This is a genomic window from Stenotrophomonas sp. WZN-1 (genome assembly GCF_002192255.1).
Classification (GTDB): Bacteria; Pseudomonadota; Gammaproteobacteria; order Xanthomonadales; family Xanthomonadaceae; genus Stenotrophomonas.
The window spans coordinates 1961110-2075330 of the sequence record NZ_CP021768.1; the positions used below are offsets into that span (position 1 = coordinate 1961110).

The 114221-nt window shown below is 67.3% G+C and carries 97 protein-coding genes and 1 pseudogene (2 of these 98 only partly in view); 66 read left to right on the forward strand and 32 right to left on the reverse strand.

The annotated features are described in order from the left end of the window. Nucleotides 1-888: the 5' portion of a dihydrodipicolinate synthase family protein gene (locus tag CCR98_RS09320; protein ID WP_087922365.1), read on the reverse strand. Its footprint begins 3 nt before the window's first position; only the first 888 of its 891 coding nucleotides appear in the window; it begins with the start codon at nucleotides 886-888; its stop codon lies beyond the left edge, outside the window. A gap of 164 nt (nucleotides 889-1052) precedes the next feature. Between CCR98_RS09320 and CCR98_RS09325 the strand changes: the two genes are divergently transcribed. After that, nucleotides 1053-1517, forward strand: a complete 465-nt coding sequence (locus CCR98_RS09325; protein ID WP_087922366.1) for a GNAT family N-acetyltransferase — start codon at nucleotides 1053-1055, stop codon at nucleotides 1515-1517. A 7-nt stretch (nucleotides 1518-1524) separates the two neighbouring features. On the opposite strand, the gene CCR98_RS09330 is transcribed toward CCR98_RS09325, so the two are convergent. Continuing rightward, nucleotides 1525-2085 carry a GNAT family N-acetyltransferase gene (locus CCR98_RS09330; protein WP_087922367.1) on the reverse strand — a complete coding sequence of 187 codons (561 nt, stop codon included), beginning with the start codon at nucleotides 2083-2085 and terminating at the stop codon, nucleotides 1525-1527. A gap of 145 nt (nucleotides 2086-2230) precedes the next feature. Here CCR98_RS09330 and CCR98_RS09335 point away from each other — a divergent pair, with 145 nt between their 5' ends. Next, a complete protein-coding gene (locus CCR98_RS09335) occupies nucleotides 2231-3124 on the forward strand; it encodes a helix-turn-helix domain-containing protein (RefSeq protein WP_087924165.1) in 894 nt (297 codons plus the stop codon). A 29-nt stretch (nucleotides 3125-3153) separates the two neighbouring features. Here CCR98_RS09335 and CCR98_RS09340 read toward each other — a convergent pair whose 3' ends face one another. Then, nucleotides 3154-3513 carry a response regulator gene (locus CCR98_RS09340; protein ID WP_014036985.1) on the reverse strand — a complete coding sequence of 120 codons (360 nt, stop codon included), beginning with the start codon at nucleotides 3511-3513 and terminating at the stop codon, nucleotides 3154-3156. Then, nucleotides 3503-4639 (reverse strand): PAS domain-containing sensor histidine kinase, encoded by a 1137-nt coding sequence (locus tag CCR98_RS09345; protein ID WP_087922368.1) that lies wholly within the window; start codon nucleotides 4637-4639, stop codon nucleotides 3503-3505. The genes CCR98_RS09340 and CCR98_RS09345 overlap by 11 nt, the downstream gene beginning before the upstream one ends. Nucleotides 4640-4816: 177 nt before the next feature. Here CCR98_RS09345 and CCR98_RS09350 point away from each other — a divergent pair, with 177 nt between their 5' ends. From CCR98_RS09350 to CCR98_RS09370, 5 genes are all read left to right on the forward strand, one after another. Further along, nucleotides 4817-7921, forward strand: a complete 3105-nt coding sequence (locus CCR98_RS09350) for a response regulator (protein ID WP_087922369.1) — start codon at nucleotides 4817-4819, stop codon at nucleotides 7919-7921. Continuing rightward, nucleotides 7918-8742, forward strand: a complete 825-nt coding sequence (locus CCR98_RS09355) for a CheR family methyltransferase (RefSeq protein WP_014036988.1) — start codon at nucleotides 7918-7920, stop codon at nucleotides 8740-8742. The genes CCR98_RS09350 and CCR98_RS09355 overlap by 4 nt, the downstream gene beginning before the upstream one ends. Continuing rightward, a complete protein-coding gene (locus CCR98_RS09360; RefSeq protein ID WP_087922370.1) occupies nucleotides 8742-9317 on the forward strand; it encodes a chemotaxis protein CheB in 576 nt (191 codons plus the stop codon). Before CCR98_RS09355 ends, CCR98_RS09360 begins: the two co-directional genes overlap by 1 nt. Beyond that, entirely contained in the window at nucleotides 9314-10447 is a 1134-nt protein-coding gene (locus CCR98_RS09365) for a hybrid sensor histidine kinase/response regulator (RefSeq protein ID WP_087922371.1), read from the forward strand. Before CCR98_RS09360 ends, CCR98_RS09365 begins: the two co-directional genes overlap by 4 nt. Nucleotides 10448-10530: 83 nt before the next feature. Continuing rightward, entirely contained in the window at nucleotides 10531-10959 is a 429-nt protein-coding gene (locus CCR98_RS09370; RefSeq protein ID WP_087922372.1) for a BLUF domain-containing protein, read from the forward strand. Nucleotides 10960-10962: 3 nt separating this feature from the next. Here the strand turns inward: CCR98_RS09370 and CCR98_RS09375 are convergent, their stop codons facing one another. Beyond that, complete coding sequence (locus CCR98_RS09375) at nucleotides 10963-11286, reverse strand: metalloregulator ArsR/SmtB family transcription factor (protein WP_087922373.1); 324 nt, start codon at nucleotides 11284-11286, stop codon at nucleotides 10963-10965. Between the two features lie 86 nt (nucleotides 11287-11372). Between CCR98_RS09375 and CCR98_RS09380 the strand changes: the two genes are divergently transcribed. The 3 genes from CCR98_RS09380 to CCR98_RS09390 all read left to right on the forward strand — a co-directional run bounded on the left by CCR98_RS09380 (nucleotide 11373) and on the right by CCR98_RS09390 (nucleotide 13340). Further along, nucleotides 11373-11810 (forward strand): YeeE/YedE family protein, encoded by a 438-nt coding sequence (locus tag CCR98_RS09380; protein WP_087922374.1) that lies wholly within the window; start codon nucleotides 11373-11375, stop codon nucleotides 11808-11810. Next, nucleotides 11807-12220: a DUF6691 family protein gene (locus CCR98_RS09385; protein ID WP_087922375.1), complete on the forward strand. Its 414-nt coding sequence runs from the start codon at nucleotides 11807-11809 to the stop codon at nucleotides 12218-12220. The genes CCR98_RS09380 and CCR98_RS09385 overlap by 4 nt, the downstream gene beginning before the upstream one ends. 67 nt (nucleotides 12221-12287) lie before the next feature. After that, nucleotides 12288-13340, forward strand: coding sequence for a linear amide C-N hydrolase (locus CCR98_RS09390; protein ID WP_087922376.1), 1053 nt, complete (start codon nucleotides 12288-12290; stop codon nucleotides 13338-13340). Here the strand turns inward: CCR98_RS09390 and CCR98_RS09395 are convergent. After that, nucleotides 13337-14116, reverse strand: a complete 780-nt coding sequence (locus CCR98_RS09395) for a DUF6491 family protein (RefSeq protein ID WP_087922377.1) — start codon at nucleotides 14114-14116, stop codon at nucleotides 13337-13339. The two genes, CCR98_RS09390 and CCR98_RS09395, sit on opposite strands and share 4 nt — an antisense overlap. A gap of 81 nt (nucleotides 14117-14197) precedes the next feature. Between CCR98_RS09395 and CCR98_RS09400 the strand changes: the two genes are divergently transcribed. Continuing rightward, the gene (locus tag CCR98_RS09400; RefSeq protein ID WP_087922378.1) at nucleotides 14198-14896 is read left to right on the forward strand and encodes an AraC family transcriptional regulator; all 699 of its coding nucleotides are present in this window, start codon (nucleotides 14198-14200) and stop codon (nucleotides 14894-14896) included. Between the two features lie 195 nt (nucleotides 14897-15091). Then, complete coding sequence (locus CCR98_RS09405; RefSeq protein ID WP_087922379.1) at nucleotides 15092-16042, forward strand: DMT family transporter; 951 nt, start codon at nucleotides 15092-15094, stop codon at nucleotides 16040-16042. 9 nt (nucleotides 16043-16051) lie between these two features. On the opposite strand, the gene CCR98_RS21195 is transcribed toward CCR98_RS09405, so the two are convergent. Continuing rightward, entirely contained in the window at nucleotides 16052-16372 is a 321-nt protein-coding gene (locus CCR98_RS21195) for a hypothetical protein (protein ID WP_198361073.1), read from the reverse strand. Between the two features lie 27 nt (nucleotides 16373-16399). Between CCR98_RS21195 and thrA the strand changes: the two genes are divergently transcribed. The 3 genes from thrA to thrC are packed head-to-tail and all read left to right on the forward strand — an operon-like array spanning nucleotide 16400 to nucleotide 21131. Further along, nucleotides 16400-18904: a bifunctional aspartate kinase/homoserine dehydrogenase I gene (thrA, locus tag CCR98_RS09410; RefSeq protein WP_087922380.1), complete on the forward strand. Its 2505-nt coding sequence runs from the start codon at nucleotides 16400-16402 to the stop codon at nucleotides 18902-18904. Continuing rightward, complete coding sequence (locus CCR98_RS09415; RefSeq protein ID WP_087922381.1) at nucleotides 18901-19815, forward strand: homoserine kinase; 915 nt, start codon at nucleotides 18901-18903, stop codon at nucleotides 19813-19815. Before thrA ends, CCR98_RS09415 begins: the two co-directional genes overlap by 4 nt. A 29-nt stretch (nucleotides 19816-19844) precedes the next feature. Continuing rightward, nucleotides 19845-21131 carry a threonine synthase gene (thrC, locus tag CCR98_RS09420; RefSeq protein WP_087922382.1) on the forward strand — a complete coding sequence of 429 codons (1287 nt, stop codon included), beginning with the start codon at nucleotides 19845-19847 and terminating at the stop codon, nucleotides 21129-21131. Between the two features lie 109 nt (nucleotides 21132-21240). Here the strand turns inward: thrC and CCR98_RS09425 are convergent, their stop codons facing one another. Then, on the reverse strand, nucleotides 21241-21993 hold the full coding sequence (locus tag CCR98_RS09425; protein WP_010482595.1) for a helix-turn-helix domain-containing protein: 753 nt from the start codon (nucleotides 21991-21993) through the stop codon (nucleotides 21241-21243). Between the two features lie 127 nt (nucleotides 21994-22120). Here CCR98_RS09425 and hisS point away from each other — a divergent pair, with 127 nt between their 5' ends. The 19 genes from hisS (at nucleotide 22121) to cueR (ending at nucleotide 43011) form a co-directional block, all read left to right on the forward strand. Continuing rightward, a complete protein-coding gene (gene hisS, locus CCR98_RS09430) occupies nucleotides 22121-23518 on the forward strand; it encodes a histidine--tRNA ligase (protein ID WP_087922383.1) in 1398 nt (465 codons plus the stop codon). Next, nucleotides 23515-23811, forward strand: coding sequence for a hypothetical protein (locus CCR98_RS09435; protein ID WP_087922384.1), 297 nt, complete (start codon nucleotides 23515-23517; stop codon nucleotides 23809-23811). The genes hisS and CCR98_RS09435 overlap by 4 nt, the downstream gene beginning before the upstream one ends. A gap of 415 nt (nucleotides 23812-24226) precedes the next feature. Next, nucleotides 24227-24535, forward strand: coding sequence for a YerC/YecD family TrpR-related protein (locus tag CCR98_RS09440; RefSeq protein WP_198361074.1), 309 nt, complete (start codon nucleotides 24227-24229; stop codon nucleotides 24533-24535). 34 nt (nucleotides 24536-24569) lie between these two features. Next, entirely contained in the window at nucleotides 24570-25481 is a 912-nt protein-coding gene (gene hisG / locus CCR98_RS09445; protein ID WP_087922386.1) for an ATP phosphoribosyltransferase, read from the forward strand. Beyond that, a complete protein-coding gene (gene hisD, locus CCR98_RS09450) occupies nucleotides 25478-26773 on the forward strand; it encodes a histidinol dehydrogenase (protein WP_087922387.1) in 1296 nt (431 codons plus the stop codon). Before hisG ends, hisD begins: the two co-directional genes overlap by 4 nt. Beyond that, on the forward strand, nucleotides 26770-27864 hold the full coding sequence (gene hisC / locus CCR98_RS09455) for a histidinol-phosphate transaminase (RefSeq protein ID WP_087922388.1): 1095 nt from the start codon (nucleotides 26770-26772) through the stop codon (nucleotides 27862-27864). Before hisD ends, hisC begins: the two co-directional genes overlap by 4 nt. Continuing rightward, complete coding sequence (hisB, locus tag CCR98_RS09460) at nucleotides 27861-28934, forward strand: bifunctional histidinol-phosphatase/imidazoleglycerol-phosphate dehydratase HisB (RefSeq protein ID WP_087922389.1); 1074 nt, start codon at nucleotides 27861-27863, stop codon at nucleotides 28932-28934. The genes hisC and hisB overlap by 4 nt, the downstream gene beginning before the upstream one ends. Further along, nucleotides 28931-29533, forward strand: coding sequence for an imidazole glycerol phosphate synthase subunit HisH (gene hisH, locus CCR98_RS09465; RefSeq protein WP_024956882.1), 603 nt, complete (start codon nucleotides 28931-28933; stop codon nucleotides 29531-29533). Before hisB ends, hisH begins: the two co-directional genes overlap by 4 nt. Continuing rightward, on the forward strand, nucleotides 29530-30264 hold the full coding sequence (hisA, locus tag CCR98_RS09470) for a 1-(5-phosphoribosyl)-5-[(5-phosphoribosylamino)methylideneamino]imidazole-4-carboxamide isomerase (RefSeq protein ID WP_087922390.1): 735 nt from the start codon (nucleotides 29530-29532) through the stop codon (nucleotides 30262-30264). Before hisH ends, hisA begins: the two co-directional genes overlap by 4 nt. Continuing rightward, the gene (hisF, locus tag CCR98_RS09475; protein WP_087922391.1) at nucleotides 30258-31034 is read left to right on the forward strand and encodes an imidazole glycerol phosphate synthase subunit HisF; all 777 of its coding nucleotides are present in this window, start codon (nucleotides 30258-30260) and stop codon (nucleotides 31032-31034) included. Before hisA ends, hisF begins: the two co-directional genes overlap by 7 nt. Next, a complete protein-coding gene (gene hisIE, locus CCR98_RS09480; RefSeq protein ID WP_087922392.1) occupies nucleotides 31024-31644 on the forward strand; it encodes a bifunctional phosphoribosyl-AMP cyclohydrolase/phosphoribosyl-ATP diphosphatase HisIE in 621 nt (206 codons plus the stop codon). The genes hisF and hisIE overlap by 11 nt, the downstream gene beginning before the upstream one ends. 98 nt (nucleotides 31645-31742) lie before the next feature. Beyond that, nucleotides 31743-33332, forward strand: coding sequence for a calcineurin-like phosphoesterase family protein (locus tag CCR98_RS09485; protein WP_087922393.1), 1590 nt, complete (start codon nucleotides 31743-31745; stop codon nucleotides 33330-33332). 34 nt (nucleotides 33333-33366) lie between these two features. Beyond that, the gene (locus tag CCR98_RS09490; protein WP_005409434.1) at nucleotides 33367-33651 is read left to right on the forward strand and encodes a hypothetical protein; all 285 of its coding nucleotides are present in this window, start codon (nucleotides 33367-33369) and stop codon (nucleotides 33649-33651) included. 84 nt (nucleotides 33652-33735) lie between these two features. Continuing rightward, nucleotides 33736-34758: a glucokinase gene (locus CCR98_RS09495; protein ID WP_087922394.1), complete on the forward strand. Its 1023-nt coding sequence runs from the start codon at nucleotides 33736-33738 to the stop codon at nucleotides 34756-34758. Between the two features lie 51 nt (nucleotides 34759-34809). Next, a complete protein-coding gene (locus CCR98_RS09500) occupies nucleotides 34810-35808 on the forward strand; it encodes a N(4)-(beta-N-acetylglucosaminyl)-L-asparaginase (RefSeq protein WP_087922395.1) in 999 nt (332 codons plus the stop codon). Further along, nucleotides 35805-36536 (forward strand): copper homeostasis protein CutC, encoded by a 732-nt coding sequence (locus CCR98_RS09505; RefSeq protein ID WP_087922396.1) that lies wholly within the window; start codon nucleotides 35805-35807, stop codon nucleotides 36534-36536. The genes CCR98_RS09500 and CCR98_RS09505 overlap by 4 nt, the downstream gene beginning before the upstream one ends. A 354-nt stretch (nucleotides 36537-36890) precedes the next feature. After that, nucleotides 36891-39848 carry a TonB-dependent receptor gene (locus CCR98_RS09510; RefSeq protein WP_087922397.1) on the forward strand — a complete coding sequence of 986 codons (2958 nt, stop codon included), beginning with the start codon at nucleotides 36891-36893 and terminating at the stop codon, nucleotides 39846-39848. Between the two features lie 194 nt (nucleotides 39849-40042). After that, complete coding sequence (locus CCR98_RS09515; RefSeq protein ID WP_087922398.1) at nucleotides 40043-42544, forward strand: heavy metal translocating P-type ATPase; 2502 nt, start codon at nucleotides 40043-40045, stop codon at nucleotides 42542-42544. Between the two features lie 11 nt (nucleotides 42545-42555). Further along, on the forward strand, nucleotides 42556-43011 hold the full coding sequence (cueR, locus tag CCR98_RS09520) for a Cu(I)-responsive transcriptional regulator (RefSeq protein WP_014037019.1): 456 nt from the start codon (nucleotides 42556-42558) through the stop codon (nucleotides 43009-43011). 78 nt (nucleotides 43012-43089) lie between these two features. On the opposite strand, the gene CCR98_RS09525 is transcribed toward cueR, so the two are convergent. Both CCR98_RS09525 and CCR98_RS09530 read right to left on the reverse strand, forming a co-directional pair. After that, nucleotides 43090-43284 (reverse strand): heavy-metal-associated domain-containing protein, encoded by a 195-nt coding sequence (locus tag CCR98_RS09525; RefSeq protein ID WP_087922399.1) that lies wholly within the window; start codon nucleotides 43282-43284, stop codon nucleotides 43090-43092. Between the two features lie 191 nt (nucleotides 43285-43475). Then, entirely contained in the window at nucleotides 43476-46550 is a 3075-nt protein-coding gene (locus CCR98_RS09530) for a TonB-dependent receptor (RefSeq protein ID WP_087922400.1), read from the reverse strand. A 1224-nt stretch (nucleotides 46551-47774) separates the two neighbouring features. Here CCR98_RS09530 and CCR98_RS09540 point away from each other — a divergent pair. From CCR98_RS09540 to CCR98_RS09565, 6 genes and pseudogenes are all read left to right on the forward strand, one after another. Beyond that, nucleotides 47775-50114: pseudogene (locus CCR98_RS09540) on the forward strand (GH92 family glycosyl hydrolase); the annotation flags it as partial. A gap of 96 nt (nucleotides 50115-50210) precedes the next feature. Next, on the forward strand, nucleotides 50211-51260 hold the full coding sequence (locus CCR98_RS09545) for a LacI family DNA-binding transcriptional regulator (RefSeq protein WP_087922403.1): 1050 nt from the start codon (nucleotides 50211-50213) through the stop codon (nucleotides 51258-51260). Between the two features lie 60 nt (nucleotides 51261-51320). Beyond that, on the forward strand, nucleotides 51321-52634 hold the full coding sequence (gene fucP / locus CCR98_RS09550; protein ID WP_071228226.1) for an L-fucose:H+ symporter permease: 1314 nt from the start codon (nucleotides 51321-51323) through the stop codon (nucleotides 52632-52634). A gap of 7 nt (nucleotides 52635-52641) precedes the next feature. Further along, nucleotides 52642-53637: a carbohydrate kinase gene (locus tag CCR98_RS09555; RefSeq protein ID WP_087922404.1), complete on the forward strand. Its 996-nt coding sequence runs from the start codon at nucleotides 52642-52644 to the stop codon at nucleotides 53635-53637. Continuing rightward, nucleotides 53634-54860, forward strand: a complete 1227-nt coding sequence (locus CCR98_RS09560) for an AGE family epimerase/isomerase (protein ID WP_087922405.1) — start codon at nucleotides 53634-53636, stop codon at nucleotides 54858-54860. The genes CCR98_RS09555 and CCR98_RS09560 overlap by 4 nt, the downstream gene beginning before the upstream one ends. A gap of 77 nt (nucleotides 54861-54937) precedes the next feature. Beyond that, nucleotides 54938-57553 carry a glycoside hydrolase family 2 protein gene (locus CCR98_RS09565; RefSeq protein WP_087922406.1) on the forward strand — a complete coding sequence of 872 codons (2616 nt, stop codon included), beginning with the start codon at nucleotides 54938-54940 and terminating at the stop codon, nucleotides 57551-57553. Nucleotides 57554-57721: 168 nt separating this feature from the next. On the opposite strand, the gene mtnC is transcribed toward CCR98_RS09565, so the two are convergent. The 5 genes from mtnC to CCR98_RS09590 form a co-directional block, all read right to left on the reverse strand. Further along, the gene (mtnC, locus tag CCR98_RS09570; protein ID WP_043397315.1) at nucleotides 57722-58417 is read right to left on the reverse strand and encodes an acireductone synthase; all 696 of its coding nucleotides are present in this window, start codon (nucleotides 58415-58417) and stop codon (nucleotides 57722-57724) included. A 3-nt stretch (nucleotides 58418-58420) separates the two neighbouring features. Then, on the reverse strand, nucleotides 58421-58978 hold the full coding sequence (locus tag CCR98_RS09575) for an acireductone dioxygenase (RefSeq protein ID WP_087922407.1): 558 nt from the start codon (nucleotides 58976-58978) through the stop codon (nucleotides 58421-58423). Between the two features lie 92 nt (nucleotides 58979-59070). Further along, nucleotides 59071-59712: a methylthioribulose 1-phosphate dehydratase gene (locus CCR98_RS09580; protein WP_087922408.1), complete on the reverse strand. Its 642-nt coding sequence runs from the start codon at nucleotides 59710-59712 to the stop codon at nucleotides 59071-59073. Between the two features lie 505 nt (nucleotides 59713-60217). Beyond that, nucleotides 60218-61645 carry an amino acid permease gene (locus tag CCR98_RS09585; RefSeq protein WP_087922409.1) on the reverse strand — a complete coding sequence of 476 codons (1428 nt, stop codon included), beginning with the start codon at nucleotides 61643-61645 and terminating at the stop codon, nucleotides 60218-60220. Between the two features lie 82 nt (nucleotides 61646-61727). Further along, a complete protein-coding gene (locus tag CCR98_RS09590) occupies nucleotides 61728-63203 on the reverse strand; it encodes an amino acid permease (RefSeq protein ID WP_087922410.1) in 1476 nt (491 codons plus the stop codon). A gap of 133 nt (nucleotides 63204-63336) precedes the next feature. Here CCR98_RS09590 and CCR98_RS09595 point away from each other — a divergent pair, with 133 nt between their 5' ends. Beyond that, on the forward strand, nucleotides 63337-63951 hold the full coding sequence (locus CCR98_RS09595) for an NUDIX hydrolase (RefSeq protein ID WP_087922411.1): 615 nt from the start codon (nucleotides 63337-63339) through the stop codon (nucleotides 63949-63951). A 94-nt stretch (nucleotides 63952-64045) separates the two neighbouring features. Here CCR98_RS09595 and serA read toward each other — a convergent pair whose 3' ends face one another. Then, a complete protein-coding gene (gene serA / locus CCR98_RS09600) occupies nucleotides 64046-65287 on the reverse strand; it encodes a phosphoglycerate dehydrogenase (RefSeq protein WP_087922412.1) in 1242 nt (413 codons plus the stop codon). A 169-nt stretch (nucleotides 65288-65456) separates the two neighbouring features. Here serA and CCR98_RS09605 point away from each other — a divergent pair, with 169 nt between their 5' ends. The 3 genes from CCR98_RS09605 to CCR98_RS09615 all read left to right on the forward strand — a co-directional run bounded on the left by CCR98_RS09605 (nucleotide 65457) and on the right by CCR98_RS09615 (nucleotide 69116). Then, the gene (locus tag CCR98_RS09605; protein WP_087922413.1) at nucleotides 65457-66845 is read left to right on the forward strand and encodes an FAD-binding oxidoreductase; all 1389 of its coding nucleotides are present in this window, start codon (nucleotides 65457-65459) and stop codon (nucleotides 66843-66845) included. Nucleotides 66846-66907: 62 nt separating this feature from the next. Then, nucleotides 66908-67207 carry a DUF2388 domain-containing protein gene (locus CCR98_RS09610; protein WP_087922414.1) on the forward strand — a complete coding sequence of 100 codons (300 nt, stop codon included), beginning with the start codon at nucleotides 66908-66910 and terminating at the stop codon, nucleotides 67205-67207. 145 nt (nucleotides 67208-67352) lie between these two features. Continuing rightward, nucleotides 67353-69116, forward strand: coding sequence for a DUF4105 domain-containing protein (locus CCR98_RS09615; RefSeq protein WP_087922415.1), 1764 nt, complete (start codon nucleotides 67353-67355; stop codon nucleotides 69114-69116). Here CCR98_RS09615 and CCR98_RS09620 read toward each other — a convergent pair. Beyond that, nucleotides 69094-70170: an ATP-binding protein gene (locus CCR98_RS09620; protein WP_075674586.1), complete on the reverse strand. Its 1077-nt coding sequence runs from the start codon at nucleotides 70168-70170 to the stop codon at nucleotides 69094-69096. The genes CCR98_RS09615 and CCR98_RS09620 overlap by 23 nt on opposite strands. Then, on the reverse strand, nucleotides 70170-70886 hold the full coding sequence (locus CCR98_RS09625; RefSeq protein ID WP_198361075.1) for a response regulator: 717 nt from the start codon (nucleotides 70884-70886) through the stop codon (nucleotides 70170-70172). The genes CCR98_RS09620 and CCR98_RS09625 overlap by 1 nt, the downstream gene beginning before the upstream one ends. A 129-nt stretch (nucleotides 70887-71015) precedes the next feature. On the opposite strand from CCR98_RS09625, the gene CCR98_RS09630 reads away from it, so the two are divergent. From CCR98_RS09630 to CCR98_RS09645, 4 genes are all read left to right on the forward strand, one after another. Continuing rightward, entirely contained in the window at nucleotides 71016-72164 is a 1149-nt protein-coding gene (locus tag CCR98_RS09630) for an efflux RND transporter periplasmic adaptor subunit (RefSeq protein ID WP_087922417.1), read from the forward strand. A 36-nt stretch (nucleotides 72165-72200) separates the two neighbouring features. Beyond that, entirely contained in the window at nucleotides 72201-75350 is a 3150-nt protein-coding gene (locus CCR98_RS09635) for a multidrug efflux RND transporter permease subunit (RefSeq protein ID WP_087922418.1), read from the forward strand. Continuing rightward, the gene (locus tag CCR98_RS09640; RefSeq protein ID WP_087922419.1) at nucleotides 75331-75723 is read left to right on the forward strand and encodes a nuclear transport factor 2 family protein; all 393 of its coding nucleotides are present in this window, start codon (nucleotides 75331-75333) and stop codon (nucleotides 75721-75723) included. The genes CCR98_RS09635 and CCR98_RS09640 overlap by 20 nt, the downstream gene beginning before the upstream one ends. Before the next feature lie 83 nt (nucleotides 75724-75806). Next, nucleotides 75807-76502 (forward strand): MliC family protein, encoded by a 696-nt coding sequence (locus CCR98_RS09645; protein WP_087922420.1) that lies wholly within the window; start codon nucleotides 75807-75809, stop codon nucleotides 76500-76502. A 47-nt stretch (nucleotides 76503-76549) separates the two neighbouring features. Here the strand turns inward: CCR98_RS09645 and CCR98_RS09650 are convergent, their stop codons facing one another. The 6 genes from CCR98_RS09650 to CCR98_RS09675 all read right to left on the reverse strand — a co-directional run bounded on the left by CCR98_RS09650 (nucleotide 76550) and on the right by CCR98_RS09675 (nucleotide 80657). Continuing rightward, the gene (locus CCR98_RS09650; RefSeq protein ID WP_087922421.1) at nucleotides 76550-77095 is read right to left on the reverse strand and encodes a hypothetical protein; all 546 of its coding nucleotides are present in this window, start codon (nucleotides 77093-77095) and stop codon (nucleotides 76550-76552) included. Beyond that, entirely contained in the window at nucleotides 77085-77651 is a 567-nt protein-coding gene (gene yeiP / locus CCR98_RS09655; protein WP_005409468.1) for an elongation factor P-like protein YeiP, read from the reverse strand. Before yeiP ends, CCR98_RS09650 begins: the two co-directional genes overlap by 11 nt. A gap of 49 nt (nucleotides 77652-77700) precedes the next feature. Next, nucleotides 77701-78471: an SDR family oxidoreductase gene (locus CCR98_RS09660; protein ID WP_087922422.1), complete on the reverse strand. Its 771-nt coding sequence runs from the start codon at nucleotides 78469-78471 to the stop codon at nucleotides 77701-77703. Between the two features lie 100 nt (nucleotides 78472-78571). Further along, nucleotides 78572-79468 (reverse strand): hydroxymethylglutaryl-CoA lyase, encoded by an 897-nt coding sequence (locus CCR98_RS09665; RefSeq protein ID WP_087922423.1) that lies wholly within the window; start codon nucleotides 79466-79468, stop codon nucleotides 78572-78574. After that, on the reverse strand, nucleotides 79465-79866 hold the full coding sequence (locus CCR98_RS09670; protein ID WP_087922424.1) for a VOC family protein: 402 nt from the start codon (nucleotides 79864-79866) through the stop codon (nucleotides 79465-79467). The genes CCR98_RS09665 and CCR98_RS09670 overlap by 4 nt, the downstream gene beginning before the upstream one ends. Nucleotides 79867-79868: 2 nt before the next feature. Continuing rightward, on the reverse strand, nucleotides 79869-80657 hold the full coding sequence (locus CCR98_RS09675) for an enoyl-CoA hydratase/isomerase family protein (protein ID WP_087922425.1): 789 nt from the start codon (nucleotides 80655-80657) through the stop codon (nucleotides 79869-79871). 119 nt (nucleotides 80658-80776) lie between these two features. Between CCR98_RS09675 and CCR98_RS09680 the strand changes: the two genes are divergently transcribed. From CCR98_RS09680 to CCR98_RS09690, 3 genes are read left to right on the forward strand one after another with little or no spacing between them, the layout of a single operon-like run. Further along, nucleotides 80777-81031, forward strand: a complete 255-nt coding sequence (locus CCR98_RS09680; protein ID WP_046985653.1) for a FeoA family protein — start codon at nucleotides 80777-80779, stop codon at nucleotides 81029-81031. After that, entirely contained in the window at nucleotides 81028-82893 is a 1866-nt protein-coding gene (locus CCR98_RS09685) for a ferrous iron transporter B (protein ID WP_087922426.1), read from the forward strand. The genes CCR98_RS09680 and CCR98_RS09685 overlap by 4 nt, the downstream gene beginning before the upstream one ends. Next, on the forward strand, nucleotides 82893-83147 hold the full coding sequence (locus CCR98_RS09690; RefSeq protein ID WP_087922427.1) for a DUF6587 family protein: 255 nt from the start codon (nucleotides 82893-82895) through the stop codon (nucleotides 83145-83147). The genes CCR98_RS09685 and CCR98_RS09690 overlap by 1 nt, the downstream gene beginning before the upstream one ends. 107 nt (nucleotides 83148-83254) lie before the next feature. Here the strand turns inward: CCR98_RS09690 and CCR98_RS09695 are convergent, their stop codons facing one another. From CCR98_RS09695 to CCR98_RS09710, 4 genes are all read right to left on the reverse strand, one after another. Next, nucleotides 83255-83716, reverse strand: a complete 462-nt coding sequence (locus CCR98_RS09695) for a DUF4304 domain-containing protein (RefSeq protein WP_049416279.1) — start codon at nucleotides 83714-83716, stop codon at nucleotides 83255-83257. A gap of 177 nt (nucleotides 83717-83893) precedes the next feature. Further along, nucleotides 83894-84475, reverse strand: coding sequence for an NAD(P)H-dependent oxidoreductase (locus CCR98_RS09700; protein WP_087922428.1), 582 nt, complete (start codon nucleotides 84473-84475; stop codon nucleotides 83894-83896). Between the two features lie 55 nt (nucleotides 84476-84530). Continuing rightward, a complete protein-coding gene (locus tag CCR98_RS09705) occupies nucleotides 84531-84926 on the reverse strand; it encodes a MerR family transcriptional regulator (RefSeq protein ID WP_087922429.1) in 396 nt (131 codons plus the stop codon). 4 nt (nucleotides 84927-84930) lie between these two features. Beyond that, nucleotides 84931-85710, reverse strand: coding sequence for a 3-oxoacyl-ACP reductase (locus CCR98_RS09710; RefSeq protein WP_087922430.1), 780 nt, complete (start codon nucleotides 85708-85710; stop codon nucleotides 84931-84933). A gap of 120 nt (nucleotides 85711-85830) precedes the next feature. Here CCR98_RS09710 and CCR98_RS09715 point away from each other — a divergent pair, with 120 nt between their 5' ends. The 6 genes from CCR98_RS09715 to recJ all read left to right on the forward strand — a co-directional run bounded on the left by CCR98_RS09715 (nucleotide 85831) and on the right by recJ (nucleotide 94656). After that, nucleotides 85831-86511 (forward strand): dihydrodipicolinate reductase C-terminal domain-containing protein, encoded by a 681-nt coding sequence (locus tag CCR98_RS09715; RefSeq protein ID WP_313416358.1) that lies wholly within the window; start codon nucleotides 85831-85833, stop codon nucleotides 86509-86511. A 311-nt stretch (nucleotides 86512-86822) separates the two neighbouring features. After that, a complete protein-coding gene (gene carA, locus CCR98_RS09720; protein ID WP_087922432.1) occupies nucleotides 86823-87950 on the forward strand; it encodes a glutamine-hydrolyzing carbamoyl-phosphate synthase small subunit in 1128 nt (375 codons plus the stop codon). Between the two features lie 148 nt (nucleotides 87951-88098). Next, a complete protein-coding gene (carB, locus tag CCR98_RS09725) occupies nucleotides 88099-91341 on the forward strand; it encodes a carbamoyl-phosphate synthase large subunit (RefSeq protein ID WP_087922433.1) in 3243 nt (1080 codons plus the stop codon). A gap of 8 nt (nucleotides 91342-91349) precedes the next feature. Next, the gene (gene greA / locus CCR98_RS09730; RefSeq protein ID WP_198361085.1) at nucleotides 91350-91814 is read left to right on the forward strand and encodes a transcription elongation factor GreA; all 465 of its coding nucleotides are present in this window, start codon (nucleotides 91350-91352) and stop codon (nucleotides 91812-91814) included. Between the two features lie 4 nt (nucleotides 91815-91818). Next, nucleotides 91819-92736 (forward strand): phosphoglycerate mutase, encoded by a 918-nt coding sequence (locus CCR98_RS09735; protein WP_087922435.1) that lies wholly within the window; start codon nucleotides 91819-91821, stop codon nucleotides 92734-92736. Nucleotides 92737-92898: 162 nt separating this feature from the next. Continuing rightward, nucleotides 92899-94656 carry a single-stranded-DNA-specific exonuclease RecJ gene (recJ, locus tag CCR98_RS09740; RefSeq protein ID WP_087922436.1) on the forward strand — a complete coding sequence of 586 codons (1758 nt, stop codon included), beginning with the start codon at nucleotides 92899-92901 and terminating at the stop codon, nucleotides 94654-94656. A gap of 83 nt (nucleotides 94657-94739) precedes the next feature. Here recJ and CCR98_RS09745 read toward each other — a convergent pair whose 3' ends face one another. Next, nucleotides 94740-95789, reverse strand: coding sequence for a DUF1176 domain-containing protein (locus tag CCR98_RS09745; protein ID WP_087922437.1), 1050 nt, complete (start codon nucleotides 95787-95789; stop codon nucleotides 94740-94742). Nucleotides 95790-95919: 130 nt separating this feature from the next. Between CCR98_RS09745 and CCR98_RS09750 the strand changes: the two genes are divergently transcribed. Beyond that, a complete protein-coding gene (locus CCR98_RS09750) occupies nucleotides 95920-98829 on the forward strand; it encodes a VIT domain-containing protein (protein ID WP_087922438.1) in 2910 nt (969 codons plus the stop codon). A 40-nt stretch (nucleotides 98830-98869) separates the two neighbouring features. Here the strand turns inward: CCR98_RS09750 and CCR98_RS09755 are convergent, their stop codons facing one another. Then, nucleotides 98870-100069, reverse strand: coding sequence for an acyltransferase family protein (locus CCR98_RS09755; RefSeq protein WP_087922439.1), 1200 nt, complete (start codon nucleotides 100067-100069; stop codon nucleotides 98870-98872). A gap of 175 nt (nucleotides 100070-100244) precedes the next feature. On the opposite strand from CCR98_RS09755, the gene CCR98_RS09760 reads away from it, so the two are divergent. The 8 genes from CCR98_RS09760 (at nucleotide 100245) to CCR98_RS09795 (ending at nucleotide 112064) form a co-directional block, all read left to right on the forward strand. Further along, nucleotides 100245-101105, forward strand: a complete 861-nt coding sequence (locus CCR98_RS09760; protein WP_087922440.1) for a LytTR family DNA-binding domain-containing protein — start codon at nucleotides 100245-100247, stop codon at nucleotides 101103-101105. Nucleotides 101106-101175: 70 nt separating this feature from the next. Beyond that, a protein-coding gene (gene prfB, locus CCR98_RS09765) for a peptide chain release factor 2 (protein ID WP_157721524.1) occupies nucleotides 101176-102301 on the forward strand; the annotation gives its coding sequence in 2 pieces (ribosomal slippage) (nucleotides 101176-101250 and nucleotides 101252-102301; 1125 coding nt in all). A gap of 45 nt (nucleotides 102302-102346) precedes the next feature. Continuing rightward, on the forward strand, nucleotides 102347-103129 hold the full coding sequence (locus CCR98_RS09770; protein WP_019661470.1) for a helix-turn-helix transcriptional regulator: 783 nt from the start codon (nucleotides 102347-102349) through the stop codon (nucleotides 103127-103129). A gap of 628 nt (nucleotides 103130-103757) precedes the next feature. Beyond that, nucleotides 103758-105143 (forward strand): NAD-dependent succinate-semialdehyde dehydrogenase, encoded by a 1386-nt coding sequence (locus CCR98_RS09775; protein ID WP_087922441.1) that lies wholly within the window; start codon nucleotides 103758-103760, stop codon nucleotides 105141-105143. Nucleotides 105144-105206: 63 nt separating this feature from the next. Continuing rightward, entirely contained in the window at nucleotides 105207-106847 is a 1641-nt protein-coding gene (locus tag CCR98_RS09780; RefSeq protein WP_087922442.1) for an acetolactate synthase large subunit, read from the forward strand. A gap of 183 nt (nucleotides 106848-107030) precedes the next feature. Further along, complete coding sequence (gene lysS, locus CCR98_RS09785; RefSeq protein WP_087922443.1) at nucleotides 107031-108542, forward strand: lysine--tRNA ligase; 1512 nt, start codon at nucleotides 107031-107033, stop codon at nucleotides 108540-108542. Nucleotides 108543-108747: 205 nt separating this feature from the next. Further along, complete coding sequence (locus CCR98_RS09790; protein ID WP_087922444.1) at nucleotides 108748-109893, forward strand: two-component system response regulator; 1146 nt, start codon at nucleotides 108748-108750, stop codon at nucleotides 109891-109893. Then, a complete protein-coding gene (locus CCR98_RS09795; protein WP_087922445.1) occupies nucleotides 109890-112064 on the forward strand; it encodes a response regulator in 2175 nt (724 codons plus the stop codon). The genes CCR98_RS09790 and CCR98_RS09795 overlap by 4 nt, the downstream gene beginning before the upstream one ends. A gap of 70 nt (nucleotides 112065-112134) precedes the next feature. On the opposite strand, the gene CCR98_RS09800 is transcribed toward CCR98_RS09795, so the two are convergent. Together CCR98_RS09800 and CCR98_RS09805 are read right to left on the reverse strand one after the other, a co-directional pair. Next, entirely contained in the window at nucleotides 112135-113007 is an 873-nt protein-coding gene (locus CCR98_RS09800; RefSeq protein WP_087922446.1) for a crotonase/enoyl-CoA hydratase family protein, read from the reverse strand. A 161-nt stretch (nucleotides 113008-113168) separates the two neighbouring features. Continuing rightward, on the reverse strand, nucleotides 113169-114221 hold the 3' portion of the coding sequence (locus tag CCR98_RS09805) for a long-chain fatty acid--CoA ligase (protein ID WP_087922447.1). 624 nt of this gene lie beyond the right edge of the window; only the last 1053 of its 1677 coding nucleotides appear in the window; its start codon lies beyond the right edge, outside the window — the gene reads right to left on this strand; its stop codon occupies nucleotides 113169-113171.

A 114221-nucleotide genomic window follows, 5' to 3' on the forward strand; every position in this document is an offset into this window, starting at 1 on the left:
CAGCAGCGCCAGACCTTCCAGCACCTCGGCCACCTGCGCTCGGTCATCGCCTCGCAGCCCAAGCAAGGGTCGTGGCAGGCCATCCTCGGCACACAGGCCCATCAGCGCCGCTGCGCACGCCATGACGCGGATGCCACCGAAGCGGTCGTACAGCGCCCAGAGCGGCGCCAGCCTCGCCGACATGGCCTGGGCCGTCGCCATGTCGCCGTTGCCGGCCGCGCGGGTGATCTGCTGCACCACCCCGGGGAACAGCCCGCCGGTCACCGAGTACCAGCCATCGCAGCCGGCGGCCAGGCCGTGCACGGCGGCAGCGTCGCCGCTGATGCCCAGCGTGACGTGCACCGGAAGAAGGGCGCGTAGTGCGGCGACGCGCGCTGCGGCTTCGACAGGATCGTCGGACAGGCGTGGAAGCTTGATTGAGGCGATGTTGGGCAGGGCGGCGATCCGCCCATGCAGTTCATCGCTGAAACGGAAGTGGGTGGTGCCGGGATTGTCGTAGACGCAGATCGGGGTCCGCACTGCCGTGCACACCGATTCGAAGAGCGTGTAGACCTCATGGTCCTTCAATGGCTGGTAGGACACGGGTGCCAGCAGCAGGCCGGCCGCACCGGCATCCTCAGCATCCTTTGCCAGAGCCAGTACATCGCGGGTGCGCAGCGCACCGATGCCCACTATGACCGGGACGGCGCCCGAATGGGACAGGGCTTCGCGCAGTACGCGCATGCGCTCGGCTTTCTCCAGGTAGGCGTAGCTGCCGGTGGAGCCGAGCACGCCCATGGAGTCGACGCCAGCGGCTACCAAGCGCTCGACCAGGCCGGCGAAGGCGCGCAGGTCGATGCTCGATTCGGTCATCGGCGTAAGAGGAAAAGCGCTGAGGCCGTGGATCATGGCGAACCCCGGGGGCAGAAGGAAAAGAGAGGTCGTCAGGTGTGGCGACCGTGGACGATCGGCATTGTTTATTGTCGTAGGACAAAATTAAAGCGCTGCCCTGCAACGTGATCTGGTGGCCGGGATCGCGCAACATGGCGGCCATCCTTGCTCGCGCGCAAGCCATGACTGAGTACCTTTACCCCGTGCAGCCTCCGCACTACGCCGTCATCGGCGCATGGCTGGATTCGGCCAGCGCAACCCAGCGCTGGGCCGGTCCCGGCGTGGCGTATCCGCTCGCGCCGGACGCATTCGCGGAAGCGCTGCAACTGCAGCAGCGCCCGGGGTGGGTGCTGCTGGATGCGCGTGACCAGTGCGTTGGTTTTGGCCAGTACTGGCCAACGACCTCCGGCACGCTGCACCTGGGCCGCATCATCGTTTCGCCGCAGGCACGCGGGCATGGACTTGGACGTGTACTGATGCAGGCGCTGATGGCGCAGGCGCTGCAGTCGACCGGGGTGGAGCGGCTGACCCTGCGTGTCTATCGTGACAACGTCGCGGCGGTGACCTTGTACCGCGACCTTGGCTTCCAGTCGATGGAAGACGCTTCGACGCCGGAACTTCTGTTCATGCAGCACCGTGCCGGCTGAGTCGTGATCACGCGCGCAGCGAGGCAGCCTGTTGCGCCTGCCATTGCTCGCGGGTGATGCGGCTGATGTGTTCGGTGCGGTAGTCGCCGAGGAAGCTGTTGAACTTGTTCACTTCGGTATGGTGATGCTGGAAACCGCATTTGCTCTGTGCGCTCAGTGATTGCAGGTTGTCGGCGAAGTAGCCGCACCACAGTGCGTCCAGGCGCAGGTCGAGGAAGGCATGCCGCATCACTTCGCTCACCGCTTCGGGCACCAGGCCGCGGCCCCAGTACGGCACGCCGATCCAGTAGGCGATCTCGCCTTCGCGCTCGCCGATCTCGAAGTTGCTGTCGGCACCGATCAGGATGCCGACGCAGCCGATGGCATGGCCGTCCTCGCGGCTCTGCAGTGCGTAGACTTCGGGCCGGTTGAAGACGGTGCGGATGATGTCGGCACTTTCCTCCACGCTGGTGTGTACCGGCCAGCCGGCGATGGGCCCGACGCGCGGGTCGCGGGCGTATTCGTACAGGTCCGCGGCGTCGGTGTCGCGCCAGGGGCGCAGGATCAGGCGTTCGGTGTGCAGGGGCATGGCCGTTCAGGGGCAGGAAGAGAGCGCACAGGCTAGGTCGCGCCGGGCCAGGGGCACAGGGCTGGACCTTGATGGTTTCGGTACTTTTCACAACTGCCTCGTTGGCGCGGGTATGCTGGGCCCCGGATTCCAGCCGGATCAGCCCGTGGACCGCATACCCCAGCTTCTGGATCAGGACGAATCCATGCGCCTGGAGGTCAGTACGCTGGCTGAGGGGCAGGGGGTTCCGCTGTCATTCGGGCACGCGTATCTGGCGGTTCTGGTGTGCGTGTCCGGGCGTGCGCGCTTCGCACTGAACTTCCGTGAGGTGGCGGTGCAGCGGCACGATATGCTGGTGCTGGCCGAGGACACGCTGGCGCTGCTGCGGCAGCGATCGCGCGGCTTCCTGGCGGTGGTCTGCCTGATGCCGAAGGCGCTGGCGTCGGAGGTGGCCTATGTCCTGCCCAACGCACTTTTCAAGTTCCTGCATGAGCATCCGCATTGCGTGCCGTCGCCGCTGGAGGTGCCGCTGCTGCAGGGCTGGCTGCAGCAGCTGATGGACGCGCAGCACGCGGGTGGCCGCTATCGGCACGTGATGCTGCGCAACCTGTTGCAGACGTTTTTCCTGAAGTTCGCCACGCTGCTGCCGGTGCAGAAGGTGGCAGCAGCGCCAGTCAGCCGGCGCGAGCGCCTGGCCTGGAGTTTCTGGGAGCTGGTCGGCCAGCGCAGCACCCGCCAGCGCGACGTGCAGTCCTACGCCGATGCGCTGTGCATTACGCCGTTCTATCTTTCGCAGCTCACCCGCGAGTGCTTCGATGAAACGCCCAAGGCGTTGATCGACCGCCAGGTGGTATTGGAGATCAAGGCGCTGCTGAGCTACAGCGAGCTGCCGATCGGGCGTATCGCCGAGCGGTTGTGCTTCGAGGATGCGTCCTATCTGTGCCGCTACTTCCGGCGGCACACCGGGCAGTCGCTGACCGGCTACCGCCGTGCGGGGCAGGGCGGCGCTGATGGGATACGAACAGCGGTGCCGGAACTTCGGACAGCAGATCCTCGGTGAGGACAAAAAGCATCGAGACCGAAACGCCGTCAGTCCTGCTTCAACAGCTCGACCAGCTGGCGCAGCCGATAGGGCTTGGGCAGGAACTCAACCTGCTCCGGCAGCGGCGGCAGCTGCGAGCGTGCATAGCCGGAGGACAGGATCATGCGTGCCTGCGGTTGTTCGCGGGCGACGTGCTCGCTCAGTTCGATGCCGGACATGCCGTTGGGCATGCTGATATCGCTGAACACCACGTCGAAACGCGCTTCGCCCTTGAGCAGTTCCGCCGCCTCGTGGCCATCGGCGGTGGTGGCCACCTCGATGCCGAAATCGCGCAGGGCCAGGCCGATCATCTCGCGCAGATCGTTCTGGTCCTCCACCATCAATACGCGGATCGGTTCATCGGTCATGGGCTGGGTCCTCCGTTGCGGGTAGCAGCAGGCTGACCGTGGTGCCGACACCGGGCGTGGTGGACACATCGACGAAGCCGCCGCTCTGGGTAGTGAATCCGAACACCTGGCTCAGGCCCAGGCCGCTGCCCTTGCCGATGTCCTTGGTGGTGAAGAAGGGCTCGCTGGCGCGCTCGGCGATGTCGGCTGCCATGCCGTGTCCTTCGTCGCAGACGCTGAGAGTGACATAGCCGCGTTGCAGCGTCGTGTCCGCATCCGGGTCGAGCCGATGTTCCAGCGCGGTGCCGATCAGGATGCGGCCGCCATCGATGGTGGCCTCCACTGCATTGGCCACCAGGTTGGCCAGGGCGGCCTGCAGCTGCATTGCGTCGGTGCTTACCTGCGGCAGGCCTGGCGTGAGGCAGGCATCCAGCGTCACCGTGGGCGGGCAGGCGCGCTGCAGGTCCGGCAGCCATTGCCGCACCAGCGTGTTGATGTCCAGCGGTTCGCGGATCAAGGTCTGGCCCGTGCTGAAGGCCAGCAGCTGGCGAGTCAGCAGGGCGCCGCGGTTGGTGGCCGCCTGCGCAGCGTCCAGCAGCGCGGCGGCGCGGACATCGTCGCCGCTGACACGCAGCGACAGCAGGTCCAGTGCGTTGCCGATGGTGGTCAGCAGGTTGTTGAACTCGTGCGACAGGCCGCGGCTGAGCCGGCCGACCGTCTCGAACTGCTGGGTGTTGCGCAGCGCACGCTGGGCATCCCGCAGCAGTCGCTGTGCCTGCCATTGCTCGGTGATGTCGCGGGTGATCTTGACGAAGCCAAGCAGTTCGCCAGCTTCGACGACCGGCTCGATGACCACGCTGGCGCGGAACGACGAGCCATCACGGCGTACCCGCCAGCCTTCACTGGCAACATGGCCCTGTTGCGCCGCCAGGCGGAGCAGGCGCTGCGGTTCGCCGGCTTCGCGGTCGGTGGCCAGGTAGAAACGACCGAAGTGCGTACCCACCACTTCATCGGCTGAATAGCCCTTGATGCGCTCGGCGCCCGGGTTCCAGCTGCAGACGATGCCTTCGGGATCAAGCAGGTACAGCGCATGGTCGCGCACGCTGTCGATCAGCAGTCGCAGTTGTCGGGAAGGGTCCGTCAGCACGGACGTCGTAGAAGCGGCAGCGTCCACGTGGAAATAAGTGTTACCCCTGAGAGGGACGTGAAGCTAGGCAGTGCAGTGTGAAGGATGCGTGCACGGCAGGCACGTGCCATTGGTCCTGTGCGGCTGAATGCGACACGGAGTACCATCACCCACCCTTTGCCTCTGGAACCGACCTGCATGCGTCCTGGTGCGACCACGCGTGACCGCTGGATCTGGATGACCTCTGCCTTACTGCTGGCGGCGACCATCGCGCTGGAACTGGTGGTGCCGCTGGGATACGCGGTCTGGCTGGCCTATTTCCTGGCCGTGGGCGTCACGGTGTTCCAGCGCAGTGCGCGGGCGCCGTTCATCGTCGCCGTGGTGGCCTGCGTGCTTCTGGTGATCGGCTACAACATCGCGCCGGACAGCAGCAATTCGGCGTTCTCGTTCGTCAACCGCACCATCGGTGGCGGCGCCTTCCTGATGATCGCGCTGATCGTCTCGCGCGCGATCCAGGCCCGGCGCCAGGCGATGCGCGCCCTCTGGTTGCAGGAAGCCGAGAACGCGGTGGCGATGAGCCTGCGCGGCGACCTTGGGCCGGAGCAGATCGCGGAAGCGGCGGCAACGCACCTGGCCGGCCAGCTGGATGCCGACGTGGGGGCGGTCTATCGCCTGGAAGGGGGGCGGCTGCAGTTGACCGGTGGCATGGCGCTGCCTTCTGGCACGCCAGCGTCGCTGGCCCTGCAGGAGGGCCTGGCGGGGCAGGTGGCGCGTGATGAGCGGATCCGCCACCTGTATGGCGATGACGCCGCCGTACTCGACCTGCAGACCAGCCTCGGGCGTGTGCCGGTGCGCGAGCGCATCCTGGCGCCGATCAGCAGCGACGGTGCCGTGGTCGGTGTGATCGAGCTGGGCCGCGCGCGCATCGGCGCGCAGCGCGACCTCGACGACGAACTGCTGGAGCGCTGCACCGAAACGATCGGCATGGCGCTGCGCGCCTCGCTGCTGCGCGCGCAGCTGGTGGTATTGCTGGAGGAATCGCAGCGCCAGGGCGAGGAGCTGCAGGCCCAGCAGGAAGAACTACGCGTGGCCAACGAGGAACTGGAAGAGCAGAGCCGCAGCCTGATGCAGTCGCAGGGACACCTGGAGCAGCAGCAGGCCGAGCTGGAACAGAGCAACGTGCAGCTGGAAGAGCGCACCCACGAGCTGGAAGCGCAGAAGCAGGCACTGCTGGTCGCGCAGAGCCAGCTGGTACGCAACAGCAACGAGCTGGCTGCCACCTCGCGCTACAAGTCCGAATTCCTGGCCAACATGTCGCACGAGCTGCGCACGCCGCTGAACAGCTCGTTGATCCTGGCCAAGCTGCTGGCCGACAACAAGGACGGCACGCTCACCGCAGAACAGGTGAAGTACGCACGCGCGATCCTGTCGTCCAACAACGATCTGCTGGCGCTGATCAACGACATCCTGGACCTGTCGCGCATCGAGGCCGGTCATGTCGAGCTGGCCGACGAAGTCGTGGTGGTGGACAGCGTGCTGCAGCGCCTGCGCGAGACCTTCGAGCCGATGGCGCGGCAGAAGGGCCTGGCCCTGCAGATCGAAGCCGATACCCTGGCACCGAGCCAACTGGTGGCCGACAACCAGCGCCTGCAGCAGATCCTGAAGAACCTGCTGGCCAATGCACTGAAATTCACCGAACACGGCAAGGTCAGCCTGCACGTGCGTGCGGGTGGCAACGGCCGTGTCCGCTTCGAGGTCTGCGATACCGGTATCGGCATCGCCCGCGAGCAGCTGCAGGTGATCTTCGAGGCCTTCCGCCAGGCCGATGGCAGCACCCGCCGTCGCTACGGCGGCACCGGCCTGGGCCTGTCGATCTCGCGCGATCTGGCCGAGCGCATGGGCGGCACCATCCAGGTCGACAGTGAGCCGGGCCGTGGCAGCTGCTTCATCCTGGAACTGCCGTTGCAGGGGGCGCCTGCGCTTGACTCGGACGCGGCGCCCGCTGCTGCCGTCGCGACACCAGCGGTTGCGCCTGTGCATGTACCCGCACCCGCTGCGCCGGTGATTGCGCCCGGCGTGGTCACGGCCGCGGCCAGCGTGGCCGACGACCGTGGCCGGCGCCAGCGTGCAGGCCGGCTGATCCTGGCCGTGGAAGACGACGCCAGCTTCGCCGAAGCGCTGGTGGTGCTGGCCCACGAGCTGGACTTCGATTGCGTGGTCGCCAGCACGGCGGAAGAAGCGCTGGCACTGGCCAGCGAGCTGCGGCCGAACGGCATCCTGCTCGATATCGGCCTGCCCGATGTGTCCGGCCTCAGCGTGCTGGAGCGCCTGAAGCGCAATCCGGACACCCGCCACATCCCGGTGCACGTGGTTTCGGCGATGGAACGCGGCCAGGTCGCACGCGAGCTGGGCGCGATCGGCTTCGCGATCAAGCCGACCACGCGCGAGCGTCTGGTGACGGCCATCGAGCAGCTGGAACAGACCAGCCAGCGCGACATGCGGCGCCTGCTGATCGTCGAGGACGACAGCGAACTGCGCCACAACCTGGAGCTGCTGCTGGGCCGTGATCAGCTGCAGATCGTCGCCGTGGGCACCCTGGCCGGCGCGCTGGAACAGCTCAGCACGGTTACCTTCGACTGCATGGTGATGGACCTGTCGCTGCCCGATGGAAGCGGCTTCGATCTGCTCGAGCACATGGCCGGCAATGATGACGTTGGCTTCCCGCCGGTGATCGTCTACACCGGCCGTGCGCTCAGCCGCGAGGAAGAACAGCGCCTGCGCCGCTATTCCAAGAGCATCATCATCAAGGGCGCGCGCTCGCCCGAACGCCTGCTGGACGAAGTGACCCTGTTCCTGCACAGCGTCGAGGCCAGCCTGCCGACCGACCAGCAGCGCCTGCTGCGCGAAGCTCGCCGCCGCGACACCGTGCTCGACGGCCGTACCGTGCTGCTGGCCGAAGACGATGTCCGCAACATCTTCGCGCTGTCCAGCGTGCTCGAACCCCTCGGCGTGACGCTGGAGATCGCACGCAATGGCCAGGAAGCGGTCGATCGCCTGGCCGAGCGCGAAGTCGATCTGGTGCTGATGGACATCATGATGCCGGAGAAGGACGGCCTGGCCGCGATGCGCGAGATCCGCGCGCAGCGCCACCTGCAGGACCTGCCAATCATCGCGCTGACCGCCAAGGCGATGCCGGACGACCGTGAGCGTTGCCTGCAGGCCGGTGCCAACGATTACATCGCCAAGCCCATCGATGTCGACAAGCTGGTCTCGCTGTGCCGGGTCTGGTGCTCGCGGCAATGAACGAGCAGGCCCTGTTCGACCTGGAGTTGAAGGTGCTGCTGGAAGCGCTGTACCAGCGCTACCACTACGACTTCCGCAGCTACGCGGTGTCGTCGCTGCGGCGGCGCATCCGCCAGGCCATGCAGCGCTACGAGTGCGAGCGGCTGGCCGACCTGCAGCACCGCCTGCTGCACGAGCCGGACCTGTTCGCGCAGGCGATGCAGTTCTTCACCGTGCAGGTGTCGGAGATGTTCCGTGACCCGGCCTATTTCCGCGAGCTGCGCGAGCAGGTGGTGCCGGTGCTGCGCACCTACCCCTCGGTGAAGCTGTGGGTAGCCGGTTGCAGTACGGGTGAGGAAGTGTGGTCACTGGCGATCCTGCTGCACGAGGAGGGCCTGCTCGAGCGCAGCATCGTCTATGCCACCGACATCAATCCGGCAGCACTGGCCACGGCCGAGGCGGGTGCCTATGGCATCGACCGGATGGCCCAGTTCAGCCGCAACTACCTGGCGGCCGGCGGCACCGCTTCGCTCTCCGACTACTACGCCACGGCCTACGATGGCGCCGTTTTCGACCGCCAGCTGCGCCGCAACGTGGTGTTCGCCGACCACAGCCTGGCCACCGACACCGTGTTCTCCGAAGTGCACCTGGTGTCGTGCCGCAACGTGCTGATCTATTTCAACCGCGACCTGCAGGATCGCGCGGTGGGCCTGTTCCGTGAAGCACTGGTGCATCGCGGCTTCCTTGGCCTGGGCAGCAAGGAATCGCTGCAGTTCGGTCGCCACCATGGTGCGTTCGAGGTCTGCTCGCGCGAGCATCGCCTGTACCGGAAGGTTGCCTGATGGCGTTGCCGATACGCCCGGCCGTGCTGGTGATCGGCGCCTCTGCCGGTGGGGTCGCGGCCCTGCAGGCGGTGCTCGGTGCGCTGCCGGCGACGCTGCCCGCACCGGTGCTGGCTGTGCTGCACCTGCCGCGGGACCGCAGCAGCCGCATCGCCGAAGTGCTGGCGCCTTACTGCGCGCTGCCGGTGCGCGAGGCGGAGGACAAGCAGCCGCTGCAGCGCGGCACGGTGACCTTTGCGCCACCGGACTATCACCTGCTGGTGGAAGACGCCGGTTCGCTGGCGTTGTCGGTCGACGCCCCGGTGCTGTTTTCGCGCCCGGCCATCGATCCGCTGTTCGAGTCGGCAGCGGCGGTGTTCGGCGCGCAGGTGCTGGCGCTGCTGCTGACCGGTGCCAGCAGTGACGGCAGCGAAGGGGTGGCTGCGGTGCGCGCCGCTGGCGGGCGCGCCTGGCTGCAATGTCCCGAGGAGGCCGAGGCATCGATGATGCCGGCCTCCGCCCTGCAGCACGCTGGCGCCGACGCCGTGCTGCCCCTTGAACTGATGTGCCGTCGCCTGAAGGAGTTGTTTGCATGAACCTGCTGCCACCGGACCCTGCGCAGTCGCAGACCCCGGTCAACCTGCTGATCGTCGATGACGTGCCGCAGAACCTGGTAGCCATGCAGGCGCTGCTGCAGCGCGAGGGCGTGAACCTGCTGCTTGCGGGCTCGGGCGCGCAGGCGCTGGAGCTGCTGCTGGAGCACGAGGTGGCGCTGGCATTGCTGGACGTGCACATGCCGGAGATCGATGGCTTCACCCTGGCCGAGCTGATGCGCGGTTCGCACCGCAGCCGCGATGTGCCGATCATCTTCCTGACCGCCTCGCCGGACGACCCGGTGCGTGCCTTCAAGGGCTACGAAACCGGTGCGGTCGATTTCCTGCACAAGCCGGTGGCGCCGCAGGTGATCCTGAGCAAGGTCAACGTCTTCATCGAGCTCTACCAGCAGCGACAGTTGCTGAAAGCGCGCAACGAGGCGCTGGAACGTTCGCTCAAGCTCAACGAGACGATGGCGGCCGTGCTCACCCATGACCTGCGCACGCCGCTGTCGGCGATCCTGCTGTGTGCCGACAAGCTGGCGCTGGAGCTTCCAGAGGACAATGCCAGTGCGCAGCAGACGCTGAAGTACCTGGAAGCAAGCACCCTGCGCATGTCGCGGATGGTCGAGCAGCTGCTGGATTTCTCGCGGATCCGCAGCGGTGGCCTGCGCCTGCAGGCCAGTGCCTGCGATCTTGCGGAGGTGACGCGGGCGGTGGTGGCCGAAGCGGGCAGTGCCCACGGCCACGCGCGGGTCCAGCTCGACATGCAGGGTGATACCCGCCTGCAGGGCGATCTGGATCGGCTGGGCCAGGTCGCCGCGAACCTGGTCGGCAACGCGCTCACCCATGGCAGCGAGGCAAGGGTGGAGGTGGACGGCCGTGATCCACGCAGCGTGCTGCTGCGGGTGAGTAACGCCGGGCGGATCGACGACGCGCTGCTGCCGCGATTGTTCGAGCCGTTCAAGGCCAGTTTCCACCCCAGCAATGGCCTGGGATTGGGCCTGTACATCGTCGACCAGTTCGTCCGCGCCCACGGTGGCCGCATCGGCGCGCGCAACGAGGCGGGGCAGGTGGTGTTCGAGGCGACCCTGCCACGGCGCGCTGAAAGCCCGGGAACCACCGCAAGCTGAATTCTTCAGCAAGCGTGGCGTGGAGCTGAGACGGGCTCGTCCGCAGCTGCTACCGTGGCGGCACACATTGCCAAGGAAGCACCATGCCACTGCGCGCGATCGCCTATGTCAGCCGGGTGCTGCCGGATCTTTCCGCCGGACGGCTGCAGGCGCTGGTCGACGATGCGGCCCGCTTCAACAAGATGGCCGGCGTGACCGGCGTGCTGCTGCACGACGGAGCGCGTTTCCTGCAGTACATCGAAGGGCCGCCGGATGGCATCGATTCGGTCTACGAACGCATCCTGCAGGCCGGCAGCCATATCGACATCATTGAACTGGCGCGCGGCCGCCTGGGCCAGCGCCAGTTTCCGTACTGGTCGATGCGCGCGCTGCCGGTGGAGGAGGCGCTGTTGCGCCAGCTGTCATCCAGTGACTGGTCGGGTTTTACCCGTACCCTGCAGGGCGATCGCTCCGCGCCGACGCCGGTGGATCTGCTCGACAACGTTGTGCAGCCAGCGCTGCACGCCGGCTGAGCGTCAGCGCGAGGTGCCGGCGCCGCAATAGGCGGCATGCAGCGCCTGCAGCACGCCCAGTGCCGGCCCTTCCTGCATGCGGTAGTGGATGGCCTGCGCTTCGCGCCGGGTCGCCACGATGTCCAGTTCGCGCAGCACGGCCAGGTGCTGCGACAGCGCGGACGCGCTCAATCCGGTCAACGCCTGCAGCTCCGGTACCGGTGCTTCGCCTTCGACCAGGCGGCACAGCACGCGCAGGCGCGCTGGATGGGCCAGGCGCTTGAGCAGGGCGGCGGCCTGCGTGGCGTGCTCGGCCATCGCGGCGCTGTCGAGCGGGGTGCTGGGCATGGTTGACCTTTTTGTTTAGAAGTGTCTAATTTAGATAAATCTAAATAAAAGGGCAATCCCATGAATGGCGTGAATGAGGGCAGGGCATGAACCTGCCATGGACTGCGGTGGCTGGCGGCGCGCTGATCGGCGCCGCCGCGGTGCTGTTGCTCGCCACCCTCGGCCGCGTGGCCGGTATCAGCGGGATCGCCGCAGGCAGCCTGCGTGCAGCGAAAGGCGAGCGCGGATGGCGCTGGGCCTTCCTGTCCGGCCTGCTTGCAGCGGCCGGGCTGGTGCTGTGGTGGCAGTCGCTGCCCGACGCGTCGCCGCGGGTACTGCTGCGCGACGCCTTGCCTGCCTGGCAGTTGGTCGGCGCCGGCCTGCTGGTGGGCTTCGGCACCCGCTTGGGCAGTGGCTGTACCAGTGGTCACGGCGTCTGTGGCATGGCGCGCGGCTCGAAGCGCTCGCTGCTGGCGGTGCTGGTGTTCATGGCCTGCGCGATGCTGACTACGCTCCTCATCCGCCACGGCGGAGGCCTGGCATGAGCCGCGCGACAGGGGCCGCGGCAGCGGCGGGTGCGCTGTTCGGTGCGGGGCTGGCGCTCTCGGGGATGACCGACGCGCGCCGTGTACTCGGCTTCCTCGACATCGCGGGTGATTTCGATCCCACCCTGATGTGGGTGCTGGGCTCGGCGCTGCTGGTCAGTGCGCTCGGCCAGCGCTGGGTGCTGCGCCGCGCGCAGCCGTGGTTCGCGGTGCGCTTCCAGCTGCCCAGTGCGCGTGATGTCGATGCTCGCCTGCTGCTGGGTGCCGCACTGTTCGGTATTGGCTGGGGATGGGCTGGCTATTGCCCGGGACCGGCCATCGCCGGGTTGGCAGTCGCATCGCGTGAAGCACTGTGGTTCGTGCCTGCGATGCTTGCGGGTTTCTGGCTGCACGATCGCGTCGTACGCTGAGGCTTCACCCTTGTGTCACCCGGCGTGCGGTCAGATCCAGGGTTCACGGGGAAAGGAGCACAACGACATGGTACGGATGAAGTGGACGGGCAGGGCAATGCTGGCGGTCGCACTGGCCGCTGCGGTGGCACCGGCGCTGGCCTGCACGCGCGCGGTGTACCTGGGCGACAACGGCGATGTGATCACCGCGCGCTCGATGGACTGGAAAGTCGACGTGGCGACCAACCTCTATGTGCTGCCGCGCGGCATCGCGCGCACCGGCCAGGCCGGCCCGAAGTCGCTGGCCTGGACGGCGCGCTATGGCAGCGTGGTGGCCACCGGCTACGACGTGTCGACCACCGATGGCATGAACGAGAAGGGCCTGGTGGCCAACCTGCTGTGGCTGGTCGAATCGGAGTATCCGCAGGAGCGCGGCAACAAGCCGGGCCTGGCGATCTCGCTATGGGCGCAGTATGTGCTGGACAATTTCGCGACCGTGGACGAGGCAGTGGCGGCGCTGAAGCGTGAGCCGTACTCGATCGTCACCGACAAGGTGCCGGGCGAGGACCGCCAGGCAACGCTGCACCTGTCGCTGTCCGACGCAACCGGCGACAGCGCCATCGTCGAGTACATCGGCGGTCGCCAGGTGATCCACCATGACCGGCGCTACCAGGTGATGACCAACTCGCCGATCTTCGAGCAGCAGCTGGCACTCAACAGCTACTGGCAGCAGATCGGTGGCACGGTGATGCTGCCGGGTACCAACCGCTCGTCCGACCGCTTCGCGCGTGCGTCGTTCTACATCAACGCCATTCCCAAGGCCGAGGATCCGGTGGAGGCGCTGGCCAGCGTGTTCAGCGTGATCCGCAATGCGTCGGTGCCCTACGGCATCACCACGCCGGGTGAGCCGAACATCTCATCGACGCGCTGGCGCACGGTGGCCGACCACAAGCGGCGGTTGTACTTCTTCGAATCGGCGCTGACCCCCAACACCTTCTGGGTCGACCTGAACAAGGTCGATTTCGGTGGCCAGGTGCTCAGGCTCGACCTTGGCAAGGACCAGCGCAACACGTTCGCCGGTGATGCACTGGGCCACTTCGTACCCAGCGCACCGTTCGCCTTCCTCGGTGTCGACGGCTAGTTCGACGCCTGGCTGGAGGCCGGGTAAACCGCCTGGATCGTGCAGGCCCCGCGGGTGTATTGCGGCAGCGGGGCCAGCGCATCGCTGCGCAGGTCACCATTCTCGAAATCGGCGGTGAGGATGCGGTCGCCGGGGTTGCCGCAGATCAGTCCGTTCTGCATGCCGGAGCGGAAGCTGAGCTGCGGTGCACGGTCGAGCTGGCGGCAGTGGCTGCCGAGCTCGACACGGTAGTAGCGATGGCCACCGTTGCGGCGTGGATTGGTTTCCACCAGCATGCCCTGCGGGTCGGACGACCACGAGCGGACATTGCGGGTGGCGAAGCAGTACGACGGCGAGCCGCCGAAGCCGCGGCGGATGTCCTTGCGTTCGCGGATGGTCACCGCCGGCAGGGTGGCCGTGCGCAGGCGGTCACTGTCGCGGGCGACACTGGCATAGTCCCGATTCTGCACCGGGGTGACCGCACTGACGGCGCAACTGCGGCCATCGACCACGACGCGCTCGCTGGGACGACCGCAGGCCCAGCCGGCGGGTGCTTCCAGCTTCAGCGTGGTGGCCGTGCGGACGCCCGGGCACTCCTCGCTGAAGTCGATGCGATAGGCCTGGCCTGAGGCCGCGCGCAGCGCGATCGAGCGGGGTGAGGCCTGTTCCACTTCCTGCACGCCAACCGCGTCCATGCAGTGTGGGGCGGGTGGGGTACGTTCCTGTGCAGGCGCCGGAACAGCCAGCGCCAGGCCCAGGCTGGCAGCGATGACAGCCAGTACGTGCTGATGGGTCATGACCTGCACTCCCTGCGTTGGTTGACGGATCGACTATAGCAGCGGTTTGCGCGGCCGTTGTTACACGCGCACACTGCCCGGATGGGCGCCATCTTCCATCTGCGGCACTACAGCCAGGCCACCGGCCTGGACCGTCATGACTACGCGCAGTGGGTGCTGCCGCTGCAGGGCGAACTGCAGTTCGAGATGGAAGGCCGCGGTGGTCGCCTGGATCTGCTTCAAGGGGCCTTCGTCGCGGCTGGCGAAGCACACGACCAGATGGCTGATGGCCCGAATGGTTTCGTGATCGTCGACTGCCCGCCGGGTGTGCTCGACGACGGTACCCAGGAACATCTATGCCGCCAGCGCTGGCTGCATCTGCCATTGGCGCTGCGGCAGCGCCTGGCGCAGGTGCGTGAAGGCCACCCGTTGCCGCCCTTGCTGCCGCAGTTGCTTCAGGTGTTTGCACCGGCCGGCAGTGGCGCGCGCATGCAGGGCCTGTGCGGGGCGGTGCAAGTCGATCCGGGGCAGGCCTGGCCGGTGGCACGCATGGCCGCGTCCGTCGGGGTCAGCGAGAGCCGGTTGCACGCGCTGTTCCAGCGTGAGTTCGGGCTCAGCCCGCAGGCCTGGCTCAGTGCATGCCGGTTGCGTTGGGCCAAGCACCAGCTGCGCACCAGCGCGGCGCCGATCAGCGATATCGCGCTGGCCGCAGGCTATTCCGAGCAGAGCGCACTGACCCGTGCGCTACGTCGTGAGTGTGGGCAGACGCCGGCCGCCTGGCGCAGGGGCGCCGGACTGTAGCGTCGAGCCACGCTCGGCTGCCGTTCGCGGGATGGCCGGTGCAAACGCAGTCGAGCATGGCTCGACGCTACAAAAGCCGTTGTCCTGTAGAGCCGAGCCCACGCTCGGCTTCCAAAGGCCAGTAGCCTCGGTCAAGAGCGTCCACCGGCGAGCGCTTACACTGCGCGGCCTGTTCTCTCCCCCCGAAGAACCCGAATGCGCAACAACCCGATGGCCCTGGGCATCGCCAATGGCGTGGCCGCCGGCGCGCTGTGGGGCGTGGTCTTTCTCGCGCCCGCCGTGCTGCAGTCGTTCAATGCGTTGCAACTGTCCGCCGGTCGCTACCTGGTCTATGGCCTGATTGCCGTCGCTCTGTTGCTGCCGCGCTGGAAGCGGTTGGCACCGCGGCTGGGCCGTGCCGAATGGTTCGGGCTGCTGTGGCTGAGCCTGGCCGGCAACCTGGTGTATTTCCTGCTGTTGGCCACGGCGGTGCAGTGGGCCGGTGGCGCGGCGGCATCGCTGATCGTCGGCCTGATTCCGGTGGTGGTCACCCTGGTCGGCGTGCGCGAGCAGGGCGCGGTGCCGTTGAAGCAGCTGCTGCCGGCGCTGGGCCTGTGCGTGCTTGGCGTGGCGCTGGTGGGCTGGGAAGCACTGATGTCCGAACACCTCGCAACACCGTGGCGGCAGCGCCTGATCGGCCTGCTGTGCGCATTCGGTGCGCTGTTCTCGTGGGCGCTGTACTCGATCGGCAACAGCCGTTGGCTGGCGCGCCGGCCGGACCTGTCCAGCCACGACTGGTCGTTGCTGACCGGCGTCACCACCGGCGGCCTGGCCCTGCTGCTGGTGCCGATGGCCTTCATCGGCCATAGCGGCAGCCATACGGCGGCGCAGTGGGGGGGCTTCTGGGCGATCAGTGCGGGCGTGGCGGTGGTGGCCTCGATCCTCGGCAACGCGTTCTGGAACCGCGCCAGCCGCCTGCTGCCGTTGACCCTGACCGGGCAGATGATCGTGTTCGAGACCCTGTTCGCGCTGTTGTATGCCTTTGCCTGGCAGCAGCGCTGGCCCTCGCTGCTGGAAGCGCTGGCGATCGTGTTCCTGGTGGCCGGCGTGATGCTGTGCGCGCATGCGCATCGCACGCCACGGGCGATCGCCGAACATGTCGGCTGAATGCGGCCGTCAAGCGTACTGATGGCCGCTTGGTCTCAGATGCAACCAAATGCCGGCACGTTGGCCGATGATCGCGGCAACGATTTTTTGCATCGCAGCACTTGACAGCGGCCCGGCGCACGGTGTTTTCTGTGCGCCATGGTTCTTGATGCCGCCCACGCCAGCCTGATCGCTCCCGCTACCGCGGGCCGTTCGACTGCGCCGGTCGCCACCACCACCATTACCACCACCACCGTCACCACTGCCCTGGTGCGGCCCGTCGTCTTCGTGTAACTCCCGAAAACCACGGCCCCGCACCATCCAGGTGGCGGGGAAACTCGACACCTGCATGCGACGGGGCCTCCTACCGAGGTCTGCATGTCTTCCCACGCCCCCGCCCATCCCGTTGCCCCGGCCGATCTGGCTGCGCCGTCCACTGTCGTGCACAAGTTCGGCGGCACCTCGGTGGCCGATGCCGAACGCTATCGCCATGTTGCCGGCCTGCTGCTGGCCCGCCCCGAATCGCTGCAGGTCACTGTTGTCTCCGCGATGAAGGGGGTCACCGACGCGTTGATCGAACTGGCGCAGCTGGCGGCCAAGGGCGATGAAGGCTGGCGCGAGGCCTGGCATGCGCTGCGCGCGCGTCATCGCGGCGCCGCCGTGGCGCTGCTGGGCGAGCAGGTGGGCGAGACCGTCGAATGGATCGATGCCCGCTTCGATCAGCTGGCTGAAGTCCTGGCGGCGCTGGCGGTGATCGGCGAGTTGCCGCGCGAAGTGCTGGACCGCGTGCAGGGCCTGGGTGAAGTGTTCTCCGCACAGCTGCTCGGCACCCACCTGCGTGCCTTGGGCGAAGACTGTGCGGTGCTCGATGCGCGCGAGGTGCTGGTGGTCGGGCATGGCGAACTGGGCGTCGATGTCGACTGGGAAGCCAGCGCCGACCGCCTCGCCAAGTGGCGGCTGCAGCATCCGCAGCCGCGCCTGGTCGCCACCGGTTTCGTCGCGCGTGATCGCGATGACCGCATCACCACCCTAGGCCGCAACGGCAGCGACTACTCCGGTGCGATCTTCGCCGCGCTGTTCAACGCCGATGAACTGCACATCTGGACCGACGTCGACGGCGTGCTGTCAGCCGACCCGCGGCTGGTGCCCGAAGCCGTGCAGCTTGAATCGCTCAGCTACGACGAGGCCTGCGAACTGGCCTACTTTGGCGCCAAGGTGGTGCACCCGCAGACGATGTCGCCGGCGATCCGCCTCGGCCTGCCGATCTTCATCCGCAATACGTTCCAACCGGCGCATCCGGGTACGCGCATCAGTGCCGAGCGCTCGCCGCGTGGGCCGGTGAAGGGCCTGACCCTGAGCCCCGGCTTGGCCCTGTTGAACCTGGAAGGCACCGGTCTGATCGGCGTGCCGGGCACTGCAGAGCGCGTATTCGCCGCCCTGCGCCAGGCGCAGGTGTCGGTGGTGATGATCTCGCAGGGTTCGTCGGAGCATTCGATCTGCTGCGTGGTGCGCGCTGCCGAAGCTGCGCGTGGCCGCGAGGCACTGCTGCATGCGTTTGCGCATGAGCTGTCGGTGGGCCAGGTGCAGCGCGTGCAAGTCAGCGAGGGCGTCAGCGTCCTGGCAGCGGTGGGTGACGGCATGGCCGGCCAACCCGGCGTGGCCGCACGCCTGTTCGAGGCGCTGGGCCGTGCGCAGGTGAACATCCTGGCGATCGCGCAGGGTTCGTCCGAGCGCAACATCTCGGTGGCGGTGGACAGTGCCGATGCCACACGCGCCCTGCGCGCCGCGCATGCCGGCTTCTGGCTGTCGCCACAGACCTTCGCGGTGGGGGTGATCGGGCCGGGCAACGTCGGCGCCGCGCTGCTGGACCAGCTGCTGGCCGCGCGGCCGCAGCTGCTGGCCAAGGCCAACGTCGACCTGCGCCTGCGTGCACTGGCCTCGCGTTCGCGCATGCGCCTGGACGCGGATGGGCTGCATGCCGACTGGCGCAAAGCCCTTCAGCAAGCGGGTGAGAGCAGCGATCTGGATCGCTTCACCGAACACCTGCTGGCCGCGCACCTGCCGCATGCGGTGGTGATCGACTGCAGTGGCAGTGCCGAGGTGGCCGAGCGCTATGAGGGCTGGCTGGCGGCCGGCATCCACGTGGTGACCCCGAACAAACAGGCTGGTGCCGGGCCGCTGCCGCGCTACCAGCGTATCCGCGCGGCGGCGACGGCCAGTGGTGCGCGTTTCCGCTACGAGGCCACGGTTGGCGCGGGCCTGCCGGTGATCACCACACTGCGTGACCTGGTCGACACCGGTGACGAGGTGCTGGCCATTGAAGGCATCTTCTCCGGCACGCTGGCCTGGCTGTTCAACCGCTTCGATGGCAGCCAGCCGTTCTCGCAGCTGGTCGCGCAGGCGCGCTCGATGGGCTACACCGAGCCGGACCCGCGCGATGATCTTTCGGGTGTGGACGTGGCGCGCAAGCTGGTGATCCTGGCCCGCGAAGCCGGCCACGCGCTCAGCCTTGAGCAGGTGGACGTGGAAAGCCTGGTGCCGGCGCTGCTGCGCGAGGGCAGCGTGGATGACTTCATGGCGCGGCTGGGCGAGTCCGACGCCAGTCTGTTGCAACGCCTGCAGGATGCGCGGGCGCGGGGGGCGGTGCTGCGCTATGTGGCACAGCTGGGTGCCGATGGCGCCTCGGTGGGCCTGCAGGAACTGCCGGCCGATCATGCCTTCGCCAACCTGCGGCTGACCGACAACGTGGTGCAGTTCCGCACCCGGCGCTACTGCGACAACCCGTTGGTCGTGCAGGGGCCGGGCGCGGGTCCGGAAGTGACGGCAGCGGGTGTGTTCGCGGACCTGCTGCGGGTCGCCGCCGGTGAAGGGGCGCGGCTGTGATCGCACGTGCGTTCGCGCCCGCCTCGGTGGCCAACGTGGCGGTCGGCTTCGACATTCTTGGCCATGCCATTGCAGGCATTGGTGATACCGTGAGCGTGCGCCGCATCGATGAGCCGCTGGTGCGGATCGAGGCGATCCGTGGCAGTGCCGTCGCGCTGCCCCTGGATGCCGCTGGAAACACGGCAGGCGCTGCATTGATGTCGCTGCGCGAAGGCCTGGGCCTGGATTTCGGTTTCGCGGTCGAGATCGACAAGGGCATCCCGTTCGGTTCCGGCATGGGCGGTTCGGCAGCGTCGAGTGTCGCGGCGCTGGTTGCCGCCAACTCGCTGCTGGATGTGCCTCTGTCGCGCGAGGCGCTGTACCCGTATGCGCTGGACGGCGAGGCGGTGGCCAGTGGCGGCCGCCACGGTGACAACGTCGGCCCGCTGCTGCTGGGTGGCCTGGCGTTGTGTACGGCCGATCGCCTGTTGCCGATCCCGGTGCCTGCCAGCTGGCACAGCCTGCTGGTGCATCCGCACGCGGTACTGGAAACGCGCCGTGCCCGCCAGGCCCTGCAGGGCAGCTATGCGCTGGGCGAGTTCGTGGCACAGAGCGCGAACCTCGCGCTGGTGCTCAGTGGCTGCCATCGTAGTGACGCGGCGCTGGTACGCGCGGGCCTGCGCGATGTGCTGGTCGAGCCGCGACGGGCCGGATTGATTGCCGGCTTCGAAGCCGCCCGTGATGCGGCGCTGTCGTCCCATGCAATGGGCGCGGGCATCTCCGGCGCCGGACCCAGCGTGTTCGCCTGGTTCGAGGATGCCGACCAGGCGCGTGCCGCTGCGGCGCCGGTGCAGGCAGCGTTCGCTGCGGCCGGCTTCGACAGTGACGCCTGGGTATCGCCGCTGGATGCACCGGGAGCCCGCTTGTGCTGAATCCGTCCCTTTTACTGGATACCGAACCCATGCAATTTGTTTCGACCCGCGGCCAGTCTCCAGCCGTTGGCCTCAGCGCGGCGATCGCCGCAGGATTGGCGCCCGATGGCGGGCTGTATGTCCCCGAGCGTCTGCCGGCCACCCGCGAACTGCAGGTCGGGCCGACCCTGGCCGATACCGCCGCCGATCTGCTGGCACCGTTCTTTGCTGGTGACACACTTGAGACCGTGCTTCCGGCGATCTGCCGCGAAGCGTTCGACTTCCCGGTGCCGCTGCGTGCGCTCGGCGATGGTGACCACGTGCTGGAGCTGTTCCATGGGCCGACGGCGGCGTTCAAGGATATCGGCGCGCGCTTCCTGGCCGGTACGCTGTCGCGGCTGCAGGCCGGCAAGGACCGCGATCTGACGATCGTCGTCGCCACGTCCGGCGATACCGGTGCCGCCGTTGCGGCGGCCTTCCATCGCCAGCCGGGCGTGCGTGTGGTGGTGCTGTATCCGGATGGCCGCGTATCTCCGCGCCAGGCGCACCAGCTCGGTTGTTTCGGCGACAACATCCAGGCCCTGCGTGTGGCGGGTGCGTTCGACGATTGCCAGGCGATGGTCAAGCAGGCGCTGGCTGACCGCGAACTGCAGGCGCAGGTGCCGTTGAGCTCGGCCAACAGCATCAGCCTGGGTCGCCTGCTGCCACAGATGAGCTACTACGCGCATGCAGCGTTGACCCACTACGCCGCGCATCGTCGCCGGCTCAATCTGGTGGTGCCAACCGGCAACCTGGGCAATGCGATGGCGGCGGTGCTGGCGCGCGCGCTGGGCGTGCCGATCGGGCAGATCGTGCTGGCCACCAATGCCAATGCCGTGCTGCCGGTGTACTTCAATGGCGGCGACTACCGGCCGCGGGCCAGTGTGGCCACGGTGGCCAATGCAATGGACGTGGGGGCGCCAAGCAACTTCGAGCGACTGCGCTGGCTCTACCACGGCGACGACGCGGAACTGCGTGCTGCGTTCCGTGCGTTCGCGGTGGATGACGTGACCATCCGCGCGACGATTGCGGCAGCGCATGCCAGCCGCGGCGAGCTGTTCTGCCCGCACACGGCGACGGCGGTGAAGGTGCTGCAGGATCTGCGGGCGCGTGGTGCCAAGGGCGACTGGGCGGTGGTGGCCACGGCGCATCCGGCCAAGTTCGAGGCTGTGGTCGAGCCGCTGATCGGCGAAGCGGTGGCGGTGCCGCCTGCGCTGGATGCGTTGCTGCAGCGGCCGGCGCACGCCGAGCCGTTGGCGGCCGATTACGCGGCATTGCGTGAGGTGTTGCTGCGCTGATCCAGGGTCGCCGGGCATGGCCCGGCGCTACCGGAGGAGCGTGGGCGGGTAGCGCCGGGCCATGCCCGGCGGCTCTCATGTAGAGCCGAGCCATGCTCGGCTGCCTTTCTCAGATCAACCCTTCACCGGCCAGCGTACGCAGCCCATCCTCGTCGAGGATCTCCACCACGTTCAGGTGGGGCAGGGCGATCAGCCCTTGCTGGCGCAGCTTGGTGAAGGTGCGGCTGACCGTTTCCATGGTCAGGCCCAGATGGTCGGCGATATCGCCGCGGCCCATCGGCAGCGATACGCGCAGGCCGTCGCCGCCCAGCTTGGCCTCGCGTGCGGCCAGGCGCAGCAGGAAATCGGCCAGCTTCTCGGCCGGCTGCAGGCGTGCCAGCGCCAGCGCGGCGTCCTGCGCGGCATCCAGTTCCTGGCAGGCGCGCTGCAGCAGCTTGCGCTCCAGGTGCGGGAAGCGGCTGCGCAGCGCCTTCATTTGCGGCAGCGCGACGCGGCATACACGGCTGTCGGCGATGGCCTCGATATCGTAGCGGTGATGGTCGCTGCCGCTCAGGCCCAGGTAGTCGCCGGGCAGCACGAAGCCGTTGATCTGGCGGCGGCCGTCGGCCAGGGTGCGCACCAGGCGCAGTGCGCCGGCAGTCAATGTATAGACATGGTCGCGCTCTTCGCCGGTGCGGGCCAGCGTGCTGCCCATGCTGACCTGCTGCGAGACGGTGACCTGTTCCAGCGCCTGCACTTCATCGGGCGACAGCGCCGAGCACACCGCAAGGTGGCGAACCGAGCAGTGCAGGCAGTCCAGCGTGGTGCAGGACGGCGAGGCGGGATCGTTGGTGGCGGGCGGAGCGCCGGAAGGCCGGGACATGTTGCGTGGGCGTATCGCGGGCGGGGGAGGGCCTTATGATACTTCAAGCGGCCGTTCGACCCTGCCCGAGGCGGGGGCGCTAGAATGTCGCCCCCTCCCACGTCCCGTTCCAGCAGGAGTTCCGCCCGTGATCAAGCCCCGTACCCCGCCCGGCACCCTTGAACTGCTGCCGCGCGAGCAGATTGCGTTCCAGCGCATGCTGGACGTCATCCGCCGCAACTACGAGCGCTTCGGGTTCCTGCCGGTGGAGACGCCGGTGTTCGAGCTGTCCGACGTGCTGCTGACCAAGTCCGGTGGCGAGACCGAGCGCCAGGTGTACTTCGTGCAGTCCACCGGTGCGCTGGCCAATGCCGCCGAATCGGGTGACCGTTCGCTGCCGGAAATGGCGCTGCGCTTCGACCTGACCGTGCCGCTGGCACGCTACGTGGCCGAGCACGAACACGAACTGACCTTCCCGTTCCGCCGCTACCAGATGCAGCGCGTCTACCGTGGCGAGCGTGCCCAGCGCGGCCGTTTCCGCGAGTTCTACCAGTGCGACATCGACGTGATCGGCAAGGACAGCCTGAGCGTGCGCTACGATGCCGAAGTGCTGGCGGTCATCCATGCGGTGTTCTCGGAACTGCGCATCGGTGATTTCAGCATCCAGCTGAACAACCGCAAGCTGATGCGCGGCTTCTTCGAGAGCCTGGGCGTGGCCGAAGGCGAGCGCCAGCTGGCGGTGCTGCGCGAAGTGGACAAGCTGGACAAGCGCGGCGCCGACTATGTGCGCGAGACGCTGGTGGGCGAGGGCTTCAGCATTCCGGCGGAACAGGTCGAGAAGATCCTGGCGTTCGTCGCCGTGCGTTCGCAGGGCCATGCCGATGCGGTGGCGCAGCTGGCCACGCTGGAAGCCGATGCCGGTTCCTCGGAGATCCTGCGTACCGGCGTGGCCGAACTGCGCGAAGTGCTGCAGCTGGTGCAGGCGCTGGGCGTGCCGGAAAGCGCGTACTGCCTGAACTTCTCCATTGCGCGCGGCCTGGACTACTACACCGGCACTGTCTACGAGACCACGCTGACCGACCACCCGCAGATCGGTTCGATCTGCTCGGGCGGCCGTTACGAAGACCTGGCCAGCCACTACAGCAAGTCGAAGCTGCCGGGTGTGGGTATCTCCATTGGCCTGTCGCGCCTGTTCTGGCAGCTGCGCGAGGCCGGCCTGATCGACGGCATCGAAGCCAGCAGCGTGCAGGCGCTGGTGGCGCTGATGGACGAGCAGGGCATGCCGCAGTCGCTGGACATCGCGCGCCGCCTGCGCGCCGGTGGCATCAACACCGAAGTGCAGATGGAGCCGAAGAAGATCGGCAAGCAGTTCCAGTACGCGGCCAAGGCCGGCATCCGCTTCGTGGTGCTGGCCGGTGAGGACGAGCTGGCGCGTGGCGTGGTGGCGGTGAAGGACCTGCTGCGCGAACAGCAGTTCGAAGTGTCGCGCGACGAGCTGGCCAGCACGCTGCTGGTGGAGCTGGAGCAGTCCAAGGCGATGGTGTGAAGCCTGCCGCCGCAGGGGTACTCACCGTGCTCCTGCTGGCGGGCTGCCAGAGTGACCCGGTGCTGCGCAGCGCCCGGCTGGGGCCGGCACAGTACCGGCTGCAGGTTGACCGCTGCCACGTGGTCGACCGTGCGCAGCTGGAGGGTGACCTGCAGGCCCTCGCCTCGCGCAAGTGCCCGGCGGGCGCAGGGGCACTGGAGGGCATCCAGCCGCTGCCGAGCCGGCAGGGCAGCCTGTTCGGCGAATGCCTGCGGCGCGGGGCGCTGCAGGCCGAGGTGCGCTGTCTGCCCTGAGTCCGGCCAGGTTGTTGATTTGAAAGCAGAACGCCCGCCCTTTGGTGGGCGTTTTGCGTTTCTGGACGAAGCTCAGTCGAGCATGGCTCGACTCTACAAAAGCCGTTCTCGATTACTTTCCCAGCGAGATCCAGCAGATCGCCGCCAACTGTCGAAGGCGGGGTGGGTCCGGTTGAGGGGGCGTGAGCCGCATGGATGCGGCGACCGAGCTTACATGGACGTACTTGCAGCGCCCCCCTCAACCGGATCCATCCCGCCAACCCCCGGGAAACCAGCTTTTGCTGTTGCTCTGGCTCTTGCCTCTGCGGGTGCAGGGCAGCAGCCCTGCCGCCTCCTCAACCCTCGATTTGACGCACTGCGCAAGAATGCGCTAATGTACTAACGCGCTATTACATTGATGCATGGATACGACCCCGTGAAAGCCCGCCCCGAGATTGCCGCCAAAGACCCGAAGGCCGACCTGGACGCCCTGGCCCGGGCCTTTGCCGCCCTGCGCGAGCCGGAACAGGTGGAGGCCTTCCTGCGTGACCTGTGCACCCCGGCCGAGCTGGAAGCCATGGCCGACCGCTGGAAGGTGGTGCCGCTGCTGCAGCAGGGCATGCCATACCGCGAGATCCACGAGCGCACGGGCGTCAGCGTGACCACCACCGGACGGGTGGCACGCACGCTCGAGCATGGCCATCGAGGCTATGCCGCCGCCATCGACCGCCTTGCTTCGCGCTGATCCGCGCCCCGTTCCGAACTTCGAGACTTCCCCCATGAGTGCAACCCAGGCAGCGCCGGCACGAGACCGGTTGCGTATCGCCATCCAGAAGAGTGGCCGGCTGGCCGAACCCGCCCGCAACCTGCTCAGCGCCTGCGGCCTGAGCTGGCGCGAGAGCCGCGACAAGCTGTTCTGCTACGGCGAATCGCTGCCGGTGGACCTGCTGCTGGTGCGCGACGACGACATCCCCGGGCTGATCGCCGATGGCGTCTGCGACCTCGGCATCGTCGGCCGCAACGAACTGGATGAGCAGGCCGCAGCGCGTCGCCAGATCGGCCTGCCGAATGCCTACCAGGCGCTGCGCGGGCTGGGCTTCGGCCAGTGCCGGCTGATGCTGGCGGTGCCCGAGGATTGGCAGTGGCAGGGTCCGGCGCAGCTGGCCGGCACCCGCATCGCCACCAGCTACCCGGCCATCCTCAAGCAGTGGCTGGCCGAGCAGGGCGTGGACGCACAGGTGGTCGAGCTGTCCGGTTCGGTGGAAATCGCCCCGCGCCTGGGCACCGCCGACCTGATCTGCGATCTGGTCTCCAGCGGCGCCACGCTGCGTGCCAACCAGTTGACCCCGGTGCACAACCTGCTCGACAGCGAAGCGGTGTTGGCCGGCGCGGTGCGCGTGCCGGATGATGCACGTGCATCGCTGCGCGCGATGCTGCTGCGCCGACTCGACGGCGTGGTGCAGCGCCAGGACCGCAAGCTGCTGATGTTCCGTGCGAGCGAAGATCGCGTCGACGCGCTGGCGCAGCTGCTGGCCGATGCCGAGCCGCTGGTTCGGTTGCCGGCCGATGGCGGTGCGCTGCGCCTGCAGACCATGTGCCCCGGCCCGCTGAGCTGGCAGCGCATGGAGGAACTCGAGCGCGCGGGTGCGCAGGGCCTGATGGTACTGAGCGTGGAGCGGTCGCTGGCATGAACCGTCTGATCTGGTCCCGACTTGATGAGGCTGCGCGCAGCGCGGCGCTGACTCGCCCGGTGCAGACCGTGGCGCAGCAGACCCGCGATGCGGTGGCGGCCCTGATTGCACAGGTGCGCGCGCTGGGCGACGACGCACTGCGTGCAATTACTGCACGTTTCGATGGTGTCGCGCTGGCCTCGTTTGAAGTGTCCGAAGCCGAATTCGCCGCTGCTGAAGCGGCCGTGCCCGCCGAGCTGCGCCAGGCGATGGTGGACGCCGCCGAGCGCATCGCACGCTTCCACGCCGCCGGCATGGGTAAAGGCTATGCAGTTGAAACCGCGCCGGGCGTGGTCTGCGAACGCATGCTGCGTCCGATCGGCCGGGTGGGCCTGTACGTACCGGCCGGCAGCGCGCCGTTGCCGTCCACCGCGTTGATGCTGGGTGTTCCGGCGCAGTTGGCCGGTTGCCCGCAGGTGGTGCTGTGCACGCCGCCGCGCGCCGACGGTAGCGCCGATCCGGCGGTGCTGGTAGCCGCGCGCCTGACCGGCGTGCAGCGCGTGTTCAAGCTGGGCGGCGCGCAGGCGATCGCCGCGATGGCCTATGGCACGACCAGCATTCCGGCCTGCGACAAGCTGTTCGGGCCCGGCAACAGCTTCGTCACCGAAGCCAAGCAGCAGGTCGCACAGGACGGCGCCGCCGCCATCGACATGCCGGCTGGTCCCTCCGAAGTACTGGTGATCGCCGATGCCGGCGCCAATCCGGCATTCGTTGCCGCCGACCTGCTGTCGCAGGCCGAGCATGGCCCCGATTCGCAGGTGCTACTGCTGACCGACGATGCCGCGATGCTGGCCGCGGTTGAATCTGAAGTGGAGCGCCAGGTGGCCCTGCTGCCGCGCCAGCAGATCGCACGCCAGGCGCTGTCTGCCTCGCGGCTGATCCAGGTCGATTCGCTGGACGAGGCCTTCGCGATCAGCAACCGTTATGCGCCCGAGCACCTGATCCTGGCGTTGCGCGAGCCGCGCGACTGGCTGGACCAGGTGCAGGCCGCCGGCTCGGTGTTCCTCGGCGATTACACGCCCGAGGCACTGGGAGACTATTGCAGCGGCACCAACCACGTGCTGCCCACCGCGGGTGCCGCACGTGCCTACAGCGGTGTCAGCGTGGCCAGCTTCCAGAACCTGATCAGCGTGCAGAGCGCCAGCGCTGCAGGATTGGCGGCCATCGGCGGCTGCGCACGCATCATCGCCCGCGCCGAAGGCCTGGATGCGCACGAGCGTGCAGTGGCCCTGCGCATGGAGGTGGCAGCATGAGCGCGGCTATCGATGATGTGCTGGCCCTGGTGCGTCCGGACCTGCAGGCCTTCGCCGGCTACAGCTCGGCGCGCAGTACGGCGGTGCAGGGCGAGGTCTGGCTGAACGCCAATGAGTCGGCCTGGGCCAATCCCGCTGATGTCGCAGGCAGCAGCCGGCGCTATCCGGAACCGCAGCCGTTGGCATTGCGCGAGGGACTGGCGGAGCTGTACGGCGTGACGCCGCCGCAGCTGCTGATCGGTCGCGGCAGCGACGAAGCCATTGATCTGCTGGTGCGCGCGCTGTGCGTGCCGGGCCGCGATGGCGTACTGGTCACGCCGCCGGTGTTCGGCATGTACGCCGTCTGCGCACGCCTGCAAGGGGCTGCACTGATTGAGGTGCCCCTGGTGGACAGCGAAGATGGCCTGCGCGCCGATCTGGATGCGGTGATCGACACCGCCAAGGCACGCAATGCCACGCTGGTGTTCCTGTGCGCACCGTCGAACCCGGCCGGCAGTGACATCGCCCTGGACGAGGTCGAACGCGTGGCGGTTGCGTTGCGCGGGCAAGCGCTGGTGGTGGTGGACGAGGCCTATGTCGAGTACGCGCAGCGCCCGTCGGCGACCACGTTGCTGGCCGCGCACGCCAACCTGGCGGTGCTGCGCACGCTGTCGAAGGCGCACGCACTCGCGGCCGCCCGCGTTGGCACCCTGATCGCTGCCCCGGAGCTGATTGCCGTGCTGCGTCGCTGCCAGGCGCCGTACCCGGTGCCGACGCCGTGCGCGGAGCTGGCCGTGCAGGCACTGCAGCCGGCCGCACTGGCACGTACCGCCGAGCGCGTGGCCACGGTCATCGCCGAGCGCGAACGCCTGTTCGCGGCGCTGCCGGGCCTGCCCGGCGTTCGTCGCGTGTACCGCTCGGCCGGCAACTACCTGCTGGTCCGCTTCGCCGATGCCCAGGCCGCGTTCGATACGCTGCTGGCTGCGGGCGTAGTGGTGCGCGACCAGCGCGCCGCGCCGCAGCTGGGTGATGCGCTGCGTATCAGCATCGGCAGCCCCGAAGAAAATGACCGCGTGCTTGCGGCCCTGTCGGCGCGGAGGGCCGCAGCATGACCCCGATCCTGTTCATCGACCGCGACGGCACCCTCATCGAGGAGCCGTCCGATTTCCAGATTGACGCCTACGAGAAGCTGCGCTTCGTGCCGCAGGTGATCCCGGCGCTGCTGAAGCTGCGGGATGCCGGCTACCAGTTCGTGATCGTCACCAATCAGGATGGCCTCGGCAGCGACAGCTACCCGCGCGCCAGCTTCGATGGTCCCAACGACCTGATGCTGCAGATCTTCGAGAGCCAGGGCATCACCTTCCGTGACGTGCTGATCGACTGCAGCTGGCCGCAGGACAATGCGCCGACCCGCAAGCCAGGCATCGGCCTGATGACCGCCTACCTGCAGGACCGCAGCATCGACTGGGCGCGTTCGGGCATGGTCGGCGACCGCATCACCGACCTGCAGTTCGCCGACAACCTCAACATCCGTGGCTTCCAGCTGCGCACCGAACAGTTCGGTGGCGAGTGGGACTGGCCGGGCATCGCCCACGCGCTGGCCGATGCGCCGCGTACTGCCGTGGTCCTGCGCAACACCAAAGAGACGAAGATCCGCGTCGAACTGGATCTGGACCGTGCCGGTGATGCGCGCATCGCCACCGGACTGCCGTTCTTCGACCACATGCTGGAACAGATCGGCAAGCACGGCGGGTTCGCCCTGGACATCCAGGCCGAGGGCGATCTGCACATCGACGAGCACCACACCATCGAGGACACCGGGCTGGCCCTGGGCCAGGCCCTGCGCGAGGCGCTGGGCGACAAGCGCGGCATCGGCCGCTACGGCTTCACCCTGCCGATGGACGAGACCCTGGCCAGCGCTGCACTGGATTTCAGCGGCCGCCCTTATTTCGTGTTCGAGGGCGAGTTCAAGCGCGAGCGCGTGGGCGACATGCCGACCGAGCTGGTGCCGCACTTCTTCCGTTCGCTGTGTGATGCCAGCGGCCTGAACCTCAACCTGCAGGTGCGTGGCGACAACGATCACCACAAGGTCGAGGCCTGCTTCAAGGCGCTGGCGCGCGCGCTGCGCCCGGCGCTGGCCCGGCAGGGCACGGCACTGCCGAGTACCAAGGGGGCGTTGTGAGCGATGTTGCGCTGATCGATGCCGGTGGTGCCAACCTGGGCTCGGTGCGCTACGCACTGGAGCGCCTGGGCGCGACGGTGCGACTGGTGCGCGATGCGGACGGTCTGGTCGGTGCGCAGCGGGTGATCCTGCCCGGCGTCGGCGCCGCGGGTCCCGGCATGCAGCGCCTGCACGCGCAGGGCCTGGTGGAACCGCTGCAGCGACTGGAGGTGCCGCTGATGGGCATCTGCCTGGGCATGCAATTGCTGTTCGAACGCTCCGAGGAGGCCGGCGTCGAGACACTGGGCTTGATTCCCGGCGTCGTGCGCAAGCTGGTGCCGGCCTGTGGCATCCGTGTGCCGCACATGGGCTGGAACCGCTTGCTCCCGCTGCGCGAATCGCTGCTGCTGCGCGGTGTGCCGGAGCGCGCCAGCGCCTACTTCGTGCACAGCTATGCGGCGCCACTCAATACCCACACTGTCGCTGCCTGCGACCACGGTGGCCTGTTCACCGCCGTGGTGGAGCAGGGGCGTTACTACGGCGCGCAGTTCCACCCCGAGCGCTCCGGCGAGACCGGTTCGCTGATGCTGCGCAACTTCCTCGAGGGCACTGCTGCATGAGTTTCATCGTCTACCCCGCGCTGGATATCCGCGACGGCCGCGTGGTGCGGTTGCGCCAGGGCGACTACGCCCAGGAAACCTCGTATGGCGACGACCCGCTGCCGCGCGCACAGGGCTTCGCCGCACAGGGCGCGCAGTGGATGCATCTGGTCGACCTGGACGCCGCACGTGCCGGTGGCTACACACTGGCGCCGCTGTTGGCATCCATTCGTGCGCAGACCCCGCTGCAGGTGCAGACCGGCGGTGGCGTACGTGGCCGTGACGACGTGGCACGCATCCTCGACGCTGGCGCCGGCCGCGTGGTGGTCGGTTCGCTGGCGGTGCGCCGCCCCGACGAAGTGGTCGGCTGGCTGGGGGAGTTCGGCGCCGAGCGCATCACCATCGCGCTGGATGCCCGCCAGGATGCCCAGGGCCAATGGCAGCTGCCGGTGCACGGCTGGACCGAGAATGCCGGCGTGACCCTGGATGACCTGGCCCAGCGTTATGCGCGTGCCGGCATGCGCCACCTGTTGTGCACCGACATCGCCCGCGACGGCATGCTGGCCGGGCCCAACATCAGCCTCTACCAGCACCTGTCGGCGCTGCTGCCCGGCGTGGCGGTGCAGGCCTCCGGTGGCATCCGTGACGTGGCCGATGTGGCCGAGGCGCGTGCTGCCGGCTGCGGTGGTGCCATCCTCGGCAAGGCCCTGCTGGAGCAGCGCATGGACCTGAGCGGGGCGCTGGCATGTTGAGCCGCCGCATCATTCCGTGCCTGGACGTGCGCGATGGCCGCGTGGTCAAGGGCGTGCGCTTCCGCGACCACATCGACATGGGCGACATCGCCGAACTGGCACAGCGCTACCGCGACCAGGGCGCGGACGAGCTGGTGTTCTATGACATCGGCGCCAGTCCCGAGGCACGGTCGGTTGACGTCGCCTGGATCGAGCGCATCGCGCGCCTGATCGACATTCCGTTCTGCGTGGCCGGTGGCATCGACAGCGTGGAAACCGCGCGCCGCGTGCTGTTCGCCGGTGCCGACAAGGTGTCGATCAATTCGCCGGCGCTGGGCCGGCCGGAGCTGATCACCGAGCTGGCGGACGAGTTTGGCGTGCAGTGCGTGGTTGTGGGTGTCGACTCGGTACGCGAAGCGGACGGCCAGTGGCGGGTACGCCGTTTCAGTGGCGACCCGGACAAGACCCAGGCGGTACCGCTGCGGACGCTGGACTGGATTGTCGAAGCGCAACGGCGTGGCGCTGGCGAGATCGTGCTGAACTGCATGGACAGCGACGGTGTGCGCCGTGGCTACGATGTCGTGCAGTTGCAGCAGGCGCGGGCCCTGTGCCAGGTGCCGCTGATCGCCTCCGGCGGTGCCGGTGCAATGGAACACTTCGCCGAGGCCTTCGACCAGGCCGACGTCGACGGCGCGTTGGCGGCCAGTGTGTTCCACAGCGGCGCCATCGCCATTCCGGAATTGAAGCGCTACCTGCGCGGACAGCAGATCGAGGTGCGGGATGTCTATTGAAGTGAGGCCATCGCTGGATGCGCTGCAGGCGCTGGACTGGGGCAAGGGCGACGGCCTGCTGCCGGCCGTGGTGCAGGATGCCGATACCTTGCAGGTGCTGATGCTGGGCTATGTCAGTGCCGAATCGCTTGCGGCCACGCTGGCCATCGGCCACATGACCTTCTTCAGCCGCAGCAAGCAGCGGTTGTGGACCAAGGGCGAGCAGTCCGGCAACGTGCTGGCGGTGCAGTCGATCCGTGTCGACTGCGATGCCGACACGCTGCTGGTGATGGCACGCCCGGCGGGGCCAACCTGCCACACCGGTGCCGAGAGCTGTTTCGACCAGGCGCCGAAGGATTTCCTGGGCGGACTGGGCCAGCTGGTGGCCATGCGCGAGGCGCAGCGCCCGCCCGGCAGCTACACGACGAGCCTGTTCGAAGGCGGCATCCGCCGCATCGCACAGAAGGTGGGCGAGGAGGGCGTGGAGACCGCCTTGGCGGCGGTGGCGCAGGACGATGCGGCGCTGCTGGGCGAGGCTTCGGACCTGCTGTACCACCTGCTGGTGCTGCTGCGCGCGCGCGGGCTGTCGCTGGATGATGCGCGGGCGGTGCTGGAAAAACGCCATCGTTGAGGAAGGCGTGCGGACCAACGGTCCGCACCCACCTCTGCAATGCAGCCGAGCATGGCTCGGCTCTACAATAGGGGGTCTTCCTCTTTCCCGGACCGCCCATGAAACTGCCTGCCGCGTGGCTGTGCTGCCTGTTGCTGACCTCGCCGGCCTGGGCCGCGGATACCGTGGTCAGCGGCAAGGTCTATCTGGAGCGCGACGGCCGGCCGGGTCGCGGCGCGACCGATCCGGGGCTGGCCGGGGTGCAGGTTTCCAACGGCGAAACCATCGTCAAGACCGCCGCCGACGGCAGCTACAGCCTGCCGGTGCGTGACGGCCAGACCGTGTTCGTGATCAAGCCCGATGCGTATTCGTTCCCGAAGGCGGCGGACGGCCTGCCCTCGTTCTGGCGCCATTACCGCCCGAACGGCTCGCCGGCGCTGAAGTACGGTGGCATCGCCGCCACCAGCGATGTCACCCGCAACTGGGATTTCGCCCTGCAGTCGGACCGCCATGACAGCCGCCGCGGTTTCCAGATGCTGGTGTTCACCGATTCGCAGACTGCCAGCCTGAAGGACATCGGCTATTACCAGCAGTCGATCGTGGCGCCGCTTGTCGGCCAGGCCAAGGCGCGCATGGGCACCACCCTGGGCGACATCGTCAACGACGACCTGGCCCTGTATCCGGCGATCAACAAGGTCACAACCGAGCTTGGCGTGCCGTGGTTCCACGTGCCGGGCAACCACGACCTCGACTTCGATGCGGCCAGCGACGAACACTCGCTGGATAGTTGGCGCAACATCTACGGCCCGGACACCTACGCGGTGGAAGAGGGCGGCGCCAGTTTCGTGTTCCTGGACGACGTGGTGTACGACCCCAAGGCCAAGCCGAAGTACATCGGCGGCCTGCGCGAAGACCAGTTCGCTTTCCTTGCCAGCTACCTGAAGGGCCTGCACAAGGACCGCCTGCTGGTACTGGGCATGCACATCCCGCTGTTCGACGCGGCGCCGGGGCGCGAGACTTTCCGTCATGTCGACCGCCAGCGCCTGTTCGACCTGCTGAAGGACTTCCGCAACGTGCTGGTGCTCAGCGGACACAGCCACACCCAGCAGCACGTCTACCACGGCAAGGCCGAGGGCTGGAACGGCGACAAGCCGCTGCACGAATACAACGTCGGTGCCAACTGCGGTGCGTTCTGGTCGGGAGTGAAGAATGCCGCTGGCGTGCCGGACAGCACCATGAGCGACGGCACGCCGAAGGGCTATGCATTGCTCGACGTGGCCGGCAACGGCAGCTATCGCCTGCAGTACCGGGTGGCAGGCAAGCCGGCCAGCGAGCAGATCGGCCTGCATGCGCCGAAGGTACTGCGGCAGGGGGCCTATCCGGCGTGGGGTGTCTACGCCAACGTCTACATGGGTGAGGACGCCAGCGTGGTCGAGTACCGCGTCGATGGCGGCGCCTGGCAGCCGATGAAGCAGGTCAGCCAGCCCGATCCGCGCCTGATGGTGGAGAACGTGGCCGACGATCTGGCTGACAGCCTGCGCGGCTACGACCGCTCGCCGGAGGCCACTGCGTCGCCGCACCTGTGGCGTGGCGCGCTGCCGACCGATCTGGCGGTGGGCGGCCACAAGGTCGAGGTACGCTCCACCCAGCCTGATGGTGCAGTGTTCACCGCCAGCACCAGCTACAGCCTGCAGACTGCCCAGCCCTGACCTCCGCGTCACTGCTCCAGCGAAAGGACCCCGCATGGATATCCGCTTCATGGCCGGCACCACGCCGGTGACCCTCAGTCGCCACTGGTTCACCGGCGCGATGCTGCTGCAGAGCGCCACCGAGAAGGTCTGGGTGCAGCACCCGCTGCATCCGGGCACCCACTTCTCGTTCTCGCTGGTACAGTCGTGGCTGCGCCACATCGCCGGCCACGAAGTGCTGGTCGAGCGCACCCGGCCGTTGTTGTTCGCCGGCTTTCGCCCGCAGCGCCTGCGCGTGCTGGTGGATGGGGTGCAGGTGGCCGAACAGGAAGGCATGTAGGCCAACCTGAACCACCGGCGCGCTAGGCAAAGCCGTCCCGATGCCTGAGAATCGGGGCGATTCAATCGATCCAAGCAGGCCAGCGTGACCATCGCAGCAGCGTCCCCGGTTTCCTCCGACTCCGCCCGCGGCGGTCTTCCGCGCCATCTGGTGGTCGCCGACGTTGGCGGCACCTTCGCCCGCCTTGCGCTGGCTGAAACCCGATCCGGCCAGGCGCCCCTGCTGGGCAGCCATCGCACCTATGCCTGCGCCGAGCATCCCAGCCTGGCCGCGATCCTGGCCGATTTCACCGCTGGCCTTGGCCAGCCGGTGCAGACCGCGGTGGTCGCCATCGCCGGCCTGCTCGATGGCGATGTGCTGATCAATTCCAACCTGCCGTGGACGGTGACGCTGTCGGCCACCCGCACGCAGTCCGGGCTGCACGAGTTGCAGCTGATCAACGATTTCGAGGCGGTGGCGCTGGCCATCCCGTACCTGCAGCCCGACACGCTGGTGCCGCTGAACGGCGATGCTGATCCGGCGCAGGCGTTCCCCGCACTGGTGCTGGGCGCGGGCACCGGCCTGGGCGCCGCACTGCGCTTTGCCGATGGCGAGCGCCCGGTGCTGGCCAGCGAGATCGGCCATGCCGCGCTCGGCGCCGGCAACGCGCTGGAACTGCAGGTGCTGGGCAAACTGCTGCAGCGCTGGGCGCACGTGGACAACGAGCGCGTGCTTTCCGGTAGTGGCCTGATGAACCTGTATCCGTGCCTGTGCGAATTGCGCGGCGTCACCCCGGTGTGGACCAGCACCGAAGCACTGATCGGCGCCGCGCGCAGCGGCGAAGACGCGCTGGCGGTGGAAACGCTGCAGGTGTTCTGTGCCTGGCTGGGCAGCCTGGCCGGCGACGCGGCGATCGCCGTCGGCGCGCGCTCGGTGTACCTGGCCGGTGGCATTTCCGCGCATGTGCAGGATTTCCTGGCCGATGGCCGCTTCCGTGAGCGCTTCCTCAACAAGGGCGTGCTGACCGAGGTGCTGCGCCAGGTGCCGGTATGGCGCGTGGAGCATGGCCAGCTGGGCGTGCTCGGTGCAGCGGTCTGGCACGCCGCACGGCAGCCCGCGCACGACTGATCGGCAGGGCCGGCATCGGGCCGGCCGTGCATTGCAGACTGGGAGGGGACGATGGTGGATCGCAGGCAGTTCCTGCAGGCCGGCGCACTGGCCGCAGGCATGGCGGCTTTGCCGGGCGTGCAGGCGCGCACGCAGGGTGGGGCCAGGGTGGTTTCGACCTGGGACTTCGGCGTGCCGGCCAACCAGGCCGCATGGAAGGTGCTGGCGCAGGGCGGCAGCGCACTGGATGCGGTGGAAGCGGGCGCACGCTGGGCCGAGAGCGAGCTGTGCAACCCAACCGTCGGCCATTGCGGCAACCCGGATCGCGACGGCGTGCTGAGCCTGGACGCGAGCATCATGGACGGCGATGGCCGTTGTGGTGCAGTGGCCGCGCTGGTCGACATCCTGCATCCGGTGTCGGTGGCCCGCAAAGTGATGGAGAACAGTCCGCACGTGCTGCTGGTGGGCGAGGGCGCGCAGCAGTTCGCGGTGCAGCAGGGTTTCGAGCGCAAGCACCTGCTGACGCCGCAGGCTGAAGCCGCCTGGCGCGAGTGGTTGAAGACCGAGAAGTACCAGCCGCAGATCAATGCCGAGCGCCGTGGTATTCCCGGCAGCAGCGACAACCACGACACCATCGGCATGCTGGCACTGGATGCCAAGGGCCACCTGGCCGGTGCCTGCACCACCAGCGGCATGGCGTGGAAACTGCACGGCCGCGTTGGCGACAGTCCGATCATCGGTGCCGGCCTGTACGTCGACAACGACGTCGGCGCGGCCACTGCCTCGGGCGTGGGCGAGGAGATGATCCGCAACGCCGCCTCGTTCCTGGTGGTCGAGCTGATGCGCCAAGGGCGCTCGCCGGCGCAGGCGTGCCGCGAAGCGATCGACCGCGTGGTGCGCAAGCGCCCCGAAGCGAGCAAGACACTGCAGGTGTGCTTCCTGGCCATGAACAAGCAGGGCGAGGTGGGCGCCTACGCGTTGCATCGCGGCTTCGTCTACGCGGTCTGCGATGCGCAGCGCCAGGATGACCTACGTGATTCGCCGTCGATCTACACGAGCACCCAGGCGTGAGCACGCGGCGGACCCTGGAGATCGCCAGCAACTCGCTGGCTTCGGCGCTGGCCGCACAGGCTGGCGGCGCCGACCGCATCGAGCTGTTCGACAACCTGGCCGAGGGCGGCACTACCCCGTCGTTCGCCAGTATCGCGATGGCCCGCGAACGCCTGTCGATTCCGCTGTTCGTGCTGGTGCGGCCGCGCCCGGGCGACTTCCACTACGACGCGCTGGAAACCGAACTGATGCTGCGTGACATCGCGCAGTGCCGCGCGCTGGGCTGCGATGGCGTGGTGATCGGCGCGCTCGATGTGCAGGGCGGGATCGACGTGGCGCTGTGCCGCGAGCTGGTGCAGGCTGCCGGGCCGTTGCAGGTGACCTTCCACCGTGCCTTCGATGCCGCCCGCGATCTGCCGGCGGCGCTGGAGCAGGTGATCGGGCTGGGTTGCAAGCGCGTGCTGACCTCGGGCGGCCAGGTCAGCGCCGAGGCCGGTGCCGATGTGCTGGCGGGCCTGGTCAGCCAGGCGGCGGGACGTATTGCGGTGATGGCCGGCGCCGGATTGGCCCCGGGCAACATCGCAACCATTGCACGGCAGACCGGCTGCACCGAACTGCACGCCTCGGCCAAGGGCCTGCGGCGCTCGGCGATGCAGTTCCAGAACCCGGCTTTGCGTGGGCTGGACCCGGACTGGAGCCAGACCGCCACCGCCACTGTGGCCGCGCTGCGGCAGGCGCTGGACGCCTGATCGCAAGCCCCGGGTCGGATCCCTCCGCAGAAAGGGTCTGACCCTGTACGCCGGCCCGCCACGGACAAAATCGTTCCGCGCGCGTTTGTCGCAATCGTGTCATCACTTCGTGCGCTGTTCTCTCAGCGATATCACGCAACTCTTTGATTTTCATGACTGGCGAAGGCCATTGGCGGTATTCCGCTGCGTGTTGCTGCGTCGCCGCATGCCGGGCGTAGTTCAGCTGTGCTTTAGTTTGGATCGATCCACAGGGGAGGTGCCGCATCGGTCCTGAACCGATCCAGGCGCCTGGATCCGTCGTAGTGCCGCGCCACCACCCGTCCGTGCGTCCACACTTTCGAAGAGCAACCACCCATGGCTCAGATCGTCCGCAAGCGTCGTCACCTGCTGTCCCAGGCCCTGGTCCTGGCCCTGTTGCCCCTGGCGGCCAGCGCGCAGGAAACCGCCAGTTCGTCCACCAAGGATCTCGACGCGGTCACCGTCACCGGCTCGCGCATCAAGCGCGCCAGCGTCGAAGGTCCGGCGCCGGTCAACGTGATCACCGCCGCGCAGATCCAGAAGGAAGGCTTCGTCAGCGTGTACGACGCGCTGAAGACCCTCACCGAAGCCACTGGCACCGTTGAAGCCGCCTCGCAGTGGGGCTCGCACACGCCCAATGCCAGCGGCCTGAACCTGCGCGGGATGGGCCCGAACCGCTCGCTGCTGCTGGTCAACGGCCGCCGCGTGGCGGATTACCCGCTGCCCTACGGCGGCGAAACCAACTTCTCCAACTACGGCAACATCCCGGCCGCGGCGGTGGAACGCATCGAAGTGCTGACCGGTGGCGCCTCGGCCATCTATGGCTCGGATGCGATCGCCGGCGTGGTCAACGTCATCCTGAAGACCAACTACGACGGCGACGAAGTGCGCGTGCGCGGTGGCACCTCCACCGAAGGCGGGCGCGATACCTGGGATCTGTCCTGGGCCGGCGGCAAGACCGGCGATAACTGGAGCGTGACCTACGCACTGCAGTACACCAAGCGCGATCCGCTGTTCGGCCGTGACCGCCCGCAGATGGACGATGCCGACGATGCGCCGTACCCGTCCTGGAACATGGAACAGCGCAAGGTCGGATTCCGCCCGACGTCCGGCCTGGCGCTGATCGACCCCACCACCGGCCAGCGCCTGGCGCCGCCCACCGGCACCTGCGAGAAGTTCGATGGCGAGTACTACACCGCCGATCGACTGGTCTACAACTACGCCGCCAACACCATCAGCAACACCGGCCGCCTGTGCGGCATGAGCGCCGACTACGCCAACTGGCTGCTCACCGGCGGTGCCGAGAACGTGTCCGGCAACCTGTATGCCACCTTCGATTTCAGCAACGACCTGCAGGCCTGGACCAACCTGGCGGTGTACCGCTCCGAGGCGATCTGGGGCACCAATCCGCCCAGCGTGTCGCTGATCGACGATGACAACGGCTACTACTGGGATGCCAACCGCAACCGGCCGATCCTCGGCGTGCGCCAGTTCACTCCAAACGAGGTGGGCGGCCTGGACACGCTGCGTAACACCAACCGCGAACTGTCCTGGGACTGGAGTGCGGGCCTGCGTGGCCGCCTGGCCGACCGCTTCGACTGGAGCGCTACGGTGGGCCGTTCCTACTACCGCGTGGAAGAACGGCAGAACGTGGTCGACAAGCAGAAGTCGTATGACTACTTCCTCGGCCCACGTCTGGGCACCACCGCTGATGGTGAGGCGATCTACGCACTGAACGAAACGCGTTGGTGGAACCCGCTGACGCCGGACCAGTACTGGCAGATGGGGACCGTGGCGAAGAACCGGGCGTCCTCGTGGGTCAATCAGGCCTCGGCGGATATCACCGGCGAACTGTTCCAGGGCTGGGCCGGCCCGATCTCGTTCGCCGCCGTGGCCGAGGTTGCGCAGCAGGGCTATCACCTCAGCCCCGACCCGCGCGCCGGCATCGATTTCGACCTGCAGAACGTCGATCGCGGTGGCGGCGAGCGCACCCGCTATTCGGCCGGCGTCGAGTTCAAGATTCCGCTGCTGGACAGCGTGACCGCCACTGCGGCCGCGCGCTATGACCGCTATGGCAGCTACAAGGCCGACGACAGCAGCGAAGCCCTGGACATCGGCAGCCAGAAGGAAACCACCTGGAACGTCGGCCTGGAATGGCGTCCGATCGAAGCGCTGCTGGTGCGCGGCTCGTATGCCACCAGCTTCCATGCGCCGGACATGCACTACCTGCTGGGCCAGCCGAGCAGCTCCGAAGTGCAGACCTATGACCGCCTGCGCTGCATCCAGAGCGGTGCCTACCTGGTTAACAATTGCGGCGTCGGCAACACCGATGTCTGGTACACGTTCGACGTGAACCGGCGTGGAACGCCGCTGCTGCGTTCGGAGACCGGTGATTCGTGGACGGTGGGTTTCGTCTGGGACGTGATGCCGAACCTGTCGGTCAGTGCCGACTACTGGGCGATCAAGCTGGAAGACATGATCGTCGACGTCGGCGCCGACGAGGTGCTGGCCAGCGAAGCGGGCTGCCTGACCGGCAAGAACATGGACGGTACACCATGGGCCAATCCGGCTGGCGGCGAGTACTGCGCCGGCATCCTGGCCCGCGTGAACCGTGACAGCAACGGTCGACTGGTGTCGATCGAGCGCGGCCCGTTCAACCTGGCCAGCCGCGAAGTGCGCGGTATCGACCTGACCGCACGCTACCGGCTGGAGACCGCGCAGTGGGGCAGCTTCCAGCTGGGGGTGAACTACACCAACCAGATCTCGACCAGGGAACAGCGCTACGCCGCCGACCCGAACCCGGAACGACGCGACCGCGACCTGCGCAGCAAGCTGCGCGCAAGCCTGGCCTGGCAACGCGGCAACTGGAATGCCAACGTATATGCCGACCGCATTGGTTCGGTGCCGGGCGTGCGTTACCACTGGGGTACCGACCGCCTGGACAACCCCGGCGGCTGCCTGCCGTTCGCCGATGGCTACGTGCCCAGTGACAGTCCGTCGCTCAACTGCCTTGAGCCGGCGACGCGTCCGGACGGCTCGCCGAATCCGAACCCCAACGCCGGCCAGCAGACCTCACGTTACTACGGGCGGGTCGGGCCGTTCATCACCTGGAACTTCAACGTGGGCTACCAGGTGACCGAGCACGCCAAGGTCAATGTCTACGTCAACAACGTGTTCAATTCGGCCAGCTGGAACCACAAGGACCCGTACAAGCTGGACTACGATTTCGCCCCGACCCGGTTGCTGGGCGCGGTCGGCCGCGAGTTCGCGCTGGAGTACGTGTTCACTTTCTGAGAACGACATCGGTGGCGCCGGGCCTTGTACCGCCGGGCATGGCCCGGCGCTACCGGGCGTTGGTAGATCCATGCCATGCGTGGACGCGGGCACTTGGATGCCCATTCAGGAAATGAGGACAGGCTGGATTTGACCTTCCCACGATGGCAAGGTTTAGCCTGTCCGCATCCAGAAGGAATCCCGGGAATCCGATCATGAGCACGCCGCGCGCCGCTGCCGTCCCCGCCAGCCCCTCCACCATCAGCCTGCCCATCGAGGGCATGACCTGTGCCAGCTGCGTGGGCAGGGTCGAGGCGGCGCTGTCCAAGGTCGAGGGCGTGGGCAGTGTTTCGGTCAACCTGGCCACCGAACGGGCGGACATCCGTGCGTCCGGTCCGGTCGATCGCGCCGCGCTGATCCAGGCGGTGGAGCGGGTGGGCTACGACGTGCCCGCCGCCACCATCGAGCTGGCAGTGGAAGGCATGACCTGCGCCTCCTGCGTCGGCCGCGTCGAACGTGCACTGTTGGCCGTGCCAGGCGTCAGCCAGGCCAGCGTCAACCTCGCCACCGAGCGTGCCACGGTACGTGGCGTGGCCGACGTTGCAGCGCTGGTCGCCGCCATCGACAAGGCCGGCTATGACGCACGCGTGATCGAGGCGGGTGTGCAGTCCGATGACGAGGCCGCGGAAAAGAAGGATGCCGAGCGTGCGGAACTGAAGCGCGATCTGATCGTGGCCACCGCGCTGGCACTGCCGGTGTTCGTGCTGGAAATGGGCTCGCACCTGATCCCTGGCATGCACGAATGGGTGATGTCCACCCTCGGCGTGCAGGCCAGCTGGTACCTGCAGTTCGTGCTGACCGCGCTGGTGCTGGCCATCCCGGGCCGCCGCTTCTACCAGAAGGGCATCCCCGCGCTGCTGCGGCTGGCGCCGGACATGAACTCGCTGGTGGCGGTGGGCACTGCTGCAGCCTTTGGCTACTCGGTGGTGGCGACCTTCCTGCCGAAGCTGTTGCCGGCGGGCACGGTGAACGTCTACTACGAAGCAGCGGCGGTGATCGTCGCGCTGATCCTGCTCGGCCGCTTCCTTGAGGCGCGTGCGAAGGGCCGTACCTCGGAGGCGATCAAGCGCCTGGTCAACCTGCAGGCCAAGGTCGCCCACGTGGTCCGTGACGGTCGCAGCATTGATGTTCCGGTCAATGAAGTGCTGAGCGGCGACGTGGTGGAAGTGCGTCCGGGCGAGCGCGTGCCGGTCGATGGCGAGGTAATCGAGGGCCGCAGCTACATCGACGAGTCGATGATCAGCGGCGAACCGATGCCGGTCGAGAAGCAGCCGGGCAGCAGCGTGGTGGGCGGCACGGTCAACCAGAAGGGCGCACTGACCGTGCGAGCCACGGCGGTGGGCGCGCAGACCATGCTGGCGCAGATCATCCGCATGGTCGAGCAGGCCCAGGGCTCCAAGCTGCCGATCCAGGCGGTGGTCGACAAGGTCACGTTGTGGTTCGTGCCGGCGGTGATGCTGGCCGCACTGGCTACGTTCCTGGTCTGGTTGATCTTCGGCCCATCGCCGGCGCTGAGCTTCGCGCTGGTCAATGCGGTGGCGGTGCTGATCATTGCCTGCCCCTGCGCGATGGGCTTGGCCACGCCGACGTCGATCATGGTCGGTACCGGCCGTGGCGCCGAGATGGGCGTGCTGTTCCGCAAGGGTGAAGCACTGCAGCTGCTGAAGGACGCGCAGGTGGTGGCGGTGGACAAGACCGGTACGCTGACCGAAGGGCGCCCGCGCCTGACCGATCTGGAGATTGCTGCCGGCTTCGATCGCAACACGGTGCTGGCGGCAGTTGCCGCGGTGGAATCGCGCTCGGAGCATCCGATCGCCCGTGCCATTGTCGATGCAGCCACCGGGCAGGGCCTCGCGCTTCCGTCGATGATGGATTTCGAGTCGGTCACCGGCATGGGTGTGCGCGCCAGCGTAGAGGGCGCACGGGTAGAGGTCGGTGCCGATCGTTTCATGCGCGATCTTGGCGTGGATATCGCCGCGTTTGCAACGCTGGCGGCCGAACTCGGCACCCAGGGCAAGTCACCGCTGTATGCCTCCATTGACGGTCGCCTGGCCGCAATCATCGCGGTGTCCGATCCGATCAAGCCGAGCACGCCGGCTGCAATCGCGGCGCTGCACCAGCTGGGCCTGAAGGTGGCGATGATCACCGGTGACAATGCCGGCACCGCGCAGGCGATCGCACGCCAGCTCGGCATCGACGAAGTGGTGGCCGAGGTGCTGCCGGAAGGCAAGGTCGAGGCTGTGCGCCGGCTGAAGGCCACGCATGGCCACGTCGCCTTCGTCGGCGATGGCATCAACGATGCGCCGGCACTGGCCGAGGCCGATGTCGGCCTGGCCATTGGCACCGGCACCGATATCGCGGTGGAGTCGGCCGATGTGGTGCTGATGTCGGGCAACCTTCAGGGCGTGCCGAACGCCATCGCGCTGTCGAAGGCAACGCTGGGCAACATCCGGCAGAACCTGTTCTGGGCCTTCGCCTACAACACGGCGTTGATTCCGGTGGCGGCTGGCGTGCTGTACCCGGTCTGGGGCGTGCTGCTGTCGCCGGTGTTCGCTGCCGGTGCGATGGCGCTGTCCAGCGTGTTCGTGCTGGGCAACGCGTTGCGCCTGCGCCGCTTCCAGCCGCCGATGGCGGAAGCCCCCGCCGAGACCCATTGAAGGAGAACCGCATGAACATCGGTGAAGCCGCCAAGGCCTCCAGCGTGTCGGCGAAGATGATCCGCTACTACGAGCAGATCGGCCTGATTCCTGCGGCTGATCGCACCGAGTCGGGCTATCGGGCGTACTCGCAGGCGGACATCCACCGCCTCCGCTTCATCCGCCGCGCGCGCGATCTCGGCTTCCAGGTCGCCGAGATCACCGATCTGCTGGGCCTGTGGAACGACACCTCGCGCCACAGCGCCGACGTCAAGCACCTGGCCGAACAGCACATCGCCGATCTGGAACAGCGCATCGAGCAGATGCGGCAGATGGCCGACACGTTGAAATCGCTGATCAGCTGCTGCGCGGGCGATGAGCGCCCGGAATGCCCGATCCTGGAGCGGTTGGGTGAGGACGATGAGGCTCCGGTGCCGGTCGTCGCCGCGAAGACAGGTGCGGTGCGGCGGCGCGCACAGAAGCATTGAATTGATATCGCACGCACTGAAAAGCCCGCCCTGTGACAGCGCACCGGGCGGGCTTCGTTGCGGTCGCAGGGCAGGGGATCAAGCGGCGCGCGGCGGGAAACCGGCATTGTTCACCGCGGCAAACACCTGTTCCTGCGAGGCGGTGGTCTGCACCTTGACCAGGCCGGTCGGCGGGTCGGCCACCACGCTCGCGTTCGGATCGATCTGCTGGATCGCGCGGGTCACGCTGCGTGCGCAACCGCCGCAGGTCATGCCGTCGACATGGAATTCCATCTGTAGCTCCTTCGATGCGATTGGGATAGGACCAGTGTGCACCTTCCAACGATGGCAGGGTCAAGCGCCGGGCTGAACGACAGGCAAGGCGCCGACAAAAAACGGCAGCCACCTGTACCAGCGTGGCTGCCGTGGAGGAACGCCCCCGCCAGGGCGGGGCGTGGCTGGGGCCGGTCGTGCCTGGCGTCGCCTCAGAACTTCCAGTTCACGCCGAAATACAGCTGGCGGCCGGCGTACAGGTTGGACAGCAGGCGGGCCTGGCTGTCGTTGCCGATGTAGCTGCGCAGCTCGGACTTGGTGGCGTTCAGCACGGCAGCCGTCACCGTCCAGTCCGGGGTGAGGTTGTAGGCCACGTTCAGGTCAAGCTGGCTGTACGGCTTGGTGTAGGTGGTCATGCCATTGTTCAGGCCGCCGACCACTTCGCCACGCCGGTTGTACGAAGCACGTGCCAGGAACTTGTCGTTCTCGTAGAACACGGTCACGTTGGCCTGGTTCTTGGCACTGCCGACCAGAGGCGATGAGCCGATTTCCTCGCCGTCCAGCACGATCGAGGCCAGGTTGGTGTCGTTGTAGGTGTAGTTCGCTTGCACACCCAGACCGAAGTCGAACGTGTACTGGCCATACAGTTCCACGCCCTGCGACACGCCATCGCGGCCGTTGGCCTGGGTCTCGTACTTCTGCACGGTCACCGACTGCCCGCCGACATTCATCTGCTGGTCGCGCACCACCGGCACGGTGAAGTTGTCCACGTTCTTGCGGAACAGCGAAACACCTGCGACCGCGCCCGGCTTGAAGTACCACTCCAGGCCTAGGTCGAACTGGACCGCCTTGAACGGCTCCAGCGCCTTGTTGCTGCCCGAACCGTACCACCCGGGTGTGTCGGTGCCGCCGGTGACACGGCGGTCGTTGGCGTACTCCTCGCTGATGTAACGCAGGCCGCCGGGGTAGGCGATGCTGGTGTAGCTCGGGCGTGCGACCACCTTCGATGCCGCGCCGCGCAGCACCAGATTGTCGGTGATGTCCCAGGCGATGTTGAAGCTGGGCAGCACGTCGGTATAGGTCTTTTCCAGCGACGACAGCGCGTACACCTTGTCGCGCACCTGGGGGTCAGGGAGGCGGACGAAGCCACCCTGGCAGCGCAGGTTCGGATCGGCGGCCGGATCATCGCAGCTCATCGGCGCGCCGCTGGCGTTGTCGACGAAGTAATCGTTGAAGCGCTCGACCGAATCGCTCGACTGGGCGAACTGCTTGGTGCGCACCACGCGCACGCCGATGTTGCCGCGGACGCGCTCGGTGCGGAAGTTGGCCTGGAAGTATCCGGAGTAGATCTTTTCGTTGACGTCGTAGACGAAGTCTTCCTCGGTACGGTTGTGCGAGCCGCCGTAGGTCTTGTTCAGGTAATCGATGTAGGCCGGGTAGTTGATGCCCGGGAACACGTTGGCGTTGAACGCGCCGGTGATGTTGCTGATCGGATTGGACAGGAAGAAGCCCGGCTGCGCATCGCCTGCGGTCGGGTCGCAACCGGCCTGGTAGCGATTGTTGTCATAGTCGGACGGGTCCAGGCCCGGGCATACCCAGTAGGTGTTGCCGGTATTGCGGTGGACCTTGCCATCGCGGTACTTGGCGCCGAACTGGATCGAGTCCAGCCAGCCGGCCTCGAACAGCTTGGTGACGTCTGCCTGGAAGTAGTTCTGCTTGACCTCCGTCTGCATCCACGATGAGTCGGTCGAGCCGGTATCGACTTCCGCGACGCCAGCCATCAACTGCTGCTGCAGGTCCGGCGAGAACTGCACCGACGGCGTACCGGTCAGGTCCCACGCGGTGTACTGGTTGCCGGACTGCCACTGGTTGCCGACCTTGCGGCGCGGCTTGGCCGACATGCGGAAGTTCATCGACGGGCCACCTTCGGACCAGGTACGGCCACCGGTGAACGAGGCCTTCCACAGCGGGCTGATGTCCCAGTCGATGGTCAGGTCGGCGGTCTGCGAAAGCGCCTTCTCCTTGCTGTAGCCGCCGGTGAGCTGCGGGGTGGGGATGGTGCAGTCGTCCGGGCCCCAGCCGCCGGGCTTGAGGCCGGCGGCCGCCGCTTCTTCTTCGCTGCAGTAGTAGGTCTTTCCGGCCAGCTTCTGGTACTGCGCGCCGGTAACGATGCTGCCACTCGGGTCGAAGTCCAGGCCGTTGAGGAGGCGGCCGCCGGCCCAGTTGCCGTCCTGGTTGTAACGGGCCAGGTTCCACTCCGGCACCTTCAGCATGTTCTGCGTGTAGTCGCCCTGCAGTTCGAAGCGGAAGTAGTTGGCCGTCATCGTGACGTTGTCGACCGGCTTGAACTGGAACGTCAGCTGCCCGCCCTTGCGCTCGCGCTTCTCTTCCTTCACTGCGAAGTTCACCGAGGTCGGCATGAAGAACTCGCTGTAGTTCTTGCCGGCCTGGTTGTTGAAGCCGGACTGGCCCCACCAGTAGTGAATACCATCCTGTTCCAGCAGATTGCCGTTGGCATCGCGGGCCGTGGTGCCGTTGCCGTACCACTGGTAGTCCTCGGTGCTGGCTTCCATGGTACGGGTGGTGCGGTTCTGCTGGGTCACGCCGACCAGCACGCCGAAGCGCTCATCCTTGCTGTGCCATGAGTACAGCGCAGACACCTGCGGATCGACATCGTGGCTGGTGTCGGAGGTGGTGCCCTCCAGGTTCACGTAGCCGGAGTTGGATTCCATGTCGAGCGGGCGCCGGGTATGCAGGATGACCGTGCCGCCGATGCCGCCTTCGTCGATGCGCGCTTCCGGCGACTTGAACAGCTCGGCGCTGGACAGCATGTTCGACGGCAGCAGGGTGTAGTTGAAGGAGCGGGTCGCTTCGTTGTTGGTTTCCGAGGAGGCGACGAAGTTGCCGTTCAACTGGGTCAGGGTCAGGTCCGGCGCGAGGCCGCGCACGCTGACACTCTTGCCCTCACCACCGCTGCGGGTGATGACGACGCCGGGCACGCGCTGCAGTGCGTCGGCGACGTTCTTGTCGGGGAACTTGCCGACGTCTTCGGCGGTGATCACTTCGACCACCGCGTTGGCATCGCGCTTCTGCTCAAGGCTCTTTTCAATGGCGTAGCGGTAGCCGGTGACCTGGACGCTGTCCAGGGTGGTGGCATCCTGCGTGCCGGTGGACGTGGCCTGCTGCGCGGCGGCGCCAGCCGGAATGACGGCGGCGGCCAATGCCAGCGCGATGGCCAACGCCAGTGCGTCCTGGCCATGCGTGCGTGTTGAATGCTTCATTCCCATCTCTCCCTCTCTCCTGGATTGATCCGGTGACGTGGCACGGACAACTTGAATCGATCTAATTTGAAGTGACTTTGTCGCTGTCGCCATGCAGTGGCAGTAGCACCGCGCGCGTGGCCTGGTACGTCCTGTTGCTGCTCCCCCAACTCCGGGCCATCGCAGCGTCGTCTTGGATCGATCTAAGCGATGGGCGGGCGATTTTTAGCATGGGTCGCCCTCGGGCGCATGCTGCTCCGCAATATGGTACTGGCGTGGCGAAGGGATGACGGTTTGCTGAAATCAGTGAAATCGTTTTCGTGCGCAGGGGAGGGTGGGCCGGCAGGGCTGCGCCCTGCACCTGCTTGAAGCCAAAGCCAAAGCCAAAGCCAAAGCCAAAGCCAAAGCCAAAGCCAAAGCCAAAGCCAAAGCCAAAGCCAAAGCTAAAGCGGCTTTGGGTTGTCTGTGGTTTGGCGGGGCGGTGTCGGATCGCGGGGACGCCGTGAACCCATCCCTGGGGGCTTGGCCGCGGCATCCATGCCGCGGACACCCCGCAATCCGACACCGCCCCGCCTTCGACAGTTGCCCGGTGACGGTTGGATTGTCCTGGCAAAGGCATGGCGGACGGCATGGGGTCAGATCCGTTTTCCTTTGGAAAACGGATCTGACCCCGATTGATTTCGTTATCTGACAGAGATTCATCCACGCATGGCGTGGATCTACTGCAGATCGCGAGAAACCGTCGATGGCGGGGTGGGTCCGGTTGCGGGAGTGTCCGCGGCATGGATGCCGCGGCCAAGCCCCCATGGATGGGTTTACGGCGTCCCCCGCAACCGGACCCACCCCGCCTACCCACGGATAGCCAGCTGTTGCTGTTGCTCCGGCTGTTGCCCTGGCTTGGAGCAGGTGCAGGGCGCAGCCCTGCCGAATACCCCCTCTCATGCTGCGCCGCAGAATGCATTCGGCTGAACCTGCATGCTCTACTTGAATCGATCTAAATTCACGGTCTGGTGGGTCGGGCGTCATTCCAGGGGGAGCTGTCTGCCAGTCGAGGCGGGGCTCAGCGGAACGGTGCCGGATGGCCCCGGCCGTCTGCCTTCGTGTCATCGACTACAGGAACCCGACATGCGTCCAGTGCCGTCCGCTCCCGCCGTCCCAGTGTCCCCGCGCCCGCTGGCGCGCCTGGCCTGCCTGCTCGCGCTGTCGGCGTCGCCGATGCTGCTGCAGGCCGCGCCGGCTGCGCTGGAGCGCGAGGTCAACACCTTCATCGGCAGCAAGGACGACGGCAATACGTTCCCGGGCGCATCGGCGCCGTTCGGCCTGATCCAGGTCAGCCCGATCGGCAGCCACTATTCGGGCTGGCGCTATGACGACGAGAAGATCCGCGGTTTCGGCCACTCCTTCATCTCCGGCGCGGGTTGCTGGGAACAGGGCGGCCAGGTGTCGGTGCTGCCGGTGACCGGTTCGATCGGTCCGGGCGGCGATTTCGATACCGGCAATGCCAAGCAGTTCGACCACAAGGCCTACGCCGCGTCCTACACCCACGACGGCGAGATCGGCCAGGCGGGCTATTACAAGGTTCGGCTGACCAGCTACGGCGGCATCGACGCCGAGACCACTGCGCGTACGCGTGCCGCCGCCGAGCGCTACACCTTCAGCCAGCGCAGTGGCGATGGCCACGTGCTGGTCAATGTCGGCCAGGCCAACGAGCGCCACTCGGTGATCGGCAGCGTGGTCGATGTGGTCGGCGACCGCGTGGTCGAAGGCAAGCTGGTCACCAAGAGTTTCTGTGGCGGCCATCAATACACCACCTGGTTCCGCATCGAGTTCGACCGCCCGTTCAAGGCGCATGGCACCTGGGGCGAGGGCGGTGGCCTGCCCGGCGCGCGCCACAGCATGGAAGGCGAGCAGAAGCCGAATGGCGCCTGGCTCAGCTTCGACCTGGCCAAGGGCCAGTCGGTGACGGCGGTCAGCGCGATCTCGCATGTTGACGCCGAAGGCGCGCGCATCAATCTGCGCGCGGACGGCATGCAGGGCGGGGCGCTGCTCGGTTTCGACCGCATGCGCGCACTGTCCCAGCAGTCGTGGCGTGAGCAGCTGGCGCGGGTGCGTGTGCAGGGCGGTACGTCCGATGACCGCACCGTGTTCTACAGCGCGGCGTACCACGCGCTGCTGCAGCCGATGACCGGCAACGACGCCGATGGCCGCTACCGGGGCTACGACGATGGCATCCACCGCGCCGATGGCTGGACCTATTACGAGTACTTCTCGCTGTGGGATACCTACCGCGCGCAGAACCAGTGGCTGGCGCTGACCCGCCCGGACGTGGCACGTGACATCGGCCGCACGCTGCTGGCGATCGACGAGCAGGGTGGCTGGCTGCCGCGCTGGGGCTATGCCAACTTCGAGACCAACATCATGACCGGCGATCCGGTCACGCCGTTCATGGTCGACCTGTGGCGCTTCGGTGCGCTCAAGGGCCGTGAATCGCAGGCGTGGGATGCGCTGCGCCGCAACGCGTTCGGTACTCCTCCGCTGAACTCGCGCATGGCCGGCCGTTCCGGCAACCCGACCTACCTGGACAAGGGCTACGTGGTCTACGACCGCGCGTTCCCCTCCAAGGGCATGGACGTTGATCCGCACCACGGTGGTTCGGCGACGCTGGAGTATGCGCTGGCCGACTGTGCGCTTTCGCAGATGGCCGATGGCCTGGGCCACGCGCAGGATGCGGCGACGCTGCGTGAGCGCGGCCGCAACTGGCGCAAGGTGTGGGACCCGCAGGTGCGCGACGCCGAGACCGGCTTCACCGGTTTTCCGCGCCCGCGTACCGAGGACGGCCAGTGGTACACGCCGGCCGATGGCCATTACAGCCCGCGCTCGCACCATGGTTTCCATGAAGGCACGGCGTGGCAGTACCAGTGGCTGGCGCAGCAGGACGTGCCGGGCCTGGTCGAAGCGATGGATGGCCGCGAACAGGCCGGCCGTCGCCTCGATGCGTTCTTCGCGATGGACGCGCTGCAGGCCGACCCGCTCAATGCCGCCCGCAAGCAGTGGGTGGTCGGGCCGTACAGCTACTACAACCAGTTCCGCTACAACCCGAACAACGAACCGGACCTGCACTCGCCGTGGCTGTACACGCTGATCGGCCAGCCGTGGAAGACCGCAGCGGTGGTGCGTGCCGCGCAGCAGTTGTTCACCAATGCGCCGAACGGCGTGACCGGCAACGACGACCTCGGCACGATGTCGGCCTGGTACCTGTTCAGCGCCATCGGCGTGTACCCGGCGGTGCCCGGCAGCGGCCAGTTCCTGCTGCACACGCCGCGCTTCAGCAAGGTGGAAGTGGACCTGGGCAATGGCCGCACGCTGCGCATCGACGCGCCGGGCGCCGATGGCCGCCGCCTGCAGTACGTGCAGGGCGTGAAGGTCGATGGCCAGGCGCATGCGCCGGTGTGGCTGGACTGGAGCCAGCTGCAGCAGGGCCCGCGCCTGCAGTTCGCGCTCGACGCGAAGGCGCCGGAGCAGGGCTGGGGTACGGCGGTGAAGGACCTGCCGGTGTCCTGGTGCGCGGCACCGGGCAGCCAGCTGCGCTGAGCCGGACTGTGCCGTTCGCGGTGACCCAGCGAACGGCACGGCACGACACGGCCCTGATCCATTAGGCTTGAGCCTCCAGCGGAGTCCGGGAAGACGATGAACGACAACGGCAGCAGTCCCAGCAAGCGCGCCGGCAAGGCGGTGACGGTGACCGACATCGCGCGTGCCATCGGCGTGTCACGGGCAACCGTATCGCTGGTGCTGCGCGGCAGCCCGCTGGTCAACGTCGATACCCGCGCCAAGGTCGAGGCCGAACTGCGCCGCCAGCGCTATGTCTACAACCGCGCGGCGGCCAACCTGCGCCGGCGGACCTCGTCGAGCATCGCGCTGGTGATCAACGATCTGTCCAACCCGTTCTTCGCCGAATTCGCGTCTGGCGTGGACGAGGCGCTGGGCGGGCGCGGTTACGTGACGCTGCTCGGCAGCACCGGGGAATCGCCGGAGCGCCAGCAGGCGGTGCTGTCCACGCTGATGGAGCACACCCCGGCCGGCCTGATCCTGTCGCCGGCCGAAGGCAGCGACACCGCGCAGTTGCGGCAGGCGCTGGGCGCCAATGCCAACGTGCTGTTGTTCAATCGTGAACTGGAAGGGGCCGACTGGGACTTCCTGACCCTGGACAACCAGCACGGCGCCTATCTGGCCACGCGCCACCTGATCGAGCGTGGTCATCGCCAGATCGCCTTCTTCGGTGGCCACGCTGCATCGAGCTCGTGCCACCAGCGCCGTGCCGGTTTCCAGCAGGCGCTGGCCGAGGCCGGCCTGTCGCTGCCGCCGGGTTGGATGATCGAGTCGGCACCGAACCGCCTGGAAGCCGCAGCGCGCACCGATGAGCTGTTTGCCGATGGCCATCGCCCGAGTGCGGCGGTCTGCTACAACGACACCGTCGCGCTGGGCCTGATGCTGGGCTTGAACTCGCGTGGCATCCGCCCGGGTGGCGACTTCGCCGTTACCGGTTTCGATGACATTTCCGAGGCGTCGGTCGCGGTGCCGCCGTTGACCACGCTCACTGCCGATCCGCGCGAGCGGGGCCGGCAAGCTGCTGCGCTGCTGCTGCAACGGCTGGACGAACCGGATGCGCCGCCTCGGCGCACGGTCGCGCCGGTGCAGTTGCGCATCCGCGAAAGCAGTGCCGCACGACCGAACTGATTCCTTCCATACACCCCTTCCACGCAACAACGACCTTCCGCGCATCGAGGCGCGTACCGCATGCCGATCTCCGCAACGCCCCGTCCATCGGGTTCTTCGGGCAACGCACCCGCCGTCACCAACGGCAAGGCGCTGGCTGTCGTCACCACGATCTTCTTCATGTGGGGCTTCCTGACCTGCCTCAATGACATCCTGATCCCGCACCTGAAGGCGGTGTTCGAGCTGAACTACGCCAAGGCGATGCTGGTGCAGTTCACCTTCTTCGGCACCTATTTCCTGATGTCGCTGCCGGCGGGTCGGCTGGTGGCGGCGCTGGGCTACAAGAAGGGCATCGTGGCCGGCTTGGTGATTGCCGGCATCGGTGCGCTGGGCTTCTGGCCGGCGGCCGAGCTGCGCGTGTATGGCGCCTTCCTCGGTGCGTTGTTCGTGCTGGCCACGGGCATCACCGTGCTGCAGGTCGCTGCGAACCCCTACGTTGCGCTGCTGGGCCCGGAGCAGACCAGCTCAAGCCGCCTGACCCTGGCGCAGGCGCTGAACTCGCTGGGCACGGCCATTGCGCCGATCTTCGGCGGCATGCTCATCCTGTCCAACACGGTCAAGAGTGCCGATGACATCGCGGCGCTGCCGGCCGCCGAGCAGCTGGCCTACCGTGCCGCCGAGGCGCAGGCCGTGCAGGGCCCGTACGTGGGCCTGGCGGTGGCGCTGGTGCTGCTGGCGCTGTTCGTGTTCCTGTTCCGCCTGCCGGCGCTGAGTGATGCCACCGAGCAGGCCGACCAGGGCCACCACCACAGCTACCTGGATGCGCTGCGCAAGCGCCACCTGCTGCTGGGCGTGCTGGGCATCTTCTTCTACGTCGGCGCCGAAGTGTCGATTGGCAGCTTCCTGGTCAACTACCTGTCGATGCCCAACATCGGCGGCTTCAGCGAGCAGCAGGCCACGCATTACGTGTCGGCCTACTGGACGATGGCGATGATCGGCCGCTTCGCCGGTTCGGCGCTGCTGGCGCGCTTCTCGCCCAGCCGTCTGCTGGCGATCTTCGCGCTGGTCAACGTGGGCCTGCTGGTCACGACCATGCTGAGCTCCGGCAACGTCGCGCTGTACTCGGTGGTGGCGATCGGCCTGTTCAACTCGATCATGTTCCCGACCATCTTCGCGCTGAGCATCGAGCGCCTCGGCCCGCTGACCAACAAGGGTTCCAGCCTGCTGATCATGGCCATCGTCGGCGGTGCCGTGGTGCCGTACCTGCAGGGCGTGCTGGCCGACCACATCGGTGTGCAGGCCAGCTTCATCCTGCCGCTGCTGTGCTACGGCTACATCATTTTCTACGGACTGGTCGGCGCGCGTACGCCGGCCTCCGCAACGCAGGGAGGCTGAGTCCGGAATGGGTGCCATCGTTTGCTTCGGCGAAATTTTGATCGATCTACTAGCGCAGCCGCCGGCCTCGGCCGACACCCCGCGCGCGTTCCTGCAGTACGCCGGCGGTGCGCCGGCCAACGTCGCGGTGGCGGCTGCGCGGCTGGGTGCGAAGACCCAGTTCGTCGGCATGCTCGGCCGCGACATGTTCGGTGACTTCCTGGCCGACAGCCTGGTCGAGCACGGCGTGGGCACGGATTACATCGTTCGCACCGATGCGGCCAAGACCGCACTGGCCTTCGTGGCCCTGGATGCCAGCGGTGAGCGCAGCTTCAGTTTCTACCGCCCGCCGGCGGCCGACCTGCTGTTCCGCGACAGTGATTTCCAGGCGGAGTGCCTCGACAGCGCGCAGTGCTTCCACGTCTGCTCCAACAGCCTGACCGAGCCGGCCATCGCCGAGGCGACCTTCGCCGGCATGGACCGTGCCCGTGCGGCCGGTGCGGTGGTCAGCCTCGACCTCAACCTGCGTCCGGCCCTGTGGCCGGCGAACGAGGATCCGACGCCGAGGCTGTGGCAGGCACTGGAACGTGCCGACCTGGTCAAGCTGTCGCGCGAGGAACTGGACTACCTGGCAGCACCGCTCGGCGATGACGGAGAGGCGCTGGTGCTACGTCGCCTGCTGGCCGCGCAGGCGCGCTGGGTGATCGTCACCGATGGTGCGGCCACGCTGCACTGGTACACCCGTGACAACCACGGCACGGTCACCAGCTTCCGCGTGGCTACGGTCGACACCACGGCAGCCGGCGATGCCTTCGTCGGTGGCGTGCTGGTCGGCCTGCTGGAGCGGGGTGGGGCGGGCACTGGTTTCGCCGCATTCTGCCAGGACCCGGAGGCGATCACCGCCACGTTGCGCTTCGGCGCCGCCGTGGGTGCGCTGGCTGTTACCCGCAAGGGCGCGTTCGCCGCGATGCCCTCGCTCGATGAAGTGCAGCAGCTGCTGCAGGCCCAGGACATTACCGCATGAGCACCTCGCCCGATTTCCGTTCGCCCGCGTTCCTGCGCGCGCATATCGCCGACACGATGGCGTTCTACCACCCGCGCTGCATCGATCCGGATGGCGGCTTTTTCCACTACTTCCGCGATGACGGCAGCATCTACGATGCCAGTCACCGCCACCTGGTGAGCAGCACCCGTTTCGTCTTCAACTATGCGATGGCCTACCGCGAATTCGGCAATGCCGAGTACCGCGAGGCCGTCGAGCACGGCGTGCGCTATCTGCGCGAGGTGCACCGCAACCCGGCCACCGGTGGCTATGCCTGGACCCTGCGCGACGGCAAGGTCGAGGACGACATGAACCACTGCTACGGCGTGGCCTTCGTGCTGCTGGCCTACAGTTGTGCGCTGAAGGCCGGCGTCGAGCAGGCCCGCGCCTGGATGGACGAGACCTGGCAGCTGCTGGAAGCGCGTTTCTGGGAGGCGCAGCACGGCCTGTACAAGGATGAAGCCGATGGCCAGTGGAACTTCACCGGCTACCGCGGCCAGAACGCCAACATGCACATGTGCGAGGCGATGCTGGCCGCGTTCGAAGCCAGTGGCGAGCAGCGCTATGTCGAGCGTGCGCTGCAGCTGGCCGACAACATGACCCGCCGCCAGGCCGCCAAGGGCGGTGGCCTGGTCTGGGAACACTATGATGTGAACTGGGAGATCGACTGGGACTACAACCTGGACGATCCCAAGCACCTGTTCCGCCCGTGGGGCTTCCAGCCCGGCCACCAGACCGAGTGGGCCAAGCTGCTGCTGATTCTCGATCGCCACGTGCAGGCCGACTGGCTGGTGCCGACCGCGCAGCACCTGTTCGACGTGGCCGTAGCGCGCAGCTGGGACGACGCCCGGGGCGGCCTGTATTACGGCTTCGCACCGGAATCACGCCGGCAGCCCGGCATGGACGGTGCCCCGATCGGTGGCGACAGCTTCGTCTGCGACGACGACAAGTACTTCTGGGTACAGGCCGAGACGCTGGCGACCGCCGCGCTGATGGCCAAGCGTACCGGTGATGATCGCTACTGGCAGTGGTACGAGCGCATCTGGGCGTATTCGTGGGAGCACTTCGTTGACCACCAATACGGCGCCTGGTTCCGCATCCTCGATGCCGACAACCGCAAGTACAGCGACGAGAAGAGCCCGGCCGGCAAGGTGGATTACCACACCATGGGCGCGTGCTACGAAGTGTTGAACGTCGTGCGCTGATGCGGGTGTCGCCACGCGCATGATGAATCGGAATCGGTAGCGCCGGGCCGCGCCCGGCGGAAAAACAGGAGTATCACGTGCATCGCCTTTCCCTCGTTGTCCGTCTGCTCCTGCTGCTGGTCGCAGCCTCCGCCATCCCGGCAACTGCGGCTCCACTGCAGGCACAGTGGCAGTTCCGCATGCTGCCGGGTGACGCGCAGGGCGCTGCGCATCCGGGTCTTCAGCAATGGCGTGCGGCGAAGGTGCCGGGCAGCGTACACACCGACCTGCTGGCCCATGGGCTGATCCGCGATCCGTACGTCGGTGCGCCCGAGGCCGAGCTGCAGTGGATCGGCCTGTCCGCCTGGGAGTACCGCGCCCGCTTTGACGTGGATGCGGCGACGCTGGCCAAGCCCAATGCCGAGCTGCGCTTCGATGGGCTGGACACCTATGCCGAAGTCAGCCTCAACGGCAAGCCACTGCTGCGCGCGGACAACGCGCACCGCACGTGGCACGCACGTGTGGACGGGCGCCTGCGGGCGAACGGCAATGAACTGCAGATCGTGTTCCGCTCACCGATACGCACGCTGCTGCCGGGCGTACAGGCGATGCCGTACAAGATCGCTGGCAATTACCCGTCGCCGTATGGCGATGAGCCGAAGGACGCGATGGTCGGCAACTTCGCGCGCAAGCCGGCCTACCACTTCGGCTGGGACTGGGGCCCGCGCTATGTCACCGCCGGCGTGTGGCGCGGGGTCGACCTGCAGGCCTGGGACGCGCACCGTCTGACCGATCTTGCCGTGCGCACCGATGCACTGAGTGCAGAGCAGGCGAAGCTGGCGGTGCTGCTGCAGGTGGAGCAGGGTGCTGCGGGTTCGGCCTTGGTGAATGTGGATATACGTGATCCGGAAGGCCGCAACGTGGCCCAGGTGCAACGCACGGTGCTGTTGAAGCCCGGGCAGAACACGGTTGAGCTGCCGGTTGAGCTGGCCACGCCGCGGCGCTGGTGGCCGGGGGGCCATGGTGCGCAGGATCGCTATACCGTGCAGGCTCGCCTGGATGATGGCGCCGATGCAGCACTGGCGCGCGAGCAGCACATCGGCCTGCGCACGGTCGAACTGCGCCGCGAGGAAGACCGCAAGGGCGGGCAGGGCTTTGCCTTCGTCATCAACGGCGTGGAGATCTTCGCCAAGGGCGCCAACGTCATTCCGTTCGATGCCTTCCCCGCACGCGTCGATGCCGCACGCCTGCGCCAGGTGCTGACCGCCGCGCGCGACGCCAACATGAACATGCTGCGCAATTGGGGCGGCGGCTACTACGAAGACGATGCGTTCTTCGACATCGCCGATGAGCTGGGCCTGCTGGTCTGGCAGGACTTCATGTTCGGCGGCGGCATGCAGCCGGGCTACGATCCGGCGTTTCGTGCCAGCGTGGTGGCCGAGGCGCGCGACAACGTGCGACGTCTGCGCCATCACCCCAGCATCGTGCTGTGGTGTGGCAACAACGAGGAAGAAACCGCCTGGAAGGACTGGGGCCACGGCCGCGACCTGAAGGCAGCCGACCCGGAATTTGCGGCGAAGGTCTGGCAGGGCTATGTCGACCTGTTCGGCAACGACCTGCGGCAGGTGGTGGGCGAGGAGGGGCTGGGCGTACCGTACTGGTCCAGCTCACCCAGCAACGACCTTGACGAGAAGGCCAACGATTCAACCCGTGGCGACAAGCACTACTGGCAGGTCTGGGGCAATCCGGCGCTGCCGGTGCAGGCCTACCTGCGCGAGACGCCGCGCTTCATGTCCGAGTACGGTTTGCAGGCGTGGCCGTCGGTGGCGACGGTGGACCAGATCGCCACCCGCGCCGAGCAGCGCATCGACAGCCCGGTGATCCGCGCGCACCAGAAATTCATGGCCGGCGAGGGCAACAGCCGCCTGCTGCACTACATCGAACTGGGCTACGGCACGCCGAAGGACTTCGAGGAATTCATCTACCTCAGCCAGGTGATGCAGGCCGATGGCATTGCACTGGCGGCACTGCATCATCGCGCCTCGCGGCCGTACACGATGGGCTCGCTGTACTGGCAGCTCAACGATGTCTGGCCGGGCGCCTCCTGGTCCAGCGTGGACTATTTCGGCCGCTGGAAGGCGCTGCACTTCGCCGCGCGGCGCTTCTTTGCGCCAGTGACGGTGGCCGCGTTGCGCGACGAGGGCAGCACGCGGGTGCGCCTGATCAACGATGGTGCCGCACTGGATGCACGCTGGCGGCTGCGGGTGATGGACGTGGAAGGGAAGGTGCTGCGCCGTCGCGAGGAAGCGGTGACGCTGGCGGCGTCGGGTGTGACCTTGATCGGTGATTTCCGCGACGCCGAATTGTTGGCCGGTGCCGACCCGAAGCGCACCCTGGCGGTATTCGAGCTGCTGCAGGATGGCAGGGTCAGTGCGCGCCAGGTGGTTGGTTTCGTCGAGGCGAAGGACCAGGTATTGCCGCGGCAGGCGCTGAAGGCCACGCTGTCCATCGAAGGCGACCACTACCGCCTGCGCCTGGAAAGCGCGGCGTATGTGCGCGCGACGTGGATTGATTTCGGCGCGCTGGATGTGCAGGTCGAAGACAACCTGCTGGATCTGCTGCCGGGCGAAACCCGCGATATCGCGGTGCGGGGCCCGGTGGATCTGGTTACCCTGCGCGAAGCGCTGAAGCTGAAGACCCTCAACGACCGTTGAGGGCTGTGCATCCCGCCTTGCACGGTGCCAACCTCGCCGCTTTGGTAGGTGCCAACCTTGGTTGGCACGCTTCTGGCGCGGGGGGCGATCGCCAACCAAAGTGGCCTCTACCGGAGCCGATGCCCGGTAGCGCCGGGCAATGCCCGGCGAGCGCAGCGGGGCGGCGCTTTACAGCTGGATCTGCTGGAAATTCTCGACCCGTTCGTGGCCGTTGGCGGCCTGGCCGGTGCGCGGCAGCGGGTAGTCGTCCAGGCGATCGATCAGGCGGGTCTGCAGGCCGGCTTCGCGGGCAGCATCCAGTTCTTCCACCACATCCGACAGGAACAGGATCTCGCCGGCCGGTACGCCGATGGCCTGCACGATGCGGCGGTAGCTGTCGGCCTCGCGCTTGCCACCGACTTCGGTGTCGAACCAGCCCGACACCAGCGGGCTGAGGTCACCGGCGTCGCTGAAGCCGAAGAACAGCTTCTGCGCCGGCACCGAGCCGGAGGAGTACACGTACAGCGGCAGGCCGGAGGCATGCCAGCCCTTCAGCACCGGCGCCACTTCCGGGTAGAAGTGCGCGGTGTAGTCGCCGCGGCGGTAGCCTTCGTCCCAGATCAGGCCCTGCAGCGCCTTCAGTGCGGTGTGCTTGCGGTCCTGGTCGATCCAGCCCTGCAACGTCTCGGCCACCAGGCTGTCCTGGCAGGCGCCGCCGATCTCGGTGGCCACCGCATCCAGCCAGCGGCGGACCTCCGGCTGCTGGCCATGCTCGGCGACGAACGCGGGCAACGCCTTGCGCGCATAAGGGAACAGCACGTTCTTGACGAAAGAGATGCTGCTGGTGGTGCCTTCGATGTCGGTCAGGATGACGCGGGGCTGCATGGATCAGGACGCCTGGGTGGGTACGTAACGGGGGAACTTCTGCGCGATGTCGGTGCCGGTGAAGTGACCAACCCAGCCATCCGGTTCGGTGAAGAAGCGGATCGCCACGAAGCTGGGCTCGTCGCCCATGTCGAACCAGTGGGTGGTGCCATCGGGTACGGCGATCAGGTCGTCCTTCACGCACTCGATCTCATAGACCTTGTCACCCACGTGCAGGGTGAACAGGCCGGAACCTGCGACGAAGAAGCGCACCTCGTCTTCCTTGTGGAAGTGTTCGTCGAGGAACTTCTTGCGCAGCTCGGCGCGGTTCGGGTTGTCCGGGGCGATCGAGGCCACGTCCACGCTCTTGAAGCCGCGCTCGGCAACCAGGCGGTCGATGTCGGCGCGGTAAGCGGCGAACACTTCATCCTGGCTGGCGCCCGGTGCGACCGGCGCGATGGCTTGCCAGCGCTCGAAGGTGACGCCGATCTTCTGCAGCTCGGCGGCAATGATCGCGCCGTCCTGGGTGTCCAGCAGCGGCGATTCGGGGCGGGTGTCGTCGTAGATGCGCAGTCGGCTCATGGCGGCAGCTTGAACGTCTCGGGGGGAAGACAGGGTAGCAGGGTGGAGGCAGGGCGCAGATTCCGGATCGGCATCTACACCTGCATGTGGGTTCAGCCGCGCAGCTTGCGCAGCTCCAGCTCGCAATGGAACAGGAACTCGAAGGCTTCCATGTGCCGGCGCGCTTCGGCCATGTCGCGGCCCCAGGCATACAGGCCGTGGCCGTCGATCAGGTAGCCCCACAGGTTCTGCCGGTCGAGCAGGTCATCGACCTGCTTGGAAAGCACGTTCATGTCCTGGGTGTTGGCGAACACCGGCACGTCGATGGCCATCTCGTGGGTGCTGTTGCCGGCGAAGGCCTTCAGCAGCTCGTAGCCTTCCAGGCGGATGTGGCCCTGCGGCGCGTACAGGCGCGAGGCGACGGTCTGCACCGGCGAATGGGTATGCAGCACGCAGCCGATCTCCGGGAAGCGGCGATACAACTGGGTGTGCAGCAGTGTCTCGGCGGACGGGCGCAGCGGGCGGCCGACGGCCAGGCCGTCGAAGTCCACCACCATGATGTCGTCCTCGATCAGGCGGCCCTTGTCCTTGCCGGAGACAGTGATCGCGGCGTGGCGGTCGTCCAGGCGGTGGGAGAAGTTGCTGCTGGTGGCCGGGGTCCAGCCGGCGTGGGCCAGTTCGCGGACGTTGTCGATCAGCAGCTGGGCCAGTTCGCTCAGGCGCGCGGTGTCGTAGGGGAAGGTGGGGGCGTTCATGCCGGCGATTTTACTGGATTCGGCCAACGGCTGAGCCCCTCGTGGCTGGCGTCAGAAGCAGATTTCGCGGGTTGGCCGGTTGGGTGCGGCCAGCCACGGAGTGAAGAAGGAAAAGCGAAAAGCGGGTCGCTTCGCTGTGCTTGCTCGGAGCGGAGCATGGCTCCGATCTACAGAAGATCCATTCCCCGGACAGAATTCATCCACGCATGGCGTGGATCTACTGGACGCGCCGGTGGACTGTCGGAGGTGGGGCGGATTGGGTTCGCGGGGGTGTCCGCGGCATGGGCCCGAGGCATGCCTCGGGCGGGTTGGGCAGGAGGCCCAACCCCGGTCTTGCCGCGTGCGCAGGACAGCGCACGCGAGCAAGCCGCGGCCAAGCCCCCAGGGACGGGTTCACGGCGTCCCCCCGCGAACCCAACCCGTCCCGCCAAACCTCAGCCCAGCTGTTGCCGTTGCTCCGGCTTCAAAGGCGGGTGCAGGGCCGCAGGCCCTGCAATGCAAAACCTTACTTCACACGCAGGCGGCTGTGCCTGAAGCCGTAGCAGAAATAGATCACGAAGCCGACGAACGTCCACACGCCCATCAGCATCCAGTTGTGCATCGTCATCGCCGACAGCAGGGCAAGGCAACTCAGCACGCCCAGGCTGCAGATCAGCCATGCCATCGGCATGCGGAACGGTCGCGGCAGCTCCGGCTGGGTGCGGCGCAGGATCAGCACGCCCGCGCACACCGCCGCGAATGCGATCAGCGTGCCCATCGAGGTCAGCTCGCCGAGGATGTCCAGCGGGAACAGCGCCGCCAGCAGCGCGATGCCGATGCCGGTGATCACGGTATTGATGTGCGGGGTGCGGTACTTCGGGTGGATCTTGGTGAACACCGGCGGCAGCAGGCCGTCGCGGCCCATGATCATGAAGATGCGCGGCTGGCCGATGATCATTACCAGCACCACCGAGGACAGGCCGACCAGCGCGCCGACCTCGACCACCCAGCGCAGCCAGTCCAGCTGCGGATGCGCCGCCACGGCAGTCACCACCGGCTCGTCGGTACCCAGCAGCTGGAACGGCACCAGGCCGGTCATCACTGCGGCCATCGCGATGTACAGCACGGTGCAGATCACCAGTGACAGCATCATGCCGATCGGCATGTCACGCTGCGGGTTCTTTGATTCCTGCGCGGCCACCGATACCGCCTCGAAGCCGATGTAGGCGAAGAACACCATCGCCGCGCCACGCAGCACGCCTTCCATGCCGTACTTTCCGGGGCCTTCGTTGGCGGGAATGAACGGGGTCCAGTTGCTGGTGTCCACGTACTTCCAGCCGACCACGATGACCAGCATGATCAGGCCGGTCTTCAGCACGACCATCGCCATGTTCATCGCCGAAGACTTGCTGATGCCGACGTAGCACAGCCAGGTCAGCAGCAGCACCAGCGCGGCGGCCGGCAGATTGGCGATCGCACCGGTCGGGCGCAGCTGCGCGTCCAGTGGCGCGCTGACCAGCGCCGCCGGTAGATGGATGTCGAACTGGCTGAGCAGGCTGAGGAAATAGCCGGTCCAGCTGACCGCGACCGCCGAGGCGGAGACGCCGTACTCGAGCACCAGCATCCAGCCGATGAACCAGGCCGAGAGCTCGCCGAAGGTGGCGTAGGTATAGGTGTAGGCACTGCCGGAGACCGGCACCATCGAGGCGAATTCGGCGTAGGCCAGCGCGCAGAAGGCGCAGCAGATGGCCGCCAGCACGAACGACAGCATGATCGCCGGGCCGGCGTGGTTGGCGGCGGCCTGGCCGGTGATGACGAAAATGCCGCCGCCGATCACCGCGCCGATGCCGAGGGCGGTCAGCCCCCAGGGGCCGAGGTGGCGGCGCAGGCTCAGGCCGTTGGCGTCTTCATGGGCGGCATGCGGGTGCTTGGTGGCCCACAGTTGCTTGAACATGTGTGGTGGTCTTGTCGAAGCGCGCCACAGGCGGCGCGCGGGGAAAACGGACGGGCCGGCGCGAGGCCGGCCCGTAGGCGGATCAAGGCGACTTGGCCAGCTTGCTGTTGCGGATGCCGTAGCCCAGGTAGATCAGCAGGCCGAGCAGCGTCCAGCCGACGAACAGGTGCCAGTGCACCACGAACGCCTGCCAGAACAGGAACAGGCAGGTGGCCGCGCCGAGCGGGCAGATGATCCACACCATCGGCACGCGGAACGGGCGGTGCAGGTCCGGCTTGGAATAGCGCAGTACCAGCACGCCGATGCAGACCGTGGCGAAGGCCAGCAGGGTGCCCATCGAGACCAGTTCACCCAGCACGTTCAGCGGCACCAGGCCGGCCAGCGCGGCGGCGATCACGCCGACCACGATGGTGGCGACGTACGGGGTGCGGAAGCGGGCGTGGACCTTGCCGAAGAACTTCGGCAGCAGGCCGTCGCGGGAGATGGTGTAGGCGATGCGGGTCTGGCCCATCATCATCACCAGCACCACCGAGGACAGGCCGGCGATGGCGCCGATCTCCACGAAGGTCTTCAGCCAGGCCAGTGTCGGGTAGGGCTCCAGCGCGGTGGCCACCGGCTTGTCGGTGCCAAGCAGGTGGTACGGCATCATGCCGGTCAACACGGCACAGACGATGATGTAGACGAGGGTGCACACGGCCAGCGAGCCGAGCAGGCCGATCGGCATGTTGCGCTGCGGGTCCTTGGTTTCACCGGCGGCTGTGGAGACCGCATCGAAGCCGATGTAGGCGAAGAACACGATGGTGGCCGCGCGGAACACGCCGCTCCAGCCGAACTCACCCGGTACGCCGGTGTTTTCCGGGATGAACGGCTGCCAGTTGGCGGGGTCGATGTGGGCCGCGCCGATGCCGATGAACAGGCAGATGACGGTGACCTTGATCGCCACGATGATCGCGTTGACGAAGGCCGACTGGGTCACGCCCACATACAGCAGGCCGGACACCGCCGCCACGATCAGCACCGCCGGCAGGTTGAACAGCTTGCCCGAAGCGATGAACTCGCTGCCGGTCCAGGCAATCGGAGCCGCGCTGAGGGCATCCGGGAACGGCATGTGCAGCGTGGTGGTGATGAAGCTGATCAGGTACGCCGACCAGCCCACCGCGACCGAGGCCGAGGCGAACAGGTACTCCAGCACCAGGCACCAGCCGATGAACCAGGCCATGCCCTCGCCCAGGGTGGCGTAGGAGTAGGAGTAGGCGCTGCCGGAGACCGGCATCATCGCCGCGAACTCGGCGTAGCACAGGCCCGCCAGGGCGCAGGCGAAGCCGGCGATCACGAACGACAGCATGACGGCCGGGCCGGCGTGGTTGGCCGCGGCCTGGCCGGTCAGCACGAAGATGCCTGCGCCGATCACCGCACCCACGCCAAGCAGGATGAGGTGTTTAGCCGTGAGGGTCCGTTTCAACGTGGCTTCGCCGTCCAGGCTGCCTTCGATGGGTTCGCCAGCATCGACGTGCCCGGCCGGTTCAACCGGCTTGACCCTCAACAGAGCTTTCAGCATGCAGTACTTCCTAGTGATCGGATTGGGTGGGCCGCCGATACGTTGCCGGCAACCCTGGAATGGTGAAGGCCGCGCGAACGGCCCGCTGTACCTTAGCCAAAGCTGAAGCCAACGCACAAGCGCAATCGCAACAATGAACGGCGATAATGAGCAGTATTTTTCCAAACGCCGCGCATTCATGAGCCAGACCGCCGAAACCCTTGCCGTGCTTGACGATCGCCTGCGTGGCCTGCTGCGGGACTATGCCCGCCGCGAGCCCGCCCACGACGCACTGGCTGCCGAATTCGGCACATTGTTGGACGATCCGGAAGATCCGTTCCGCCGCGAGCGCCTGGCTGGCCACTTCACCGCCAGCTGCTGGCTGGTCAGCGCCGATGGCCAGCGCCTGCTGCTGACCCACCATCGCAAGCTGCAGCGCTGGCTGCAGCTGGGCGGCCACGCCGACGGCGACCGCGACCTGGCCCAGGTGGCGTTGAAGGAAGCCGAGGAAGAGTCGGGACTGAGCGGCCTGGTGCTGGAAGACCCGGCCATCTTCGATCTGGACAAGCATTGGATTCCGGAGCGCAAGGACGTGCCGGGGCACTGGCACTACGACGTGCGTTTCGTGATCCGCGCGCTGGGCGGCGAAGCCTTCGTGCTCAGCGAGGAGTCGCTGGAACTGGCCTGGCGGCCGGTGACCGAGGTCGCGGTCGACCCGGAATCGGATGAATCGATGCAGCGCATGGCCCGTCGCTGGCTGGCACGCTAGCAACCTGTAGAGCCGAGCCGATGCTCGGCTCAGTGCGGGCCGGAACCGCAGCCGAGCATGGGCTCGGCTCTACAAGTGCATGGCGGGACCCGCGTCAGTACAGGATGCGCGTGCGCAGCGTGCCCGGAATCGCGGCCAGCTCGTCGCGCACGGCGGCGGCCTGTTCCTCGCTGGCGGTAATGTCGATCACTACGTAGCCCACCTTCGGGTCGGTGCGCAGGAACTGACCGTCGATGTTGACGTTGTGGCGCGAGAAGATCTCGTTGACCTTGGACAGCACGCCCGGCACGTTCTGGTGGATGTGCAGCAGGCGCAGGCTGTCGGCATGCTCGGGCAGGGTCACTTCCGGGAAGTTGACCGCCGACAGGGTGCTGCCGTTGTCGCTGTAGCGCACCAGCTTGGCCGCCACTTCCACGCCGATGTTGTCCTGCGCTTCCAGCGTGCTGCCGCCCACGTGCGGAGTCAGGATGACGTTGTCGTGGCGGGTCAGCGGCGATTCGAAGATATCGCCGTTGCCCTTCGGTTCGACCGGGAACACGTCCAGCGCGGCGCCACCGACGTGGCCGCTGGCCAGGGCCGCATCCAGCGCATCGATGTCGACCACGGTGCCGCGCGCGGCGTTGATCAGGTGCACGCCCTTGCGCATCTTCGCCAGCTCGGTGCTGCCGATCATCCATTGCGTGGACGGGGTTTCCGGCACGTGCAGAGTGACGATGTCGGCGCGTGCCAGCAGGTCGTCCAGGCTGGCCGCTGCCCGGGCATTGCCCAGCGCCAGCTTGGTTTCCACGTCGTGGAAGATCACCTGCATGCCCAGCGATTCGGCCAGCACGCCGACCTGGGTGCCGATGTGGCCGTAACCGATGATGCCCAGCGTCTTGCCGCGCACTTCATGGCTGCCGCTGGCCGACTTCGACCAGCCGCCGCGATGGCATTCGGCGTTCTTCTGCGGAATGCCGCGGGTCAGCATGATCGCCTCGGCGATGACCAGCTCGGCCACGCTGCGGGTATTGGAGTACGGCGCGTTGAACACCGGGATGCCGGCCAGTTCGGCTGTGTCCAGGTCGACCTGGTTGGTGCCGATGCAGAAGCAGCCCACCGCGATCAGGCGCTTGGCCTCGGCCAGCACCTCGGCACTGAGCTGGGTGCGAGAACGGATGCCGACGATGTGCGCTTCGGCGATGCGCGCCTTCAGTTCGTCCTCGGGCAGCGCCTTGGTGTGCGCTTCGATCTGGCTGTAGCCGGCGGCGCTGAACACCTCCACGGCGGTCTGGCTGACCCCCTCCAGCAACAGCACACGGATATCCTGCTTCGGGAACGAGGTCTTCTTCGGCGACATGGGGCAACACGGCCAGTGGGACAGGGGCCGACCACTATGCCAGATCGTGCCGCCCATGGTGCAGTGCGCAATTGGTTGCATTCGTAGCTATCTGCACGGCTGCAGGGCTGGACGCTGGCGCGTGCCGCTGGCACGCTTGCCCGTTCTTCACGCACCGCGCTGGACCGTCATGACCGATTCCCGCATTGCCTCGCTGCAGCAGGCCTGTCCCGGCCTGAAGCTGAAGACCGACCCGGCCGACCTGGAGCATTACGGACGGGACTGGACCCGGCGCTGGACGCCGGCGCCGCTGGCGATCGCACTGCCGGCCACGGTCGAGGACGTACAGGCGGTGATGCGATGGAGCGCAGGCGAGGGCGTGGCCGTGGTGCCGTCCGGTGGCCGCACCGGTCTCTCGGGTGGCGCGGTGGCCGCCAACGGCGAGCTGGTGCTCAGCCTGGAACGGATGAACAAGGCGCTGGCCTACGACGCGGTCGATCGCACCCTGGTGGTGCAGGCCGGCATGGCGCTGGAAGCCGTGCACAACGCCGCGCTGGACCACGGCCTGATCTACCCGGTGGATTTCGCCGCGCGCGGGTCCTGCACGATCGGCGGCAACATCGCCACCAATGCCGGCGGCATCCGCGTGATCCGCTACGGCAACACCCGCGAGTGGATCGCCGGGCTGAAGGTGGTCACGGCCGATGGCCAGCTGCTGGAACTCAACAAGGGCCTGATCAAGAACTCCAGTGGCTATGACTTCCGCCAGCTGCTGATCGGTTCGGAAGGCACGCTGGGCGTGATCGTCGAGGCGACGGTGAAGCTGGCCGACCCGCCGCCGGCCAGCAATGTGATGCTGCTGGCCGTGCCCAGCTTCGAGGTGCTGATGCAGGTGTTCGCCGCGTTCCGCGCGCGCCTGCAGCTGCAGGCCTTCGAATTCTTCACCGACCGGGCGCTGGAGCACGTGCTGGCGCATGGTGCGCAGGCGCCGTTCGACGAGGTGCATCCGTACTACGTGGTCACCGAGTTCGCGGCCAATGACGAGGCGCAGGAAGCCGCGGCGATGGCGGCCTTCGAGGACTGCATGGGCAACGGCTGGGTCAGCGACGGTGTGATCAGTGCCAGTGATGCCCAGGCCGCCCAGCTGTGGCGCCTGCGCGAAGGCATCACAGAATCGCTGGCGCGCTACAAGCCGTACAAGAATGACGTCTCGGTGCGGATCTCGGCGATGCCGGCGTTCCTGGCTGAGACCCAGGCACTGATCGGGCAGGCCTACCCGCACTTCGACGTGGTCTGGTTCGGCCATATCGGCGACGGCAACCTGCACATCAACGTGCTCAAGCCGGACGACACCAGCGACGCCGATTTCGTGGCGCAGTGCGAGCACGTGACCAAGCTGCTGGCGCAGGTGCTGGCCCGCTTCAATGGCAGCATCTCGGCCGAGCACGGCATCGGCCTGGTCAAGAAGGGCTACCTGGACAGCACCCGCGGCCCGGCCGAGATCGCGCTGATGAAGGCGGTCAAACGCGCGTTCGATCCCGAAGCGCGGCTGAATCCCGGCAAGCTGTTCGACGCCTGAGCCGGGCAAATCCTTCACGTACCCGTTACGCTCCACGCATTCTCACAACCGGCTTCGAACCGATGACCCGTCCGCTTCTGCTGCTTGCCCTGCTGTCCCTGCCGCTGGCCGGCTTCGCTTCCAGCTTCGCTGGCACTTCGGCCGGCTCGGCCACCGGTGCGTCCTCCGGTTCGTCGGGCAGCAGCTCGGGCGATGACAAGGTGGTGCTGGCTGCGCGCGACGATGCCGCTGCGTTCGTCGCCAGCGACGGCCGGATCCGTGGCGCCCGCCTGCAGGCGGCGCTGGTCCACCTGCGCGAGCAGAGCACCGCCGCACAGCAGCAGAGCGACCTGGAACTGGCCCGCGCGCTGCTGGCGCGTTGATCCGGGCTGCATGACCTCGGCGTCATCGCTTTCTGTAGAGCCGAGCCATGCTCGGCTGAACGCCCAGCGCGCACGGATCGCAACAGCAGCCGAGCATGGCTCGGCTCTACAGTGGTTTGGGCGGTGGAACGCAGCCACGCATGGCGTGGCTCTACTGCTGATCGCCCACGTCGCGCACGCAACTGATCGCCTGCAGCTCGATCCGTCTGGTCTCGATCCTGCACAGCAGCAGCTCGCCAGCCAGACCCTGGCCGACGTGCAGTCACTGCTGCCGGAGGGCCTGCTCCGCGCTTTGCCGGCTCAGGTGCAGGTGCACTGGCGTGATGACCTTCCCGCCAAGGTGCACGGCCGCACGTTCGGCGGCCGCATCACGTTGCGCCGTGACCTGCTGGATGACGGCATGCCCGGCGCCCGCCGCGCGCGCCGCAGTGCGCTGGTGCACGAGCTGACCCACGTTGCAGACCGTGGCGGTGCGAACTGGTCGCAGAGCATGCGTTGGCGTGATCTCGCGGGCTGGCAGCGCAAGCCCTGGCACCTCGGCCGTGGCGGCAACGATTTCCATGACCGCAGCCCGGATGTCTATGAGCTGGCGAACCCGGCCGAGTACCTGGCCGTGAACGCCGAGCATTTCGTGCTCGACGGCGAGTTCGCCTGCCGGCGCCCCGCGTTGGCGCAGTGGTACCAGACGCATTTCGGAACACCGCCGTTGCTGCCACAGCCGCAGTGCGCTGCGACGCTGCCCTTGCTGCAGGCCGAATCGCAGGAGGGTGCTGCATCGCTGCTGCGCCTCGACCCGGCGCGCGTCTACGCGGTGGACTACCTGTTCGCCGAAGGCAGCGCGCAGCCGATGAGTCGTTGGGGCCACAGCATGCTGCGGCTGGTGATCTGCAAACCGGGCCGCGCACCTGGGCCGGACTGCCGCCTGGACCTGGAGTACCACCGCGTGCTGTCGTTCCGTGCCTTCGTGGGTGACGTGCAGATTTCCAACTGGCGCGGGCTGACCGGTGGCTACCCGTCGCGGCTGTTCGTGCTGCCCTTGCAGCAGGTGGTGGATGAGTACACCAAGGTCGAGCTGCGCGGGCTGCAGTCGCTGCCACTGCGGCTGGACCGCAGCGAAATCGCCAGCCTGCTCGAGCGCACCGCGCAGGTGCACTGGAGCTATGACGGGCGCTATTACTTCGTCAGCAACAACTGCGCGGTGGAAACCGCCAAGCTGCTGCAGGCCGGGGTGCCGGGGCTGGGCGAGGCCGGGCTGGCCCAGCTGAGTCCGCGCGGCCTGAAGCGCAGACTGGTGCGGCTGGGCGTGCTCGATGAGGGGGTGCTGACGGATCGCAATGCAGCACAGGCGCAGGGCTACTACTTCGCCTCGGCGCGCGACCACTACCAGCAGTTGTTCGCAGTGGCCGCGGCCCAGTTGGCCTTGCCCGCCCGTGATGTGCGCGGCTGGTTGAAGCTGCCTGCACAGCGGCGGGCACCGTGGCTGCTGCAGGGTGACCTGCGTGCCAGTGCCGGCCTGTTGCTGCTGGAACAGGCCGCGCAGCGGCGCGCCGAGCTGCGCGCACGCGATGTGCTCAAGCGGCAGCTGCTGGCCGCACCGGACAGCACTGAAACCCGCAGCCTGCGGGGGTTGCTGGAGCAGAGCGGGCAGTGGCTGCGCCCGGGGACGCTGCTGCAGGACGGTGGCTATGGATTGCCGCTGGGCGACGAGCAGGCGCTGCTGTCCGAAGCCGTGGCCACGGCCAGTGCACAGGCGGTGCCGGCGTGGCAGGCATTGCGCGCCCAGCTGCGCCAGCAGCTGCCGACCCGTCAGCGCGAGGAAATGGATGCGATCGAGGCCAATCTGGCCGCCCTCGGTGCACACCTGCGCACGCAGGCTGCCGGTACGACTACTGGCGCGGCAGTTCGATGACGAAGCGGCTGCCGCCGGCGCTGCCCGGAATGCAGTAGACGCGGCCACCGTGTGCATCGGCAATGGCCTTGACCACCGCCAGGCCGAGCCCGCTGCCGCCGCCCTGGCGCGAACGCGAGCCATCGGCACGCATGAACGGGGTGAAGATATCCGTGTGCAGTTCCGGGTCGATGCCCGGGCCCTCGTCTTCGATCGAGACCTGCACGTGGCCGGGCGTGTCATGCACTGCAATGCGCACCTTGCCCGGACTGGCATAGCGCCGCGCGTTCTCCAGCAGCGCCAGCAACGCCTGGCGCAGGCGGGTCGGGTCGCAGTGCGCGTTGTGTTCCTCGCGGCTGGTTTCCAGCTCCAGCACGAATCCGGCGGCACGGAACTGCGGGTCGACCAGGGTCATCACCGAATGCACCTCGGCCACCACGTCGGTGCGCGCGCGGCGCACGTCCAGCCGCGCATTGTCGGACAGGCTCAGCACGCGCAGATCCTCGATCAGCCGTGACAGCCCTTCGACCTGGGCCAGCAGGCTGCGGAACTGGGATTCGTCAGGCTGGAACACGCCTTCGGCCAGCCCCTGCAGGCGGCCGCGCAGGATCGTCACCGGCGTGCGCAGTTCATGGGCGATGGCGGCGTGCCACATCGCACGCTCGCTCTCCATGTGCTGCAGGCGGCGCGCCATTGCATTGAAGTCTTCGACCAGGGTCGCCACTTCGCCCGGCGAATTCTCCTCGACACTGGCACGTGCACCCAGGTCGCCGCCCGCGAGCGCACGCACGCTGTCCACCAGTGAATTCAACGGCGACAGGATGCGGTGGGCGAGACGGAACGAGGCGGCGATGGCCAGCGCCAGCCCGGTCAGGATCACGCCCACCATCCATGCCAGTTCCGGCCCGGTCGGCAGCCAGCTTTCCGGTTCCTCGGCACTGCCGGGGAAGAACTCGACCAGCACCGCGTACAGCAGCCACGACGACAGGATCATCATCACGATGACGCCGATCACCATCAGCGACATCGAAACAATGATGTGGCGGCTCAGCCCGGAGCGGCGCAGGGGGGCCATCAGCGGTCGGCCATCAACCGGTAGCCGACGCCACGCACGCTGGCTGGGACATTGACCATGCCCACTTCATCCAGCTTGCGGCGCAGCTTGCTGACATGGCTGTCGACGGTGCGCTCCAGCGCTTCGCTTTCCGGCAGGCATTCGTGCATCAGTTCGCTGCGGCTGAAGATGCGGGTCGGCGCCAGCGCCATGCAGTGCAGCAGCTTGAACTCGGTGAGGGTGAGCAGCACTTCGTGGCTGTAGCCTTCACCCTCCACGTGCACGGCGTGGGTGGCCGAGTCGATCAGCAACGGGCCGACGCGCAGCGCGGTGGGCGCGTCCATGCGTGAGGCGCGCAGCGTACGCCGCAGCACGGCGCGCACGCGCGCAGCGACCTCGGCCGGGTTGAACGGCTTGACCACGTAGTCATCAGCGCCCATCCGCAGCGCGGTCAGCTTGTCCAGATCCTGGTCCAGTGCGGTCAGCATGATCACCGGCGTCTCGCCGCGCTGGCGCAGCTGGGTCAGCACGCTCCAGCCGTCCAGGCGCGGCAGCTGCACATCGAGCAGGACCAGGTCGGGGCGGGCGCTGCGGTGCAGGTCCAGGGCGCTGTGGCCATCGGCGGCGCGCAGCGTGCGCAGTCCTTCGCGTTCCAGGTAGGCGCAGAGAATGTCGGCGATCTCGGCCTCATCCTCGACGATCAGGACGAGGGCGGCGAGGGCAGGGGAGGCATGCATGCAGGGGCGGGGCCATAAGGTGCTTGCCTCCATCGTATCTCCACAGTTCCTCCATCGAAACCCCATCATCGCCACGCAGACTGCGCGCTTCAGAACCTATCCGCCGCCTGCGCGGCATTGTGCACAGCAATGAGAACCTTCAGGACTCCGGTCGCGTTGATCGCGGCCCTCGCCTTGGCCATGACGGCCTGCTCCACCCCCGAAGCCACCCCCGAAGCGGCGCCGCGCGTCGGCGTGATCAGCGTCGGCCCGCAGGTAGTGCAGCGTGACGACGAACTGCCCGGGCGCGTTGCTGCGGTGCGCACCGCGCAGATCCGCGCGCAGGTGGGCGGCATCGTACAGCGGCGCCTGTTCGAGCAGGGTGCGGAAGTCAGTGCCGGCCAGGCGCTGTTCCAGATTGACCCGGCTGCGTTCCGGGCCGACGTCGATTCGGCGCTGGCCGCACTGCAGCGCAGCGAGGCGGCGTTGGGCCGCAGCCGCGTGCAGTCGCAGCGCCTGCACGCCCTGGCCGCCGCGCAGGCGGTCAGCCAGCAGCATCGCGACGACGCCAGTGCCGAGTACGAACAGGCCCGCGCCGCAGTGAACGAAGCGCGCGCGATCCTGTCCCGTCGCCAGCTCGATCTGCGTTACGCAACGGTCAGTGCACCCATTGCCGGCCGTATCGACCAGGCGCTGGTGACCGAAGGCGCGCTGGTGGGCGTGGCCGATGCCGAGCCGATGGCGGTGGTGCAGCAGATCGACCAGGTCTACGTTGACGTGCGCCAACCGGCGGCGCAGCTGGAGTCGCTGCAGCGCAGTGCCGCCGGTGGTGGCGAGCTGCCGGTGACGATCATCGGTGCCGCCGGCAAGCCGCTGCCCGAGCGCGGCCAGCTGCTGTTCTCCGGCATCAATGTCGATGCGCGGACGGGTGACGTGATCCTGCGCATCCTGGTCGACAACCCGCAGCGGCAGCTGCTGCCCGGCATGTACGTGCGCGCGAGGGTGCCACGTGGCGCGCCCGCCAGTGCATTGACAGTGCCACAGCAGGCGGTGCTGCGCAGCGCCGGTGGCCAGGCCTATGCCTGGGTGATCGGCGCCGACGGCAAGGCGGTGATCCGCACGCTGGAGGTGGACGGCAGCGTCGATCGCCAGTGGCTGGTGCGCACCGGCCTGAAGGCCGGGGAGAAGGTGGTGGTCGAGGGCCAGGAGCGCCTGCAGGAAGGCGTGGTGGTCGATGCGCGCGACTGGCAGAAGCCGGTCGCCAGCGCCGGTGCGGTGCAGGCCGGCAGCAAGGGCTGAGCCTTTCCCCGGCCAGCCCCTCCAGGAAAATCCAACATGGCACGTTTCTTCATCGATCGCCCGGTATTCGCCTGGGTGCTGGCGATCTTCATCATCCTGGCCGGCGTGCTGGCGATTCCGCGCTTGGCCGTGGAGCGCTATCCGGCGGTCGCGCCGCCCAGCGTCAGCATCTATGCCAGCTACCCGGGTGCGAGCCCACAGACGTTGAACGATGCGGTGGTCGGCCTGATCGAGCGCGAGCTGTCCAGCGTCAAGCACCTGCTGTATTTCGAATCGTCGGTGGACACCTCCGGCGAAGCCTCGATCACCGCCACCTTCAAGCCCGGCACCAATCCGGAGCTGGCGCAGGTGGACGTGCAGAACCGGATCAAGGCGATCGAGCCACGCCTGCCGCGCAGCGTGCGCCAGAACGGCCTGTTCGTGGAGGCCGCCGATTCGGGTTTCCTCATGCTGGTCGGCCTGCGTTCGCCGGACGACAGCGTCAGCGAAGCGGCACTGGGCGACTTCATGGCGCGCAACATCATCGAAGAGCTGCGCCGCATCGATGGCGTCGGCCGCGTGCAGCTGTTCGGTGCCGAGCAGGCGATGCGCGTGTGGCTGGACCCGACCCGGTTGACCGGCTACGGCCTGACCATGGGCGATGTGGCCACCGCCATCGAGCAGCAGAACCTGGAGATCTCGCCCGGACGCATCGGTGATTCGCCGGGTGTTCCAGGCCAGCGCATCACCGTGCCGTTGAGCGCCGATGGCCAGCTGTCCACGCCGGAACAGTTCGCGGCGATCGTGCTGCGTGCCGGGGCCGACGGTTCGCGGGTGGTGCTGGGCGATGTCGCCCGCGTCGAACTGGGCGCGCAAAGCTATGCCTGGGGCACCCGCGAGGACGGCCATCCAGCCACCGCCGCCGGCGTGCAGCTGCGCCCCGGCGCGAATGCGGTGCGCACGGCGTCGGCGGTCCGTGAGCGCATGGCCGAACTGGCGCCGCTGTTGCCGCGCGGCGTGGAGGCGAGCATCCCGTTCGACACCGCGCCGTTCGTCAAGATCTCGATCCAGAAGGTGGTGCAGACGCTGCTGGAGGCGATGCTGCTGGTGTTCGCGGTGATGTACCTGTTCCTGCAGAACTGGCGCTACACGCTGATTCCAGCGCTGGTCGCACCGATCGCGCTGCTGGGCACCTTCGCGGTGATGCTGGCCCTGGGCTTCTCGATCAACGTGCTGACCATGTTCGGCATGGTGCTGGCGATCGGCATCATCGTCGACGACGCGATCGTGGTGGTCGAGGGCGTGGAACGGATCATGGCCGAGGAGCGCCTGCCGCCGCGCGAGGCCACCATCAAGGCGATGCGCGAACTGACCGGTGCGGTGATCGGCATCACCCTGGTGCTGACCGCGGTGTTCATTCCGATGGCCTTGTCCAGCGGCTCGGTGGGCGCGATCTACCGCCAGTTCACCGTGGCGATGGCGGTGTCGATCCTGTTCTCGGCGCTGCTGGCATTGAGCCTGACGCCGGCGCTGTGCGCGACCCTGCTGCGCCCGAACACCCATGGCCACCATGGTCGTGGTGGGCTGTTCGGTGCCTTCAATCGTGGCTTCGAGAAGATGACCGGGCGCTACCAGCGTGGCGTGGCCTCGGTGCTGCAACGAAGCGGGCGGGTGATGGGCGTGTTCGCCGCACTGGTAGTGGCGCTCCTGCTGGGCCTGCACTGGTTGCCGGGCGCATTCCTGCCGGAAGAGGATCAAGGCTATTTCATGACCTCGATCCAGCTGCCGGCAGAAGCCACCGCCGAACGCACGCTGGCGGTTGTCGAAGCGTACGAGCGGCACGTAGCCTCGCGCCCGGGCATCGGCTCCAACCAGTCGATCCTTGGCTACAGCTTCTCTGGCTCCGGCCCGAGCGCGGCGCTGACCTACACCATGCTCAAGGACTGGGGCGAGCGTGCAGGCGCCACCGCGTCCGGCGAGGTGGAGGCCGCGCAGAAGGCGATGGCCGCGATTGCCGAGGGCGAGGTGATGAGTGTGATGCCCCCGGCGATCGACAGCCTGGGCCGTTCGTCCGGCTTTTCGCTCGCCCTGCAGGCGCGGACCGGGCAGAGCCAGGCCGAACTGCGCGCGGCCCTGCAGCAGCTGCTGAAGCTGGCCGAAGGCAGCCCGCTGCTGTCGGAAGTGCATGCCGATGGCCTGCCGGCCGGCACCAGCGTGCGGCTGGACATCGATCGCGCCAAGGCCGAGGCGATGGGCGTGGGCTTCGAACACATCAGCAGCACGCTGTCGGCGGCAATGGGCTCGCAGTACGTCAATGATTTCCCCAACAAGGGCCGGTTGCAGCAGGTGATCCTGCAGGCCGATGCGCCGCATCGCATGGAACTGGAGGATGTGCTGAAGCTGTACGTGCGCAACAGCGAGGGTGGCATGGTGGCGCTGTCCGAACTGGTGACGCCGCACTGGACCGAGGCGCCGTTGCAGCTGCAGCGCTATCTGGGCTTCCCGGCGCTGAACCTGTCCGGCGCCCCGGCCTCCGGCGTGTCGACCGGCCAGGCCATGGCGGAGATGGAACGGCTGGCCGAGAAGCTGCCGTCCGGCTTCGCCCTGCAGTGGACCAGCCAGTCGTTGCAGGAGCGTGAGTCGGGGGCGCAGGCGCCGTGGCTGCTGCTGTTGTCGATGCTGGTGGTGTTCCTGGTGCTGGCGGCGCTGTACGAGAGCTGGTCGATTCCGCTGGCGGTGATGCTGGTGGTGCCGTTGGGCCTGCTCGGCGCGGTTGCCGCCGTGTTGTTGCGCGGCATGCCCAACGACGTGTTCTTCAAGGTCGGCATGATCACTGTGATCGGGCTGTCGGCGAAGAACGCGATCCTCATCGTCGAGTTCGCGCGGCAGCTGCAGCAGCAGGGGCGCGGACTGGTCGAGGCGGCACTGGAGGCGGCCCGCCTGCGCCTGCGGCCGATCGTGATGACCTCACTGGCGTTCGCGCTGGGCGTGGTACCCCTGATGCTGGCGCAGGGTGCGTCGAAGGAGACGCAACAGGCGATCGGAACCGGCGTGTTCGGCGGCATGGTCAGTGCGACCGTGCTGGCGGTGTTCTTCGTGCCGGTCTTCTATGTAGTGGTGCAGGGCGCGCGGCAGTGGATCGCGCAACGCCTGCGCAGGCGCCGGCTGATGCCGGGAGGAACCGTGGATGGAACGGAACATCGTTGAAGACCTGCATGAGCAACAGTTGATGGCGCTGGAGCAGCGCCTGTGCGCAGCGCTGGTGGAAAATGATCACGATGCGTTGAACGCGCTGGTATCGCCGGCCTTGTTCATGATGGACGGCCACGGCGGCCGCATGCTCGATCTACCGTGGCTGGGGGACTGGCTGGCCGGCAGCCTGCAGGTGCGCAGCCTGCAGCTGCGCGCGGTGGAAACGCTGCTGTGTGGCCGTCTGGCGTTGCTGTCCAGCGACGTGCGCTTGGCGGTGTGCCGGCACGGCCGGGAGAGCGAATTGAAACTGCGCTTGCTGCGGGTCTGGACCTGCAGTTCCGGCGGCAGCGGTGCGCAGCTGTTGTCGATGGCGGTGCTGGCCGCATGAGCGCGGTCAGGCCGCTTTCAGGCCCCGCTCACCGGCAGGTGGTAGGGTCGGAAATCTCTGTAGTGTCGACAAGGAGTCGAGCCATGCGTGTAGTTCCCAGTCTGTTGGCAGCCTCCCTCGGGTTGGTCCTGGCCGCGTGCCAGCCAGCCCAGGCACCCGCCGCGGGCGGCACTGATGCCGCGCCGCCGGCCGCGCCCGAACCGGCCGCCGGCGGCGGTACCGGCAGCGAGACCACGTACCAGTGTGGTGATCTGGGCGTGCGCGCAACCTTCAATGGCGAAGATGCGGCTACGGTAGTGATCGGCGAACGTACCTTCGCCATGACCTCCGAGCGTGCGGCGTCGGGCGCCAAGTACGGGGATGGCCAGGGCAACAGCTTCTGGACCAAGGGCAGCGACGACGGCCTGTTGAGCCTGAAGGGCGAGGCCGATCGCGAGTGCCATGCGGTGGAAGCCGCCGAAGGCGATGGCAGCGCCGGCAATGCCGCGTTCCGTGCCACCGGCAACGAACCGGGGTGGCTTGCGGTCGTAGATGGCGACACGCCGGGCCTGCAGGTGGAAGTCGATTACGGCGAGCGCCGCTTCGATGTGGCAAAGCCCACCGAAGGCGCTGACGGCTGGAGCGGCAAGGCGTCCGACGGTACCGACGTCAAGCTCAGCTTCCAGCGCACCACCTGCCAGGACGACATGAGTGGCGAGGCGTTCGATGCCAAGGTGAACCTGACCATCGGCACCCGCCAGTATCACGGCTGCGGCAATTTCGGCGCAAAGCAGCCGTAAGCCATCCGTAGAGCCGAGCCCACGCTCGGCTCTACATCATTGAGCGGTCAGCCCTCGCAGGGCTTCAGGTCGAGATCGAAGTCCAGGTCATAGCGGCTGTTGATCCCGATCAGCGCTTCGCGGATTGCACAGTCACCGCGATGACGCGCGACCAGATCGGTGAAGATCTTCTCGCGGCCTTCGCAGTACTTCGCGCTGGCCTCTTCCAGTTCGCGGCGACGCTCGTCGTCGTAGGGTTCTTCACCCGCAAAGTGCTGGCAGGTGTTCTCGCGCGCAAGGAAGGCCTGCACGTCGGTTGGCATTGCACAGTAGATGCGTACGTCGTCGACGTCGTACACATCGCCTGGGACCGGACAGCCAGCGGCTGCACGTGCCTTGTCCAGCGCTTCATCGCCCGAGGACAGCCCGGCAGAGGGCTCCGCTTCGGCGGTGGCCTCCACGGCGGCCGGTGCGTCCACCGCCGGTGCTGCCGTCACCGCCGGTTCGGCCGGCGCGGGTTTCGGCGCGGCATCGGTAGCATTGTCCGCTGCCTGCGGCGAGCACGCCGCAAGCAGGGACAGGCAGCCGATCAGCGCAAGGCGCTTAGTCGGCACGGCCAGCGAATTCGCCGGTGGCGGTGTTCACCAGCACGCGTTCGCCGTTGACGATGTACTCCGGCACCATGATTTCGATGCCGGTGTTGAGCTTGGCCGGCTTCGGGCGCTTGGTGGCGGTGCCACCCTTCAGTTCCGGCGGCGTCTCGATCACTTCCAGCACCACCGAGGCCGGCAGCTGGATCGCCACCGGCTGCTCGTCGATAACCTGCACGTAGATACCGGTCAGGCCGTCGGTGATGTAGCCGGCGTCGTCGCCGATCACGTCCGCGTCCAGGGTGTACGGGGTGTAGTCCTCGTCATCGAGGAACACGAACGCGTCGCCATCCTTGTACGAATAGGTGGACTGGCGGCGCAGCAGTTCGACTTCGACCAGGTTGTCGTCGGCATCGAAGCTGGCATCGAGCTTGTTGCCGCCCGGCACGCTGTACATGATGAAGCGGAAGCGGACGTTGCCGCCGCGACCCTGCGGCGAGCTGCGCTCGATGTCGCGGATCTGGTACACGCCGTTGTTGTACTCGACGACGTTGCCCTTCTTGATGTCGTTGGCTTTCATGGTGATCTAGGTCGTTGGGGGAGGGTGCCGTCCCGGCGCCCGGGGGGAATCACTTCGGAGCGAGGCGGGTAGCGCCGTCCAGGCGGATGGTCTCGCCGTTGAGGTAGGTATTGCCGAGGATGAAGCCGACCAGGCTGGCGAAGTCTTCCGGCTTGCCCAGGCGCGACGGGAACGGGATCGAGGCGGCCAGCGACTGCTGCACGGCTTCGGGCATGCCATCGACCATCGGCGTCCAGAACACACCCGGGGCGATGGTGTTGACGCGGATGCCGAAGCGCGACAGTTCGCGCGCCATCGGCAGCGTCATCGACACCACGCCGCCCTTGCTGGCGGCATACGCGGCCTGGCCGATCTGGCCTTCATAGGCGGCGATGCTGGCGGTGTTGATGATCACGCCGCGCTCGCCGTCGGTGCCTGCTTCGTTGTGCTGCATGCGGTTGGCTGCGGCCTTGGCGACGTTGAAGCTGCCGACCAGGTTGACCATCACCGTGCCCTGGAAGCCGGCCAGCGGCATCGGGCCTTCTTTCCCAAGCACGCGGCCGGCGCCGAGGATGCCGGCGCAGTTCATCGCCACGTTCAGGCCACCGAGGAAATCGTGGGCCTGGTCGATGGCTGCCGAGACGGCCGCTTCATCGCTGACGTTGACGTTGAAATAGCGGGCATTGTCGGCACCCAGATCGGCAACGGCGGAGGCGCCCTTGTCGTCGTTGAGGTCGAACAGGGCCACCTTGCCGCCCTGGGCGACGAGGTGCTGGGCCACGGCCAGGCCGAGGCCGGAGACGCCGCCAGTGATCACGGCACGTACGGAAGACAGCTGCATTGAACGGTCCTGCAGGTTCGAGAACCGCCGATTCTAACGGAAGCCGTGACCGCCGCTGTTGTGCACTGCGCCGCCGGTGCAGGGCGGCGCAGTGCAGCGGTCAGCCGGCGGCGGCCAGTGCCTGGCCGGTGCGGCTGGCAGTGACGCGGCCGAGCAGGCCGGCCAGCCAGCGGCCGGTCTCGGCCAGTGCCGGCAGGTCCACGCCGCTGTCCAGGCCCATGCCCTGCAGCAGGTAGACCACATCCTCGCTGGCGACGTTGCCGCTGGCGCCCTTGGCATACGGGCAGCCACCGGCACCGGACACCGCGCTGTCGACCACGCGCACGCCTTCTTCCAGGCAGGTGGCGATGTTGGCGATGGCCTGGCCGTAGGTGTCGTGGAAGTGCACGGCCAGTGCCGCCATCGGAATCTCGGCGGCAACCGCCTGCAGCATCGCCCTTGCCTTGCGCGGGGTGCCGACGCCGATGGTGTCGCCCAGCGAGATTTCGTAACAGCCCATCTGGTGCAGGGCGCGCGCCACCCGCACCACGTCGGCCAGTGGCACCTCGCCCTGGTAGGGGCAGCCGAGCACGGTGGAGACATAGCCGCGCACGCGCACGCCATCGGCGGCGGCGCGGCGCAGGATCGGCTCGAACCGGGCCAGCGATTCGTCGATGCCGGCATTGGTGTTGGTACGGTTGAACGCCTCGGAGGCGGCGGTGAACACCGCCACTTCCTCCACGCCCACCGCACGGGCGCGGTCGTAGCCCTGTTCGTTCGGTACCAGCACCGGGTAGTGGATGCCGGGCCGGCGCTGGATGCCGGCGTAGACCTCGGCGGCGTCGGCCAACTGCGGGATCCACTTCGGGCTGACGAAGCTGGTCGCCTCGATGCTGCGTAGGCCGGTGGCTGACAGGCGGTTGATCAGTTCGATCTTGTCGGCGGTGGACACCGACTGCTTTTCGTTCTGCAGGCCGTCACGCGGGCCGACCTCGACGATGCGGACGTAGTCGTTCATGCAGCCACCTCGCTGACGGGGCGATGGCAGACAGCCTCGATGTTGTTGCCGTCCGGGTCGAGCACGAAGGCGCCGTAGTAGTCGGGGTGGTACCACGGGCGCAGGCCCGGCGCGCCGTTGTCGCGGCCTCCGGCGGCGAGGGCGGCGGCATGGAAGGCGTCCACCTGGTCGCGGCTGGCACAGGCGAAGGCTACGTGCACGCCGTGGCTGGCGGTGCCGCCATTGCCGAGCCAGAAGAACGGCTTGCCGTCGCTGCCGAAGCCGATGTGGTCGTGCGCGCCGGTCTGTTCGGCGGTCACTTCCATCACCACGCCGATCTGCAGCGGCGCCAGTGCCTGCAGGAAGAAGGTCCTGCTGCGCGCCAGGTCGGCGCTGGTCAAACCAAGATGATCGAGCATGTTCAGGCTTCCGTGACCCAGTGGGGCGCGCGCTTGTCGAGGAAGGCGCCCAGGCCTTCCTGGCCCTCAGCGGACACCCGCAGGCGCGCGATCAAGGCGGCATTATCTCGATCCAGGGCGTCGCGGTCATGGCTGTCGCGGACCTGCCGGACCAGCTGCTTGGCGGTGGACGAGGCGATCGGGCCGGCCTTGTCGAGCAGGGCCAGCTGCCGCTCCAGCGCCTCGTCCAGGCGCTCGGGCTCGACCAGCTGGTGGACCAGGCCGATGCGCAGTGCGGTATCGGCGTCGAAGTGCTCGCCGGTGGCGAACCAGCGCCGCGCCTGGCGCGGGCCGATGGCCTCGATAACGTAGGGCGAGATCACCGCCGGCAGCAGGCCGAGGCGGCTTTCGGTCAGGCCGAAGCGGGCCGAGGTGCTGGCGATGGCGATGTCGCAGCAGGCAACCAGGCCGACGCCGCCACCGAAGGCCGCGCCGTGGACCCGGGCCAGGGTCGGCTTGGGCAGTTCGTCCAGGGTGCGCATCAGCCGCGCAAGGGCCAGCGAGTCCTCGCGGTTGTCGTCCTCGCTGGCGGCGGCCATGCCGCGCATCCACTGCATGTCGGCACCGGCCGAGAAGGAGGCGCCGTGGCCGGCGACCACCACGGCGCGGACCGAATCATCGCGGCCGGCGGCCTCCAGTGCGGCGGTCAGCCGGGCGATCAGGCTGGCGTCAAAGGCGTTGTGCAGCTCCGGCCGGTTCAGCCAGAGGGTGAGGACGGCGCCACGGCGCTCGATCTGCAAAGCATCGTTCATGGGATTCCAGGGTCACTCCATACCTGTATGGATCATAGCGGGCCATTGGTCATGGGCCATGACGCGACGCGGGAATGTTAGAATCGAGAACCATTTACATCCAGCAGAGAACACGCTAGATGACGCTGTCCGAACTGCCGCTGCACACCTCGGCCGTGGTCGAGTCCGTGCAGGACCTGCATGCCAACGATGCCATTGCCCGTCGCCTGCGCGAGCTGGGTTTCGTGAAGGGCGAGGAAGTGCGCCTGGTGGCCAAGGGCCCGGTGGGCGGCGAGCCGCTGCTGGTGCAGGTCGGGTTCACCCGGTTCGCGCTGCGGATCAGTGAGGCCAAGCGCGTCGTGGTCGACGCCAACCGCCAGGAGCGACGCGCATGACCGCTGCAGCCTCTACCGCACCCCTGCGCATCGCGCTGGTCGGTAACCCGAACAGCGGCAAGACCGCGCTGTTCAACCAGCTGACCGGCAGCCGGCAGAAGGTCGCCAACTACACCGGCGTCACCGTCGAGCGCAAGGAAGGCCGCCTGCGTGCGCCGTCCGGCCGTGAATTCGCCGTGCTCGACCTGCCGGGCGCCTACAGCCTGCATCCGGCCAGCCTGGACGAAGCGATCACCCGCGACCTGTGCCGGGGCTTCTACCCGGGCGAAGCCGCACCGGACGTGCTGCTGTGCGTGATCGACGCCACCAACCTGCGCCTGCACCTGCGCTTCGCGCTGGAACTGCGTGAGCTGGGCAAGCCGATGGTGGTGGCGCTGAACATGGTCGATGCGGCCCAGCGCCGCGGCATCCAGGTGGACGTGGCTGCGCTGGAGCGCGAGCTGGGCGTGCCGGTGGTGGAGACCGTCGCGGTGCGCAAGCAGGGGGCCAAGGCCCTGGTCGGGCGCCTGGATGCGATGGTGCCGCACCTGGACGCACCGGTGCCGGGCCCGGAAGGTGGCATCGATTACCACGCCAAGGTGCGCGAGATCCTGTCGGTGGCCGTGCGGATGCCGGCGCGGACCGCGAAGATCGACGACGCGCTGGACCGCTGGCTGCTGCACCCGGTGTTCGGCCTGATCAGCCTGGCGGTGGTGATGTTCCTGATCTTCCAGGCGGTGTACGCCTGGGCGACACCGCTGATGGATGGCATCGAGGCCGGTTTCGCCTGGCTTGGTGCCTTTGTTGGCAGCGTGCTGCCCGAAGGCCCGCTGGCCAGCCTGCTGACCGACGGCATCATCGCCGGCGTCGGCGGTGTGGTGGTGTTCCTGCCGCAGATCCTGATCCTGTTCTTCTTCATCCTGGTGCTGGAGGAATCCGGCTACCTGCCGCGTGCGGCGTTCCTGCTCGACCGCATGATGGCCGCGGCCGGCCTGTCAGGCCGCTCGTTCATCCCGCTGCTGTCCAGCTTCGCCTGCGCGGTGCCGGGCATCATGTCCACGCGCAGCATCCAGGACCCGCGTGATCGCCTGGCCACGATCCTGGTCGCGCCGCTGATGACCTGCTCGGCGCGCCTGCCGGTGTATGCGCTGCTGATCGGTGCGTTCATTCCGCAGAAGACGGTGTGGGGCGTGTTCAACCAGCAGGGCCTGGTGCTGTTCGGCCTGTACGCGGCGGGCATCCTCAGTGCGCTGGCGATGTCGTGGATCATGAAGAAGTGGCGCCGCGACAAGAGCGAGCACCCGCTGATGCTGGAGCTGCCGTCGTACCGCCTGCCGCACGTGCGTGACCTGGCGGTGGGCCTGTACGAGCGCGGCATGATCTTCCTCAAGCGTGTCGGCGGCATCATCCTGGCGCTGACCATCCTGCTGTGGGTGCTGCTGTCGTTCCCGGCGGCGCCGGCTGGTGCCACGATGCCGGCCATCGACTACAGCTACGCCGGCCAGATCGGCCATGCGATGGCGGTGTTCTTCGCGCCGCTGGGCTTCAACTGGCAGATCTGCATCGCGCTGATCCCGGGCCTGGCCGCGCGCGAAGTGGCGGTGTCCTCGCTGGCCACCGTGTACGCGCTGTCCGCAGCCGATGACGATGCCGCCAGCCAGGCGCTGACCCCGCTGATCAGCGACGGCTGGTCGCTGGCCACCGCGCTGTCGCTGCTGGTCTGGTACATCTACGCCCCGATGTGCATCTCGACGCTGGCCACCATCAAGCGTGAGACCAACTCGTGGAAGCAGATGGGCTTCGCCGCGTTCTACCTGTTCGCGGCGGCCTATGTGGCTGCGCTGGTCACCTACCAGGTGACCAAGGCGCTGGGAGGCGGCTGATGGACCGTGGACTGCTGCTGCAGTACCTGATCATCGCGGTGGCCGTGCTGGTCAGTGCCTGGGTGGTGCTGAAGAAGCAGTTCCCGGGCACCGTGCGCAAGCTGCGTGGGGCTCTGGCGCTGGCCCTGCTGAAGCCGGGCCGCGCTGCCTGGCTGCAGGCACTGGGGCGGAAGATCGCGCCGCCGGCGAGCGGAGGCGGTGGTGCCTGTGGCGGTTGTGACAGCTGCGGGCCGACGCCGCCCAAGCAGCACTGACTCTGCCTTGGTAGGTGCGAGCCTTCGGCCGGTGGGTGCGGGCCTTCGCCCTGTGGGTGCGGACTTCGCCCTGTGGGTGCGAACCTTGGTTCGCACGCTCCCCGGGCTCAGACCTCTCTGCGGATGATCGCCCGGAAGTTCCCGTCCTGATTCAATCGCCGCACCGATTCGCGGTTTCCATGGGCTGCTGCGAAACCCGCCACGTCGGCCAGGGCATCGAGCAGCAGGGCCTTCAACGCGTCGCGGTTACCGGCCTCCAGCAGGTCATCAAGATCCTGCTGGATGAAGGTCCGGCGCAAGCCCGGAGTTTCTTCGATCCGCCAGTCGACATGGGGCGTGGGGATGCTGGAGCGGTACCGGAAAGCCGTTTCGAGATCGTCAGGCGCGAGGGGATACGCGAGCAGCTCTGGAAAGTAGAGTCCAGCATTCACATAGAAGCCCCGACTTTCGCTGGCGCGCTGGTGATTCACGACAAGCAGGGCGGCATCCAGCAAGCGGTAGCGGGTCGTCGACGTGCCGGCATAGCCGGTCTTCCGGGCGCACTTGCTGAAGACGGTCGAGGATTTCATGGGCTTTGCCTGGGCCGGAAGCGGGGCCCTCAGCCTTGAGGCGCAGTGCCTGGCGGTCAATTGGCAAACGCGACACACGCAACGAGCGCCCGAGGTGGGTGCGAACCTTCCCGATGGGTGCAAGCCTTCCAGGTGGGTGCGAACCTTGGTTCGCACGCCTTGCCCATGGCCGCGGATCTAGCCGGCCCGCGCTCCCAGCTCCGCTGCCAGCGCCAGCCACTTGCTGCGTTGTGCTGGGGTACTGCTGCGTACCGCACCGAGTCGGCTGACCCGCACCGGGCGGATGCCGCAGAATGCCAGGATGGTGGCTCGGATCTGGGTGATGCCCGGGTCGCGGTAGATCCAGCGGTAATACCAGGGCGGCGTATCCAGCGTGGTGATCACCCGCGCGCTGCGGCCAGCCAGCAACCGGTCCCACCACACCGAGTCGCGCCGGTAGCGGAAGGCGTACCCCGGCAACAGCACGCGATCGAAGAAGCCTTTCAGCAGCGCCGGCATCGCGCCCCACCAGGTGGGATAGACCAGCACCAGGTGATCGCAGGCCTCGATAGCATCGGCGGCGTCCTGCAGGTCGGCTTCCAGTGGCTGGATCTGGCGGTAGCCATGGCGCAGCACCGGATCGAACTCGAGGTCACCCAATGCCATCAGGCGCACCCGATGGCCGGCATTCTCGGCAGCCGTGGCGTAGCGCTGGGCGAGAGCGCCGCACAGGCTGTCGCGGTCGGGATGGCCAAGCAGGATCAGGATGGAACGGGACACGGCAACCTCGGGCAATGGAAAGTGCGCGAGGTTGGGGTCTGCCCCAGGGGCAGAGTCAAGCCGGGGGCATGCAGCCGCTGGGTTCCAGCACGCAGTCACTGCTGCCGGTGTGCAGCCACTGCTGCAATTCGTCGCTGACCTGCTGCAGGTCGAGCTCGACCTGCGCCAGCCGTGCCCGCTCGCTGGCAATGCGGCTGCGCTGCTGCTCGAGCAGGGCCAGCACCGCCGGCCAGTCGAGCCGTCCGTCGCGGCCCTGCAGGCGGGAGACCGCGGCCAGTGTGATGCCCAGCGCCAACGCCTGGCGGATCAACTGCACCCAGGCCACGTCCTGTTCGCTGTAGTCGCGATAGCGGTTCAGTCGGGGCACCGGCGGCAGCAATCCGCGCGCCTCGTACAGGCGGATGGCCTTGGCGCTGGCCCCGGTCAGGCGGCTGACCTCGGAAATGCGCATTGGCTCAGTCCCGCACCAGCCCGCCATCGACCACCAGGTTCTGCCCGGTCACCGCGCGCGACCACGGGCTGGCGAAGAACAGCGCGGCATCGGCGAATTCGGCAGGCGTAGTAACGCTGCGCAGCGGCGTGTTTGCGGCGATGTAGTCGAACACCGCTTCGGGCGTGGCGGCGCTGGCATCGGTCGTGCGCAGCAGGCCGCCGGACAGCATGTTGACGGTGATGCCATGCGGGCCGAGGTCGCCGGCCAGGGTGCGGGTCAGCGACAGCAGTGCGGCCTTGGCGGCGGTGTAGTCGTGGTAGGGCACGACCGGGTTCTGGAACAGGTTGGTGCCGATGTTGATGACCCGGCCGAAGCGACGGGCCTGCATGCCTGGCAGGGCGGCCTGCACGGTATTCAGCGCGCCACGCACGCTGCCCTCGAACTGCGCCTGGAACGCCGGCCAGCCGATATCGGCGGCGCCGTCGCGGGCATCGCCATTGAACGAGAAGGCGGCCAGCGCGTTGTTGATCACCGTGGTGACGCCCTGGCCGAAGTGTGCCAATGCGTGCTGCAGCATCGCATCGACCTGGCCGCGGTCGGTGACGTCGGCCGGCAGCGCGATCGCCTGCCCGCCCAGCTCGGCGGCCAGCGCACGTGCGGCGCCTTCGCTGCGGTGATAGTTGATGATGACGCGGGCGCCTTGCGCCGCGAACGCGCGGGCGATGTGCTGGCCGAGGCCGCGGCCGGCACCGGTGACCAGCACCAGCTGTTCGCTGATCTGCATGGTGGAACTGCCATCCATTGCATGAAGGGGCATGCAGCGTAGCAGCGATGGCGCTTGCCGGAGCGGGCGTGCTGCCGCTAGCCTGCAGGCATGAACCAGACTCCCCTGCGATTGCTCATTCACGGCGCTTCCGGGCGCATGGGCCAGGCCCTGCTGCGGCTGGCCGCCGAACATCCCGAAACCCTGCAGATCGTGGCCGCGGTGACCGGCCGTGCACCGGCCCAGCGCGTGGTCGACGGCGTGCCGTTCTTTGCTGCCAGCGAGCTGCCCGGTGCGCCTGCGTTCGACGTGGCGATCGACTTCAGCCTGCCGGAGGGCTTCGACCCGATGCTGGCCCTGTGCGTGGAACGGGGCGCGGGCCTGGTGTCGGGTACCACCGGCATCTCCAGCACGCAGCGGCAGGCGCTGGAGGCCGCTGCGGCGTCCATCCCGTTGGTCTGGGCGTCGAATTTCAGCCTGGGTGTGGCGGTGCTGGATGAGCTGGTCGAGCGCGCCGCGCAGGCGCTGGCCGGCTGGGACTGCGACATCGTCGAATCGCACCACACGCAGAAGAAGGACGCGCCGTCGGGCACTGCGCTGACCCTGGGGGCGGCCGCGCAGCGGGGTGGGGCGGAGCCGCATTACGCCAGCCTGCGTGCCGGTGACATCGTCGGCGAGCATCTGGTGCAGTTCACCGGCCTGGGTGAGCGCATCGAGCTGGTGCACCGGGCCACCAACCGCGACATCTTCGCCCGCGGCGCCCTGTTCGCCGCCCGCCAGCTGCAGGGGCGGGCCCCGGGCAGCTATCGGGTGCGGGACCTGCTGGACGGCCCCAGGTAACGGGCCCAGGCTGATGGTAGATGCCAACCTTGGTTGGCAGGCTTTCCGGGAGGCGCCAACCAAGGTCGGCATCTACCACGGGCGCGGCGGACCCCGCATACGCCGCCGGATTGAAATGAATGCGCAATCGCCTGTTCACAATGCGCGATAACCGCTGGCGCGAGCGCCCCGGCAGCGCTACAATTCGCACTCGCCGAATCACGAAAGCCGGACCGGTCCCAGACCGTACGTCCGCGCTTTTTTGCAACCGGATTTCCGTGAAGCGCAGGCGTGACTTCGGCAGCCCCCTCGGTAGCCAAAGTGAGATTCCCGTGACCCAAGCCGCAATCCTCGTCCTCGAAGACGGCACCGTATTCGAGGGCGAATCCGTAGGCGCGCCCGGCCTGTCCGTCGGTGAGGTGGTGTTCAACACCGCCATGACCGGCTACCAGGAAGTGCTGACCGACCCGTCCTACGCCCGGCAGATGGTCACGCTGACCTATCCGCATATCGGCAACACCGGCATGACCGACCAGGACAATGAAGCGTCCAAGGTGTGGTCGGCCGGCCTGATCGTGCGCGACGTTCCACGCCGTCCCAGCAACTGGCGCAGCCAGGTGTCGCTGCAGGACTGGCTGATCCAGCGTGGCGTGGTCGCCATCGCCGGCATCGACACCCGCAAGCTGACCCGCATCCTGCGCGAGAAGGGCGCGCAGAACGGTGCGCTGATGGCCGGCGACATCGACGTGGAGAAGGCACTGGAAGCCGCCCGCAAGTTCCCGGGGCTGAAGGGCATGGATCTGGCCAAGGTCGTCACTACCGAGAAGACCTACACCTGGACCGAGGGCCAGCTGGACCTGGATGCCAACGCCTTCGTCAGCGTGCCGGCCAAGTACAAGGTCGTGGCCTACGATTTCGGCGTGAAGACCAACATCCTGCGCATGCTGGCCGAGCGCGGCTGCGAAGTGACCGTGGTGCCGGCGCAGACCCCGGCTGCCGAAGTGCTGGCGCTGAAGCCGGACGGCGTGTTCCTGTCCAACGGCCCGGGTGACCCGGAACCGTGCGACTACGCCATCGAAGCGATCAAGACCTTCATCGAGGTGAAGATCCCGACCTTCGGCATCTGCCTGGGCCACCAGCTGCTGGGCCTGGCCTCGGGCGCACAGACCATGAAGATGGGCCACGGCCACCACGGTGCCAACCACCCGGTGCAGGACCTGGACAGCGGCCGGGTGATGATCACCTCGCAGAACCACGGCTTCGCGATCGATGAAGCGACCCTGCCGGCCACCCTGCGCGTGACCCATCGCTCGCTGTTCGACGGCACCAACCAGGGCGTGGCCCGCACCGACGTGCCGGCGTTCTCGTTCCAGGGCCACCCGGAAGCGTCGCCGGGCCCGACCGATGTCGGTCCGCTGTTCGACCGCTTCGTGGTGTTGATGGAGCAGGCCAAGGCGTGATCAGTACGCCACCGGCCCGCCGGTGGCGTCGCGATGGACCGTAAACCCCGCATCGCTGCTGCCGCTGGCGCGGTGCTGCGGATCAAGATTCCTGATCGACAGCGTGCGATCACCCCCCTTGTCACGCTGTACTGACTTAGAGAAGAAAATGCCCAAGCGCACTGACCTCAAGACCATCCTCATCATCGGTGCTGGCCCGATCGTCATCGGCCAGGCCTGCGAGTTCGACTACTCCGGCGCCCAGGCCTGCAAGGCCCTGCGTGACGAGGGTTACCGCGTGGTGCTGGTCAACAGCAACCCGGCCACGATCATGACCGACCCGGAGATGGCCGACGCCGTCTACATCGAGCCGATCAACTGGCAGACGGTCGAGAAGATCATCGCCAAGGAAAAGCCTGATGCGCTGCTGCCGACCATGGGTGGCCAGACCGCGCTGAACTGCGCGCTGGACCTGGCCGACAACGGCGTGCTGGAGAAGTACAACGTTGAACTGATCGGCGCCAAGCGCGAAGCGATCCGCATGGCCGAAGACCGCGAGCTGTTCCGCGTGGCCATGGGTGAGATCGGCCTGGAATGCCCGACCGCCGCCGTCGCCCACACCCTGGACGAAGCGCTGGAGATCCAGACCCGCGTCGGCTACCCGACCATCATCCGTCCCAGCTTCACCCTGGGCGGCAGCGGTGGCGGCATCGCCTACAACCGCGAAGAGCTGGTCGAGATCGTCAGCCGCGGCCTGGAACTGTCGCCGACCACCGAAGTGCTGGTGGAAGAGTCGGTGCTGGGCTGGAAGGAGTTCGAGATGGAAGTGGTCCGCGATACCGCGGACAACTGCATCATCGTCTGCTCGATCGAGAACCTGGACCCGATGGGCGTGCACACCGGTGACTCGATCACCGTGGCGCCGGCGCAGACCCTGACCGACAAGGAGTACCAGCGCCTGCGCGATGCCTCCATCGCCGTGCTGCGCAAGATCGGCGTCGATACCGGTGGCTCGAACGTGCAGTTCGGCATCAACCCGAAGACCGGCCGCGTGGTCGTCATCGAGATGAACCCGCGCGTGTCGCGTTCCTCGGCGCTGGCCTCCAAGGCCACCGGCTTCCCGATCGCCAAGGTCGCCGCCAAGCTGGCCGTGGGTTACACCCTGGACGAACTGAAGAACGAAATCACCGGTGGCCTGACCCCGGCTTCGTTCGAGCCGTCGATCGACTACGTCGTCACCAAGATCCCGCGTTTCGCCTTCGAGAAGTTCCCGGCCGCCGATGCGCGCCTGACCACCCAGATGAAGTCGGTGGGCGAGGTGATGGCAATGGGCCGCACCTTCCAGGAGTCGGTGCAGAAGGCCCTGCGTGGCCTGGAAACCGGCAAGGTCGGCTTCGACCCGACCGGCCTGGACCTGAGCAACGAAGAAGACCTGCAGACTCTGCGCCGTGAGCTGAAGGCCCCGGGCCCGGAGCGCCTGTTCTTCGTCGCCGATGCGTTCCGCGCCGGCATGAGCGTGGAAGAGATCTACGCGCTGTCGTTCATCGATCACTGGTTCCTGGACCAGATCGAGGAAATCATCGCTGCCGAAGCTGACGTCGCTGCCGGTGGCATCGATGCGCTGGACGCCGCACGCCTGCGCAAGCTGAAGCGCGCCGGCTTCTCCGACGCGCGCCTGGCGCAGCTGGCGGGCACCAATGAAGCCGCCATCCGCGCGCTGCGTCGTGCGCACAAGGTGCGCCCGGTCTATAAGCGCGTGGATTCCTGCGCCGGTGAGTTCTCCACCGGCACCGCCTACCTGTACTCGACCTACGAGGACGAGTGCGAGGCCGCGCCGAGCAACCGCGACAAGATCATGATCCTGGGCGGTGGCCCGAACCGCATCGGCCAGGGCATCGAGTTCGACTACTGCTGCGTGCACGCGGCACTGGCGCTGCGCGAGGATGGCTATGAAACCATCATGGTCAACTGCAACCCGGAAACCGTGTCGACCGACTACGACACCTCCGACCGCCTGTACTTCGAACCGCTGACCCTGGAAGACGTGCTGGAAATCGTCGAACTGGAACAGCCGAAGGGCGTGATCGTGCAGTACGGCGGCCAGACCCCGCTGAAGCTGGCGCGCGCGCTGGAAGCCAACGGCGTGCCGGTGATCGGCACCAGCCCGGACTCCATCGACCTGGCCGAAGACCGCGAGCGCTTCCAGCAGCTGGTCGACAAGCTGGGCCTGAAGCAGCCGCCGAACCGCATCGCCCGCAACGACCAGGAAGCCCTGCTGCTGGCCCGCGAGATCGGCTACCCGCTGGTGGTGCGCCCGAGCTACGTGCTGGGCGGCCGTGCGATGGAAATCGTCTACGGCGAAGCCGACCTGGCCCGCTACGTGCGCGATGCGGTGAAGGTGTCCAACGATTCGCCGGTGCTGCTGGACCGCTTCCTCGACAATGCCGTGGAGTGCGACGTCGACATCATTGCCGATGCCCAGGGCAACGTCCTGATCGGCGGCGTGATGGAGCACATCGAAGAGGCCGGCGTGCACTCGGGCGATTCCTCGTGCTCGCTGCCGCCGTACTCGCTGTCGGCTGAAACCCAGGCTGAACTGCGCCGCCAGGTGGTGGAACTGGCCAAGGCCCTGAACGTGGTCGGCCTGATGAACACCCAGTTCGCGATCCAGACCAGCGATGAAGGTGCCGATACCATCTACCTGCTGGAAGTGAACCCGCGTGCCTCGCGCACCGTGCCGTTCGTGTCCAAGGCCACCGGCATGCCGCTGGCCAAGATCGCGGCGCGCTGCATGGCCGGCAAGAGCCTGGCCGAGCAAGGCGCGACCAAGGAAATCGTGCCGGACTACTACTCGGTGAAGGAAGCGATCTTCCCGTTCGCCAAGTTCCAGGGCGTCGACCCGATCCTCGGGCCGGAGATGCGCTCCACCGGTGAGGTGATGGGCGTGGGCCGCAGCTTCAACGCCGCCTTTGCGCGTGCGCAGGAAGCCGGTGGCATCAAGGCACCGCCGGTCGGCAAGGCATTCGTCTCGGTCCGCGATCCGGACAAGAAGCGCGTCCTGCCGGTGGCCAAGGCGCTGCTGGCACGTGGCTACAGCCTGGTCGCCACCCGTGGCACCGCCGCGTGGCTGCAGCAGCACGGCATGGACTGCGAGATCATCAACAAGGTGGTCGAAGGCCGTCCGCACATCGTCGACTCGATCAAGAACGGCGAGATCGTCTACATCGTCAACACGACCGAAGGTCGTTCGGCGATCAACGACTCGTTCTCGATCCGTCGCGAGGCACTGCAGCATCGCGTCACCTACTCGACCACCATTGCCGGCGCCAAGGCGCTGGTGGATTCACTGGAATTCCGTGGCACCGGCCCCGTCTGGTCGCTGCAGGAGCTGCACAAGGAGTTGAATGCATGAGAGCCCCCATCACGATGAAGGGCGCGCAGAAGCTGCGCGACGAACTGGATCACCTGAAGTCGGTCAAGCGCCCGAAGGTGATCGCCGCCATCGCCGAAGCGCGTGAGCATGGCGACCTGAAGGAGAACGCCGAGTACCACGCCGCGCGCGAGGAACAGGGCTTCATCGAAGGCCGCATCAAGCAACTGGAAGGCGAGCTGTCGCACGCCGAGATCATCGACGTGAGCAAGCTCAACGCAGGCTCCAAGGTGGTGTTCGGCGCCAGCGTGATCCTGGCCGACGTGGAAACCGACGAAGAGAAGAAGTACCAGATCGTCGGTGACCTGGAAGCGGACATCAAGCTGGGCCTGATCGCGATTTCCTCGCCGGTGGCGCGCGCGATGATCGGCAAGCTGGAAGGCGATTCGATCGTGATCGACGCCCCGGCCGGCCAGCGCGAGTACGAGATCGTCAGCGTCAGCTACGTGGACTGACCCGGTGGCAACGGCGACCCTGCTGTTGCCGGCACGCAGCCGCTTCGCCGCGGCTGCGCTGCCGGACGATGTGGCGCGCGCGCTCGGCCGCGCCATGACGGTGCAGGTCGCGCCGGGCGAGCGCGCGCAGCTGGCGCGCCATTTCACGGTCGCCGCGCCGCACTGGCCGGTGGCCGCGTTGACCCGCCAGCGTGACGTCGGCGATGCCGCCGGCGCCAGCTGGCTGCGTGCCGATCCGGCCTGCATGGTGCCGGACATGCATGGCGCGCGGATGATGGCCTACGGCGAAACGCTGCGGCCGACGTTGGCAGACTGCCTGGCCCTGTTGCCGGTGCTGCAGCCGCTGTTTGCCGATGCCGGATTCGTGCTCGACGCACCCGATCCTTCGCGCTGGTACCTGCGTCTGCCGATCGACATTGAGCTACCGGACTTCGACAGTCCGGACGAGGTGCTGGGCGATGACCTGTTCTCGCACCTGCCGGAAGGCGAGGGCGGCCGTCGCTGGCGGGCGCTGATGACCGAAGCCCAGGTACTGCTGCACAACCATTCCTGGAACCAGCAGCGCGCCGCGCAGGGACAACAGCCGATCAATTCGCTGTGGTTCTGGGGTGGCGGCGTGATGCCGGTCTCGGTCAGTACGCCACACGCGCAGGTGCGCAGCCGCGATGCGCTGCTGCAGGGCCTGGCTCTGGCGGCTGGCGTAGCCGTGGATGGCGAGCAGGCGGTGGATGCGCTGGTCGATCTGCGCCAGCTTCGCTCTTTGCAGCAGCTCGGCAACGATGCGATTCGCCCGCTGCTGGCCGCGCTGAGGCGTGGCGAGCTGCAGCGGCTGGTGCTGGATTTCGAGGACGGCCTGCAGTTCCAGCTGGACCGTGGCCAGCGCTGGCAGTTCTGGAAGAAGCCGCGGCAACTGCACGACTGAGCATCCGATTGGATCCGGCAGGTAGAGTCGACTGTCAGTCGACTGCACTTCGCTCGGATTCAGGAAGTCCCGCGCGTTGCGCGTCGGTCGACCCACAGTCGACTCTACCGGCCGTTGGCTGTGGGGGTATCATCCTCCTGTCTTCCGTAACCGGCGATGCCGATGTCCCTTGCCGCCGATGCCGTGCAGCCCACCTCTGATACGCCGATGATCCGACGCCGCGATGCGGTCGTGCCTGGCAGCTGGCCAGAGGGCACGCTGCCGCTGCTGGCGCGGCTTTACGCCAGTCGTGGCGCAGGCACACCCGAACTGGCGCTGCCGAAGCTGGGCAGCCTGCATGCGCCCGAGCTGCTGACCGGCATCGACGATGCAGTGAGCCTGCTTGTCGAAGCCATCGCCAACGACAAGCGCATCCTGGTGGTCGGCGATTTCGATTGCGATGGCGCCACGGCCTGCGCGGTCGGCGTGCGTGGCCTGCGCATGCTCGGCGCACGGCATGTCTTCCACGCAGTGCCGAATCGCATGGTGCACGGCTACGGCTTGTCATCTTCTCTGGTGGAGGAACTGGCTGAGCTGAAACCGGATCTGCTGGTTACTGTCGACCACGGCATCGCCTGCCACGCGGGTGTGACTGCGGCCAAAGCCCGTGGTTGGCAGGTGCTGGTCACCGACCACCATCTGCCGGGCCCGCAGCTGCCACCTGCCGATGTCATCGTCGATCCGAATCTGGACGGCGATGCCTTCCCCAGCAAGTCGTTGGCCGGCGTCGGCGTGATCTTCTACGTGCTGATGGCGCTGCGCCGGCAGATGCGCGAGGCCGGCGTTTTCGCCGATGGCAAAGGGCCAGACCTGACCACGCTGCTGGACCTGGTGGCGGTCGGCACCGTTGCCGACCTGGTAGCGCTGGACCCGAACAACCGTGCGCTGGTCAGCGCGGGTCTGCGCCGTCTGCGCGCAGGGCAGGGCTGTGTCGGCCTGCGTGCGCTGATCGAAGCCAGTGGCCGTGATGCCGCGCGACTGACCGCTACCGATATCGGCTTCGCACTCGGCCCGCGCCTGAACGCGGCGGGCCGGCTGGAAGACATGGCGTTGGGCATCGCGCTGCTGCTGACCGAAGATCCTCGCCAGGCGCGCGAGATCGCACAGACGCTGGAGCAGATCAATTCGGAACGGCGCGCGGTGCAGCAGTCGATGACCGATGACGCCGAGCAGGCACTGAGCCGCGTGGTGCTGGACATGGCCGGCCAGCGTCCGGTGGCCGCCTGCCTGTTCGATGCCGATTGGCACCCGGGCGTGGTCGGCCTGGTCGCGTCGAAGATGAAGGATCGCCTGCATCGCCCGGTGATTGCCTTCGCCCCGGCCGAACCGGGCGCCGACACGCTACGCGGCTCGGCCCGCTCGATTCCCGGCCTGCACATCCGTGACGCACTGGCGCTGGTCGATGCACGCCATCCGGGGCTGATCGAACGCTTCGGTGGCCACGCCATGGCGGCCGGTCTCAGCCTGCGCCTCGATCATGTCGATGACTTCAAGGCCGCCTTCGTCGCCGTGGTACTGGAAATGCTCGACCCGGCGGCATTGCAGCAGCAGGTCCTCAGCGACGGCGAACTGGCCGCCGACGAGCTCGACCATCGCCACGCCGATGCGTTGCGCTTGGCCGGGCCGTGGGGCCAGGGCTTCCCCGAACCGCTGTTCGATGGCCACTTCGAAGTGGCCAACTGGCGCGTGTTGAAAGAGCGCCACCTGAAGCTGGAACTGCGCCTGCCCGGCGTACCCGGCACGATCAATGCGATCCACTTCGGCGGCTGGCACGGCAACGCGCCGGGCCGCCATGTGCATCTCGCCTACCGGCTGGCCTGCGATGACTATCGTGGCGGCAGCGCCATCCAGCTGATCGTCGAGCACAGCCTCCCCGCATGAAAAAAGGGACGGAGGGGATTAAGCCGCTTGTGCCTTGTTTGCCACTTGCGACTCAATCCCCTCCGTCCCCTTTTTCTGTGGCGTCAGCGGACCTCGCTGACCAGCATCGGCAGTTCCCAGGTGCCCCCTGGCACGCCCCGGCATAGACCAGGTGCCACCTCCGACGTCGCGATGAAGTTCGTCCCGTCCCACGTCCAGGCTGCGTGCGAAATGGAGTCAGCGAGGCCGCGGCCCTTCTGCGCGGCAATGATCTGGCCATCGTCGTAGTCGATGGCATCGCTGGTCACCCTCTTTGCCTGGAACGGCGGCTGTGGGCGGGCCACCCAGTAGCCATCGCCGCTGTTATAGGCCGCTCGCCAGCAGGGCACGTTGACCAGCACGTGCTGTGCGTCCAGGTGGCGGACCTCCAGCGGCGAGTTGCTCAGCGGAATATCGGCATCGGTTTCCTGCAGGCCTTCGCAGCTGTCGCCCTCCAGCGTGGCACGCAGTGCCGCACGCAGGGCGGGAGAGGCGGCCAGCCGAGCAGACGCGGGATCATCCGGAGTCGAGTCCAGGGTAGCGGCCTTGCGCACCACCGGCACCGGCAGGGCGGCGGGGACGCTGGATTCAGGGCTGCTGCCCTTGCGCATCACCGCGCCGGGTGTGCCGAGGCGTCCCTGGTACTCATCGATCTTCAGCAGCACCGCTGCCGCCCCCTTGTCCGACAACGGCCAGCGATGGCCGGCGCCATCGATCACACTGACTCCACCGTCGCGTACCAGCGCGGACAGCAGTGCGCTGGTCTGCGCGGCATTCAAGCTGTGCGTGCCTTCGCCTCCTGCCGGGGCCAGAACGCCCAGATCCTGCTGCTGGATGCGCAGATGCAGTGCGCCCTTGGGCCGGGGCTGGCCTTCTTCCGGCTGCAGCGACAGGCGGCCCTGGATGGCCTGGCCCGGGCCGGCCTTGCGGGTGAGCAGCACACTCAGGGTGTCGCCATCATCGGGGGCATAACCAGCGGCGCGGCAGGTCAGGGTGTTGTCGCAGGCCACGACCCAGTCGTGATGCTGGAAATACAGGCTCTTGGCCGGGGCAGCGGCAATGGCGCCGAGTGGGCAGGCCAGGGCCAGCAGGGCGGCGGGCAGGAGGGATCGCATCGGCATCCTTGCACGTGGGGAAAGTCGAGCATGGTGCGTGCTGGCGGGGGCGATGAGAAGCTGCGCGCTGCCCAACCCCATTCCGCCTGTTCGCGCGTTCAAACGTCCACGATCCCACTGGAGCCCTGTCATGCTCTTCGCCCGTTGCTGCAGCGTGTTGATGCTTGCCCTCGCGATCTGTCCCGCCGACGCGCAGTCGCCACGAATTGCCCGGCCGCATGCCACCACCCCGTTGCTGATCGCACCCGCTGCCGAACAGCCGTTGCAGTTGCAGCGGGCCCGCATCGAAGGCGAGGTCCAGGCCGGCATCGCCCAGACCCGGATCACCCTGGAATTCCACAACCCGAACCGGCGCGTGCTGGAGGGTGAGCTGCAGTTCCCGCTGGCCGATGGCCAGCAGATCAGCAGCTTCGCGCTGGACATCAACGGTGAACTGCGTGACGCGGTGCCGGTGCCCAAGGACCGTGGCCGCCAGGTGTTCGAGGAGATCGCGCGCCGTGGCGTCGACCCGGGCCTGCTGGAGCAGACCGCCGGCAACCAGTTCCGCCTGCGTATCTATCCGCTGCCAGCCGGCGGCAGCCGGCGCGTGCAGCTGGTGATTCGCGAACCGCTGGCCTTCGCCGGCCAGGGCTGGCAGTGGACGCTGCCGCTGCAGTTCGCCGCTGGCGCTGCATCGGTTGAGCTGAAGCTGCGGGCGCCGGAAGCGGCCACCGCAGGTACGGCTCCGTTCCGCATCAACGCTGGTCAGCTGCACTGGCAGGGAAAGGGCGCGCAGCTGCCGTCGCAGCTGCAGTGGAGCCTGCCCGCAGCACGTCAGGCGCAGGTCCAGGTGGCGCCCTGGCAGGACGGGCACTACCTGTTGGCGCAGCTGCCGGCGGCAGTCAGTCCCACGCCGCGCACACTTCCCAGCGAAATCGGCCTGCTGTGGGATGGTTCCGGATCCTCGGGTCAGCGCGATCACACACGTGAGTTCGCACTGCTGGATCGCTATTTCGCCGCGATGGGTGACGGCACCGTGGCGTTGACCGTGCTGCGCGACCGTACCGAACCGGTGCGGCGCTTCCGTGTCCGCGCCGGCAACTGGAACGAGCTGCGCGCGGCGCTGCGGGCCGTGCGCCCGGATGGCGCCAGCGCGCTGGCGCAGTGGCTGCCGCAGCCGAGCGTGAAGGAATACCTGCTGGTCAGCGATGGCCTGCTGACCTATGGGCCGGAACAGCTGCCGACGATGGCGCCGGATCAACGCCTGTTCGCGGTCAGTAGTGCCGGCGCCCGTACTGACGGCACACGCTTGCGTGGCTGGAGCGAAGCGCATGGCGGACGCTTCATTGCACTGGGTAATGATGTTGATGCGGCCACCCGCGAACTGCTGTCGTCGCCGCTGGACGTGCAGGTCGATGCGGGCCGTGGCGTACAGGACGTGGTGATTGATCGTCGCAGTGAAGCCCAGGGCTGGTTGTGGCTGCACGCACGACTGGCGGCCGAAGGCGTGCGGATGCGGGTGCGCGTGGGAGGCGGTGAATGGCAGGCACTGCCGGCAACACAGAAGAGTGACGACGGTGAACTACTGGCCGGCTTGTGGGCGCAGGCCCGTCTGCAGCAACTCGGCGCCGACCGTCGAGGCAACCGCGAGGCTATGCAACTGCTGTCGCAGAAGTTCAGCCTGGTCGGTCCGGACACCTCGCTGATCGTGCTGGAAACGCTGGATGACTACCTGCGCTACGCGATCCGCCCGTCCGGCACGCTGCGCGCCGAGTACGATGCCCGCTTCGCACGGCAGGTGAGCGATCGCGCCGCTGCCGATCGCCAGCGCTTGGACCAGGTAGCCGCACGTTGGAAGGAGCGCCAGCAGTGGTGGAGCCGCAGCTGGCCGAAGGGCGCACCACCGCAGGCGAAGGGCAGGGCGCTGGAAGTTGCATCCGCAGACTACGCGATGGACTCGGCGCCGGTGGCGATGCTCGCCGCGCCGGCCCCTGCGGCACCGCCAGCCCCGGCACCGATGGCCGCAGCTGCCGAGCAGCGCATGGAAGCCAGCAGCGCGCGTGCACGTCGCTCAGCGTCCGCATCGAACAAAGCACTGGATGTGGTCGCGCTCACCGGCAGCGCTGTCGCTGCATCCGCCGCCAACAATGGGGAGCTCGGCATCCAGCTGGCGGCGTGGCAGCCGGACTCGGCCATCGCCCAGCGCCTGCGCCAAGGCCCGCCGTCGCAGCTCTATGACCGCTACCTGGCCGAGCGCGATGCCCATGCCGACAGCAGCGCGTTCTTCCTCGACGTGGCCGACCTGCTGCTGGAGCAGGGCCAGCGCGAACTGGCACTGCGCGTGCTGTCGAACCTGGCCGAGATGGACCTGGACAACCGCCACCTGCTGCGCGTGCTCGGCTACCGGCTGATGCAGGCCGATGCCCCGGCACTGGCGGTGCCGGTGTTCGAGCAGGTGCTGGCGATGGGCCAGGAGGAGCCGCAGAGCTTCCGCGACCTGGGCCTGGCGCTGGCAGCAGCTGGCAAGCCGCAGCAGGCACTGGCGCCGCTGTACCAGGTGGTGGTGCGGCCGTGGGACAACCGTTTCGATGGCATCGCCCTGATCGCGCTGGATGAGTTGAGCAATCTGGTGGCACGCAGCACGCCGCGCCTGGACACCCGCGGCATCGACCCGCGCCTGCTGCAGGCGATGCCGCTGGACCTGCGCGTGGTGCTGTCGTGGGATGCCGATAACAGCGACATGGACCTGTGGGTGACCGACCCGAACGGCGAGCGCGCGTACTACGGCAACCGCCTGACCTACCAGGGTGGGCAGATGTCGCAGGACTTCACCGGCGGCTATGGTCCCGAGCAGTTCTCGCTGCGCAACGCCAAGCCGGGCAAGTACAAGGTCGAGGCGAACTATTTCGGCAGCCGCCAGCAGCTTGTGACCGGTGCGACGACCCTGATGCTGCGCCTGACCACGCACTGGGGCACGCCGAAGCAGAAGGACCAGATGGTCACGATGCGGTTGAAGGACCGTGCCGAGACCGTGCTGGTGGGCGAGTTCGAGGTGAAATGACCGATCCCGGGCTTATGTAGCGTCGAGCATGGGCTCGGCGCTACAACGACACGGCGCGTGCGATCGTCGACGCTGGCGGATCGGCACGCAGGCCGAACAGAGGTCGCAGCCAGCGCGAGCGCCGGATCAGCAGTTCGTGGATCAGCAGGCAGCCACCGACGGTACCGGCCAGCAGCAGGGCCGGTTCCATCCACGGGCCCAACTGCAGTGGCTTGAGCCAGAACAACAGCACGATGATCAGGCTCTGGTGCAGCATGTACCAGGGATAGATGGCCTCGGTGCAGTACGGCAGCCAGCGGAACGGGCGATCGAGGAAGACCTTTCCCCAGCCCAGGATGGCCAGCAGTGCGGTCCATACGTAAAGCGACTGGCTGGTCCGGACCTGCAGGTCCCAGAACGGTTCGGGCCATTGCCGCAGGGGGGAGTCGGCCGCCAGCACCTGGCCAAGGATGCGCAGGCCCATGTACCAGCCGACCGCAGCCAGTGCCAGCCACAGCGTGGTGCGGCGCAAGGCCACCACCCGTTCCCAGAACAGTGGCTCGCGACCCAGCAGGTAGCCGGCCAGGAATACCGTGGCGTACTTCGCGTGCTGGTACCAATCGCCGAGCAGCGCATTGGTGGACGGATAGATCGGCTCCAGCCAGATCACCCAGACCAGCAACAGGGCGAACGGAATGCCGATCAGCAGCGCGGGCGAGGCCGCAACGCGTGCCATCGCGCCGCGCACGGCTGTCGTTCCCAGCAATGGCATCAGCAGGGCCAGCGCCAGGGTGTAGTTCCACAGATAGGCCAGGTACCACAGGTGGTTCCAGGTGATGCCGTACTGCCAGCCGGCGAAGCTGCCTTCCGGCCACGGCCGCACCTGCCAGTAGCGCAGCAGGAAGTGGCCGAATCCGGGTGCCACATGGCCGTTGGCCACGCCCTCGCAGTACGGCTGGATCGGTACGATCACGAACATGCCGAACAGCAGGGGCAACAACAGCTTCCAGGTACGCAGGCCGGCGAAGCGCAGCAACCTGCCTTCGGGCCGCATCAGTGCGATGGCGATGCCCGAGATCAGGAACAGCAGTGACATCCGCCAGCGATTGACGAACACCATCGGCCACTGCAGCCATTCGGCGGTGTGCACGCTCTTGAGGTGGAAGCCCCAGTCGTCCACATAGACCATGGCGGTGTGGTAGAGGATCAGCAGGGCGAAGGCGAACACGCGCAGGGCGTCGATGTCGTGGCGTCGGGTCATGGGGGTGGTGTGCCGGAGAGTCGAGCCAAGGTGACGCCGCCCGGTCCGTGCAGCGACCGCCAAGGGGCCGCCGGAACCCGCGCAGTGACCAATGGCGGGGGTGATGGGACCAATGGAGCCGCTACCCTCGGTCCCTTGAGGCAGGCTGGAGCACCGCAACGACATGGATGCAGCAATGACCCAGGGCCGACCACCGCGCTGGCGCACGTCAACCCGGCTGCTGGCATGGGCGGCCATCCTGTCCGCTTCAGCAGTGAGCAATGCGCTGGTGGAAGTGATGGATGCGGGCCGGCGCGGCGCCGATCTCGGCCTGTGGGAACCGATGATCTGGGAGTTCAGCAGCCTTTGCCTGGTCCTGATGACCCTGCCGTTGCTGTGGTGGGGCTGCGAGCGCTGGCCGCTGCATGCCGATACCTGGAAGCAGCGGTTGCCGCTGTATCTGCTGGCCAGCGTCGGCTGGTCGCTGCTGCACGTGGTGGGGATGCTGCTGCTGCGGCACCTGGCCTATGGAGCGCTGGGCTATCGGTACCAGGACGATGCCGGCTGGCTGGAGCGTTTTGCGTACGAATATCTGAAGGATGTACGCACGTTCGCGATGTTCGTGGCGCTGGAGCACTTTGCCAGCTGGTTCGGGCGGCGCAGGCAGGGCGAGGCGAGCCTGCTGGCCGAGCCCGATGTCGGCCCGCCGGTGGAGCCAGTCGAGCGCCCCCAGCACTTCCTGGTGCGCAAGCTGGGCAAGGAGTTCCTGGTCACCACCGCCGACGTGGAGTACGCCCAGGCCGCGGGGAACTACGTGAACCTGCGGGTACGCGGCCACGACTACCCGCTGCGGATCACCATGGCGGTGCTGGAGCAGCGGCTGGACCCGGGCGTGTTCCTGCGCCCGCACCGCAGCTGGCTGATCCACCGGGGCCAGCTGCGCTCGATCGAGCCGCTGGACGGCGGCGAGGCCCTGCTGCACATGGCCGACGGGGCCAAAGTGCCCTGCAGCCGGCGCCAGCTGCCGCTGCTGCGGCAGGCGCTGGGGGCAGGGTGAGGCCCTCATTCCGGGCACCCGCGGCCTGCGGTATCATTACCAGTCATCTTTTGAATGCATAACCGCCGACATGATCGAACTGAATCCTGTCCGCCAGCGCATCACCGATCTGACCGATCGCGTGCTGTCGCTTCGGGGGTATCTTTGACTACGACGCCAAGAAAGAGCGTCTTGAAGAAGTAACGCGGGAGCTGGAAAGCCCCGATGTCTGGAACAACGCCGAATACGCCCAGAACCTGGGCCGCGAGCGTTCCAGCCTGGAAAAGACCGTTGGCGGCATCGCCTCGGTGCTCGATGGCCTGAGCGACGCCACCGAACTGCTGGAGCTGGCCGAGTCCGAGCAGGACGAGGACACCGCACTGGCGGTGGTCGCCGACCTGGACAAGCACCAGGCACACGTGGAGAAGCTGGAATTCCAGCGCATGTTCTCCGGCGAGATGGACAATGCGGCCGCGTTCGTCGACATCCAGGCCGGTGCCGGTGGCACCGAAGCCCAGGACTGGGCCGAGATCCTGCTGCGCATGTACCTGCGCTGGTGCGAGTCGCGCGGCTGGAAGACCGAACTGATGGAAGTGTCCGGCGGCGACGTCGCCGGCATCAAGTCGGCCACGCTGCGCGTGGAAGGCGACTATGCCTACGGCTGGCTGAAGACCGAGACCGGCGTGCACCGCCTGGTGCGCAAGTCGCCGTTCGACTCGGACAATCGCCGCCACACCAGCTTCACCTCGGTGTTCGTGTCGCCGGAAATCGATGACAACATCGACATCACCATCAACCCGGCTGACCTGCGTACCGACGTGTACCGTTCGTCCGGTGCCGGTGGCCAGCACGTGAACAAGACCGAGTCGGCGGTGCGTATCACCCACATCCCGACCAACATCGTCGTGGCCTGCCAGACCGGCCGCAGCCAGCACCAGAACCGCGACAACGCGATGAAGATGCTGGCCGCCAAGCTGTACGAGCTGGAGATCCAGAAGCGCAACGCCGAGAAGGACGCGGTGGAAGCCACCAAGTCCGACATCGGCTGGGGCAGCCAGATCCGCAACTACGTGCTCGACCAGAGCCGCATCAAGGACCTGCGTACCGGCATCGAACGCTCGGATACGCAGAAGGTGCTCGACGGCGACCTGGACGAGTTCGTCGAGGCCAGCCTGAAGGCCGGCCTGGCCGTGGGCTCCAAGCGCGTCGATGCCTGATCGACGCGCCTGCGCGGATATCATCGCTCTCCGTGATGGGGGGCGATGATGCGCAGCGAAAGTGAACGCAAGGAACTGGGTGGCTTCCTCAAGGCATGCCGCGCCCGTGTCGACCCCGCCACGCTCGGCCTCCCGGCCGGGCGCCGTCGTACCCCGGGGCTGAAGCGCGAGGAAGTCGCGCTGGCGATCGGGGTCAGCGTCAGCTGGTACACCTGGATCGAGCAGGGCCGCGAAGTGCGCGCTTCTCCCGAGGTACTGGAGCGGCTGGCGCAGGTGCTGCGCATGAGCGACGACGAACGCGCCTATGCGTTCGCGCTGTCCGGCTACGGCGTGCCGCTGGAATCACCGGACGAGAGCGTGACCGACGGCCTGCGCCAGCTGGTCGAAGCAATGCAGCCGATCCCGGCCTATGTGCGCAACACCCGTTTCGACATCCTGGCCTGGAACCCGGCCATCGCCGACCTGTTCGTGGACTACAGCCAGCTGGCGCCGCATGAGCGCAACACGTTGCGGCTGATGTTCCTTTACCCGCCATACCGCACACTGATCCTCAACTGGGAAGAAATGACCCGCGGCCTGCTGGCAGGCTTCCGCGCGGCGATGGCGCAGGCGCCGGACAAGGCCCCGTTCCTGGCGTTGGTGGAAGACATCGCCGCGCACAGCGAGGAGTTCCGCCAGTGGTGGCCGGAGCACGACGTGCGCCGGTTCGACGAAGGTGCGAAGAAGCTGAACCATCCCACGCGCGGGTTGCTGGACCTGCAGTACGTGGCGTTGGTGCCGGAGAGTCGGCACGATCTTTCCCTGGTGACCTACCTGCCGCGGAAGTAGGGGGTGTTCGGCAGGGCTTGCAGCCCTGCACCTGCTTCAAGCCGAAGCAACGGCAACAGCAACAGCGAGCTATCCGTAGGTTGGCGGGGCGGTGTCGGAGTGCGGGGACGCCGTAAACCCGTCCCTGGGGGCTTGGCAGCCGCATCCATGCGGCTGACACCCCGCACTCCGACACCGCCCCACCTCTGACAATTTCCCGCGCGGTCTGTTGTAGAGCCGAGCCGATGCTCGGCTGTTTTTCGTTCCAGTTTCGAAACAGTCGATTCCGATGGAGATTCATCCACGCATGGCGTGGATGTCGTACAGATCGCGGGAAATTGTCGAAGGCGGGGTGGGTCCGGTTGCGGGGGCGTGAGCGCCATGGATGGCGCGACCGAGGCTACATGGATGTATTCACGCCGTACCCCGCAACCGGACCCACCCCGCCATCCCGCGGAATGCACGCTGTTGCCGTTGCCTTGGTTTGAAGCCTCTGCGGGTGCAGGGCGCAGCCCTGCCGATAACCCCATTCAGGCAGGTAAGTGCAGGTCACAGGATAAGCAGACGCCTTGTTGCCTCCGCCAATCGGGTCCACATTCCTGTGCAGGAGACGGGCCGCCGCCCGTTGTCGAGACAACAGGAGCCCTGCATGTCCGCTGCCCCCACCACCGCTATTTCCCGCGATCCGGCCACAGGCCTGCAGATCGCCAGCCATCCCTTCGCCACCGATGCCGAGCTGGATGCGATCCTCGATCGCGGCCAGGCCGGTTTCGCTGCCTGGAGCGCCAGCAGCCTCGAACAGCGGGCGCAGGTGTTGCGCGCGATGGCGGGCGTACTGCGCAGTGACCGCGAGAAGCTGGCCGCGCTGGCCACCGCCGAGATGGGCAAGGTGCAGGCCGAATCGCTGGCCGAGATCGAGAAGTGCGCCGTGCTGTGCGACTGGTACGCAGACAACGGTGCGCAGTTCCTGCGCGACGAACCCACCCAGGTGCCCGACGACAAGGCTTACGTGTCCTACCTGCCGCTGGGCGTGGTGCTGGGCATCATGCCGTGGAATTTCCCGTACTGGCAGGTGATGCGCGCGGCGGTGCCGATCCTGATGGGCGGCAACGGCTTCCTGCTGAAACCGGCCGAGAACATCGTCGGCACCGCGCAGCTGCTCGACGCCGCCTGGCGCGATGCTGGTCTGCCGGAAGGCACCTTCATCGCCGCCAACATCAGCCGCGACGGCACCAGCCGTGCGATCGCCGATGACCGCATCGCGGCCGTCACCCTGACCGGCAGTGTAGCCGCAGGCCGCAGCATCGCCGCCCAGGCCGGGCAGGCGCTGAAGAAGGTGGTACTGGAACTGGGCGGCTCGGACCCGTTCATCGTGCTGGCCGACGCCGACCTCGATGCTGCGGTCGACGCCGCTGTGGCCTCGCGTTTCCAGAACACCGGGCAGGTCTGCATTGCCGGCAAGCGCATCATCGTTGAAGACGCGGTGTACGACCGCTTCGTGGCGCAGTTCTGCCAGAAGGTGCAGGCGCTGACCATCGGTAATGGTCGTGAAGCGGGCAACCGAATCGGCCCGATGGCGCGCCAAGACCTGCTGGAACAGCTGGATGCGCAGGTGCGCGCTTCGGTGGAGGCCGGTGCGCAGTTGCTGGTCGGTGGCCACCAGCTGGACCGCCCGGGTGCGTTCTATGCGCCCACCGTGCTGGCCGGCGTGGAACCGGGCATGCAGGCCTTCGATACCGAGACCTTCGGGCCGGTGGCCTCGATCAGCCGGGCCCGCGACGCCGACCATGCGGTGGAGCTGGCCAACCAGAGCGAATTCGGCCTCAGCGGCAACCTGTGGACCGGCGACCGCGCGCGGGCCATGCAGCTGGCGCGCCGGCTGCAGACCGGCGGCGTGTTCGTCAACGGCTTCTCCGCCTCGGATCCGCGCGTGCCGATCGGTGGCGTGAAGAAGAGCGGCTTCGGTCGCGAGCTCTCGCACTTCGGCATCCGTGAGTTCGTCAACGCGCAGACGGTGTGGTTCGACAAGCGTTGACGCGCAGCTTCCATCCTTCCTGCAACGATCCACCATCAGTCCAGCGAAAAGGACGGCATTCCAATGTCCAAGGGTTCAGACCTGCTCGTCGCCGCACTTGAGAACGAAGGCGTCGAGCGTATTTTCGGCATCCCCGGCGAAGAGAACCTCGATGTGGTCGAGTCGCTCCGCCATTCCAGCATCGAGCTGGTCATCACCCGCCACGAACAGGCGGCGGTGTTCATGGCGGCCACCTATGGCCGCCTGACGGGGAAGCCCGGTGTATGCCTGGCCACGCTCGGCCCGGGTGCGCTCAACTTCACCACCGGCGCGGCCTATGCGCTGCTGGGTGCATGGCCGGTGATCATGATCACTGGCCAGAAGGGCATCGTCGCCAGCAAGCAGGCGCGTTTCCAGATCGTCGACATCGTCGGCACGATGAAGCCGTTGACCAAGCAGGCACGGCAGATCGTCTCGGCGCGCACCATTCCGACCATCGTCCGCGAGGCGTTCCGTGTCGCCCAGGAAGAGCGCCCGGGCCCGGTGTTGCTGGAGCTGCCCGAAGACATCGCGGCCGATGAGGTCGAGGGCGTAGCGCTGATTCCGCCGCACGCGGTGGACCGGCCCATTGCCAGCCCGGAGGCGCTGGCTCGGGCGGCAGAGATCATCCGCAATGCCAAGCGGCCGTTGCTGATGATCGCTTCGGCGGCCTCGCGGCCGCAGTCCAGCGACGCGCTGTCGGCGTTCGTGCTGCGCGCCGGCATCCCGTTCTTCACAACGCAGATGGGCAAGGGCGCGGTGGCCGGTGGTTCGGGCCTGTACATGGGCACCGCGGCGTTGACCGAGCGCGACTACGTGCATATGGCGATCGACCAGGCCGACGTGATCGTGACCATCGGCCACGAGGTCACCGAGAAACCGCCGTTCGTGATGCGCCCGGGTGGGCCGACCGTGATCCATATCGGCTATTCGCAGGCGGCGGTGGAGCAGGTGTACTTCCCGCAGGTGGAAGTGATCGGTGACATCGGCCGTTCGCTGACCCAGCTTGCCGACCTCATCGAGGGCGCGGTGCCCAATGCCGCAGCGCTGCTGCCGCTGCGCGCGACCATCCTCGAGCACCTGGCCGACCGGGCCGAAGAGGCCGGGTTCACCCCGCAGCGGCTGGTGCACGACGTGCGCCAGGTGATGCCGCCGGATGGCATCGTGGCGCTGGACAACGGCATGTACAAGATCTGGTTCGCGCGCAACTACCGCACTCAGGTGGCCAATACGCTGCTGCTGGACAACGCGCTGGCGACGATGGGCGCTGGCCTTCCGTCGGCGATCATGGCCTCGATCCTGTATCCGCAGCGGCGGGTGCTGGCGGTCTGTGGCGATGGCGGATTCATGATGAACAGCCAGGAGCTGGAGACCGCGCGCCGGCTGGGCCTGAACCTGGTGGTACTGATCCTCAACGACGGCGCCTACGGGATGATCCGCTGGAAGCAGGCGGTGGATGGTTTCACCGACTACGGCATGACCTTCAGCAACCCGGATTTCGTGAAGTATGCGGAGGCCTACGGCTGCAGGGGGCACGAGGTGACGGCGATCGAGCAGTTCATCCCGACGCTGGAGGCGGCCTTCAACGAGGGCGGGGTGCACCTGGTGTCGGTACCGATCGATTACTCGGAAAACCAGCGGGTGCTGGTGGATGAGCTGCGGCAGGCGTTCCCCGGGAACAGGTGAGACCGGAGCAGGGCCGGCCGGTTCGCCCGTTAGGTGTCGACCTTGGTCGACACGCAGAGCGCCACCAAGGTTGGCGGCTACCGGGCCGGGGGCCGGGGGCCGGGGCGGGGCGGTTTTGGTATGCTGGGCAACCGGCTGCGCCGGGCGCAGCATCCCCCCTCACTACACGATTCCCGCAGATCCATGAGCGAAGCTACCGATACCCCCCCCGTCGACGAAAACAAGTTGATCGCCGAGCGCCGTGAGAAACTCAAAGCGCTGCGTGGGCAGGGCATCGCGTACCCGAACGACTTCCGTCGCGAGGACTTCGCCGGCCGCCTGCAGGAAGAATTCGCCGACGCGGAACAGTGGACCGCCGAGGCCCTGGAAGGCAACGGCCGCCAGGTGAAGATGGCGGGCCGCCTGATGGCCAAGCGCATCATGGGCAAGGCCAGCTTCGCGCAGATCCAGGACGAGTCCGGCCGCATCCAGCTGTTCCTGCAGGGTGCGGCGCTGGGCGATGCCTACACTGCCTTCAAGGGCTGGGACGTGGGCGACATCATCGCCGTCGAAGGCGGCCTGACCCGAACCAAGACCGGCGAACTGTCGGTCAAGGCCGAATCGATCCGCCTGCTGACCAAGTCGCTGCGCCCGTTGCCGGACAAGTGGCATGGCCTGGCCGACGTCGAGCAGCGTTACCGCCAGCGTTACGTCGACCTGATCGTGACCCCGGAGTCGCGCGCGGTGTTCATCAAGCGCTCGAAGATCATCCGCGCCATGCGCGCGTGGCTGGACAACCGCGACTTCCTGGAAGTCGAGACGCCGATGATGCATTACATCCCCGGCGGCGCGGCGGCCAAGCCGTTCACCACCCACCACAATGCGCTGGACCTGGACCTCTACCTGCGCGTGGCGCCGGAGCTGTACCTCAAGCGCTTGACCGTGGGTGGCCTGGAGCGCGTGTACGAGATCAACCGCAACTTCCGCAACGAAGGCGTCAGCACCCGCCACAACCCGGAATTCACCATGATGGAGCTGTACGAGGCCTATGCCACGTACAACGAGATCATGGACCTGACCGAAGGCGTGATCCGTGACGTGGCCACGACGGTCAACGGCAGCACCGAGGTGGAGTGGGATGGCGCGAAGATCGACCTGGGCCCGGCGTTCCGCCGCTGGCGCATGGACGAGGCGGTCCGTCACCACAACCCGGAAATCTCCGCCGCCGACTGCACCGACCGAGATGCGCTGCTGCGCCATTGCGAGCGCTTGAATATCCGCGTCAAGCCGTCCTATGGCTGGGGCAAGCTGCTGCTGGAGATCTTCGAGGCCACTGTCGAGCACACCCTGATCCAGCCGACCTTCATCACCGATCACCCGGTGGAGGTCTCGCCGCTGGCCCGTGCCAACGACAACGATCCGGGCTACACCGACCGCTTCGAGCTGTTCGTCAATGGCAAGGAGCTGGCCAATGGCTTCTCCGAGCTGAACGATCCGGAAGACCAGGCCCAGCGCTTCCAGGCCCAGGTGGCCGCGAAGGAGGGGGGGGACGACGAGGCCATGCATTACGATGCCGACTACATCCGTGCGCTGGAGTACGGCATGGCCCCGACCGGCGGCCTGGGCATCGGTGTCGATCGCCTGGTGATGCTGCTGACCGGCAGCAGCTCGATCCGTGACGTGCTGCTGTTCCCGTACATGCGTCCGGAGCAGTAAGTCGTCTTTTTGACTCCTGATTGTGCGCGCCGTCCCGAAACGAGACGGCGCGATTGACGCCTCTCGCACTCGGCGTATCGTTATTGCACTACCTTGACGCCTGTTGTGGCTTGATCGGCGGCAGGGGGAGTGCACAGTGTGGAGAGCCCGCTTCACAATGTGATGACGATCATGAACCGGGACGCATGACACGGGAGTCAGGCCGATGCAGGGTGCGAGCGTTCGCAGCGGCAGAGTATCCTCGCCTGCTGATGATCCAGCATGGTCGAGAAACCAGGCAGAGTACGCGTTGAACATCGTCATTGTTGACGACCAGACTTCCGCCCGGACGATGCTGCGTCACGTCATCGAGGACATCGCGCCGGAACTGAGCGTGTATGACTTCGGCGATCCGCTGACCGCATTGGCGTGGTGCGAAGCGCATCCGGTCGACCTGCTGCTACTCGATTACCGCATGCCCGAGATGGACGGGCTGGAATTCGCCCGCCGTTTCCGTCGCCTGCCGAAGCACCGCGACATTCCGGTGATCCTGATCACCGTGGTCGGCGACGAGCCGATCCGGCAGGCCGCGCTGGAAGCGGGTGTCATCGACTTCCTGGTCAAGCCGATCCGCCCGCGCGAACTACGTGCGCGCTGCTACAACCTGTTGCAGCTGCGGCAGCAGACCGAGAACGTGAAGCAGCGGGCGTTGTCGCTGGAACAGCGCCTGCTGGCCAGCATGCATGAAGTCGAAGAGCGGGAGCGCGAGACGCTGTCGCGGCTGGCGCGTGCGATCGAGTTCCGTGATGCCGGCACCAGCGCCTACCTGGAACGCATGGCGCGCGTGGCCGGCCTGATCGCCGACCAGCTCGGGCTGCCCGAAGAGGAAGTGCGCCTGATCGAGATGGCCGCGCCGCTGCACGACATGGGCAAGATCGCTATCCCCGATGCGGTGCTGCTCAAACAGGGCAAGCTCAACGAGGAGGAGCTGGCGATCATGCGCCGGCACCCGCGCATTGGCCATGAACTGCTGAGCGGCAGCCAGAATCGCTTCATCCAGGTTGGCGCGTTGATCGCACTGCGTCATCATGAGCGCTATGACGGCAGTGGCTATCCCGATGGGCTGGTCGGCGACGCGATTCCGCTGGAAGCGCGCATCGTGGCCGTTGCTGATGTCTTCGACGCCCTGATATCCCCCCGTCCGTACAAGGAAGCATGGACCATGGAAGCCACCCTGGCTTATCTCTACGCCCAGCGTGGCCGCCTGTTCGACCCCCGATGCGTGGACGCGCTGCTGCGCGGCCGTGAACAGCTGGACCAGATCTGCGCCGAGCATTCGATGGCGTCCGCGCGCCCGGGGCTGGGCGCGTGAAACGGCTGTTGTCGCAGCTGCGGCTGCGCCTGTCCCAGCGCCAGGACAGTGAGCACGGCCAGCAGATCGTCCGCATTGTCCTGATCAGCCTGATCCTGGCCTACGTGCTGTTGCCGGCGCCACGCCACGATCTGCCGCACACGCAGTACGTGGGCGTGCTGGCGATCGTGCTGACCGGCCTGAGCCTGTCGCTGCTGCTGTTCGGTTGGCTGCTGTGGCGGCCGGCACGTTCCGATCCACGCCGCGTGCTGGGCATGCTGGCCGACTATGGCCTGATTGCTGCCGGCATGGTGCAGATGGGTGAGCCGCTGGCCTGGGTCTACATCGTGGTGATGTGGGTGACGGTCGGCAACGGCATGCGCTTTGGCAACCACTACCTGTACGTGGCGGTGGCCATGGCGATGGTGAGCTTCGGATGCACCGTGCTGCTGACCCCGTACTGGCAGCAGAACTTCCGCCTGGCCATCGGCCTCTGGCTCGGCCTGGCCGCGGTGCCGCTGTACTTCTCGACGCTGCTGCGGCAGTTGACCGAAGCGATGGCCGAGGCGCGTCGCGCCAGCGAGGCCAAGAGTCGTTTCCTGGCCAACATGAGCCATGAGTTCCGCACGCCGTTGAACGGTCTCAACGGCATGACCGAAGTGCTGGCGACCACGCGCCTGGACGACGAGCAACGCGAGTGCCTCAACACCATCCAGGCGTCATCGCGCAGCCTGCTGGCGCTGGTGGAGGAAGTGCTGGACATCTCGGCCATCGAAGCCGGCAAGCTGCGCGTGGTGGCTGAAGATTTCGCCGTGACCGATGTGATCCAGGCGATCGGGCTGATCCTGCTGCCGCAGGCGAAGGCCAAACGGCTGGACTACCGGGTGAAGGTCGCCGACGGCGTGCCGCCACGCGTACGCGGCGATGTCGGGCACCTGCGCCAGATCCTGCTGAACCTGGCCGGCAATGCGATCAAGTTCACCGACCATGGCCGGGTCGAGATCCGTGTTGGCGTCGTCCAGGCGGACACCAATGGCGCGGTGCGGCTGCGCTTCGACATCCTCGATACCGGCATCGGCGTGGCGCCGGCCATGCGTGCACGGCTGTTCGACGCCTTCGAGCAGGCTGACGTCAGCATGGCGCGCCGCCACGAAGGCACCGGCCTGGGCACGACCATCGCCAAGGGCCTGGTCGAGGCCATGGACGGCGACATCGGCTATCTGGAAAACCTGCCGCGCGGCAGCCACTTCTGGGTCGAACTGCCCTTCGCGCCGCCGCAGCCGCTGGTGCCGGGCGCGGTGCCGAGCCTGACCGGCGACGAAGACGTGGGGCCGGGCGGCAACGTGATCGCCTTTGCCGATCCGTTCCTGCGCCATCGCGCCCGCGTGCGAAGCATGCAGATCCTGGTGGCCGACGACCACGAAGCCAACCGCATGGTCCTGCAGCGCCTGCTGCAGAAGGCCGGCCACCGCGTGCTGTGCGTGGATGGCGGTGAGGCGGTGCTGGATGCACTGGCCGACAGCGAGTTCGACGCGGTCATCGTCGATCTGCACATGCCGGGCATGAGCGGGCTGGACATGCTCAAGGAGCTGCGGGTCATGCAGGCCGGCGGTGGCCCGCGCACACCGGTGCTGGTGCTCAGCGCCGATGTCACGCCCGAGGCGATCCAGCGCTGCACCCAGGCCGGTGCGCATGCCTTCCTGGCCAAGCCCGTGGTGGCGGTACGCCTGCTCGATACCCTGGCCGAGATCGCCAACAACGCCCAGTTGAAGACCATGGCCGCGCCGGTGGTGCGGCCGGCAGCGCTGCAGGATGGGGTGCTCGACAGCAGTGTGCTGGACGAACTGGCCTCGCTGGGCATGGGCGAGGGCTTCGAGCGCGAGTTCATCCGCCAGTGCCTGGAGGATGTGGCGGGCTGCATGGGCAAGGCCGAGCAGGCCGGCGAGGCTGCGCGCTGGGATGCGTTCCGTGAACAGTCCCATGCGATCAAGGGCGTGGCCAGCAATCTTGGCCTGATGCGCGCGTCGAACCGTGCCGGTGAGCTGATGCGGATGGCCGACTGGCAGCTCAAGACCGAATGGCGTCCGCGCCTGGACATCCTGCAGGACGCGATCAAGGAAGGCCGGCGCGCGCTGGAGGCACGGGCCGAACGCCGCGTGCGTGGTGCTGCTGATGATGGTGAGGCGCGCTGAACGGTGGAGGGGCTCCTAAAAAAAGCCCGGTGGCCAACCGGGCTTGAACCCATCCTGGGGGAGGGATGAATCAGGCCGCGTCGAGACTGGCGCGACGGGTCTGGGCCTTGATCAGGCGATCCATGGTACGCAGCGAGCGTTCGCCCAGAGCCAGGGCGGAATCGACCCATACCTTGGTGATCTCCAACAGTTCGTCGTAGCTGACAGGCTGGGCAATGCTGCGTGCGGCGTTCATCGCCAGGTAGGACTGCGGGGTGCGCTGCTGCTGGCGGATCAGTTCCTCGACCGCCGCGCGGCCTTCGCCCTTCTTCACCAGCACGTCGACCACGCCCATGGCATGCATTTCCTCGGCGCTGTAGACCCGGCCGTCGAGGATGATCTTCTCTGCCAGGTGGGGAGACACGCGCCGGCACAGGAAGGAGTACGCCCCCATGCCCGGGAACAGGCCGAACAGAACCTCGGGCAGGCCGAGGCCGCTGCCTTCCTCGGCGACGATGGTGTGGCAGGCCAGTGCCATTTCCAGGCCACCGCCGAGGGCGTCGCCCTGGATGAGGGCGATCGAACGGACATCGCCGCCGAACCCGGTATGCAGGTGGTGCACGCCCTCCACGCAGCGCTGGGCGTAGTTCAGCAGGAGATCGCGGTTGCCTTCGCGGATCAGGCGGGTGAACAGGTCCAGGTCGCCCCCCAGGTTGTAGGCGACGGCGTCGGAGGCCAGCACGAAATGGCGCAGGGTACCGCTGTGGCGCTCGGCAGGGCGGCGGGTGATGGCCGCCATGTAGCTCCACATCTCGTCGAGCATGTCCTTGCGGCAGCAGGGACGGATGCCGGTGGCGGCGTCGGCATGCATGAACAGCCAGTGGGCAGCGCCGTCGGCACTGTCTTCGGTACGGATGGTGGCAAAAGGTGAGCCGCTTGAGGGCAGCTTTTCGATGGTACTCATGGAAGGGTCCTCGGCATGCGGCCCGCAGCGTCAGGTGGGTGGCCGGCGGGCCGAACGGTCCACACACGCGGCGATGCTACACCGGCTCAGGGGCGTCGCATGCGAAAGGGCCCGGGACGTTTCCGCCCCGGGCCCTGCACTGTCCAGATTGCCGAAAACCCTTACTGGGCGGGCGTATCGCGGAGTTCGCGACGGAGAATCTTGCCGACATTGGTCTTCGGCAGTTCCTTTCGGAATTCAACGATTTTGGGGTGCTTGTAGCCGGTCAGGTTGGCCCGGGCATGCTCCTTGACCATTTCGGCGGTCAGGTTCGGGTCCTTCTTCACGATGACCACCTTCACCACTTCGCCGGACTTTTCGTCCGGCACGCCGACTGCGGCCACTTCCAGCACGCCCGGCATCATCGCGATCACGTCTTCGACTTCATTCGGGTACACGTTGAAGCCGGATACCAGGATCATGTCCTTCTTGCGGTCGACGATGTAGAAGAAGCCCTGCTCGTCCATCTTCGCCATGTCGCCGGTATGCAGCCAGCCGTCGGCGTCGATGGTCTTCGCGGTTTCCTCCGGGCGCTGCCAGTAGCCCTTCATCACCTGCGGGCCCTTGATGCAGAGTTCGCCGACCTCGCCCAGCGGCAGGATGGCGCTGTTGTCGTCCTTGATGCAGGCATCGGTGGAGGGGATCGGCAGGCCGATCGAACCGTTGTACTCGGTCAGGGTGAGCGGGTTGATGCAGGCTGCCGGCGAGGTCTCGGTCAGGCCGTAGGCCTCGACCAGGGTCACGCCGGTGACTTTCTTCCAGCGCTCGGCCACGGCGCGCTGCACGGCCATGCCGCCGCCCAGGGTGACCTTCAGCGACGAGAAGTCAACCGTGTCGAAACCGGGGGTGTTGAGCAGGCCGTTGAACAGCGTGTTGACGCCGGTGATGGCGGTGAAGGGTACCGACTTGAGTTCCTTGACGAAGCCCTTCATGTCGCGCGGGTTGGTGATCAGGTGGTTGCAGCCACCGAACTTCATGAAGACCAGGCCGTTCGCCGTCAGTGCGAAGATGTGGTACAGCGGCAGGGCGGTGATGATCCACTCCTTGCCCATCTCGATGCCCGACGCACTGATCCAGGCCGAGGCCTGCTGCATGTTGGCGATCAGGTTGCGGTTGGTCAGCATCGCCCCCTTGGCCACGCCGGTGGTGCCGCCGGTGTACTGCAGGAACGCAAT

Bases quoted from the DNA above. Each gene is read 5' to 3' on its own strand.
- CCR98_RS09325 (WP_087922366.1), top strand. From the start codon at position 1,053: ATGACTGAGTACCTTTACCCCGTGCAGCCTCCGCACTACGCCGTCATC.
- CCR98_RS09330 (WP_087922367.1), bottom strand. From the start codon at position 2,085: ATGCCCCTGCACACCGAACGCCTGATCCTGCGCCCCTGGCGCGACACC.
- CCR98_RS09340 (WP_014036985.1), bottom strand. From the start codon at position 3,513: ATGACCGATGAACCGATCCGCGTATTGATGGTGGAGGACCAGAACGAT.
- CCR98_RS09350 (WP_087922369.1), top strand. From the start codon at position 4,817: ATGCGTCCTGGTGCGACCACGCGTGACCGCTGGATCTGGATGACCTCT.
- CCR98_RS09355 (WP_014036988.1), top strand. From the start codon at position 7,918: ATGAACGAGCAGGCCCTGTTCGACCTGGAGTTGAAGGTGCTGCTGGAA.
- CCR98_RS09360 (WP_087922370.1), top strand. From the start codon at position 8,742: ATGGCGTTGCCGATACGCCCGGCCGTGCTGGTGATCGGCGCCTCTGCC.
- CCR98_RS09365 (WP_087922371.1), top strand. From the start codon at position 9,314: ATGAACCTGCTGCCACCGGACCCTGCGCAGTCGCAGACCCCGGTCAAC.
- CCR98_RS09370 (WP_087922372.1), top strand. From the start codon at position 10,531: ATGCCACTGCGCGCGATCGCCTATGTCAGCCGGGTGCTGCCGGATCTT.
- CCR98_RS09375 (WP_087922373.1), bottom strand. From the start codon at position 11,286: ATGCCCAGCACCCCGCTCGACAGCGCCGCGATGGCCGAGCACGCCACG.
- CCR98_RS09380 (WP_087922374.1), top strand. From the start codon at position 11,373: ATGAACCTGCCATGGACTGCGGTGGCTGGCGGCGCGCTGATCGGCGCC.
- CCR98_RS09385 (WP_087922375.1), top strand. From the start codon at position 11,807: ATGAGCCGCGCGACAGGGGCCGCGGCAGCGGCGGGTGCGCTGTTCGGT.
- CCR98_RS09390 (WP_087922376.1), top strand. From the start codon at position 12,288: ATGGTACGGATGAAGTGGACGGGCAGGGCAATGCTGGCGGTCGCACTG.
- CCR98_RS09395 (WP_087922377.1), bottom strand. From the start codon at position 14,116: ATGACCCATCAGCACGTACTGGCTGTCATCGCTGCCAGCCTGGGCCTG.
- CCR98_RS09400 (WP_087922378.1), top strand. From the start codon at position 14,198: ATGGGCGCCATCTTCCATCTGCGGCACTACAGCCAGGCCACCGGCCTG.
- CCR98_RS09405 (WP_087922379.1), top strand. From the start codon at position 15,092: ATGCGCAACAACCCGATGGCCCTGGGCATCGCCAATGGCGTGGCCGCC.
- CCR98_RS21195 (WP_198361073.1), bottom strand. From the start codon at position 16,372: ATGCAGGTGTCGAGTTTCCCCGCCACCTGGATGGTGCGGGGCCGTGGT.
- thrA (WP_087922380.1), top strand. From the start codon at position 16,400: ATGTCTTCCCACGCCCCCGCCCATCCCGTTGCCCCGGCCGATCTGGCT.
- thrC (WP_087922382.1), top strand. From the start codon at position 19,845: ATGCAATTTGTTTCGACCCGCGGCCAGTCTCCAGCCGTTGGCCTCAGC.
- CCR98_RS09425 (WP_010482595.1), bottom strand. From the start codon at position 21,993: ATGTCCCGGCCTTCCGGCGCTCCGCCCGCCACCAACGATCCCGCCTCG.
- hisG (WP_087922386.1), top strand. From the start codon at position 24,570: ATGAGTGCAACCCAGGCAGCGCCGGCACGAGACCGGTTGCGTATCGCC.
- hisD (WP_087922387.1), top strand. From the start codon at position 25,478: ATGAACCGTCTGATCTGGTCCCGACTTGATGAGGCTGCGCGCAGCGCG.
- hisC (WP_087922388.1), top strand. From the start codon at position 26,770: ATGAGCGCGGCTATCGATGATGTGCTGGCCCTGGTGCGTCCGGACCTG.
- hisB (WP_087922389.1), top strand. From the start codon at position 27,861: ATGACCCCGATCCTGTTCATCGACCGCGACGGCACCCTCATCGAGGAG.
- hisA (WP_087922390.1), top strand. From the start codon at position 29,530: ATGAGTTTCATCGTCTACCCCGCGCTGGATATCCGCGACGGCCGCGTG.
- hisF (WP_087922391.1), top strand. From the start codon at position 30,258: ATGTTGAGCCGCCGCATCATTCCGTGCCTGGACGTGCGCGATGGCCGC.
- hisIE (WP_087922392.1), top strand. From the start codon at position 31,024: ATGTCTATTGAAGTGAGGCCATCGCTGGATGCGCTGCAGGCGCTGGAC.
- CCR98_RS09485 (WP_087922393.1), top strand. From the start codon at position 31,743: ATGAAACTGCCTGCCGCGTGGCTGTGCTGCCTGTTGCTGACCTCGCCG.
- CCR98_RS09490 (WP_005409434.1), top strand. From the start codon at position 33,367: ATGGATATCCGCTTCATGGCCGGCACCACGCCGGTGACCCTCAGTCGC.
- CCR98_RS09500 (WP_087922395.1), top strand. From the start codon at position 34,810: ATGGTGGATCGCAGGCAGTTCCTGCAGGCCGGCGCACTGGCCGCAGGC.
- CCR98_RS09510 (WP_087922397.1), top strand. From the start codon at position 36,891: ATGGCTCAGATCGTCCGCAAGCGTCGTCACCTGCTGTCCCAGGCCCTG.
- CCR98_RS09515 (WP_087922398.1), top strand. From the start codon at position 40,043: ATGAGCACGCCGCGCGCCGCTGCCGTCCCCGCCAGCCCCTCCACCATC.
- cueR (WP_014037019.1), top strand. From the start codon at position 42,556: ATGAACATCGGTGAAGCCGCCAAGGCCTCCAGCGTGTCGGCGAAGATG.
- CCR98_RS09525 (WP_087922399.1), bottom strand. From the start codon at position 43,284: ATGGAATTCCATGTCGACGGCATGACCTGCGGCGGTTGCGCACGCAGC.
- CCR98_RS09530 (WP_087922400.1), bottom strand. From the start codon at position 46,550: ATGGGAATGAAGCATTCAACACGCACGCATGGCCAGGACGCACTGGCG.
- CCR98_RS09545 (WP_087922403.1), top strand. From the start codon at position 50,211: ATGAACGACAACGGCAGCAGTCCCAGCAAGCGCGCCGGCAAGGCGGTG.
- fucP (WP_071228226.1), top strand. From the start codon at position 51,321: ATGCCGATCTCCGCAACGCCCCGTCCATCGGGTTCTTCGGGCAACGCA.
- CCR98_RS09555 (WP_087922404.1), top strand. From the start codon at position 52,642: ATGGGTGCCATCGTTTGCTTCGGCGAAATTTTGATCGATCTACTAGCG.
- CCR98_RS09560 (WP_087922405.1), top strand. From the start codon at position 53,634: ATGAGCACCTCGCCCGATTTCCGTTCGCCCGCGTTCCTGCGCGCGCAT.
- mtnC (WP_043397315.1), bottom strand. From the start codon at position 58,417: ATGCAGCCCCGCGTCATCCTGACCGACATCGAAGGCACCACCAGCAGC.
- CCR98_RS09575 (WP_087922407.1), bottom strand. From the start codon at position 58,978: ATGAGCCGACTGCGCATCTACGACGACACCCGCCCCGAATCGCCGCTG.
- CCR98_RS09580 (WP_087922408.1), bottom strand. From the start codon at position 59,712: ATGAACGCCCCCACCTTCCCCTACGACACCGCGCGCCTGAGCGAACTG.
- CCR98_RS09585 (WP_087922409.1), bottom strand. From the start codon at position 61,645: ATGTTCAAGCAACTGTGGGCCACCAAGCACCCGCATGCCGCCCATGAA.
- CCR98_RS09590 (WP_087922410.1), bottom strand. From the start codon at position 63,203: ATGCTGAAAGCTCTGTTGAGGGTCAAGCCGGTTGAACCGGCCGGGCAC.
- CCR98_RS09595 (WP_087922411.1), top strand. From the start codon at position 63,337: ATGAACGGCGATAATGAGCAGTATTTTTCCAAACGCCGCGCATTCATG.
- serA (WP_087922412.1), bottom strand. From the start codon at position 65,287: ATGTCGCCGAAGAAGACCTCGTTCCCGAAGCAGGATATCCGTGTGCTG.
- CCR98_RS09605 (WP_087922413.1), top strand. From the start codon at position 65,457: ATGACCGATTCCCGCATTGCCTCGCTGCAGCAGGCCTGTCCCGGCCTG.
- CCR98_RS09610 (WP_087922414.1), top strand. From the start codon at position 66,908: ATGACCCGTCCGCTTCTGCTGCTTGCCCTGCTGTCCCTGCCGCTGGCC.
- CCR98_RS09620 (WP_075674586.1), bottom strand. From the start codon at position 70,170: ATGGCCCCCCTGCGCCGCTCCGGGCTGAGCCGCCACATCATTGTTTCG.
- CCR98_RS09625 (WP_198361075.1), bottom strand. From the start codon at position 70,886: ATGCATGCCTCCCCTGCCCTCGCCGCCCTCGTCCTGATCGTCGAGGAT.
- CCR98_RS09630 (WP_087922417.1), top strand. From the start codon at position 71,016: ATGAGAACCTTCAGGACTCCGGTCGCGTTGATCGCGGCCCTCGCCTTG.
- CCR98_RS09635 (WP_087922418.1), top strand. From the start codon at position 72,201: ATGGCACGTTTCTTCATCGATCGCCCGGTATTCGCCTGGGTGCTGGCG.
- CCR98_RS09640 (WP_087922419.1), top strand. From the start codon at position 75,331: ATGGAACGGAACATCGTTGAAGACCTGCATGAGCAACAGTTGATGGCG.
- CCR98_RS09645 (WP_087922420.1), top strand. From the start codon at position 75,807: ATGCGTGTAGTTCCCAGTCTGTTGGCAGCCTCCCTCGGGTTGGTCCTG.
- yeiP (WP_005409468.1), bottom strand. From the start codon at position 77,651: ATGAAAGCCAACGACATCAAGAAGGGCAACGTCGTCGAGTACAACAAC.
- CCR98_RS09660 (WP_087922422.1), bottom strand. From the start codon at position 78,471: ATGCAGCTGTCTTCCGTACGTGCCGTGATCACTGGCGGCGTCTCCGGC.
- CCR98_RS09665 (WP_087922423.1), bottom strand. From the start codon at position 79,468: ATGAACGACTACGTCCGCATCGTCGAGGTCGGCCCGCGTGACGGCCTG.
- CCR98_RS09670 (WP_087922424.1), bottom strand. From the start codon at position 79,866: ATGCTCGATCATCTTGGTTTGACCAGCGCCGACCTGGCGCGCAGCAGG.
- CCR98_RS09675 (WP_087922425.1), bottom strand. From the start codon at position 80,657: ATGAACGATGCTTTGCAGATCGAGCGCCGTGGCGCCGTCCTCACCCTC.
- CCR98_RS09680 (WP_046985653.1), top strand. From the start codon at position 80,777: ATGACGCTGTCCGAACTGCCGCTGCACACCTCGGCCGTGGTCGAGTCC.
- CCR98_RS09685 (WP_087922426.1), top strand. From the start codon at position 81,028: ATGACCGCTGCAGCCTCTACCGCACCCCTGCGCATCGCGCTGGTCGGT.
- CCR98_RS09690 (WP_087922427.1), top strand. From the start codon at position 82,893: ATGGACCGTGGACTGCTGCTGCAGTACCTGATCATCGCGGTGGCCGTG.
- CCR98_RS09695 (WP_049416279.1), bottom strand. From the start codon at position 83,716: ATGAAATCCTCGACCGTCTTCAGCAAGTGCGCCCGGAAGACCGGCTAT.
- CCR98_RS09705 (WP_087922429.1), bottom strand. From the start codon at position 84,926: ATGCGCATTTCCGAGGTCAGCCGCCTGACCGGGGCCAGCGCCAAGGCC.
- CCR98_RS09710 (WP_087922430.1), bottom strand. From the start codon at position 85,710: ATGGATGGCAGTTCCACCATGCAGATCAGCGAACAGCTGGTGCTGGTC.
- CCR98_RS09715 (WP_313416358.1), top strand. From the start codon at position 85,831: ATGGGCCAGGCCCTGCTGCGGCTGGCCGCCGAACATCCCGAAACCCTG.
- carB (WP_087922433.1), top strand. From the start codon at position 88,099: ATGCCCAAGCGCACTGACCTCAAGACCATCCTCATCATCGGTGCTGGC.
- recJ (WP_087922436.1), top strand. From the start codon at position 92,899: ATGTCCCTTGCCGCCGATGCCGTGCAGCCCACCTCTGATACGCCGATG.
- CCR98_RS09745 (WP_087922437.1), bottom strand. From the start codon at position 95,789: ATGCGATCCCTCCTGCCCGCCGCCCTGCTGGCCCTGGCCTGCCCACTC.
- CCR98_RS09750 (WP_087922438.1), top strand. From the start codon at position 95,920: ATGCTCTTCGCCCGTTGCTGCAGCGTGTTGATGCTTGCCCTCGCGATC.
- CCR98_RS09755 (WP_087922439.1), bottom strand. From the start codon at position 100,069: ATGACCCGACGCCACGACATCGACGCCCTGCGCGTGTTCGCCTTCGCC.
- CCR98_RS09760 (WP_087922440.1), top strand. From the start codon at position 100,245: ATGACCCAGGGCCGACCACCGCGCTGGCGCACGTCAACCCGGCTGCTG.
- CCR98_RS09770 (WP_019661470.1), top strand. From the start codon at position 102,347: ATGATGCGCAGCGAAAGTGAACGCAAGGAACTGGGTGGCTTCCTCAAG.
- CCR98_RS09775 (WP_087922441.1), top strand. From the start codon at position 103,758: ATGTCCGCTGCCCCCACCACCGCTATTTCCCGCGATCCGGCCACAGGC.
- CCR98_RS09780 (WP_087922442.1), top strand. From the start codon at position 105,207: ATGTCCAAGGGTTCAGACCTGCTCGTCGCCGCACTTGAGAACGAAGGC.
- lysS (WP_087922443.1), top strand. From the start codon at position 107,031: ATGAGCGAAGCTACCGATACCCCCCCCGTCGACGAAAACAAGTTGATC.
- CCR98_RS09790 (WP_087922444.1), top strand. From the start codon at position 108,748: ATGCAGGGTGCGAGCGTTCGCAGCGGCAGAGTATCCTCGCCTGCTGAT.
- CCR98_RS09800 (WP_087922446.1), bottom strand. From the start codon at position 113,007: ATGAGTACCATCGAAAAGCTGCCCTCAAGCGGCTCACCTTTTGCCACC.